The organism is Microcoleus pseudofavosus SVA1_A4 (assembly GCF_036700565.1).
GTDB lineage: Bacteria > Cyanobacteriota > Cyanobacteriia > Cyanobacteriales > Microcoleaceae > Microcoleus.
The window spans coordinates 1-112,135 of record NZ_JAUBPE010000012.1 but is presented as its reverse complement, the minus strand read 5'-3'; the positions used below and the strand labels follow the sequence as shown (position 1 = coordinate 112,135).

The 112,135-nt window shown below is 46.5% G+C and carries 104 protein-coding genes and 3 pseudogenes; 54 read left to right on the top strand and 53 right to left on the bottom strand.

The window, feature by feature from the left end; all coding sequences use genetic code 11:
- The first annotated feature begins 186 nt into the window (after positions 1-186).
- From QUA02_RS07915 to QUA02_RS07905, 3 genes are all read left to right on the top strand, one after another.
- Entirely contained in the window at positions 187-426 is a 240-nt protein-coding gene (locus QUA02_RS07915) for a hypothetical protein (protein ID WP_333026524.1), read from the top strand.
- Positions 427-875: 449 nt separating this feature from the next.
- Complete coding sequence (locus tag QUA02_RS07910) at positions 876-3,812, top strand: PAS domain-containing protein (RefSeq protein ID WP_333026523.1); 2,937 nt, start codon at positions 876-878, stop codon at positions 3,810-3,812.
- Positions 3,813-4,110: 298 nt separating this feature from the next.
- Positions 4,111-4,608 (top strand): hypothetical protein, encoded by a 498-nt coding sequence (locus QUA02_RS07905; RefSeq protein ID WP_333026522.1) that lies wholly within the window; start codon positions 4,111-4,113, stop codon positions 4,606-4,608.
- Between the two features lie 66 nt (positions 4,609-4,674).
- Here the strand turns inward: QUA02_RS07905 and QUA02_RS07900 are convergent, their stop codons facing one another.
- The 3 genes from QUA02_RS07900 to QUA02_RS07890 all read right to left on the bottom strand — a co-directional run bounded on the left by QUA02_RS07900 (position 4,675) and on the right by QUA02_RS07890 (position 9,328).
- Positions 4,675-5,040 (bottom strand): response regulator transcription factor, encoded by a 366-nt coding sequence (locus tag QUA02_RS07900; protein WP_039886668.1) that lies wholly within the window; start codon positions 5,038-5,040, stop codon positions 4,675-4,677.
- Positions 5,041-5,379: 339 nt separating this feature from the next.
- On the bottom strand, positions 5,380-7,710 hold the full coding sequence (locus QUA02_RS07895) for a GumC family protein (RefSeq protein WP_333026520.1): 2,331 nt from the start codon (positions 7,708-7,710) through the stop codon (positions 5,380-5,382).
- 136 nt (positions 7,711-7,846) lie between these two features.
- Complete coding sequence (locus tag QUA02_RS07890) at positions 7,847-9,328, bottom strand: polysaccharide biosynthesis/export family protein (RefSeq protein ID WP_333026518.1); 1,482 nt, start codon at positions 9,326-9,328, stop codon at positions 7,847-7,849.
- Between the two features lie 61 nt (positions 9,329-9,389).
- Between QUA02_RS07890 and QUA02_RS07885 the strand changes: the two genes are divergently transcribed.
- The 12 genes from QUA02_RS07885 to QUA02_RS07830 all read left to right on the top strand — a co-directional run bounded on the left by QUA02_RS07885 (position 9,390) and on the right by QUA02_RS07830 (position 22,844).
- Positions 9,390-9,617 carry a hypothetical protein gene (locus tag QUA02_RS07885; protein WP_333026517.1) on the top strand — a complete coding sequence of 76 codons (228 nt, stop codon included), beginning with the start codon at positions 9,390-9,392 and terminating at the stop codon, positions 9,615-9,617.
- Positions 9,618-9,644: 27 nt separating this feature from the next.
- Entirely contained in the window at positions 9,645-11,063 is a 1,419-nt protein-coding gene (locus QUA02_RS07880; protein ID WP_333026515.1) for an O-antigen ligase family protein, read from the top strand.
- A gap of 119 nt (positions 11,064-11,182) precedes the next feature.
- Positions 11,183-12,517, top strand: a complete 1,335-nt coding sequence (locus QUA02_RS07875) for a flippase (protein WP_333026514.1) — start codon at positions 11,183-11,185, stop codon at positions 12,515-12,517.
- Positions 12,514-13,737 (top strand): hypothetical protein, encoded by a 1,224-nt coding sequence (locus QUA02_RS07870; protein ID WP_333026512.1) that lies wholly within the window; start codon positions 12,514-12,516, stop codon positions 13,735-13,737. Before QUA02_RS07875 ends, QUA02_RS07870 begins: the two co-directional genes overlap by 4 nt.
- Before the next feature lie 57 nt (positions 13,738-13,794).
- Positions 13,795-14,856 (top strand): hypothetical protein, encoded by a 1,062-nt coding sequence (locus tag QUA02_RS07865; protein WP_333026511.1) that lies wholly within the window; start codon positions 13,795-13,797, stop codon positions 14,854-14,856.
- 18 nt (positions 14,857-14,874) lie between these two features.
- Positions 14,875-15,801: a glycosyltransferase family 2 protein gene (locus QUA02_RS07860; RefSeq protein WP_333026510.1), complete on the top strand. Its 927-nt coding sequence runs from the start codon at positions 14,875-14,877 to the stop codon at positions 15,799-15,801.
- Positions 15,802-15,826: 25 nt separating this feature from the next.
- Positions 15,827-17,077: a glycosyltransferase family 4 protein gene (locus QUA02_RS07855; RefSeq protein ID WP_333026509.1), complete on the top strand. Its 1,251-nt coding sequence runs from the start codon at positions 15,827-15,829 to the stop codon at positions 17,075-17,077.
- 198 nt (positions 17,078-17,275) lie between these two features.
- Entirely contained in the window at positions 17,276-18,274 is a 999-nt protein-coding gene (locus QUA02_RS07850; RefSeq protein ID WP_333026508.1) for a glycosyltransferase family 2 protein, read from the top strand.
- 1 nt (position 18,275) lies between these two features.
- Positions 18,276-19,442: a glycosyltransferase family 4 protein gene (locus QUA02_RS07845; protein ID WP_333026505.1), complete on the top strand. Its 1,167-nt coding sequence runs from the start codon at positions 18,276-18,278 to the stop codon at positions 19,440-19,442.
- Between the two features lie 113 nt (positions 19,443-19,555).
- Complete coding sequence (locus QUA02_RS07840) at positions 19,556-20,785, top strand: glycosyltransferase family 4 protein (RefSeq protein WP_333026503.1); 1,230 nt, start codon at positions 19,556-19,558, stop codon at positions 20,783-20,785.
- Between the two features lie 59 nt (positions 20,786-20,844).
- A complete protein-coding gene (locus QUA02_RS07835; RefSeq protein WP_333026502.1) occupies positions 20,845-21,927 on the top strand; it encodes an NAD-dependent epimerase/dehydratase family protein in 1,083 nt (360 codons plus the stop codon).
- 110 nt (positions 21,928-22,037) lie between these two features.
- Positions 22,038-22,844, top strand: a complete 807-nt coding sequence (locus QUA02_RS07830; RefSeq protein ID WP_333026500.1) for a WecB/TagA/CpsF family glycosyltransferase — start codon at positions 22,038-22,040, stop codon at positions 22,842-22,844.
- 397 nt (positions 22,845-23,241) lie between these two features.
- On the opposite strand, the gene QUA02_RS07825 is transcribed toward QUA02_RS07830, so the two are convergent.
- The gene (locus QUA02_RS07825; protein WP_333026498.1) at positions 23,242-24,180 is read right to left on the bottom strand and encodes a class I SAM-dependent methyltransferase; all 939 of its coding nucleotides are present in this window, start codon (positions 24,178-24,180) and stop codon (positions 23,242-23,244) included.
- Positions 24,181-24,288: 108 nt separating this feature from the next.
- Between QUA02_RS07825 and QUA02_RS07820 the strand changes: the two genes are divergently transcribed.
- Positions 24,289-24,492 (top strand): hypothetical protein, encoded by a 204-nt coding sequence (locus QUA02_RS07820; protein WP_333026496.1) that lies wholly within the window; start codon positions 24,289-24,291, stop codon positions 24,490-24,492.
- Between the two features lie 164 nt (positions 24,493-24,656).
- On the opposite strand, the gene QUA02_RS07815 is transcribed toward QUA02_RS07820, so the two are convergent.
- The 4 genes from QUA02_RS07815 to QUA02_RS07800 all read right to left on the bottom strand — a co-directional run bounded on the left by QUA02_RS07815 (position 24,657) and on the right by QUA02_RS07800 (position 27,878).
- Positions 24,657-24,785 carry a hypothetical protein gene (locus QUA02_RS07815; RefSeq protein ID WP_333026495.1) on the bottom strand — a complete coding sequence of 43 codons (129 nt, stop codon included), beginning with the start codon at positions 24,783-24,785 and terminating at the stop codon, positions 24,657-24,659.
- Positions 24,786-24,811: 26 nt separating this feature from the next.
- Positions 24,812-25,771: an Npun_F2552 family protein gene (locus QUA02_RS07810; protein ID WP_333026493.1), complete on the bottom strand. Its 960-nt coding sequence runs from the start codon at positions 25,769-25,771 to the stop codon at positions 24,812-24,814.
- A 182-nt stretch (positions 25,772-25,953) separates the two neighbouring features.
- Positions 25,954-26,280, bottom strand: a complete 327-nt coding sequence (locus QUA02_RS07805) for a hypothetical protein (protein WP_333026491.1) — start codon at positions 26,278-26,280, stop codon at positions 25,954-25,956.
- 173 nt (positions 26,281-26,453) lie between these two features.
- Complete coding sequence (locus QUA02_RS07800; protein ID WP_333026490.1) at positions 26,454-27,878, bottom strand: aspartate ammonia-lyase; 1,425 nt, start codon at positions 27,876-27,878, stop codon at positions 26,454-26,456.
- Positions 27,879-28,186: 308 nt separating this feature from the next.
- Between QUA02_RS07800 and QUA02_RS07795 the strand changes: the two genes are divergently transcribed.
- Together QUA02_RS07795 and QUA02_RS07790 are read left to right on the top strand one after the other, a co-directional pair.
- Positions 28,187-30,115 carry a hypothetical protein gene (locus tag QUA02_RS07795; protein ID WP_333026489.1) on the top strand — a complete coding sequence of 643 codons (1,929 nt, stop codon included), beginning with the start codon at positions 28,187-28,189 and terminating at the stop codon, positions 30,113-30,115.
- 337 nt (positions 30,116-30,452) lie between these two features.
- Positions 30,453-32,138, top strand: a complete 1,686-nt coding sequence (locus QUA02_RS07790) for a DNA repair helicase XPB (protein ID WP_333026488.1) — start codon at positions 30,453-30,455, stop codon at positions 32,136-32,138.
- On the opposite strand, the gene QUA02_RS07785 is transcribed toward QUA02_RS07790, so the two are convergent.
- From QUA02_RS07785 to QUA02_RS07775, 3 genes are all read right to left on the bottom strand, one after another.
- Positions 32,139-32,783, bottom strand: coding sequence for a peptidase M15 (locus QUA02_RS07785; protein WP_333026487.1), 645 nt, complete (start codon positions 32,781-32,783; stop codon positions 32,139-32,141). It abuts the gene before it with no gap.
- Positions 32,784-32,973: 190 nt separating this feature from the next.
- Positions 32,974-33,180, bottom strand: coding sequence for a hypothetical protein (locus QUA02_RS07780; RefSeq protein ID WP_333026486.1), 207 nt, complete (start codon positions 33,178-33,180; stop codon positions 32,974-32,976).
- 5 nt (positions 33,181-33,185) lie between these two features.
- A complete protein-coding gene (locus QUA02_RS07775; protein WP_333026485.1) occupies positions 33,186-33,605 on the bottom strand; it encodes a GIY-YIG nuclease family protein in 420 nt (139 codons plus the stop codon).
- Positions 33,606-33,838: 233 nt separating this feature from the next.
- Here QUA02_RS07775 and QUA02_RS07770 point away from each other — a divergent pair, with 233 nt between their 5' ends.
- The 5 genes from QUA02_RS07770 (at position 33,839) to QUA02_RS07750 (ending at position 36,366) form a co-directional block, all read left to right on the top strand.
- Positions 33,839-34,195, top strand: coding sequence for a WD40 repeat domain-containing protein (locus tag QUA02_RS07770; RefSeq protein ID WP_333026526.1), 357 nt, complete (start codon positions 33,839-33,841; stop codon positions 34,193-34,195).
- A 105-nt stretch (positions 34,196-34,300) separates the two neighbouring features.
- Positions 34,301-34,642 (top strand): DUF2281 domain-containing protein, encoded by a 342-nt coding sequence (locus QUA02_RS07765; RefSeq protein ID WP_333026484.1) that lies wholly within the window; start codon positions 34,301-34,303, stop codon positions 34,640-34,642.
- Positions 34,632-34,988, top strand: a complete 357-nt coding sequence (locus tag QUA02_RS07760) for a type II toxin-antitoxin system PemK/MazF family toxin (RefSeq protein ID WP_333026483.1) — start codon at positions 34,632-34,634, stop codon at positions 34,986-34,988. The genes QUA02_RS07765 and QUA02_RS07760 overlap by 11 nt, the downstream gene beginning before the upstream one ends.
- A gap of 442 nt (positions 34,989-35,430) precedes the next feature.
- The gene (locus QUA02_RS07755) at positions 35,431-35,862 is read left to right on the top strand and encodes a hypothetical protein (protein WP_333026482.1); all 432 of its coding nucleotides are present in this window, start codon (positions 35,431-35,433) and stop codon (positions 35,860-35,862) included.
- A 219-nt stretch (positions 35,863-36,081) separates the two neighbouring features.
- Entirely contained in the window at positions 36,082-36,366 is a 285-nt protein-coding gene (locus QUA02_RS07750; RefSeq protein WP_333026481.1) for a peptidase, read from the top strand.
- A 121-nt stretch (positions 36,367-36,487) separates the two neighbouring features.
- Here QUA02_RS07750 and QUA02_RS07745 read toward each other — a convergent pair whose 3' ends face one another.
- A complete protein-coding gene (locus QUA02_RS07745; RefSeq protein WP_333026480.1) occupies positions 36,488-37,579 on the bottom strand; it encodes a S1 RNA-binding domain-containing protein in 1,092 nt (363 codons plus the stop codon).
- A 299-nt stretch (positions 37,580-37,878) separates the two neighbouring features.
- On the opposite strand from QUA02_RS07745, the gene QUA02_RS07740 reads away from it, so the two are divergent.
- Entirely contained in the window at positions 37,879-39,024 is a 1,146-nt protein-coding gene (locus QUA02_RS07740) for an iron-containing alcohol dehydrogenase family protein (protein ID WP_333026479.1), read from the top strand.
- Between the two features lie 99 nt (positions 39,025-39,123).
- Positions 39,124-40,305: an aspartate aminotransferase gene (locus QUA02_RS07735; RefSeq protein WP_333026478.1), complete on the top strand. Its 1,182-nt coding sequence runs from the start codon at positions 39,124-39,126 to the stop codon at positions 40,303-40,305.
- A gap of 77 nt (positions 40,306-40,382) precedes the next feature.
- Here the strand turns inward: QUA02_RS07735 and QUA02_RS07730 are convergent, their stop codons facing one another.
- The 3 genes from QUA02_RS07730 to dapF all read right to left on the bottom strand — a co-directional run bounded on the left by QUA02_RS07730 (position 40,383) and on the right by dapF (position 43,414).
- Positions 40,383-40,766, bottom strand: coding sequence for an Imm10 family immunity protein (locus QUA02_RS07730; protein WP_333026476.1), 384 nt, complete (start codon positions 40,764-40,766; stop codon positions 40,383-40,385).
- Between the two features lie 366 nt (positions 40,767-41,132).
- Complete coding sequence (locus tag QUA02_RS07725; RefSeq protein ID WP_333026474.1) at positions 41,133-42,278, bottom strand: hypothetical protein; 1,146 nt, start codon at positions 42,276-42,278, stop codon at positions 41,133-41,135.
- Between the two features lie 293 nt (positions 42,279-42,571).
- On the bottom strand, positions 42,572-43,414 hold the full coding sequence (dapF, locus tag QUA02_RS07720) for a diaminopimelate epimerase (protein ID WP_333026473.1): 843 nt from the start codon (positions 43,412-43,414) through the stop codon (positions 42,572-42,574).
- Between the two features lie 175 nt (positions 43,415-43,589).
- On the opposite strand from dapF, the gene QUA02_RS07715 reads away from it, so the two are divergent.
- Complete coding sequence (locus tag QUA02_RS07715; RefSeq protein ID WP_333026471.1) at positions 43,590-43,802, top strand: Hfq-related RNA-binding protein; 213 nt, start codon at positions 43,590-43,592, stop codon at positions 43,800-43,802.
- A gap of 284 nt (positions 43,803-44,086) precedes the next feature.
- Here the strand turns inward: QUA02_RS07715 and QUA02_RS07710 are convergent, their stop codons facing one another.
- Positions 44,087-46,402: a cation:proton antiporter domain-containing protein gene (locus tag QUA02_RS07710; RefSeq protein WP_333026470.1), complete on the bottom strand. Its 2,316-nt coding sequence runs from the start codon at positions 46,400-46,402 to the stop codon at positions 44,087-44,089.
- A gap of 118 nt (positions 46,403-46,520) precedes the next feature.
- Here QUA02_RS07710 and QUA02_RS07705 point away from each other — a divergent pair, with 118 nt between their 5' ends.
- Positions 46,521-47,612 (top strand): acyltransferase family protein, encoded by a 1,092-nt coding sequence (locus tag QUA02_RS07705; protein WP_333026468.1) that lies wholly within the window; start codon positions 46,521-46,523, stop codon positions 47,610-47,612.
- A 288-nt stretch (positions 47,613-47,900) separates the two neighbouring features.
- Here QUA02_RS07705 and QUA02_RS07700 read toward each other — a convergent pair whose 3' ends face one another.
- On the bottom strand, positions 47,901-48,146 hold the full coding sequence (locus tag QUA02_RS07700; RefSeq protein WP_333026467.1) for a ribbon-helix-helix domain-containing protein: 246 nt from the start codon (positions 48,144-48,146) through the stop codon (positions 47,901-47,903).
- Between the two features lie 207 nt (positions 48,147-48,353).
- Entirely contained in the window at positions 48,354-49,466 is a 1,113-nt protein-coding gene (locus tag QUA02_RS07695; RefSeq protein WP_333026466.1) for a formylglycine-generating enzyme family protein, read from the bottom strand.
- Between the two features lie 406 nt (positions 49,467-49,872).
- Between QUA02_RS07695 and QUA02_RS07690 the strand changes: the two genes are divergently transcribed.
- Positions 49,873-50,805 (top strand): M23 family metallopeptidase, encoded by a 933-nt coding sequence (locus tag QUA02_RS07690; RefSeq protein ID WP_333026465.1) that lies wholly within the window; start codon positions 49,873-49,875, stop codon positions 50,803-50,805.
- Positions 50,806-51,010: 205 nt separating this feature from the next.
- On the top strand, positions 51,011-51,547 hold the full coding sequence (locus QUA02_RS07685) for a late competence development ComFB family protein (RefSeq protein WP_006631395.1): 537 nt from the start codon (positions 51,011-51,013) through the stop codon (positions 51,545-51,547).
- Positions 51,548-51,701: 154 nt separating this feature from the next.
- Here QUA02_RS07685 and QUA02_RS07680 read toward each other — a convergent pair whose 3' ends face one another.
- Together QUA02_RS07680 and psb29 are read right to left on the bottom strand one after the other, a co-directional pair.
- On the bottom strand, positions 51,702-51,839 hold the full coding sequence (locus QUA02_RS07680) for a hypothetical protein (RefSeq protein ID WP_333026464.1): 138 nt from the start codon (positions 51,837-51,839) through the stop codon (positions 51,702-51,704).
- Between the two features lie 4 nt (positions 51,840-51,843).
- Positions 51,844-52,557 (bottom strand): photosystem II biogenesis protein Psp29, encoded by a 714-nt coding sequence (gene psb29, locus QUA02_RS07675; RefSeq protein ID WP_333026463.1) that lies wholly within the window; start codon positions 52,555-52,557, stop codon positions 51,844-51,846.
- A gap of 341 nt (positions 52,558-52,898) precedes the next feature.
- Here psb29 and QUA02_RS07670 point away from each other — a divergent pair, with 341 nt between their 5' ends.
- Positions 52,899-53,519: a chromophore lyase CpcT/CpeT gene (locus QUA02_RS07670; RefSeq protein WP_333026462.1), complete on the top strand. Its 621-nt coding sequence runs from the start codon at positions 52,899-52,901 to the stop codon at positions 53,517-53,519.
- 260 nt (positions 53,520-53,779) lie between these two features.
- Here QUA02_RS07670 and QUA02_RS07665 read toward each other — a convergent pair whose 3' ends face one another.
- Entirely contained in the window at positions 53,780-54,142 is a 363-nt protein-coding gene (locus QUA02_RS07665; protein ID WP_006631392.1) for an STAS domain-containing protein, read from the bottom strand.
- Between the two features lie 60 nt (positions 54,143-54,202).
- Positions 54,203-55,246: an oxygen-dependent coproporphyrinogen oxidase gene (hemF, locus tag QUA02_RS07660; protein ID WP_333026461.1), complete on the bottom strand. Its 1,044-nt coding sequence runs from the start codon at positions 55,244-55,246 to the stop codon at positions 54,203-54,205.
- A 190-nt stretch (positions 55,247-55,436) separates the two neighbouring features.
- Here hemF and QUA02_RS07655 point away from each other — a divergent pair, with 190 nt between their 5' ends.
- The 3 genes from QUA02_RS07655 to QUA02_RS07645 all read left to right on the top strand — a co-directional run bounded on the left by QUA02_RS07655 (position 55,437) and on the right by QUA02_RS07645 (position 57,717).
- On the top strand, positions 55,437-56,507 hold the full coding sequence (locus tag QUA02_RS07655) for an Mrp/NBP35 family ATP-binding protein (protein ID WP_333026460.1): 1,071 nt from the start codon (positions 55,437-55,439) through the stop codon (positions 56,505-56,507).
- A 194-nt stretch (positions 56,508-56,701) separates the two neighbouring features.
- Positions 56,702-56,893 carry an NAD(P)H dehydrogenase subunit NdhS gene (locus QUA02_RS07650; protein WP_332977793.1) on the top strand — a complete coding sequence of 64 codons (192 nt, stop codon included), beginning with the start codon at positions 56,702-56,704 and terminating at the stop codon, positions 56,891-56,893.
- A 155-nt stretch (positions 56,894-57,048) separates the two neighbouring features.
- Positions 57,049-57,717 (top strand): HAS-barrel domain-containing protein, encoded by a 669-nt coding sequence (locus QUA02_RS07645; RefSeq protein WP_333026459.1) that lies wholly within the window; start codon positions 57,049-57,051, stop codon positions 57,715-57,717.
- A gap of 8 nt (positions 57,718-57,725) precedes the next feature.
- On the opposite strand, the gene QUA02_RS07640 is transcribed toward QUA02_RS07645, so the two are convergent.
- From QUA02_RS07640 to QUA02_RS07630, 3 genes are read right to left on the bottom strand one after another with little or no spacing between them, the layout of a single operon-like run.
- Positions 57,726-57,959 carry a DUF7336 domain-containing protein gene (locus QUA02_RS07640; RefSeq protein WP_333026458.1) on the bottom strand — a complete coding sequence of 78 codons (234 nt, stop codon included), beginning with the start codon at positions 57,957-57,959 and terminating at the stop codon, positions 57,726-57,728.
- Between the two features lie 48 nt (positions 57,960-58,007).
- Complete coding sequence (locus QUA02_RS07635; RefSeq protein WP_333026456.1) at positions 58,008-58,550, bottom strand: hypothetical protein; 543 nt, start codon at positions 58,548-58,550, stop codon at positions 58,008-58,010.
- Positions 58,547-59,050 carry a DUF4365 domain-containing protein gene (locus QUA02_RS07630; RefSeq protein WP_333026455.1) on the bottom strand — a complete coding sequence of 168 codons (504 nt, stop codon included), beginning with the start codon at positions 59,048-59,050 and terminating at the stop codon, positions 58,547-58,549. The genes QUA02_RS07635 and QUA02_RS07630 overlap by 4 nt, the downstream gene beginning before the upstream one ends.
- A gap of 129 nt (positions 59,051-59,179) precedes the next feature.
- Here QUA02_RS07630 and QUA02_RS07625 point away from each other — a divergent pair, with 129 nt between their 5' ends.
- On the top strand, positions 59,180-59,416 hold the full coding sequence (locus tag QUA02_RS07625; protein ID WP_332959785.1) for a helix-turn-helix domain-containing protein: 237 nt from the start codon (positions 59,180-59,182) through the stop codon (positions 59,414-59,416).
- A gap of 67 nt (positions 59,417-59,483) precedes the next feature.
- On the opposite strand, the gene QUA02_RS07620 is transcribed toward QUA02_RS07625, so the two are convergent.
- From QUA02_RS07620 to QUA02_RS07610, 3 genes are all read right to left on the bottom strand, one after another.
- Positions 59,484-59,726, bottom strand: a complete 243-nt coding sequence (locus QUA02_RS07620) for a helix-turn-helix domain-containing protein (protein ID WP_333026453.1) — start codon at positions 59,724-59,726, stop codon at positions 59,484-59,486.
- Positions 59,727-59,766: 40 nt separating this feature from the next.
- The gene (locus tag QUA02_RS07615) at positions 59,767-60,810 is read right to left on the bottom strand and encodes an RRXRR domain-containing protein (protein ID WP_333026452.1); all 1,044 of its coding nucleotides are present in this window, start codon (positions 60,808-60,810) and stop codon (positions 59,767-59,769) included.
- Between the two features lie 270 nt (positions 60,811-61,080).
- Positions 61,081-61,323, bottom strand: coding sequence for a helix-turn-helix domain-containing protein (locus tag QUA02_RS07610; protein WP_333026450.1), 243 nt, complete (start codon positions 61,321-61,323; stop codon positions 61,081-61,083).
- A 463-nt stretch (positions 61,324-61,786) separates the two neighbouring features.
- Here QUA02_RS07610 and QUA02_RS07605 point away from each other — a divergent pair, with 463 nt between their 5' ends.
- Positions 61,787-62,089, top strand: coding sequence for a Rieske (2Fe-2S) protein (locus QUA02_RS07605; RefSeq protein WP_333026449.1), 303 nt, complete (start codon positions 61,787-61,789; stop codon positions 62,087-62,089).
- A gap of 141 nt (positions 62,090-62,230) precedes the next feature.
- Here the strand turns inward: QUA02_RS07605 and QUA02_RS07600 are convergent, their stop codons facing one another.
- Positions 62,231-65,086 (bottom strand): TIGR02921 family PEP-CTERM protein, encoded by a 2,856-nt coding sequence (locus QUA02_RS07600; protein ID WP_333026447.1) that lies wholly within the window; start codon positions 65,084-65,086, stop codon positions 62,231-62,233.
- Positions 65,076-66,650 carry an exosortase O gene (gene xrtO, locus QUA02_RS07595; protein WP_333026446.1) on the bottom strand — a complete coding sequence of 525 codons (1,575 nt, stop codon included), beginning with the start codon at positions 66,648-66,650 and terminating at the stop codon, positions 65,076-65,078. Before xrtO ends, QUA02_RS07600 begins: the two co-directional genes overlap by 11 nt.
- A gap of 123 nt (positions 66,651-66,773) precedes the next feature.
- Between xrtO and smpB the strand changes: the two genes are divergently transcribed.
- The 3 genes from smpB to QUA02_RS07580 all read left to right on the top strand — a co-directional run bounded on the left by smpB (position 66,774) and on the right by QUA02_RS07580 (position 68,903).
- On the top strand, positions 66,774-67,241 hold the full coding sequence (gene smpB, locus QUA02_RS07590; RefSeq protein ID WP_006631384.1) for an SsrA-binding protein SmpB: 468 nt from the start codon (positions 66,774-66,776) through the stop codon (positions 67,239-67,241).
- A 712-nt stretch (positions 67,242-67,953) separates the two neighbouring features.
- Complete coding sequence (locus QUA02_RS07585) at positions 67,954-68,679, top strand: tetratricopeptide repeat protein (protein WP_333026445.1); 726 nt, start codon at positions 67,954-67,956, stop codon at positions 68,677-68,679.
- Complete coding sequence (locus tag QUA02_RS07580; protein WP_333026443.1) at positions 68,676-68,903, top strand: Osc7112_2153 family protein; 228 nt, start codon at positions 68,676-68,678, stop codon at positions 68,901-68,903. The genes QUA02_RS07585 and QUA02_RS07580 overlap by 4 nt, the downstream gene beginning before the upstream one ends.
- Positions 68,904-69,025: 122 nt before the next feature.
- Here QUA02_RS07580 and QUA02_RS07575 read toward each other — a convergent pair whose 3' ends face one another.
- Positions 69,026-69,157 carry a hypothetical protein gene (locus tag QUA02_RS07575; RefSeq protein ID WP_333026441.1) on the bottom strand — a complete coding sequence of 44 codons (132 nt, stop codon included), beginning with the start codon at positions 69,155-69,157 and terminating at the stop codon, positions 69,026-69,028.
- A 677-nt stretch (positions 69,158-69,834) separates the two neighbouring features.
- On the opposite strand from QUA02_RS07575, the gene QUA02_RS07570 reads away from it, so the two are divergent.
- Both QUA02_RS07570 and QUA02_RS07565 read left to right on the top strand, forming a co-directional pair.
- Positions 69,835-70,578, top strand: a complete 744-nt coding sequence (locus QUA02_RS07570; protein ID WP_333026440.1) for a hypothetical protein — start codon at positions 69,835-69,837, stop codon at positions 70,576-70,578.
- A 208-nt stretch (positions 70,579-70,786) separates the two neighbouring features.
- Positions 70,787-76,426: an ATP-binding sensor histidine kinase gene (locus QUA02_RS07565; RefSeq protein WP_333026439.1), complete on the top strand. Its 5,640-nt coding sequence runs from the start codon at positions 70,787-70,789 to the stop codon at positions 76,424-76,426.
- Between the two features lie 141 nt (positions 76,427-76,567).
- On the opposite strand, the gene QUA02_RS07560 is transcribed toward QUA02_RS07565, so the two are convergent.
- From QUA02_RS07560 to QUA02_RS07510, 11 genes are all read right to left on the bottom strand, one after another.
- The gene (locus QUA02_RS07560) at positions 76,568-77,143 is read right to left on the bottom strand and encodes a transposase (protein WP_333026438.1); all 576 of its coding nucleotides are present in this window, start codon (positions 77,141-77,143) and stop codon (positions 76,568-76,570) included.
- Positions 77,140-77,712 carry a transposase gene (locus tag QUA02_RS07555; RefSeq protein WP_333026437.1) on the bottom strand — a complete coding sequence of 191 codons (573 nt, stop codon included), beginning with the start codon at positions 77,710-77,712 and terminating at the stop codon, positions 77,140-77,142. Before QUA02_RS07555 ends, QUA02_RS07560 begins: the two co-directional genes overlap by 4 nt.
- A 541-nt stretch (positions 77,713-78,253) precedes the next feature.
- Positions 78,254-79,693 carry an IctB family putative bicarbonate transporter gene (locus QUA02_RS07550; RefSeq protein WP_333026525.1) on the bottom strand — a complete coding sequence of 480 codons (1,440 nt, stop codon included), beginning with the start codon at positions 79,691-79,693 and terminating at the stop codon, positions 78,254-78,256.
- A 284-nt stretch (positions 79,694-79,977) separates the two neighbouring features.
- Positions 79,978-80,871, bottom strand: coding sequence for a sensor histidine kinase (locus tag QUA02_RS07545; RefSeq protein WP_333026435.1), 894 nt, complete (start codon positions 80,869-80,871; stop codon positions 79,978-79,980).
- Positions 80,872-81,049: 178 nt separating this feature from the next.
- Complete coding sequence (locus QUA02_RS07540) at positions 81,050-82,492, bottom strand: 1-acyl-sn-glycerol-3-phosphate acyltransferase (protein WP_333026434.1); 1,443 nt, start codon at positions 82,490-82,492, stop codon at positions 81,050-81,052.
- Between the two features lie 396 nt (positions 82,493-82,888).
- On the bottom strand, positions 82,889-84,895 hold the full coding sequence (locus QUA02_RS07535) for a ribonuclease catalytic domain-containing protein (RefSeq protein ID WP_333026433.1): 2,007 nt from the start codon (positions 84,893-84,895) through the stop codon (positions 82,889-82,891).
- 312 nt (positions 84,896-85,207) lie between these two features.
- Entirely contained in the window at positions 85,208-85,423 is a 216-nt protein-coding gene (rpsR, locus tag QUA02_RS07530) for a 30S ribosomal protein S18 (protein ID WP_006631377.1), read from the bottom strand.
- A gap of 176 nt (positions 85,424-85,599) precedes the next feature.
- A complete protein-coding gene (rpmG, locus tag QUA02_RS07525; protein WP_190658616.1) occupies positions 85,600-85,788 on the bottom strand; it encodes a 50S ribosomal protein L33 in 189 nt (62 codons plus the stop codon).
- 38 nt (positions 85,789-85,826) lie between these two features.
- Complete coding sequence (locus QUA02_RS07520) at positions 85,827-86,360, bottom strand: RDD family protein (RefSeq protein WP_333026432.1); 534 nt, start codon at positions 86,358-86,360, stop codon at positions 85,827-85,829.
- Between the two features lie 105 nt (positions 86,361-86,465).
- Positions 86,466-86,708, bottom strand: coding sequence for a DUF7219 family protein (locus tag QUA02_RS07515; RefSeq protein WP_333026431.1), 243 nt, complete (start codon positions 86,706-86,708; stop codon positions 86,466-86,468).
- Positions 86,709-86,984: 276 nt separating this feature from the next.
- Positions 86,985-87,173: a hypothetical protein gene (locus QUA02_RS07510; RefSeq protein WP_333026429.1), complete on the bottom strand. Its 189-nt coding sequence runs from the start codon at positions 87,171-87,173 to the stop codon at positions 86,985-86,987.
- Between the two features lie 19 nt (positions 87,174-87,192).
- Here QUA02_RS07510 and QUA02_RS07505 point away from each other — a divergent pair, with 19 nt between their 5' ends.
- The 4 genes from QUA02_RS07505 to QUA02_RS07490 all read left to right on the top strand — a co-directional run bounded on the left by QUA02_RS07505 (position 87,193) and on the right by QUA02_RS07490 (position 89,994).
- Positions 87,193-87,336, top strand: a complete 144-nt coding sequence (locus tag QUA02_RS07505) for a hypothetical protein (protein ID WP_333026428.1) — start codon at positions 87,193-87,195, stop codon at positions 87,334-87,336.
- Positions 87,337-87,656: 320 nt separating this feature from the next.
- Entirely contained in the window at positions 87,657-88,160 is a 504-nt protein-coding gene (locus tag QUA02_RS07500) for an anthrone oxygenase family protein (protein ID WP_333026427.1), read from the top strand.
- A gap of 112 nt (positions 88,161-88,272) precedes the next feature.
- Entirely contained in the window at positions 88,273-88,917 is a 645-nt protein-coding gene (locus tag QUA02_RS07495; RefSeq protein WP_333026425.1) for a hypothetical protein, read from the top strand.
- A 222-nt stretch (positions 88,918-89,139) separates the two neighbouring features.
- Complete coding sequence (locus QUA02_RS07490) at positions 89,140-89,994, top strand: SGNH/GDSL hydrolase family protein (RefSeq protein WP_333026424.1); 855 nt, start codon at positions 89,140-89,142, stop codon at positions 89,992-89,994.
- Positions 89,995-90,110: 116 nt separating this feature from the next.
- Here the strand turns inward: QUA02_RS07490 and QUA02_RS07485 are convergent, their stop codons facing one another.
- From QUA02_RS07485 to QUA02_RS07475, 3 genes are all read right to left on the bottom strand, one after another.
- Positions 90,111-91,010, bottom strand: a complete 900-nt coding sequence (locus QUA02_RS07485; RefSeq protein WP_333026423.1) for a DUF8686 domain-containing protein — start codon at positions 91,008-91,010, stop codon at positions 90,111-90,113.
- A gap of 418 nt (positions 91,011-91,428) precedes the next feature.
- Positions 91,429-92,916 (bottom strand): carotenoid oxygenase family protein, encoded by a 1,488-nt coding sequence (locus QUA02_RS07480; RefSeq protein ID WP_333026421.1) that lies wholly within the window; start codon positions 92,914-92,916, stop codon positions 91,429-91,431.
- A gap of 129 nt (positions 92,917-93,045) precedes the next feature.
- A complete protein-coding gene (locus tag QUA02_RS07475) occupies positions 93,046-94,500 on the bottom strand; it encodes a folate/biopterin family MFS transporter (RefSeq protein ID WP_333026420.1) in 1,455 nt (484 codons plus the stop codon).
- Positions 94,501-94,648: 148 nt separating this feature from the next.
- Between QUA02_RS07475 and QUA02_RS07470 the strand changes: the two genes are divergently transcribed.
- From QUA02_RS07470 to QUA02_RS07450, 5 genes are all read left to right on the top strand, one after another.
- The gene (locus QUA02_RS07470; protein WP_333026418.1) at positions 94,649-95,128 is read left to right on the top strand and encodes a hypothetical protein; all 480 of its coding nucleotides are present in this window, start codon (positions 94,649-94,651) and stop codon (positions 95,126-95,128) included.
- Between the two features lie 44 nt (positions 95,129-95,172).
- The gene (locus QUA02_RS07465; protein WP_333026417.1) at positions 95,173-95,661 is read left to right on the top strand and encodes a hypothetical protein; all 489 of its coding nucleotides are present in this window, start codon (positions 95,173-95,175) and stop codon (positions 95,659-95,661) included.
- Between the two features lie 2 nt (positions 95,662-95,663).
- A complete protein-coding gene (locus QUA02_RS07460; RefSeq protein WP_333026415.1) occupies positions 95,664-96,041 on the top strand; it encodes a HEPN domain-containing protein in 378 nt (125 codons plus the stop codon).
- Positions 96,042-96,193: 152 nt separating this feature from the next.
- Entirely contained in the window at positions 96,194-96,655 is a 462-nt protein-coding gene (locus QUA02_RS07455; RefSeq protein WP_333026413.1) for a cupin domain-containing protein, read from the top strand.
- A 6-nt stretch (positions 96,656-96,661) separates the two neighbouring features.
- Positions 96,662-97,297, top strand: a complete 636-nt coding sequence (locus QUA02_RS07450; RefSeq protein ID WP_333026412.1) for a class I SAM-dependent methyltransferase — start codon at positions 96,662-96,664, stop codon at positions 97,295-97,297.
- Positions 97,298-97,395: 98 nt separating this feature from the next.
- On the opposite strand, the gene QUA02_RS07445 is transcribed toward QUA02_RS07450, so the two are convergent.
- The 7 genes from QUA02_RS07445 to QUA02_RS07415 all read right to left on the bottom strand — a co-directional run bounded on the left by QUA02_RS07445 (position 97,396) and on the right by QUA02_RS07415 (position 105,742).
- Positions 97,396-98,679 (bottom strand): cation:proton antiporter, encoded by a 1,284-nt coding sequence (locus QUA02_RS07445; RefSeq protein WP_333026410.1) that lies wholly within the window; start codon positions 98,677-98,679, stop codon positions 97,396-97,398.
- Between the two features lie 145 nt (positions 98,680-98,824).
- Positions 98,825-99,967: a sensor histidine kinase KdpD gene (locus tag QUA02_RS07440; protein ID WP_333026409.1), complete on the bottom strand. Its 1,143-nt coding sequence runs from the start codon at positions 99,965-99,967 to the stop codon at positions 98,825-98,827.
- Positions 99,968-100,103: 136 nt separating this feature from the next.
- A complete protein-coding gene (gene kdpC / locus QUA02_RS07435) occupies positions 100,104-100,733 on the bottom strand; it encodes a K(+)-transporting ATPase subunit C (RefSeq protein WP_333026407.1) in 630 nt (209 codons plus the stop codon).
- 178 nt (positions 100,734-100,911) lie between these two features.
- Entirely contained in the window at positions 100,912-101,184 is a 273-nt protein-coding gene (gene kdpF, locus QUA02_RS07430; protein ID WP_333026406.1) for a K(+)-transporting ATPase subunit F, read from the bottom strand.
- Positions 101,185-101,376: 192 nt separating this feature from the next.
- The gene (gene kdpB / locus QUA02_RS07425) at positions 101,377-103,470 is read right to left on the bottom strand and encodes a potassium-transporting ATPase subunit KdpB (protein ID WP_333026405.1); all 2,094 of its coding nucleotides are present in this window, start codon (positions 103,468-103,470) and stop codon (positions 101,377-101,379) included.
- A 101-nt stretch (positions 103,471-103,571) separates the two neighbouring features.
- Positions 103,572-105,422, bottom strand: coding sequence for a potassium-transporting ATPase subunit KdpA (kdpA, locus tag QUA02_RS07420; protein ID WP_333026403.1), 1,851 nt, complete (start codon positions 105,420-105,422; stop codon positions 103,572-103,574).
- A complete protein-coding gene (locus tag QUA02_RS07415; RefSeq protein ID WP_333026402.1) occupies positions 105,407-105,742 on the bottom strand; it encodes a potassium transporter TrkA in 336 nt (111 codons plus the stop codon). Before QUA02_RS07415 ends, kdpA begins: the two co-directional genes overlap by 16 nt.
- A gap of 299 nt (positions 105,743-106,041) precedes the next feature.
- Between QUA02_RS07415 and QUA02_RS07410 the strand changes: the two genes are divergently transcribed.
- From QUA02_RS07410 to QUA02_RS33840, 4 genes and pseudogenes are all read left to right on the top strand, one after another.
- On the top strand, positions 106,042-107,142 hold the full coding sequence (locus QUA02_RS07410; RefSeq protein WP_333026400.1) for a sensor histidine kinase: 1,101 nt from the start codon (positions 106,042-106,044) through the stop codon (positions 107,140-107,142).
- A complete protein-coding gene (locus QUA02_RS07405; RefSeq protein ID WP_333026398.1) occupies positions 107,139-107,831 on the top strand; it encodes a response regulator transcription factor in 693 nt (230 codons plus the stop codon). The genes QUA02_RS07410 and QUA02_RS07405 overlap by 4 nt, the downstream gene beginning before the upstream one ends.
- Positions 107,832-108,032: 201 nt before the next feature.
- Positions 108,033-110,138: pseudogene (locus QUA02_RS33610) on the top strand (cadherin-like domain-containing protein); the annotation flags it as partial.
- A gap of 76 nt (positions 110,139-110,214) precedes the next feature.
- A pseudogene (locus QUA02_RS33840) lies at positions 110,215-110,433 on the top strand (pentapeptide repeat-containing protein); the annotation flags it as partial.
- Here QUA02_RS33840 and QUA02_RS33835 read toward each other — a convergent pair.
- Positions 110,344-110,532 (bottom strand): annotated as a pseudogene (locus tag QUA02_RS33835) (pentapeptide repeat-containing protein); the annotation flags it as partial. The pseudogenes QUA02_RS33840 and QUA02_RS33835 overlap by 90 nt on opposite strands.
- A gap of 287 nt (positions 110,533-110,819) precedes the next feature.
- On the opposite strand from QUA02_RS33835, the gene QUA02_RS33590 reads away from it, so the two are divergent.
- The gene (locus QUA02_RS33590) at positions 110,820-111,911 is read left to right on the top strand and encodes a calcium-binding protein (protein ID WP_445305152.1); all 1,092 of its coding nucleotides are present in this window, start codon (positions 110,820-110,822) and stop codon (positions 111,909-111,911) included.
- The last annotated feature ends 224 nt before the right edge of the window (positions 111,912-112,135 follow it).

Here is a 112,135-nt window from a genome sequence, read left to right as displayed (position 1 = left end):
TTATTGATAAGTTAGATTTAGACCCGGATTTGATTTTAAATCACCCTAACCTTCCTTCAGTCTTGTCTTATGGTACTCTGGCTGCTTAAAAACTGTCCGAACTATTGATTATTAAGCTAATTTTTTCTTTTATTTTACCTAGAACGATCGCACTTTCGCAAGAGGTCTATTACCTAAAATTTCAGGATGTTCCCGTTCCGGGAGTATTCATACCTTGATTCAGCAACGCCGATTTTTGGATTGTTCGATCGCCTGCACGGTCAAGAAGTGTATCCAGGGACGGGCATTGGGCTGGCGCTCGCCAAGGAGTCGATCGGATGGCGGCGCGATCGGGCTGGAATCGACTCTGGGAACCGGTACCCGATTCTGGGTAAAATTACGCAGTTGCGAGTCTTGAAGAGGGAAGTTCGGCAACCGATTGCGTAGCGTATTTAACGGATTTAACGGAAGTCCGGCAACGGGCAATGTACGGGATTTAACGGATTGAACGGATGAGTTTCCAGGGAAGAGGTTCGAGGATTTATAACAGTAATACTGCGATCTAGCTTAAAGTATCGATCGACTCGCTTCCTCACAGTAGAAATGAGAACAAAGAAGTAGTATAGTGAAGTTTAACTCAGATATTGCACGGTTCTCACCAGAGCAGGTTTTATAACCTGTTATACAACAACTTAATTAATTTGCTTGGGGGCCGGCCCCTAAAAGGCTTGTTGAGGAGACTGGAAGCTGCGAGATATAATCACGTATAAGCAAATACAATCAACATATATGCAAGTCTAATTAACCAGCCCACTAAATATTGAAATTATTGGATTGCTCAATAACATATTCTTTGATTTAAGAATGTTTTCGCCCATACAAAAAGTAAAAACCCCATGCTGTCAATTCTATTAATCGACGACAACCCGAACGATCGCCTGACGATCGATCGAGAATTGAGGAAAACTTTTCCCGATGTAGAAATCAAGTCGGCTATTGATGCCCAAACTCTCGAACAAATCCTGGCAGCCGGGGGTTTTGACCTGGTAATTACCGACTGCCAAGTGCGCTGGAGCGACGGATTAACTATTCTCAAACAAATTCAAAGCCGCTACCCGAATTGTCCGGTAATTATGTGTACTGACAGCGGCAGCGAACAAGTCGCAGTCGAAGCGATGAAAGCGGGTTTGAGCGATTGCGTATTCAAAGGGCGGCACTTCAAGCGACTGGCTCTGGCCGTGGGCGAAAGCTGGAAAAAACAGCAGTTGCGCGAGAACTATGCGAAAACATCGGCGCAGTTGGCAATTTCGGAGGAAAGACTGAGGGGGGCGCTCGAAGCCTCGAAAATGGGAATTTGGGATTGGAATCTATTAACTGGCGAGGTGGTTTGGTCGGAGGGACACGAACTGTTATTCGGGTTGGCAAAAGGCAGTTTTGCGGGAACTTACGCGGCGTTTTGTGCCTGCGTTCACCCGGATGACTTGGACTCGATCGCCCGGGCTGTTGCCTTTGCTTTAGAAAACAAAATAGAATACCACCACGAATTTAGAGTTATTTGGCCCGACGGCAGCCTGCACTGGATCGCGGGTAGGGGCCAGTTTTTTTATGATGATACGGGTAAATCGGTGCGGTCGATCGGCGTGGTTTGGGATATTACCGATCGCAAATTATCGGAAGCGAGGGTGCAAGAAAGCGAGGAAAACTTGCGCTTTGCCTTAGAAGCAGCTAACACGGTGGCTTTTACCTGGGAGCTGGCATCCGGGGAAGTCCGCCGCTCGTCCAATGCCGAAACACACATTGGTTTTGGTCCAGACAGCACCGTCGGTACTTTTGAGCAAAAAAAGAATGCGGTGCATCCAGACGATCGCGAAAGCTTTTTGGCAGATGTGGAGGCAGCACTCAGCGGCGCGGGAGTTTACGACTCGGAACACCGCCACGTGCGCCCCGACGGTTCGGTGATTTGGCTTCACGACAAAGGACGGGTGGTTTTTGACGCATCCGGCAAACCTGTTCGGCTGTTCGGCGTGGCGATCGACATTACGGCTCGCAAACAGTTAGAATACGACCGCTCGCGCGCCGTGGCGCGCGAGCGGTCGTATTTGCGCAGCCTGCAACAGTTAACCTCCGCGTCAGTTGCAATCAACTCCACGCTGTCGGTGGCAGAAATACTTCAGTTAGCGGCAGATAGCGCCCGCCAAATTCTAGAAGTCCACCAGGTAGCCGTCAACCTCAGCCCTGCCGCCAACTGGGATGCGGGAATTAGCAAGTTTTCCCTGTCAGAAAAATACGCCCAGTGGCAAGATTACTGCCAAGAGCCAGACGGTACGGGCATTTACCGGGAAGTTTACCAGCAGCAACGGGCGATGCGGATGACTCAAAGCGAGTTAGAGGCTCACCCGGGCTGGCTGGGGTTCGGCAAGGCTGCGGGCAAGCACCCGCCGATGCGGGGCTGGTTGGCGGTACCGCTGACGGCTCCCGACGGCAGAAATCTGGGATTGATTCAGTTGTCGGACAAGTACGAGGGAGAGTTCGCCGAAGATGACCAAAGTATTTTAATGCAGTGGGCTCAGGCGGTGTCGGCGGCGATCGAAAATGCCCGGCTTTACGAGGAATCTCAGCAGGCAAATCGGATGAAAGATGAGTTTTTGGCAACTCTTTCTCACGAGCTGCGATCGCCTTTAAACGCGATTTTAGGCTGGGCGCAATTGCTGCGGCAACGCAGTTTCAGTCCGGCTGTTACTGGGCGGGCTTTGGAAACCATCGAGCGCAATGCTAAATTGCAAACTCAATTGATTGAGGATTTGCTAGATATTTCGAGAATTATTCGCGGCAAGTTGACTTTGAATCCTTGTCCGGTAAATTTGATTTCGATGGTGGAAGGAGCGGTGAATACGGTGGGGTTGGCGGCCGATGCTAAGTCGATCGATTTGCGGTTGGCAATTGTCGATTTGGGCTTGGAGACTGCTGAATTTTGGCAGCCCGGGGAAGTTTCAGGCGCTCGTGAATCTCAGTTAAATCCGAGATTTTTGGTGTCGGGAGACCCCGGCCGCTTGCAGCAGGTGATTTGGAATTTGCTCGCGAATGCGATTAAGTTTACGCCGCGCGGGGGGCGAGTGGAAATCCGCTTGCAGCGACTTGATGCGGAGGTTGAGCTGGCTGTTACCGACACGGGAATTGGGATTGCTGCGAATTTTTTGCCTTACGTGTTTGAGTCTTTCCGGCAAGCGGATGCTACGATTACTCGCAATCATAGCGGTTTGGGGCTGGGGCTGGCGATCGTCCGGCAGTTGGTGGAACTCCACGGCGGCGCGGTTTGGGCGAGCAGTCCGGGATTGGATATGGGATCGACTTTTACTTTCCGTCTCCCTTCGATGCAGATAAATTCGAGATCCTCTGAGGAAGCGCAGAACTTAGCTGGCGGTGGTAATTTACTGGGCGTTAAAATTTTGGTGGTTGATGACGAGGTTGATTCGCGGGAGTTTATGATGTTTGTCTTGGCAGATTCCGGGGCCGCTGTCAAGGCTGCATCGTGTGCTGCTGAGGCGTTTGAGGCGGTTTCGGAGTTTGTGCCGGATGTTTTGGTCAGCGATATCGGAATGCCGGAGGAAGACGGCTATTCGCTGCTGAGAAGGCTGCGCTCTTTGAACGCCCAAAGGGGAAAGAAATTTTGGGCGATCGCCCTGACGGCTTATGCTAGGGATGAAGACCGCGATCGGGTTTTTGCTGCGGGTTTCGATCGGCATCTGGCTAAACCTGTGCTGCCCGATGTCTTGGTGGAGACTATAGTCAGTTTGAGCCGTGCCGGCGCTAACAATTTAAACAACTCAATATAAAACCGAGGACTTTAGTCCTCATAAAACCAAAATAAAATTGGTTTGTAGTGAGGACTAAAGTCCGCATAAAACCGAGGACTTTAGTCCTCACTACAAACCTATAATGCTGATTAACCGGCACTTGATATCTATAGGAATCGCTCTACTCAAAAATATAAAAATTTGTATTGTTAAAACAATTGAATATTTTCTGCTGGGGCGTTGCTCCGACAGCGCCCCAAATCGGCAATTTCAATGCCGATTACCTGATTGGTTTATGCTAATATGCTAAAATATCCCAAAACCACGCGGTAATTAAGTGGACAAACTTGAGACAGACATAGAGGCAATTTGCTCTGAGATTGAGGCCTTGCGCCGGGAACGCCAGCAGCTTAGCATTGGTGCTGCTGCCCCCGTCAGCGATTCGCCCCAAGCGATCGCGGATGCTTACCGCCGTCACGCGAGGGAAACAGCACAAGTGTCGGCAGAAGTTAAGGGGATAGATGATGCGATCGCGGCTCTGTCTGCTCAACTGAATCAAAAACAGCAGCAGTCGGTAAACTTGCAAAGAAGCAGTCCGATGGAGGAGCAAGTTGAAGAAGGAAGAGTTCTCGCTCGCGGACACGCGGAACGGATTAACGAACTGGCTGGGGAATTGGCGGCCGAAGTGAAGGAACTTAAAGCCATTGCCGACCAAATTAGCCCCAGCTACTGGCAGGTTTATTACAAGCCTTTTATTACTGGTTTTAAGAGTATTTCTGTTCCCTACGTGCGATCGGACGGGGATGTTTGGACTATTGTCAATCGAGTAGTTTAGAGAGGCTGCGGGAGCAGAAATAAGAAGCACTCAAGACAATTTTTTTCCTGTCCCTATTCCTCGACCTCAACCGCGCAGCAGTTGCTTGATAGTGCCGACCAATTCTTGAGGGTGAAATGGCTTAGCGATGTAAGCGTCGGCTCCTTGTTTCATTCCCCAGTAGCGATCGAACTCTTCGCTTTTGCTCGAACACATTACCACCGGCAAATTCTGAGTTTTGGGGTCGCTTTTGAGCCTGCGACAGACTTCGTAGCCGTTCATCCGGGGCATCACGATATCCAGAACGACTAAATCCGGGCGGTTGGCCTTGATTTGCTCTAGAGCTTCTACGCCATCACTAGCTACCGTGACGTTGAGTCCCCTACCTTTGAGCAGGTCGGCGATCATCTCCCGCAGAGTGACGCTATCATCAACAACCATAACTGTACTCATAGAATAATCCCTACCAAGTTTCTGGGTTGAAACGTTCACATTAACGTTTACATTGTTCACCTTCAAAGGTGTCTTTTCCTGATTGAGATTGCGCTCTGCTATATGTAGTTTACCCACTTTTGCTGATTTCCCAATCATTTTCTGAAGAATTACCGCGAAATAAATAAAGATCCGCGTAATTTCGGTTGACTATTGAGCCTCTGTCCGTTAGTCTATCATTTTCTTTCTCAAATGGTACTTTTGTCAAAAAATGAGAGTGCAGCTTGCGTTGTGCGTTTCCAGTCGAGGGCGGCAGCGCGCCGCTCGCTGCCTGCATCAAAATTTGTCTAATTATGATGTCTAATTAGGATTTTTCGTACCTAAAGCAGATATTTTTTGGTCGTAGAGCGTCTCTAAACCTACCGGGCGCTGCCGGTAGCTGCGATCGGAGTTGTTGCAGCCGTTAGCAACGATTCCCAAGACGGAAGCTCCAGAAATTTTTAATTCTTCTAAAACTCTGCGAACTTGCGCTCGGTCTGTTTTGGCAATTTGCACGACCATAATCGTAGCGTCTGTGTGAGCTGCGATCAAGTGGGCGTCTGCCAAGCCTGCTAGCGGCGGGGTGTCATAAATCACTAAGTCAAAAAATGCTTGAAATTGCTCCATCAGATACTGCATTTTTTTGGAAGAAAGAAGCTTGATCGGATCGGGGGGAATTTGGCCGGCGGTGAGTACGAACAAATTGTCTTGGTTCGGTGCTCGCTGAATCGCGTCGTTGAGGCTGAGGTCTGTGGAGATGGCATCACCCAGGCCGCGGACGTTTGGCAGTCCTAACTTAGCGTGCAGTTGCGGGCAGCGCAAATCTGCATCTACTAACAATACTCGCTGTCCGACTGCTGCTGCTGTGGCGGCCAGGTGCAAAGCTACTGTTGATTTGCCGTCTCCGGCTACTGCCGAGCCGACTAAAAGCGATCGAATCGCCGTACCTGCGCTGAGCAAGTGAATGTTCGTGTAGAGCGATCGAAATGCTTCTAAAAATTGATAGTCCAAGTCGCTAAAAATACTTTTCCCCAGCATTGGAGCAGTACGTTGAGCTTCGCCCGGTTCGAGAACTTCCACTTTGGACGATCGAGCCGATGTTAGTTTCCTGGGTCTGGCTGGCGGTCGGCGCTTGACTTTTTTGCTAAACGGAATCACCCCGATCACCGGCAATCTTGTGGCTATTCTCACTGCTTCTGGAGTGTGGAAAACAGTGTTTAGCACCTCTACAAGCAAGCCGATTGCTATGCCCAGCAGACCGCTTAAAATTACTGCCAGCGCTAACTGTTTTTTGGTTTGTTTGACGGTAGCTGTTATGTACTTGCCGAATTTATCTAGCGGAATTTCTGGAGGATTGATCAGCACCCAGGGTATTTGCTGCTGAGCCGCATCTATCCGCAAGGCTTCTCGTTTTGCCAAGAAGTCCGACAAGCTCTTAGTAACTACTTGCTGTTCCCTCACTAAATTGTCGTATTGTCGCGTGGTCACTGAAAAATTTCTAATTTTTTGGTTGAGTTCCTTTTGCAATGCAGTCATTTCGCGATCGCGCGACTCAACTTCTTGGATTTGGCTATTTAAATTTGCCATCACCACTTCTTTTGCTTGTTGACTGGCTGTTAAAATCAGTTCTTCCCGACTTTTTCGCAGTGCTACAACGGGCAAACTGTCATCTCTGTACTGAGCTAATTTTAGGGATAGGTCTGAGTCTATTTTCTGGATTTGACCTAAGAGTCCGGCGTAAGCTTGTCCTTGAGTCATCAACACGCCAACGGGGTTATTTTCATTGACTAATTTTTCATAGCTTTGGTAGAGAGTACGCATCCCCCTTAACTGTACTTGGAGTGATACTTGCTGTCCCCGAATGCTTTGAACCTGTTCTGACAGAGATTTTCCCTCTAGCTGGGGGTCAAACAAATTGCTTTGCTGCCGCAGTCTTTGGACTTGTAGTTGCAGGACTTCGACTCTTTCTCGGAGCTTGGGCATCTCCATGTCTATAAATTTAATGCCTTGATTAATGCCCGTCAGCCGTTGTTGCAGGCTGTACTCTAGATAAGTTTTAGAAACTTTATCCAAGACGCCGTAAATTTTATTGGGGTCTGAATCTTTGTAGCGAACTTCTAAAATTTTGGTGCCTTGCTGTTTGCCATCTTTTCCGTAGCTGATGCGGCTGATCGACAGTTTTGACATCAGTTCGGTGTAGGTCATTGTGGGATTCCAAGATCGCAAGTCCTTAAGCACTGGCTGCATCATTTTGGGACTGCGCAAAATCCTAATTTGGGTTTCGTAGTCTACTAAGCTAATTCCTTCTATATTAATTTTTGCTAAGTCGGCAGCGACGGTATTGTCTAATTGTTTGGATAGCAAACCTTCAGCGGTGGCTGGTTCAACTAACAGGGAAAAGGAGCCTTCATACTCGACCGTTATCTTTTTAGAATTAACGACGATCGCTGTTCCCGCGAGGGCGCTCAAAGCAATGGTGGCTGCTGCCATGACCAGGATGCGGCGGCGCAGGACCCCGAACAGCCAGGACAAGTCTAGCTTTTCTTCTTCTGTTTCCTCGACGAACTTATCTCTGTAGTTCTGAGCCGAGAAGTCCGGCAGTTTGCCATTAGATTTGGGTGTGAAGGGTTGGTAATCTTGTCTGCTATCCATATTCAGCCTGGGTATTTTTGATGTTGATATTTTTGATGTTGATATTTTTGAAGCTGCCGCGCCGCCACGCTCGAAATTCTATTGTTTAGTTTATTCTAGCCTTTGCCACGAATTATCCACATCACCAGCAGCGTTCTTACCTGAATAAACCTCGGAGAACGTTTATAAAATTTAACACTCCGGTAGCTGGCCCGACAGGTCCGACTACAGCGTTCATTCGGTCTATGAAGTTGACGAGACCGCTGCGGGATACGATAATCATGTCGTTGTTGCGAAGTTGAGGATTGACTTCTTCGTTAATGCCTTGAGTTATATCGACTTCGATCGTCCGTTTAGTAGCTGTACCGTCGTTATTGAGGCGGACTAGCTCAATTTTATTCCTTCTAGCTCTCGTATTCTCGTAGCCAAAAAATCCTCTGGAAATTAAAGCCTGATTCAGTGTGGCATTAGCTGGGAGCCTCAGTGGATCGAGGGATGTTCTGACTTCTCCTACTACAAAAACGTTAATGCCGGCGGGAGCAAAGTTAGTGTTAGCCAGCACGCCAGCTTCTGCGGGGTTGACGATCGCGGCTTTGGGAACGACGATCGTGTCTCCCTCCTGGAGGATGGTATCTTGGGCGCCATCGCCGGACTCCAGGAACCGCCACAGGTTGACTGGGATAATTTGTTCGCCTCTTCTGGTGACGCGGCGCACTTGGATTTGCCGGATGTCGGCATCCGAGGTGATGCCCCCGGCTAGCTGAATGGCCCGGATGACTGTGGGAAAGCCTTCTCGACTGAGGTCGCTTGTGGTGTTGCCGCCGATGACCACGTAAGGCCCCGGGCGGGTGACTTGACCGACGATGGAGATCGATCGAGGTTTTTCTGGCGGCGGCGAAAAGTTGGCGATCGCAAATTGACGGGCTTCTGCTTGGTTGAAGTTGGTGACGGTGGGGATCACAATTGTGTCTCTGTCTTGCAAAATGATATCTTGAGAGATGTCTCCTTCTTGCAAGAATCTCCACAGGTTGACGGTGAGCACTTGGTCGGGGCCGTCGGGTTGGGGACGGCGGACGCGGATGTTGCGGATGTCGGCGACACCAGTAACGCCTTCGGCGAGTCTGATCGCTTGGGTGACGGTGGGGTACTGCACGCTGGGCGCGACGCCAGGGCCGGGAGTCAGGGTGATGATGAAGTTTCCGGGTTTGGTGACTTCTCCGATGACGCCGACGTTGAGGGGGCGGGCGGCGACGAGGCTGACTGTGACTACGGGGTCTTTGAGGACGCGGCGGTAGGCGTTGCGGATGATATTGGTTGCTTCTACTAAGGTGCGGCCGCGGATAGAGACCAGGCCGATCAGGGGGAGGTTGACAGAACCGTCGGAGAGGACTTCGTAGCCGCGGGTGAGTTCGGGTACTTCGAGTATTTCTACTTGGATACGATCGCCACCGCCGAGTTTGTAGCTTTCGGGCGATCGTCCAACGCCCCCAGATGGTGCTGTAACTGCGCCCGGCAGCAATCGCACTTGCGCCGTTGCAGAAAGCGGGAACCCGAGGGAAATACTCGCGCACGCGATCGTCCACAAGGTCACACTCAAGACGGGCGCGGTTATTCGTTTGGGAAAATCAGCGTTAACCACAGGCTACCTATTTTATTGGTTTGGATCATTCACCAGTTTAATCGCTTACCATTGAAATGCCATGTCGATCGCAGATACAGGGAAAAAAAATCATCAAATTTTCTTCCCCTCCCATGCAGGCACTTATGTATTCGCCAGAATTAAAGAAACCCTCGGTATTCCCGAACCCCTCTCCTCCTACCCAACCAACAGACAATTTAGATATGCAGCAGCTTACATAGAAGGCTCACGAGCGACAACTGCCTCGGTTTATTGTTATTTTGGTGGAATTAGCCCGCTGCTAAATTGATATTTTTCTCATAGAGGCTATATATTTATGGCGAAACTCATTAAAGAACTAATTCTCAGCACTAATTTGTTGCTAATTATATTGGGTTTTAGCGGATTGATTCTCACTCTGTTCATATTTCAAATTGCTAGTAAAAAAAAATTAGGTGTAACTTTTGAAAAATGGTTTGCTGTTTTGTACATCTTCATATCTCCTCACGTTAATATACCTCCTTTTAATTACCTGCATTTTATCAATCTTACTGCCACTGATGGCAGTAGTGTAAGTCAGCTTCCTTTCGTCTTTTATCCCTGGATAATGTTTGTTTTGTGCGGAAGAGTTATTAGTTTTTTCAAAAATGATTTGGTAGAAAGATTGTCATTTTTATTACTGAGAAATCCTTGTTTTTCGCTCTATTGTTGGCTACCAATAACATCGACACTGTGGTCGCTAGTTCCTGATATTACGCTGAAAGCAGGGATAGCATTTACAGGTTTTACTGTTATTTGTTTTTATGTAGGTGCGCGATATGAGTGGAACGAACTATCAGGCTTGGTGCGATGGGGCTATACCTCGATCGGTATAGTTAGTTTCTTGCGGCATCCGAATGTGGGACGGGAATTTGCAGGAATTACCAGTCATAAAAATTCTCTGGGCAGCATCATGGTTGTGAGTACAGCACTTTGGTATCTGCACTATTCCCAAGGTGCTAAAACTCAGAAAGAACGCTGGATAGCTCTACTATTCCTGTTCTTTTCATTTTATTTGGTGAGGGCTACTAGCTCTGGGGGTTCTCTAGTTAATAGTTTGATGCTCATAGTTGTAGTATCATCTTTGAGTTTCCTGAGCAAGTTAAAATTTCAATGGGCTTTTACTTCTATTGTCGGTTTTACGGTCTTGGGGATCATTAGCAGTGTTTATATAATAGACAACTTAGAATCTATTGTAGTCGGGGGTTTGGGAAAGGATTTGACCTTGACGGGGCGCACGGAATTCTGGCCGCAATTAATCGCGGCGGCAAATCAGCGTCCTTGGTTTGGCTATGGATTTGATGGTTTTTTTCAACAAGATTTAATTGGCGCGCAAACCCCAGCTTATTTTGTATATACTCCGAATGGATTTCAACCAAAAACTGCTCATAATGGCGCTATAGCAGTATTGCTCTATTTCGGTTATCCGGGACTGATACTAATCTTAGTTTCTCTGTTGACTAATCTAATTTTGGCCGTCCGGCAACTGAGCCGCAGCCCGCTATCAGAATCGGGAATACCGATTATTTTCTTAGTGTTTATTATTTTGAATAACCTTACTGAAGGTTCTCTAAGTGATATTGGGGATGTTTGGCTTGCCTACGCGTTAATAACAGTTAGACTCAGTATCGATAGTAGCAAATCTCCATCCAGCAACCGCCGCAGTTACGGACGGGATTTGCCTCCGCGATCTGCATCCAGATTAAATCCAGATTAAGTTGAGAAAGTTACCAATGAATAGAAGTATGATATATGATATTATTTAGCCTAGCTTGAGGTTAATTTCCCTGTCCTAAGCAAATATACTGATTCTCGATAAGGACTCAAAACTTTCTGATGTTAGATAAGCTAAATGCGGTCAGTCAAAAGCTCGGTCCCGGCCTCCGCCAGGTACTCGGCAATCTGGCTTGGCTGTTGACAGACCAAATTTTGCAGATGGCTCTGGGTCTGTTTGTGGGAGTGTGGGTAGCTCGATATCTGGGCCCGGCACAATTTGGCTTGCTCAATTACGCGATCGCCTTTGTTTCCCTGTTTGCCTCGGTGGCAACGATGGGATTGGGTACTCTGGTAGTGCGCGATGTTGCTCGCAATCCTGACTGCAAAGAAGAGACTCTGGGGACTGCTTTTGCTATACAATTAGCAGGCGGAATCATCACTTTACTGCTAACGGTGACAGTGATTTCGATACAAAATCCCAATGACAGTTTAACTCGTTGGCTGGTGGGGATCATCGCCGCCGGAACTATTTTTCAGTCCTTTGAAACAGTAAATTTTTGGTTTCAGTCGCAAATTCAATCTAAGTATACGGTTGTTGCTAAGAATTGCGTATCATTACTGATTGCAGGACTCAGAATCGGATTGATTCAAATCAAAGCACCGCTGATTGCTTTTGCTTGGCTGAGGTTGGGAGAGGTTGCATTGGGGGCAGTGGCGATCGCCATTGTCTATCAAAGCAAGGGAAATGATTTCAAGCTGTGGCGAGTCAGTTGGCAGCGAGGCAAACAATTGCTTCAGGAAAGTTGGCCGCTGGTGATGTCGAGCTTGGCAGTTTTTATTTATTCCAAAATCGATCAGATTATGCTCGGTTCTATAGATAAAACTGAGTTGGGATATTATGCAGTTGCAGTCAAACTATCGGAAATATGTGATTTCTTGCCGGTGATTATCGCTTCTTCTATTTTTCCTAAACTCGCACAGTTAAGAGAAAAAAATTATGCCGAATACCTAAACAAGTTTCAGATTTACTCGGATGCTATGTTATTGTTGTGGCTGGGGGTAGCCGTGCCAATCTCTCTGCTTGCTCCTTTCATAGTCCAGACTCTTTACGGCGAGCAATATGCAGCTTCAGCCAGGGTGCTGTCCATCTACGTCTGGGCTCAATTTGGCAGTAACTTCGGTATAGCTAGAAATACCTATTTTGCGTTAGAAGGTCAACTGCGATACGGTCTTTACTTGACAGTTATTGGCTCAATCTTTAATATAGTGTTGAACTCTCTACTGATTCCTAAATATGGAGCTTTTGGAGCAACAACGGCTACTTTGATCACTTATGTATATGTAATTATTTTAGTCAATTTTTTGATTAAAGAACTGAGACCTTTTGGTAATTTAATCCTAAATTCGCTAAATTTATACAAGGCGGCTTCCAGGCTGATAGGATTGATCAAATGATTGAAATTAAACCCAAGCTCCAACATCGATCTAATTGTCCCTATTCTGGCAAAATACTCAAACCTGTCAAAGTATTGTGGCAAGGTGCCCGCGTCTGTGTTGTGTCTGAGTCTCCCGCAGGCGGCGAAATCATTGACGAGTTGAGAATTGGCCACGCTGCTAAAACTGCTTACAGCATTGACTTAGCTCAAGGAAAAACTTTTGGTGATGACAAATATGCCGAAGAATTTTTAGCAAAACCTTTGCTCAACTCTCTGCAAAATCCTCAAGCCGAACAGCTAGAAATTTCTCAAGAAATTTTCAAATCTTACGATCGGGTAATCGTATTAAACTGCATTGATTATCTTTACGGACACAGCCTTTTAAAGTTGCTGAACGCACAGAGGCATTTAGAATCTCACCCAGATTTGGGTTTGATTGTCATAGTCCAAAAATTTATGAGGTGGATGGTTCCCGAAGGAGTTGCCGAAGTCTGGACAGTCCCTATATCACTGAAAAATGGTCAGTGTTACTATCCAAGTTTTGACGAGTTTGTCAGCAAACAGTTAGAACGTTTTGATGAAGTTTATGTAAGTGAAGCCTATTCTCACCCCAGTCGATTTGATATTAGTAAATTTACGGGAGTTGCCAAACATGACTTTAACAAATCAGAATATAAAATTACTTTTGTTTGGCGGGAAGATCGTCTGTGGTGCAATAAATTGCTGTTTCAAGTTTGCAGAAAGCTCAAGCTGCTGCAAATTCCTTTAACTGTTCAAAATTGGAACGTGCGGAGGTTTTTTGCAAAGATGAAAAAATTGCTTCCTTCAGCTAAATTTGCAGTGGCAGGTTTAGGGAGAAGCACTAATTTTCCTGAGTGGATTGAAGATTTTAGGGTGGATAAGTTTGATGAAACAACTGAGCGAGAAATGTGTCAGGTTTACTCAGAAAGTCGGTTGGCAATTGGCATTCACGGTTCCAATATGCTATTACCGTCGGGTCACGCTGGTATGACGATCGATATGATCGAGGAAAGGTGGGGAAACTTTGCTCAAGATATTTTATATCAAGAATCCGACCCCAGACTGTCTTCGTTTCGCTATCGATATCTGCCACTTCAAACTAGCTTGAGTAACTTAGCACATATTTCTTCAGAAATGATTCTCAAGCGATTGGATTTCTATTTTCACATGATGGGCGATTCCCTACCCTATCCTTTGGGAACCCCTGCGGGAAGATAGCTTCGCTTCACGGCTTTAATTAACCTCAAACTTTAAAAACAACAGGAGATATACGCCATGAACAACAGCGGTTCTGTTTACATAGTTACTGGAATGTGCTGTGATGAAGAAGGCCAGGAAAGTAAATATCCCCAGGGATCTGATGCTAAATCCTCATCGGAAAAATTTCAATCAGTTTACTGGCGATGTGCGGTGGTATATTTTGCTTCTAGCGTTAAAAATAACCCGGAAGCTGAGCATATCTTATTTACGAATGCCGATCGCATTCCAAATATTGAAAGCTTTAACACCGTTGAGTTTTTCGACAAAATCGGAGTTAAAGTTGTCCAGATTCCATTTACCTATCAGCCACCAATGGAATACTACCCCGCCTTCAGAAGTACGTTTTTTAAGTTTGACATTATTCAATATTTGAAAAATCATTCAGAGTTAAACGATCGCTGTATCGCTTTAGACTCTGACTGCGTGTGGGTAAACTCCGCCGATCGCATAATTGCCGATATTGAAAAACAAGGTTTGGCAACCTACGATTTGTACGAGCCTGAAGATAAAAAAATTAGCGGTTTAAGCAGGCGAGAAATGCAGAAAATTTATGAGGAATTAGGCTATAAAGTAGATGAGCCTCCCAAGTATTTTGGTGCAGAATTTATCGTAGGAAGTGGCAAGCACATTAAAATATTGTCCGACGAAGTAGACTCAATCTGGCAGACTTGCTTGCAAAGATTTGCCGAAGGTAAGACAAAATTTAATACAGAAGAGCAGATGCTCACCTACATTTACAATAAGCTGGGATATGCTCGCAGCAGCGGCAATGCTTACTTTAATCGAGTGTGGACATCGCCGATAATTTATACGGCAACTGAGGCTGATTTAAAAATGGATGTGTGGCATTTACCAGCCGAAAAAGGATACGGGATTAAGCGACTTTTTGCACAAGTTGCTAATCCCCAATCTGATTTTTGGAACTTGCCTGTAGGAGAGCAGTTTACTAAATATGCTGCGGGTTATGTAGGAATACCAAAACGCAATATTTCTAAGACTGTTTTGGATATGTTTGACAATAGGATTTCTGGTCTGAAAAGGAGATTGTCGAAAGTCACAAGTGTTGTCAGCAATTAGCATACTGGAGTTGTGTAAATGTTCGATCGACAATTAAAAACCCCCGTCGCGTTTATTATTTTCAAACGTCCTGAAGAAACTCAGAGAGTATTCGCAGAAATCCGCAAAGTCAAGCCGTATAAATTGTTAGTAGTTGCTGACGGGCCGCGGCCGGACAGACCGGGAGAAGACCGGCAATGCGCTGCTGCTCGCGCTATTATTGAGCAGGTGGATTGGGAATGCGAAGTTTTGCAGAATTATGCCGAGACTAATTTGGGCTGTCGCCAGCGAGTTTCTAGCGGCCTAGATTGGGTGTTTGATACGGTGGAAGAGGCGATTATTATTGAGGATGATTGTTTGCCAGACAGTACATTTTTCTACTTTGCAGAAGAGTTGCTCGAACGCTACCGATACGACGAACGAATTATGTCAATATCTGGACAAAATGTTCAATTTGGAAAGCAGCGAACTGATTATAGCTACTACTTTTCTCGCTACACTCACTGCTGGAGTTGGGCGAGTTGGAGGCGAGCTTGGCAGCATTATGATTTAGATATGAAGTTGTGGCCCGAAGTTCGGGATGGCAATTTTTTGATGGATGTATTGGGAGATGCTCATGCTGCAAAAATCTGGACGAAAACTTGTCAGTTGTGTTACGAAAAAGCTATTGATACTTGGGATTTTCAGTGGACGTTTGCTAGTTTTATTCAAAATGGTTTGAATATTTTGTCTAATGTCAATTTAGCTGCAAATATCGGACACGGAACGGGGGGAACTCATACGGACGACCTCAGCAGTCCTTATAATAATATGCCTGTTGAACCGATCGCCTTTCCTCTGAAACATCCTCCGTTTGTGATTCGGGACGCGCAAGCCGATAACTTCACTCAGGATAGTTTATATGATTACGATCCGAAATTTGTCAAGAAAGTACAGCGAAAAATTCAACAATTTTTGAAAAAGTAAGTAAGCATGAGTTAAGGATGTTTTGATGAAAGTTTTGCTGGTAAGTAATTACGATGTTAAAGGCGGTGCTGCGAGGGCGACTTATCGCCTGCACAAGGGTTTGCAAAGTATCGCGGTAAATTCCCAGATTTTGGCTGGTTATAAGTCTAGTAATGATGAAACTGTGCGGTTGATGCCGACAAAATTCGGAGAAAAGTTTAAGAGTCTCAGACCTAAATTAAATAGATTGCCGTTAAAACTTTATCCAAAACTAGGTCAGGTAATTTTTTCGCCGCAATGGGTTCCTGATTCCTTGGCATCGGAAGTTGCCAAAATTAACCCAGATGTGATTAATTTGCACTGGGTTTGTGAAGGTTATATGCAGATAGAAACCCTCGCCAAGTTTAATAAACCTGTGGTTTGGACGCTGCACGATATGTGGGCGTTTACGGGTGGATGTCACTACAGTGAAAATTGCGATCGCTACATGAATTCTTGCGGTGCTTGTCCGCAACTTCACAGCACTAAAGATACTGATATTTCTCGTTGGATTTGGCAGCGAAAAGCTCAATTTTGGCAAAATTTGGATCTGACTTTGGTGACTCCGAGTCATTGGTTGGCTGAATGTGCGAAATCTAGTTCTTTGTTTGAAAAATATCCAGTTAAAGTAATTGCTAATGGCCTTGATGCTGAAGTCTACAAACCGCTAAACCGCCCGCAGGTGAGAGATAGTTTGAATTTGCCTCAAAATAAACAGTTGGTGTTGTTTGGGGCGATGCAGGGAACGGGCGATCGCTGGAAGGGTTTTCCGTTGCTAGTTCCGGCTTTGCAAAGCCTCAGTAAGTCGGGATGGCAAGATAAAATTGAACTTTTGGTTTTTGGTTCTTCTGAGCCTGAAAGTCCGATCGATGTTGGTTTTAAAATTCATTATTTAGGCAGGTTGGAAGATGAAAATTTAGCAAAAGTTTATGCAGCGGCTGATGTGATGGTTGTACCGTCGCGGTACGAAGCTTTTGGTCAGACGGCATCGGAAGCGCTCGCTTGCGGTACGCCTGTGGTGGCTTTTGATGTGACGGGATTAAAAGATATTGTCGATCGCCAGCAAAATGGCTATTTAGCTCAACCTTATGATAGTGAGGATTTAGCGCGAGGGATTGCTTGGGTGCTAGAAGATTCAGAGCGACACCAAAAGCTTTGTCGCAACGCTCGCTTGAAAGTTGAAGCAAAGTTTACATTAGAAGTGCAAGCTCGCGAGTACAAAAAACTTTATGAAGAAGTTAGGCAAGCTGCTAAGTAGCTCAAACTAACTAAACGTATAACTTGTAAGGTATAAATAATGCCGATTTTTGGGTATTTATTGGTATATTTTCGGAGAGTGCGACGTGTTGATTGCTACAATAACTTCTTAAGAAATTAGAATCGGGGCAAAGCTGGAAAATCAAAAAATAAATGATTGAGTCAATATATTGATAGTTGGGACAAATTGAGTTAATAATTGGATAGGACTCGAAGTCGATCGGCATTGTCGATCGCCAGAGGACAATTTTATACCAATTTTTCACGGACAGCCAAATATTTGATACAGATGGAGCAGATAAGTATAGCAGTCCTGATGACTTGCCATAACCGCAAGTTAAAGACTTTGGCCACTCTAGAGTCGCTGTTTAAGCAAATATTAACAAGGGAAATTGCACTCCATGCTTATCTGGTAGATGACGGCAGCACCGATGGCACAGCCGAAGCAGTACAGCAAACATATCCTCAAGTCAAGATTTTTGCGGGAGATGGTAACTTATTTTGGAATGGAGGAATGCGTGTTGCTTTCAGCGAAGCCATGAAAGACGATCCAGACTACTATCTCTGGCTCAACGACGACACCGTGCTCGATCCAGAAGCTTTAAACATCCTGCTGATAACCAGTAGTGAGCTAATTAAAAAAGGAGAAAAAAAGGCGATCGTCGCCGGCTCTACTCGCGATCCTGAAACCAGTGATTTTACTTACGGCGGCATAGTCAAAATTACACCATTACTTCCCTTTAAATTTCGCTTCCTCGAACCTACAAAAGCAGCTCAGCCTTGTGACAGCATGAATGGTAACTGCGTGTTAATTCCCCGCAGCGTCGTAGAACTTGTTGGTAATCTCGATCCAGCCTTTATTCATTATTTATCAGATTGGGAATACGGGCTGCGGGCCCGACAAAAAGGCTGTACAGTTTGGATAGCTCCGGGCTATCAAGGAACCTGTTCGCCCAATCCGCAGTCAACAAAAATAGCGGCTGCCAATATGAGTGAAGGGTTGCAAAAAATGAACCAACCCAAGGGTTTAGCTTTTAAAGATGCTACCCTTCAACCCTGGGAAGAGTGGAAAGTATTTGCTCAGCGTCACGGTGGTTTATTCTGGCCAATGTATTGGTTGCTACCTTATAGAAGGTTAGTTTGGCTTTCTGTTTTGAGCAAGCTGGGATTAACTAAAAACAAAACCGAAGGTGAATAGGATGGTAGATCGAGGTGATTTGCGCGTCGCTTGGCTGGTTCCAGAAGTAGAATTGGGTGCATATTGGCAGCCAGTATTGAGAGAATTTACAAAAGTATTTAAGAATACTGTGTTTTATACTGGTCGCGTTTGGTCAGGGTTCGATCCGACGCTACCGGGAGCATCAGCAATTCAGTTGGTAGGGGAGACTAAATTTGTCGAGACGGAAAAAATAGAAACAGGGTACGATCGCGGTTTCATCGCAGTGTCGCCTAGTATAATCGGTCACTTGCTTAAATTTAGACCTCAAGTAGTTTTTCCTCAAGCTTTTTCTTTGTGGACTGTCTTGGTTATCCTGCTCAAACCGCTTTGTCAATGGCGAGTCGCGATTATTTATGATGGCAGTTCCCCGAACACAGATTTTCGAGATTCGAGTTTTCGGACATACGCAAGACGCATTCTAGCTAAGTTTGCCGATGCTTTTGTTTCTAACAGCCAAGCAGGGAAAAGATATTTGGTGGAAGTTCTCAATGCACCGGAAGATAAAGTTTTTACTAGAACTTATTTAGTTCCAGATGCCGAAACGCTGCTGAAACCTTTGGCAACAACAAAGCCGCTAAATTTAGATATCAAACGGCCAATTTTTTTATATGTGGGAAGGATCACAGCTAGAAAAGGAATTAAGACACTGTTAGAAGCTTGTGCCATGCTCAAAAAGCAGGGATATTCTGATTATACTTTATTAATTGTTGGCAAGGGCGACCAGCGAGATGAGTTGGAAGCTTTTATTAAAGAGCAAGATTTCCCCGAGCAAGTAAACTGGGTGGGATGGGTTGATTACGGAAGTTTGGGAGGTTATTTTCAGCAAGCTGATATTTTTGTATTTCCTACTTTTGAGGATGTTTGGGGAATGGTTGTACCGGAAGCGATGGTGTTTGGGAAACCGGTATTGTGTTCTAACGGTGCAGCTTCCTGCGAGTTAATCGCGGAAGGGGAAAACGGTTATATTTTCGATCCTACCAATGCTAAGGAGTTGTCAGAAAAAATGCGGATTTTTATAGATAGTCCTGATTTGATAGAATCGATGGGAAAGAGTTCGCGACAGCTAATTTCTCAAAAAAGTCCTGAAACAGCAGCCAAAGCTTATATCGAAGTTACATCTTTTTTGATGAAGTCAGTTGACAGTTGACGGTTGACAGTTGTTATTAGTTACTGGTTATTCGTTATTTTTTACCAATAATTTTCCATATTTTACCTCCAAAGCCCGATGCCCGATGCCCGATTACCAATTACCAATTAACAATGAAAGTTTTATTATCTGCCTTTGCTTGCGAACCAAATCTCGGCTCTGAAGAGGGAGTAGGATGGAATACTGTTATCCAATCTGCTAAACATCACGAAAGTTGGGTGTTTACTCGCACGTTTTGTCGATCGTACATTGAAGCAGAACTAGAACGCAATCCGATGCCCAATCTGCACTTTGTTTATTTCGATCCGTTTGGGTGGAGCGAAGATTGGAAGGGAAAACAGGGATTGCTGCAACTTCACTACTATTTGTGGCAAATCTGGGCTTATTTTATCGCTCGAAAGCTCGATCGTGAAATCGGTTTTGACATAGTACACCACGTAACTTATGTCAAACATTGGTCTCCAAGTTTCCTGGCGCTGTTGCCGCATCCTTTTATTTGGGGGCCTGTGGGGGGTGCAGAAGCAGCACCAAAGCCTTTTTGGCAAGATTTTAGCCGCCGGGGCAAAATTTACGAAACGCTGCGAGCATTGGCTCAAAGCGTAGGAGAACGCGATCCGTTTGTAGGGCTGACGGCGCGCCGGAGTGTCGTGGCGCTGGCAACTACGGAAGAAACCGCAGCCAGACTGCGATTTCTCAAAGCAAAAAATGTGAAAATTTTCTCGCAAGTCGGTTTGTCGCAGCAGGAAATTCAGGAACTAGAGAAATTTCCAACTCCGCCGGAGCAACCAGTTAGATTCATCAGCGTCGGTCGTCTCTTACACTGGAAAGGGGTGCACTTGGGACTCCGTGCATTTGCGGAGGCGAAGGTAGAACAATCGGAATACTGGATTGTGGGAGATGGCCCGGAACGGCAGCGTTTAGAAGCTTTGGTGACAGAATTGGGACTGGTAAATCAAGTATATTTTTGGGGGGCTTTACCCCGGGATCAAACTCTCTCTAAAATGGCCGAATCTCACGTTCTCCTCCATCCCAGTTTGCACGATTCTGGTGGGTTTGTCTGCACGGAAATGATGGGGGTTGGCCGTCCGACGATTTGTTTGGATTTGGGTGGGCCGGCTACTCAAGTGACTGCTGAAACCGGTATTAAAGTGACCGCTACTGACCCCGATCGCGCAGTGCAAGGTCTAGCAGAAGCTATAGTGTGTTTAGCGAACGATCGTGAATTGCGATCGCGCTTGGGTCGAGCGGGTCAAAAGCGCGTCAGGGAAATCTATGATTGGAATATAAAAGGTAAATTCTTTGCCGAATTGTGCCAAGATGTATTCGAGGGGAAATCAGGATAACTTCTGATTTATTCGATCTCGCAAAACAAAGAAAACTCTATTTTTTCAGGCGGTGAAACGTGAGCGTTGCAATCATTACTGGATCGGCGGGTTTAATTGGCTCGGAGGCGTGTAAATTCTTTGCTAACCAGGGATTTGACGTGGTAGGAATTGACAATGATATGCGCCGCGTTTTTTTCGGCGACGAAGCATCTACCACTTGGAATAGGCAGCGGCTCGAACATTCCTTAAAAGACAAATATCACCATGTAGAAGTAGATATCCGGGATTGTGAAGCAATTGCCAAGGTTTTTAAGCAGTATGGTTCCGATATTAAGTTAGTAATTCATACCGCAGCTCAGCCCTCTCACGATTGGGCAGCGCGGGAGCCTATCACAGATTTTACTGTTAATGCCAACGGGACTCTCAATCTTTTAGAATCTACCAGGCAATATGCAATAGAAGCTCCGTTTATTTTTACTTCAACTAACAAAGTTTACGGCGATACCCCTAACCGTTTGCCCCTGGTAGAATTGGAACATCGCTGGGAAATTGATCCTAACCATACCTACGCAGGGGGTATCCGAGAGGATATGTCAATTGATCAGACGCTACACAGTTTATTTGGTGCTTCTAAAGTAGCGGCAGACGTTTTAGTGCAGGAATATGGGCGCTATTTTAATATGAAGACTGCCTGTTTTCGTGGCGGATGTCTCACGGGACCCAATCACTCTGGTACTCAATTGCATGGGTTTTTAGCTTATTTAATGAAGTGTGCCGCAATGGGGAATGCTTACACCGTGTTTGGCTACAAAGGAAAGCAAGTCCGCGATAACATTCACAGTGCTGATTTAATTGCGGCATTTTATGAATTTTATAAAGCTCCCAGAAGCGGCGAAGTTTATAATACAGGAGGAGGCAGATACAGCAACTGTTCGATGGTAGAAGCCATTCAGATGTCGGAGGAAATTGCCGAACGCAAATTCAATTGGACTTATGCTGAAGGGAATCGCATGGGCGATCACATTTGGTGGATTAGCGACAATTCAAAATTCGCCAGTCACTATCCAGAATGGAAAATGAAATATAACGTTAAACAAATCCTACAGGAAATTTATGAATGTAACCGCGAGCGTTGGCTGAAAGAGCAGTCGAATGATTGAGCGAAAAAGAATGTGCTGGCAATTTTGGTAAATGATTGAATACAACGTTAAACAAATCCTACAGGAGATTTATGAGTGTAACGGCGAGCGTTGGCGTAAAGAGGTGTTCCATGATTGATAAAGGGAAAAAGAATGTACTCGGCATATTAGTAAATGCCGTTAATTATGAAGCGGCTGTCAGCAAAATTATTGCCGCAGCCAGCGCCGGAAGACCAATTTCAGTTTCGGCTCTAGCGGTTCACGGGGTAATGACTGGGGTTCTTGACAGCACTCACCGCTATCGGCTCAATCACATTGACTTAGTATTGCCAGACGGACAGCCGGTCAGGTGGGCGTTAAATTTGCTCTACAATACGGAATTGCCCGATCGAGTTTGCGGACCGAATGCGATGTTGCAAATCTGCGAACGCGCGGCAGAAGAAGGATTATCTATCTATTTGTACGGCTCTAAAGCTTCTGTACTGGAGGCTTTATCTCGCAATCTCTGCCAGCGTTTTCCCAAGTTAATTATTGCGGGAACTCAGCCTTCTAAATTTAGGCAGGTTTCGCCAGCAGAGAAACAAGAAATTGCGCAGCAAATTCGCGATAGCGGTGCAGCAATTACTTTTGTCGGTTTGGGCTGTCCGCGACAAGAAGTCTGGGCTTACGAATACCGGGACGACTTATCAATGCCGCTGATTGCTGTAGGTGCTGCTTACGATTTTCATGCGGGTAATTTGGCTAAATCTCCTGAGTTTTTATCTAAGATAGGTTTGGAATGGCTGTTTCGGTTGATTAAAGAACCAAGGCGGCTCTGGCAGCGGTATGTTTTGTTGAATCCGCTTTATATCTGGCTGTTTTTGCTGCAAGCTTTGAAAATCAAAGAGTTCGACCCCAAAGACGCGACGCCACCTGTGGAAGAAGTATTGTATGGTTGAAATTTCCTTTCTCTGTTGTTAATTGTCACTTCTCACAAATAAAAAGCTAAAAGCCAAAAGTAGAAATAATAATTAATTATTTTAACTTGAGACTTTAAGCTTATGACGATCTAAATCAAGAATTAATGGGTTGTTTTCTGTAATTTCTGTTTTGCTTGTTTTGTAACTTACTGTCTAGGTAACTGAGGAACTGGCAGCCGTCCTTGTTGTATCATTTGGAGGACTTTGGTTCGACAGCCGGCGCAGTCGCAGCCTAAAGTTATGGAATGATAGCAGTGCGAGCGTCTCCCAGAGCGATCTGTAGCCGTTCGCTATGGACGACGCGAGCGCGCTCATAATTCCGATGCTACCGGACTTGATATAAAACCAAAAGTTTATTGCCCTTACCTCGCTCTTGCTATGGCTTTTGTGCCACAATCCGGATCGAATCGTACTTGTTTTCATCAGCCGCAAAAATTGTTTTCAGCAGTAAGTTCCAAGCTTGAGCTTTACTGTTTTCTTTGGGCTTTACCATCTGATGAGATTCCATTGAATCGAACACACTAAAAATTTTTATTTCATCATCGATCCAACTGTTGGCGAATTGGCGATAGTAGCCATTAAATTCGGTAGAAATTATCTCAAATCCCACTTTTTCACAGATAGCGCGGAAGCTCTGCGGTGTGAAGAAATACAAATGCCTTGGTACATCTAGATGCATCCATGCAATCCCTGATGACTTCAGCCCAATACAAGAGTTATTTGGTACTTCCATCACCAATTTGCCGCCATCCACGAGCAACTGCATGGCATTGCGGAGTGCCAGTAAAGGATCTCTGGTATGTTCGAGTACGTGGTTCATCACAATCATGTCGTACTGTCTGGACATGACTTCGGGGGGCAAAGATTCAGCAGTACCATAAAATACATCAAGACCTCGCTGCTCGGCCAAAACCAAAGCTTGTCGATCGGGTTCTACGCCCCAGACTTTGTGACCATCTGCTTGGAGTTCTTCCAGCAGGTGGCCGTTGGCGCAACCGATTTCTAATATCGAGTAGGAAGAAGTCCCGAAGTGTTGTTTCCACCATTGAGTTGTGACATCTACTCCGCGATCGAAACGCCAAGCTAGATGCGTGCGCAATTTATCGAAGAAGGAAATAGAAGAGGAAGAGTCGGAACCTGTAGAGTCTGCATGATGAGTATAATAATCGTCGATATCGTAGAAGCTGGCGATTTTGTTGAGTTCGGGTAAAGGATGAAGGCATCCAAGTTGTGACTTTTCGCACCAGTACAATTGAAATGATTCTTGGTGTGTAGGTCTGCGCCAATCACCGGGTATGAATAGCCACGGTTTCATACTCTGGCCCGATATAGGACAGACGGCGGTAGCACTTAAGCAATTTTGACTTTGCATTGGAGTTTTCATTATTTAGGTACTTGACGTACTAATAACCACTCGTGTTGGATGTCAAATCCAGAAATAAATTATGTGCCATTAACAATTGCGGAATCCGAAATACAGCAGATGACTGCCAAAAAAATATTAGGTTTCGGAAACACGATTGCTGCGGCGTGGTTTTCAGCCTACATCGAATTTAAGCTAACGCATTTAACTTGCTTTGTCACCTTTGATAAAAAACTTCACATTCCGCGATCGGGCTGTGAGTAAGTTTTCATATATTTACGAATTCAGCAATAATTCAAGTATAAATTAAGTTATAAAACTGGGTAGCGATGTAGGCTGCGATCGAGACCAATAGAAACTTTCTTGCATTTGTACCTAAATAATATTGCTGAAATCTTTGGCGAAAGCGAAGTATAAAATTTGCGATTTCATATATCGGTGGAGGCAAATGTTGCGCCCGCTACTGTTCCTGCATCTAAAAATTTAGCTTCCAGTTGAGTTGGGAAGCCAAACTTTTCTTTAATCTTCAGCACAAGAGGTGATTGACAAGCGCGCATTTTTATGAAGTTGTCGCGAATGCCTCCTATCGATCGGCGTAAGCCCCCATCCGTTCTTTGATAAACCGGATATAAAAATGCCTGAAAGTAGACTTAATCACCCGAGGCATACCAAAGTCGATCGGCATCATACTTTCCGGTAACTTCCAATCCAAAACCTTGAGAGTTTCCGGCTGCAAAAGCGGAAAATCAATCGCCTCTAAATTCGAGCAAAGTCCCAATCTCATCGCCGCAGCTACAGTCGGAACCGCCACCGGATCGACATTAATAATTTCAACTAAAGTTCTGTCCAAAGCAAAGACATCATCAGACGCGCCCAAAATTCCCAAAAACTTAGGTTCGCCGCCGCTTGGCCCGTTACCTTCGTGACCGATAATTCCATCCAAAATCGTCAAATTTGGGTTAATTGCACGGGCAGTTTCTACTAGCATTTCACCGAATCTGGCGCTATCTTTCCCGGCTTCCATGTGCCACCAAGCCTTCATTTTTCCGGGTACGCAGCCGAACAAATTTTTCACGCCCATTGTCACCGTTAATTGAACGTGAGATTTGAGTTTTGGCAAATTAATCACTACATCCGCTTCCATTGCTTCTTTGCAAATTCGGAGATGATTGAAATCTTCGCTGACAGTTTCGTAGCGTTTTCCTTGAAACTCCACTACTGGCAAATTCAGTTCTTCCAACAGCGGCAAATAACCGTTGGCTTTGGCTACACCCATCGCGCTGCCAAAAGCTGGACTATCGCCTAAAAATGGTTTCCCTCCCGCTTCAATGACCATTTTAGCCACGCAGTAAACCAATTCCGGGCGGGTGACGCATTCTTTTGTAGGGCGAGAACCTGTGAGGAGATTGGGTTTGAGTAAAACCCGATCGCCCGATTTCACAAAAGCCGAGATTCCGCCCCAGGGTGCGAGCAAACTTTCTAAAGATGCTTGCAAAATTTGGCGATCGTATGAATTAGCACGAATTAAACTAACAGCAGACATAATTTTTAATTATTTTCTAATGGGAATATGGCATTAGGAATAGGGAATTAGGAATAGGGGATTTTTCCCGGAACTTACGTACAACTTCTATATGTAGGGTGCGCACTGCGCACCTTACCGCTTGTCAACTATTACTAATCACCGATTACCAATTACCGATTACCGCTAACTAGCAACTCGGTTTAACTATCCATCGGCAATCTACCAGCAGCAGCCCGCTGCATGGTACTAACTCGCAGCGAGTTAGAAAATACTCCTTGACCTTGCAGTTCAGGGATAGCAGGTTTAACTTCAACTTTCACCAACCGGGCAGTGCAGATAAAAACCGTTTGATCGACTAAATGAAAAGTCAACCAAGGTTGATTTAACAAATGCAGCACTTCCTCTTGAAATTCTTGTGCAGGCATCGGGATAGTAAAGGTTTCCGTGTGACCTTCCACATAATGAAATGTCACTTGAGTTGTGTTCTCTTTATCTTGAGTTAATTTGCCAAAAGAACCGGCGCGCATAAATCTTGCTCCAAAATTTTAGACGATAAAACCATTCAGAATTAAAGGTAAAAAAATTGAATTCTGAATTCTTTAACTTTAACCTGTGACAGCGAGAAGGCAGAACTCAGAAGGCAGAAGGCAGAATTAGATCGAGTTCAGCCTTCTACTTTCTACTTGATACCTGCGAGATCCTAAACGTTAGCAGAAGATGCCGGCATCGCACTCATTTTCTCTAAATCTAGAACTTTTGCCAAGTCTTCTGCACTCATTAAACCCCTTTCTAACACAATTTGCCGCAAAGATTTGCCCGTTTCTAGAGATTCTTTAGCGACAGCGGCGGCGTTGAGATAGCCGATGTGAGTGTTGAGGGCGGTAACAAGGGCGAGACTGCCTTCTGCGTAAGCGAGACACCGATCGCCCTTAGCTTCTATTTTTTCGAGGCATTTGGTGCTCAGGGCGCTGATGGTATTGCCTAAAATTTCGATGCTGTGAATGAGATTGTAGGCGATTAGGGGCATCATCACGTTCAATTCTAATTGTCCTGCTTGGGCTGCAAGGGCGATCGCGCTATCGTAACCCATAACTTGAAAACAAACCATCGATGTCATTTCTGCCATCACAGGATTGTATTTTCCCGGCATAATTGACGAACCCGGTTGCACAGGAGGCAGTTGAATTTCTTTCAAACCCGTTTTCGGCCCGGAGTCCATCAAACGCAAGTCGTGGGACATTTTAACGCAATCTTGAGCCAGATTTCGCAGTGAACCAGACACATTTACAAACGGTGCCATACTCTGCATAGCAGCCATTAAATTTGGTGCTGGCTTCAGAGGTTTTTCGATCAATTTCGAGAGAATTTGAGCAACTTTTTCACAGTATTCAGGATGAGTATTTAAGCCAGTTCCCACCGCACTACCGCCCAATCCCAAGGATGTCAAATCCCCCGATGCAGTTTCAATGCGGATGCGATGTTCTCTGAGAATTTGCGCCCAAGCGCGGAAGGTTTCGCCGAGTCGAACCGGCACGGCATCTTGCATATGAGTGCGACCGGATTTAACAATATCTTGGAATTCTTCGGCTTTGTTGTCAAGGGCTGCGATCGCCTGCGACAAAGCCGGCAACAGCGTTTTTTCTAATGCCAAAAGTCCGCCGATCCGAATCGCAGTCGGAATCACATCATTTGTCGATTGCCCGTAGTTTACATGATCGTTAGGACTGACGCGCTTGTAGTTGCCTTTTTCATCGCCCATAATTTCCAAAGCGCGATTGGAAAGAACTTCATTAACGTTCATGTGGTGAGAAGTTCCGGCGCCGGCTTGGTAGACATCAACTACAAATTGATCGCGCAATTTGCCAGCTAGGATTTCATCGGCTGCTTGGACAATTGCTTGACTGATGTCTTGGGGAATGCAGCCGAGTTCGCCGTTGGCGATCGCGGTGGCTTTCTTAATTAAAACACAAGCATCGACGTAAGTTGATAAAGGCTTAATGCCGCTAATCGGGAAATTTTCAACTGCGCGCAGGGTTTGGATGCCATAATAGACATTAGATGGAATTTGTTTGTCTCCCATCGAATCGCTTTCGATGCGGTAGGTAATTGTTGGTTGTTCGCTCATCTTGCCTGGTTGGTGATGGTTGGTAATTCGCAATTTTTTTAACACTATTGATTGCTATTGCTGTACCGACCTTGCGGGAACAGTAAAGCACGAGTCACAATTGTAAATAATTATCTCACACTCCGAGTTAAATCTCAAAGCTGAAATCTTAAATTAAGATTATTTCCCTAAAATTGTGCAAAAATAGTTTTGTAATTCCGAGTTTTTCAGATCGCCTACTTATGTACTTTATTAGATAAAATTTGCGTGTTTAACAATAAATATTAAACCAGACTTCGGAATTTTGTTACAAAAATTCAAGTTATAAATTGCGGAAAGTTGTTATATTTGGTAGCACAAACAATTTAGCAGCAGGCGAATTGCCAAAAATTATGCCGCGTTACCAAACCCTAGATGATCTTACTACCCTCGAACAGGCACTCGAAGGAATAATTGTTGAAGATTTAAAAAAGCTGAATGCACTGCTGTCGGGCGATCGTAAATTAACCCGCAAAGCTGACCTGGTTGCTGGGATTAAAGAGCAAATGCAGGGACAAAAACTCAAGCAAGTTTGGGCGCAATTAGACGACCTGCAAAAAGCGGCCGTAGCAGAAGTCATACATGGGTCAGGTGGTGGCTATGATGCCGATGTATTTATGGCGAAGTACGGACAACAACCAAACTGGGGAATGAGCGATCGCTATGGATACAACCGAGAACCATCCATACTATGCTTGTTCTTCTACGGCACTGCGATACCCTACGATCTTGAAGAAAAATTGCTGAAGTTTGTGCCAAAACCTCAAGCAACTTCCTTAAATCTGGTTGGCGATGTACTGCCAGATAATTTTATAATTCGTGTAGAAAAACATAACTTTCGTACATCTCAAAGAGAGATATCCGAGTACGAACTTCCTTTGACAATTTGTGAAATGGAACGGGCAGCCCCAAAGGATTTGGAAGCAGTTTTGCGTCTGATTCAGTCGGGCAAAGTTGCCGTTAGCGAGAAAACCGCATTACCTGGTGCCGCAACTCTGAAAGCGATCGCCGCCGTATTGCAAGGGGGTGATTTTTATAACGACGAACAGCGCCAAGCTACCTTGGAAAAGGGCGATATATTCTACGAGGTTGGTAACATCAAATCCTTTGCTTGGGCCGCGATCGCCCAAGCGAGCAAATTCGCCGAACAATCGGGCAAAAAGCTAGTTTTGACCAAAGCGGGACAGAAAGCTTTGCAAGAATCACCTGCCAAAGGATTACAGACAGCATGGAAGCGCTGGTTAAAAACAAACACTTTTGATGAATTTCGCCGCATTGATGCCATTAAAGGACAAACAGGCAAGGGCGCGCGCGGCATGACAGCGGTGGCCGGGCGGAGAGAGGCGATCGCCTCAAGGCTAGCAGAATGTCCTGTCGGTAAATGGATTCTGTTTAGCGAATTTAGCAAGTATATGTTGGCAACGGGCAATCGGTTTGAAGTAACGCGCGATCCCGACAATCTCTATATTTCTGAATTTGGGTATGGTAACTTAGGATATTCCGGCAGTCACGATTGGCATATTCTGCAAGAAAGATATATGCGCTGCCTGTTGTTTGAGTATGTTGCTACCCTGGGAATAATTGATGTTGCCTATGCCGATCCGTCCCTCGTACCCAGCGATTTTGACGATCTTTGGGGAACGGACGATTTGAGATTTCTCAGCCGCTACGACGGTTTAATTTCTTTTCGCCTGACAGCTTTGGGGGCTTACTGTTTGGGATTGACTGACAATTACACCCCGCCAGCAATTGAGTTCCGTCAAACACTCCGCGTACTGCCCAATTTAGATATTGTTGTAGCAGGAGAAGGCTTCGCGATATCAGATGCGATCGTCCTCGATCTCTATGCTAAAAAAGTTTCAGATGTCGTCTGGCAACTCGATCGACAAAAGCTATTTACCGCCATTGAAGCCGGATACCCGCTAGCAGAATTTAAAGAAGTTTTAGAGACAAGAAGTATCGAACCGCTACCCGAAACCGTACAGCAATTTCTGACGGATATTACAGAACGAGCGAATAGTTTGCAAGATGCAGGAACTGTCAAGTTAATCGAATGTAAAAACGCCCATTTAGCATTGTTGATTGCCAATGATTCCCGTACCAAAAAATTCTGTCAGCTAGCGGGCGATCGCACTTTGGCAGTTCCATTATCCCAGGAAACTAAGTTTCGCAACGCCCTGCGGCAGATCGGCTACGTCTTACCCCAGCGGGATAAATAATACACCTGATACTATTAGTGTCAAAAATCACCCGAAAACCTTTTTATCTTTCGTTTATAGCTGAGTCCAGATCCCCCTAAATCCCCCTTAAAAAGGGGGACTTTGAGTATTTGTAGGGTGCGTCGCTGGCGATAAATCCTAAAAAAAGATCGACAATCTCAATCGCGACGCACCTTATAACATGGACTGGAGCAAATCAACCAAACTTTTCTGTTCTAACAAACTTATTCCGTCTTCCTTCTTCCTTCTTCCCTCTTCCGTCTTCCTTTTTCCCTCTTCCGTCTTCCGTCTTCCTTCTTCCTTCTTCCTTCTTCCTTCTTCCTTCTTCCTTCTTACTATGAATTATGTTCCCGAAAATGCTTTGATCGTGCAAAGCGATCGATCGATCTTACTAGAAGTTCACGCCCCCACAGCACAACAGGCGCGAGAAGCGATCGCCCCCTTTGCCGAATTAATCAAAAGTCCCGAACACATCCACACCTATCGCATCACGCCCCTCAGCGTGTGGAATGCACGGGCGGCGGGAATGCCAGTTGAAGACGCGATCGCAGCTTTGCGAAAGTATGCCAAATATGACATTCCTGAATCGGTAGCGCAGGAAATCGAACTGCTTGGTACGCGCTACGGATTGACGGTAATTGAAAGGATTGATGCGGAAAATCCCGATTTACAACTGCGGATTGCCGATCGCCCGCTGACGGAGTTGCTAGTGCGGGACGATCGCGTAAAACCGCTGTTAGGTAAGCGGATTTCGGATCTTTGCTTTCAAGTCGATGCCGGGAATCGCGGCGTACTCAAGCAAGCTTTACTAGCGGTGGGCTATCCGGCAGAAGATTTGGCTGGATATGTCGAAGGTGCCGAGTTAGCAATTGCGTTGCGCGATCGTACTTTAGCGGACTTGCCCTTTAAGTTGCGTGCTTATCAACTAGAAGCAGCAGAGGCATTCTATCAGGACGGGGAGGTAAAAGGTGGAAGTGGCACGATCGTCCTACCGTGCGGGGCTGGTAAAACCATAGTCGGGATGTTAGCGATGAGTTTGGTAAAGCAAAAGACACTCATCCTCACCAGCAGTTTGACTTCGGTGCACCAGTGGCGCAGGGAAATATTAGACAAGACGAGTTTAACTGAAGATGCGATCGCTGAGTACAGCAGTGTCACCAAACAGACGGCTGCTGTCACCCTATCGACTTACCAAATGCTAAGTTATCGATCGAATAAAGATGATGAATTCCCGCATTTCGAGTTGTTTAATGCGGAATCGTGGGGACTGATTATTTATGATGAAGTCCATCTATTACCTGCACCGATATTTCGGATCACCGCTGAATTACAAGCACGACGCAGGTTAGGTTTAACTGCGACATTGATTCGCGAAGACGGGAAAGAAGGCGATGTATTCACGTTGATTGGGCCCAAACGCTATGACGTACCTTGGCGCGAATTGGAAGGACAGGGATTTATTGCCACTGCGAATTGTACGGAAATCCGCGTCGCCCAAAATGAGGCGGAAAAAATGGAATATGCCCTAGCGCCCCGCCGCAGCCAGTTTCGCATTGCTGCTGAAAATCCGGGTAAGTTGGATGTGGTGCAAAGTTTGTTGCAAAAGGAAGCGGGACATCGTATTTTAATTATTGGTGAGTATCTCGAACAGTTGGATGCGATCGCCAAAATTACCGAATTGCCTCTGATTACGGGGAAGACAAAACAGGCAGATCGCGATCGGCTGTACGAAGCATTCCGTCACAAAGAGATTCCCGGATTAATTCTATCTCGCGTGGGCAACTTTGCCGTCGATTTACCCGATGCCGATGTGTTGATTCAGGTATCAGGAAAGTATGGTTCTCGCCAAGAAGAAGCGCAGCGCCTCGGACGAATTCTCCGCCCCAAACCAGACGGACACAATGCCAGCTTTTATACATTAGTCTCGCTACAAACTTGCGAGGAAGATTTTGCCCGACACCGCCAACTATTCCTCACCGAACAGGGCTACAACTATCGCATAGAAGTTCAAAAAGATGTTTAGTCAGCGATCGATAAATTCTTGGTAAAACTGCTCGTGCAAACCTAAGAAATTATCCATCCCCTCCTTTGTCAGATACCCGCTCTTCTTACCAGTGTGCGGGTTTTCTACATAGCTATAAATTACTTTTGAAACATTAGGATTCTCGCGCCAACTAATGTTGAACGCTGCATACTTTGGGAAAAAGGTCATTTCTGCATAAGCATCTATGTGGTCATGTATCCACCATGCCAATGCTGTCCAATCTTGAGTGCGTTCGTAGTAAGGGATGAATGATGTAACAATAATACATACTGTTGCTCCCATATACCCCTCTGAATCTTTTACGTCCCAGATATGTTCTGCATAGTTGGCCTCATTACTGGCACAGTTGTACTGATTTTTATTCTCTGCTCCTTTGGCGTTCACCGCACAAGAACGATAGGCTGAACGGATACTAATCCGACCAAGGGCATCTTGAATTGGTTCAAGCACCCTCTCACACAAATTCTTTCCTGCTGCGATCGCCAAGTCAGGATCGCTAGGAATGTTAGGGATACCTTCAATTTGAGAGATTTCTGAATAAAGAAACTCACGCATGAAAAAACTCTTAGAGAGTTGAACCCGTCCTAGGTCTTCCAAAGCTTTAACAGTTTGTGGCTTTCTCATAGAATGAACTAAAGCAATTAGAGGTGAATAGCTTAATATTAAACACTGGCAGATAATTTAGAAGCATTGTTGCAGCCAAAAGCAACGTTCCGGTTGAGTGGCTACAAATAACTTTTGCATCACCACCAATATCTTTCGGTAGTCCGCTCCAACCGGGTTGTTAGAGCGCGGCGATCGCCACTTGACGCTGTTATTGTCCGCGTCCCGGTTTGCAATCTGCAAAACCTAATGCCTCTGTGTCAAGGAAACTAGCGATCGCCATCTCAATGACTGCTTCGATTGGATATTCCATTTCAGCAGCACGAGCAATTAGGGCAGCACGAATTCGTTCAGGAAAACGTCCTAAAATAACTTCGGCATCAGCGAGGGAAAGTTGCTCTTGAAGTTTGGCTTGCATGGCATTTACATCTCAGTTGGAATTTGGACGTTGTAAGGGGGTTCAGCAGCTCTTAGAATGATGGCTTCTAGCTCCAATAGTAACGCAGGGTTCTGCCAGTGAGAAATTGTCTGTACTGCAATCCGTATGTCTTGATCGCTATATTTATCGAGCCATGCCCACAAAAAAGCTTTGTGCCCACCACTGAAGCGACCTCGTAAGCTCTTGGTTTTACCGATGTAGAGCAATCCATCAGTTCTGTGCCCGATCACATAAATGCCAGGACGCGCAGGAATGCTCTCAAACCCACGGGTCAAGGGTTGACATTGCTCAAAAGGAATGAAAGCAATCGCGTCTAGAATTCTTCGTGCTTGGATTTGTAGGTCAGAATCATTCGTTGGCATGAAGGCAAGAAGGCTAATTGCACAGAAATCATAATCCCACAAATTCTGTTACAACCATCATCAACTAGGGATGGTTTCCTGCGCGATCGCACAGAGAAGGCGATCGATCCCGAGCTGATTTGAGCCTGGGCCGTGCTTGTATTTTTCTAGGATATGGGAAAGAGGCGATCGAGCGAATTTTACCTGCCGGTAAAAAATGTAACGTTATTTTCGTAAAAAACCCGGTTTCTGCGTCCAGGAGTATCAATGATGAAATTAAATCTAAAAAGCAACAAGTGCAGAATATCTGGCAACCATCCGAATTATACCTCCTAACATCCTGCTACACTATTAATAGTGGTAGTGCAGACAACATTATCAAGCTTTGGAATCTGAAAACCGGACAGGTAATTCGCACTCTTACAGGGCATTCAGACTATGTTAAGTCTGTCGCCATCAGCCCGGATGGACAAATTCTTGCTAGTGGTAGTGGAGACAACACTATCAAACTGTGGAATCTAAAAAATGGACACACACTTTTCACTCTCACAGGGCATTCAGCCATTAATTCGGTCTGTTTTAGCCCAGATGGAAACACTCTGGTTAGTGGCAGTAATGATGGCAGTATCAAGATTTGGCGGTGTGATGGGTGAAGTAACAGGGAAAAATGAAAATTATGGCGCGATTTGCAAACATGGAACTACAAAACTTGACTGCGCGAGAAATAAACCGACAAACACTTAAGGAAAGTAATTGAAATGTCAGAAACAATTAATTTTGAGCAAGCAGTGTTAGAGAATCTGCGACAGTTGCCAAGGGAAAAACAACAAGAAGTGCTCGATTTTGCACAATTCCTCGTGCAAAAAGCGGAACAGAAAAAGCAGTTACCCAGCGAAATTTCTGAGTCTAACAGTTCGTCAACAACCGCACCTACTCTCAAGCTATCACTTAGAGAAATTGCTAGCCTGCCAATAGCAGAACGTCATAAAATACTAGCACCATTTATACCTGCTACAGCCGAAGATTTTTTGACATATCCTGAATTAACCGAGTTTTCGGTACTCGATGGCGAAGACTGGGAGACTGAGTATGACTGCTAACCCAAAACGAGGAGAGGTTTGGCTGGTACAACTCGATCCAACCCGAGGACAAGAAATTCAGAAAACACGTCCTGCGGTTGTGATTAGTTCGGAAATGTTTAGTTCTATGCCCATGCGGATTATAATTCCTGTGGCTACATGGCAACCTAAATTTCAAAATCGCCCTTTCATGATTCTGATTCAGCGAACTGAAGAAAACTGTTTAGACGCAGACTCAGCAGGCAATGTTTTGCAAGTTCGGAGTGTAACTACTGAGCGATTTGTCAGATGTATCGGAAAAGTTTCTGAAACGGTTGTGCAAGAATTAGTAATAGGTTTAATTCTCTGTGTTGATTATCGTCCATAAAATCACGAAGGTCGATCGCCAGAACTAGCTTTCTGAACATACAGCATATTCCAGGTTCATGAAGTACACTATAAAGCTATATTGTGTGGTACGTGTTATGTAGGGTGCGTCGCTGTTCTATGCTTCAATGCAACTTGCAGATTGACGGGTGGCGACTCACCTTACTTACTACAAAATTGTGTGTGCCGCATATACATGGAATATGCTGTAAAACACACAAGAGGGTAGTCAATAGGTTGGGTTGCACTGGATTCAGGTCAACAGTGGCAAACCATCATCTAGTGGCGTTTCCTCCCTCAACCCAAACCTAACAAACTTACCCAACTATCAGCCCGCTTCCAGCTTCAAAATTTACTATCCCGCAGGATGTTGATTTATTCCCACGGATCTGATTTCTTTGTGACACAATAGATTTTAGTATCAATCTATGTGAGGATTTTTCATGGCTCGTTTTAATCAAATCCTTGTCCTTAGCGCCATCAGCCTTATAGCTTTGGCTGGTTGCGACAGCGCTAAGGAAGCTTCCACTCCGCCAACTTCACCCGCCCCGGTTCCTGCTGCTACTGCTGTAAAAACTGAGCAAGCAGCATCGCAAGGAAACTATGCAGAATTGAGTGGTGTGGTTTCCAGTACCAAAGCAGCAGTTCAGGCTGGAAACTTTGCCAAAGCCAAAACCGAATTTGACAAATTTGAGAATGCCTGGAAGAAAGTAGAAGACGGTATCAAAGCTAAAGCTCCTAAAAGCTACGATGCAGTTGAGGATACCACAGAAAAAGTGATGACTGAACTCAAAAAGTCTCCGCCCAGTAAAGACCAAGTGCTGGCTCAATTGCAGTCGCTGGAAAAGACTATCAGTAGCATTCCTAAGTCCTAAATTTCAGTGGTGAGTGCTTGATTCTACAGTCTGAGACGCAGAAACCGAGTTTTTTAACTCCGGTAATTGGTTCAAACCTTGAATAAAAGTTAAAATATCCGGTTTCTGTGCGTCGGAGTGCGTAAGTCCTGTGAGAGTTATGCGATCGCAATTACTCAGAAACAAGCACTCAACGCTCGCTCCTTATATAACCTCAGTATTCCCAAACTTTCAACCACTATGAAGAGAGCATTTCGCAAGTACCACCGCATTCTAGGCCTGATTGTTGCTTTGCCGATCGCGCTGACTGTCTTGACTGGAATGGTGATAACAATTGTCCGAGAGTGGCCGCTCGGTATAGAAATTTCATCGAGATTCTTGTTGAAAATTCATACAGGTGAAATCTTTCACCTGCAAGCAATTTACCCAATTTTAAACGGCTTGGGAATGATTGGCTTGCTAGTGACCGGTTTAAGTATGTCGGGTGTGTTTGGCCGGAAAAAGCAGCCGAGTTCCAATGATTAAAATCAAATAGGTGAGGAACTTTGTACAATGTGTTGATTATCGTCCATAAAATTAGGAATGTCGATCGCCCCAACTAGCTTTCTGAGCATATTAGCATATTTTTAACGAATTAACTGGCTTTTTATGGTTGTTTTTCAGTCGCTGTCTCGTAGACTTTCCAGGGTTGCTTTAACATATCACCTGGTTCAACCTCTAATTCGCTGGTTGAAAGTGAAACTCGACCTCTTTCAATGTCCATCGATACAATCATAGCCCTAACCCAATCGCCATGCTTAAAGACTAAATCTAGTTGCTCAACGGGCATTTGAGAAATTGCAAAAGTACGTAGTAGGGCATTAACTCCTCCAATATCCACGATCAGACCGTAAGGTTTAATTCTTTTTACAGTCCCATCAACAATTTGCCCAACTCTCAGCATTTTGAGCCTAGTCGTTGTGAGAATGTGGCGACATTCTTTTTCTTGTTGGCTAAACGATCGCATTTTGTCTAATTCATACTCTCTATTTAACGCAACCCTACGTCCTTCATACCAATCTGAGTCTATCTCACCCAACGCAATATCTACAGGCAGAGTTCGGTATAGGCTTAGCAGTGCTATTATGCTAGGCGTTCGATTGTTAACAGGAATAACTGCAATTAGTACATCTCGTAAGACAATTAACCATTGCTGTTCGGGTGTTAGTTGCTTCCACGATGCTCGCTCCTCTGGGTCTTCACTCTGCTCTATTTTTCCGTCGTATGCTCTCAACTTACTCATTAATAAACGTTTCTGCCAATTCTGACCGGGAATAGTTGGCGACTTGAGTAAAGCGCCCCAATTGATGTTGCTTAAATTATCAATGAATGACCAGTCTGATGGACGATACTCATGCTTCACAAATTCAGTAATTCCGTCATGGAAAGCTTTGAGTAATTCATCAAGTTTAGTTGCAGTAGTGATATGTATTGTTTCATATTCATACTTTTGCTGGTCTATCGTAAACCATAGGATGTCATTGCTTGCTCTCTCGACGATTAATTCTATAAAGTAGCCACCCTCGTAAAATTTCGTTGATGCTGGCAATTGGGAGTCCCGAATTTGACCCAACCAAATGTAGAGTGTTTCGTAAAAATCGAATAGAACAGATGTATGAATTATGATACAAAGATCGCTCAACTCAAGCTGTATCAAAATTGTCGATCGGTCAATTGGTTGTGTCAGACTAATTTTCATTGAACTAGAACAAGATTTTGCGATAGGTTACGAACAGAAGTAAAGCTAATGAGTGTACATTTTCCCGATCGTGTCGTAAAGTGGGATTCTGCCTACTCAATGCTTTGCAATAAATTTATTATACCGATCGCCCTCAACTCCCCAACTCCCCTCAACTCCCCCCTCCCGTCCCCCAACCCCCCAACAATACTTAATAAAAACTTTATAAAACTTACCATGTTCGCATAGATTAGAGTTATCCTAGAAAATCCAGCAATCCTGCAAAGCGTCAACCTTCTCGTCACTTATCCAGTGGTTCGATGACTCAAACCCAAAGCACTAAAACCCCCACCCCAACTGCAATTTATTCCTTGACAATTGCTCCCGCCTGTGTATTGCGGGGTCGATCGGCGATCGCACAAGCCGGAGATGCGATCGCCCGTTTCGGAAAGCGGCCGCTAATCGTCGGCGGCAGCAACTCCCTCGCCGCCGCCCAACCCTACCTGCAACCAATCCTCGAACAGCAGCAGTTAAAATCCGCCGAAACAGCCTACGGCAAGGATTGCAGCGAAACCAGCCTCGAAACCCTCCGCGCAGCAGCCCAAACCCATCAAGCGGACTTCATCATCGGAGTCGGTGGCGGCAAAGCCTTAGACGCAGCCAAACTCGTCGCCCATCAGTGCAAAATCCCGATCGTCACCATACCCACATCAGCAGCCACCTGTGCCGCTTGGACAGCCCTTTCTAACATTTATTCAGAACAAGGTGCATTCCAATACGATGTCACATTAGCCAGATGTCCCGACTTATTAATACTCGACTACGGCTTAATTCAAACCGCACCGCAGCGGACATTAGTAGCAGGAATTGGAGATGCGATCGCCAAATGGTACGAAGCATCAGTCAGCAGCGGACACTCCGAACAAACTCTGATAATTTCGGCCGTTCAACAAGCTAGAATACTGCGCGATATATTATTCCAAAAATCAGCCGCCGCCCTCAAAGAACCCGGTAGCGAAACCTGGCAAGAAGTCACAGATGCAGCCGTATTGCTAGCAGGAGTAATCGGCGGAATTGGCGGTGCCCAATGCCGCACCGTCGCCGCCCACGCCGTCCACAACGGCCTAACTCATCTATTAGCAAGTCACGGCACATTGCACGGCGAAAAAGTCGCCTACGGCATTTTAGTACAACTGCGACTAGAAGAAATGCTGCAAAACAATCAACTCGCCGCTAGCGCCAGACAGCAACTCCTAAAATTCTACGCCGAGATTGGATTGCCCCAAACTTTAGACAACCTAGGACTCGGAGACATTACCATCACAGAATTGCAGCGCGCCGCCGACATAGCCTGCAATCCCAATTCCGACATCCACCGACTGCCTTTTAAAGTTGTTCCCCAACAATTAATGGCAGCGATGGTTTCTACCACCGCACCTGTGGGAGAATTAAAGATTAAGAATTAAAACAGTTTGTAGTAAGGACTAAAGTCCTGAAAAGGCTGTGCTAGCAAGGACGAAAGTCCTTACTACAAACCAGGAAAACTGACAACTGACAAAAAATAAATGACCTTGGATTGGATTACCCCTGCTGACAGGTTGCAAAAACTACCGCCCTACGTATTTGCCCGTCTCGACGAACTCAAAGCCCGCGCCCGCGAACAAGGACTCGATTTAATAGACTTAGGAATGGGAAACCCCGACGGTGCCACTCCTCAACCAGTAGTAGAAGCCGCCGTCGCAGCCATCCAAAATCCTGCAAATCACGGCTATCCACCCTTTGAAGGAACTGCCAGTTTCCGCCGTACTATTACTAAATGGTACAGCCGCCGCTACAACGTTGAACTCGATCCAGAAAGCGAAGCATTGCCTTTGTTGGGTTCAAAAGAAGGTTTAGCACATTTTGCGATCGCCTATATCAATCCAGGGGACGTAATATTAGTACCGAGTCCCGCTTATCCCGTATTATTTCGCGGCCCAATAATCGCCGGTGCAAAAGTTCACAACATCATCCTCAAACCAGAAAACGACTGGGTAATTGACTTAGCCGACATTCCCGACAGCGTAGCCGAACAAGCCAAAATACTCTATTTCAATTATCCCAGCAATCCGACTGGAGCGACTGCACCCCGCGAATTTTACAAAGATATTGTTGCTTTCGCACACAAGCATCAAATCTTGCTGGTTCACGACTTGTGTTATGCGGAATTAGCCTTTGACGGCTATCAACCGACAAGTTTATTAGAAATTCCCGGCGGTAAAGAAATCGGTGTTGAATTTCACACGATGTCCAAAACCTACAATATGGCCGGCTGGCGCGTCGGTTTTGTAGTAGGAAACAGCAAAATTATCCAAGGTTTGCGGACATTAAAAACTAACCTAGATTACGGTATATTTTCCGCATTGCAAACAGCAGCAGAAACAGCACTGCAATTGCCCGACAGTTACTTGCACGAAGTGCAGAATCGTTACAGGACTCGCCGGGATTTCATGGTGGAAGGATTGGCAGAGTTAGGGTGGAATATTCCTAAACCTCTGGCTGCAATGTATCTTTGGGTTCCCTGCACTCCGGGCATGAGTTCGACTGATTTTGCTTTGAATGTTTTGCAGCAAACTGGTGTTGTTGTGACTCCTGGCAATGCTTTCGGCCCTGGTGGCGAAGGATATGTGAGGATTAGTTTAATTGCAGATTGCGATCGACTGGGAGAAGCATTGCGGCGTTTGAAACAAGCTAATATTCGATATTAGTTATTGGGAATGGGGAATTGGGCATGGGGCATGGGGTATGGGGCATTTAATTTCAAGTACAATCTTGACGCAATTGACTAATTAATTAAATTCAACCTATCCTCATAACCCAGCATTATCTTCTGCAAGGTGTTCTGCAACTTCTGAAATTCTGAATCATTTACAGAAAAAGCAATTTTTGCCTCATCAGAATCTGTATGAGCGTTGGGTCTTGAAGGATCGAAACGAACAATTAATTGAGCGCGCTTTAAAGTAACTTCTTTAATTCCTCCATATTCTCCCCAACCCTCATCGTCTATCTCCCAGTAAACACTCCCTACGTTGGGAAGAGCATCTTCTTTATGAAATTCATGTCTTTGCATAACAAAATAATGTTCGTTATCCTCCCCGGACGAAAAACCAATATAAAATAACTCTTCTTCAATTCCCACAAGTTTTGCACAAAGTTCAAACACCATCATAAACTTACTCTACTTGTTTTGGTGAGCTATTTTAACCGGAACTTCCCCTTCTACGCTCTTAACTTTTCTCTGAAACCATTTATAGCGGTTCTCAAGAAAGTGAAGTAAGTAGGCTGCGTCCCATGCCCTATTGGTATCAACTTAACATCAAACCGATAGTCCGGCAGGGGTTTAAACCCCTGCCTCAAAGCTAAAGTCCTCTCAAAGAGGACTGAAGAACTCATTAGTCCTCTTTGAGAGGACTTTAGCTATTAGACAGGGAATTCATTCCCTGGCGGACTGACGGGTGGGCGGGAGGACTGGTGGACCAAAAGCTTAAGTTGACACGAATGCCCATGCCCCATGCCCTATCCCAATTCCCAATAACTACGCTTTTTTTATTTCATTAGTAATCCAATCAAAAGTTTCCATAACTTGCTTCAGTGCAGATTCATCTTGCAAAGTAAACAAAGCCAGACTCGGCGACCTTCTCTCGCCCGGTTCTATAGGCAGCGACAGACCGATCGAACTCAGCTTGCTTCTCAATTCCAGCCAATTTTGTTCCGCATTAAACGGCGGCCCGGAACCGTAATTGTTAGCAGAAATCTCCATTCTGCCAGCAATATCTACAGTGAATAACTGATAGGGTTTTCTTCCCTTTTGAGGCAATTGGGCGGCGAAACCGCCGTAGGCATCCCCCGTTCCCCAGTGGATTTGAACTTCGGGTTCTTGACTTTTTGCCCAAAGGTAAATTGCTCTTGCCATTTGCGCCTCGTCCGCGCCCCGTCTAGCTTTGATTTCCGCAAAAAATGAAGATTCATCCCAGCGCCTTCTTTCGCGCGTTGCGCTGGATTTTTTCTGCTGTGCTTCGGCTGTCTGACCGATCACTCTGGGAACCAGCGTTTTCAAACCGTCTTCACTTACATACTGCTTAATTTCCAAGGCCAAAACTTCAACCGGGTCCATTTGTTCGTTGAGAAATTCCACAACTCGGCGCATTTCAGCGGAAATCTCGTCAGCTACAAACACTAAGCGAACTTTACCCGCTTGCAAATTAGTTTTAACCTTCAGCCAAAATCGGTCTTCATTAGCATCCGCACCGAGAAACTCTTCAAAAATCTGTTCGGGATCGCGACCCCGATCGCGACAATTAGCTTCAAACAGAGCAATAATCGAATCTATCGGCCAGTAAAACAACGCATTAGCAGCATAGTCGATCGACTGACCCACAACTTTTTGTCGGAGCTCGGCATTAGGAGTTCGCCGGACATCCACCAAAGTAGGAACTGCATTTTGGTCGAGAAACAAATGATCCAGCGACCACTGCACCGCTGTTTCCTCATCGCTGGCCACTGCTGCTTCCCGCGAAATTAACAGCCACCTGCGCGCCGTCGCCCGATCGATTTGGTCTCCCGCGATCAAATTCGGATAAGTTACTAGCAAGTCTTGTAACTGGTCTTCCGAGTCGTAGGGCTGTTCCATCATTTCTACCAGCCTGTCGTCGTCCTGAATCAGATAAATACCTCCAGCCATGCAAGCCCACCTACTTAATTTTAGATTTTAGATTTTAGTCATTAGTCATTAGTCATTAGTCATCAGTCATGAGATTTTAGTCAGTAGTCAGTAATCAGTAGTCATTAGTCCGCAGCCAATTAGTTCTCAACGGGGAAGACCTTAGTCAGAATTCAAGAAAAATTTTGAATTATCCAATTTCAATTTTTTGTCAATTATACAAAAAACTGCCTTAAACCACCCATAGATGACTGATGACCAATGACCAATGACTGATGACCAATGACTAATGACTAATAACTAATGACTAATCACTAATCACTAATACAACCAGTAAATACTCGCTGTGCCGGCCCGGTCATGTAAATCCGTCCAGAAACTTCTGCCCATTCGATTTCCAAAACGCCGCCGGGGAGTTCAACCGCAGTTGCCCGATCGCACTTCCCTACCAACACCCCAGCTACCACAGCAGCACAAGCACCAGTCCCACAAGCTAGAGTAACACCTGCGCCTCTTTCCCACACCCGCATTTTTACATAGTCCGAACGTACCACTTGAATAAATTCGGTATTGGTACGCTGCGGGAAGGCTTGGTTGTGTTCGAATTGAGGCCCGACAGTTTCTAAAGCAACAGCCGAAACATCCTCTACAAAAGTAATGCAGTGAGGATTGCCCATGCTGACGCAGGTAACAGACCAAGATTTACCCGCTACCTCGATCGGCACATCAATAACTTTGGCATCCGGTGCGGCCAAAGTTGTCGGAATTTCCGCAGCCAGCAGCCGGGGAACTCCCATATCCACCTTAACCTGACCGTCCGATCGCAATTCCGGGCTAATGACACCCGCCAGAGTGTGGATGCGGTACTGAGTTTTCGCCTCTGACGCTTCCAAATCGGCGATAAACTTAGCCAAACAGCGAATCCCGTTGCCGCACATTTCCGGTTCCGAACCGTCGGAGTTAAAAATCCGCATCGTATAGTCAGTGCCGTTTTGCCCTGGAAGAGCAAAAATCACGCCGTCTGCGCCAATGCCAAAATGTCGATCGCACAACTCCACAGCTTGTTCTGGTGTAATCGCCGGTTCTGACGAGTGGCGGTTGTCAATCAGAATAAAATCATTTCCCAGTCCGTGATACTTCGCAAACTCGATCGGCATAAAAACAAACCCCTTTTGGTAAAAACTGATTAGTTGATAGACTTCTAATGTCCTTTGTCATTTCTCCTGTGCGATTTGTCATTTGCGTCCCTCCGCATCTCCTGAGTCCTCAGTCTGCGACTATGACTAATGACTAATGACTAATGACTAACGATCAAATTACCCATTTCCCAGTATGTCTGAATTTGAGACCGGATTGCCCAGCGTTCGCCTAATACAAAGCTACATCAAAGACAAACAACAGATAGAACTAAAACTCGTTACAGGCGATTTGCTAGTTGGCAGAATTTTTTGGCAGGATCATAGCTGCATTTGCCTCCTCGATGCCTCAGAAAAACAAATTCTGGTTTCGCGACAAGCAATTGCTTACATCAAAATCAACGGGTGAGGAGAGTGGGCATGGGGCATGAGGCATGGGGCATGGGGCATGGGGCATGGGGCATGGGGCATGGGGCATGGGGCATTGTTAGCTGTTGACTGTTAACTAATGACTAATATCAAATCCGTTAGCATCGGAATGATATAAACGGAGGACACGGCACTGCCGTGTCCCTACAATCGATCGCGGTAGGGAAACGGCACTGCCGTGTCCTCTATATCATTCCGGCGCAGCCGGAATTGAGATAATGCCCAATGCCAACTGCCAACTGCCAACTGCCAACTGCCAACTGACTAATCGCTAAACAGCTTTTCGCTGACTTGGGCGGTGACAAAAGGCAGCTTTAAAGCAGATTGCGGCACCGGCGGCGAGGCCGTCCGCTGCATCAAGCCGAGCTCGTAGAAGCCGCCGCACAGCAGCAAACGATCGCCCTCTTGCAAATTGGTAGTTCCGTCCGGCCAGCGAGTAAATTTCCCTTCCCGGCGGATCGCCCGCACCTGCACCCCGTACTGACTCAGCACATCTACCTCTGACAGTTTTTTGCCCGCCCAAGGGCTGTTTGCTGGCAGCCTCAGCCACTGGCAAGAACTGTCGCCCTGCGGCACTGCAACTTCCCCCTTCGCCAGCAACTCAAAACTGATGAGTTCTTCCGGTTCTCCCACTACAAAAAGTCGATCGCCCGACTGCAAAGCAGTCTTGCCGTTGGGATAATCAATTTCCTCCCCATTCTTGCGGACGATCGCCATCACGCTGACCCCTGTCAACTGTCGCAAGTTAGTTTCTTCCAGAGTCATTCCGGCGATGGGAGAACCCAACGGCAAACTGTACCACTCGCTGTTCATATCTCGAACCGCCACTTTCAAATCCCGCGAAACCGCCAAAGGTTCGCGCGGCGGCCGCAATTCCAGATAGCGGCTGCTGCGAATTTGCTGCACTTCCCGCCCGATCGCCATTGCCGAGATCCCCATGCCAGCCAGCAAGTGGGCAGACAGTTCTAAACTGGCTTCAAACTCCGGCTGCACGACTTCCCAGGCCCCCAGTTGATAAAGCAGTTCGATGTCTTTATCTTGATTGGCCCGCACCACAATATCCAAATCCGGGACTAATTCTAAAGCCCGCTTCAGACACAAGCGAGTGCTCATGGGATCGGGAAGGGCGATCGCCATTGCTTTTGCCCGTTCCACCCGGGCGGCTTCCAATACGTGCAAGCTGGCAGCATTCCCGTAAATGTAAGGAATTCCTTGCATTCTGCACTCTTGAATTCTACTTTCTGACTCGTCGATCACCACAACTGAACAGTTGCGGCTTTGCAGCATTTTGACTAAAATTCTGCCGACTCGCCCGTAGCCGCAAACCACAACATAATTTTGTTCCGGTAAAGTTTCAGCTATTGCCACAGGTTGAGATGTTTCGTCAAAATAGCGCTGCAAAGGCCCGAAAGTTTCCGCCCATTTCAATAACTGCGGCACGCTTCTCAATACAAACGGAGTCAGCACGAGGGTGACGGCTGTCGTTCCTAAAATTAACAGGTAAACGTTCCGCGAAACCAGCCCCATAGCTTGGCCGGAACTAGCGAGTACAAAGGAGAATTCTCCTATTTGAGCTAAGCCCAAACCTGCGATCAATGCTGTTTTTAGCGGATAGCCAAATAATCGGACGATCGGCGTTATAATCAAGAATTTGCCGACAAATACTATAAATACCAGTCCCAGAATTACTTCTAGATGGTTCCAGAGAAACACTGGGTCGATTAACATTCCGATGGTGACAAAAAATAAGGATGCAAAAATATCTCGCAAAGGCTCGACATAAGTTAGAGTTTGGTCGGCATATTCCACCTCCGAAATCATTAAACCCGCCACAAATGCGCCCATCTCGATCGAAAAACCCAAATATTCTGTCAGCAGTGCAATTCCTAAAGCCAAAACCACAACTCCCAGCAAAAACAGTTCCCGACTTTCTGTTTTTGCGAGGTAGCGCAGCAACTGCGGTACCATCCAAATGCCCGCGACTACAGCACCGGCAGCAAATAACCCGATCCGCAGCAGGGCCCACGCTACCGTCATGCCGATCGCTTCTGCTGGCTGGTTGAGGGCCGGCAAAACTGCTAGCATTAGCCCCAAGGCCAAATCTTGAACTACTAATATTCCCAGCATGACTTGACCGTGGGAAGTACCGCCTTCATTGCGTTCCATCAAGCACTTCAGTACAACTGCTGTCGAGGAAAGCGACAGAATTGCTCCTAAAAACACGCCTTGGGCGGGCGATTCTACCCAGCCTACAGCCAAGGAAATTGCAGTAGTAATCGCGATCGTCAGCACAATTTGCAAGCCCCCCCCGCCCAAACTAATGGCTTTAACTTTCTGAAGTTCGGCGAAAGAAAATTCTACTCCCAAGGCAAATAACAGAAAGGCAACCCCGAATTCAGCCAGGGTGTCTACCTGAATTAATTCTTTAATCAACCCCAAACCAGCCGGCCCAACTACGATCCCTCCGAGGAGATATCCGAGAATTACTGGCTGTCGCAACAGCGATGCAAAGAGTCCTCCTGCTGCGGCAGCAGCGAGAACTAGAACTAAGTCAACGATCAGTCGGAAGTCTTCTTGCACAACTTTATGAAAAAAGTATAAAGTTATATTATAGTCTCTAATGTGTTGACTATGTTTGGCGCGTTGACTATAGTTGAGGAACAAGCGCAAGTGCCACTCTTGAACAAGGTATATTCTCATGACAAAGAGTTCAACTCCTCACAAAAAGCTTAACCTCTTGCAAGTTTATCGAGGGATTGGGGCTGTATTGGTGGTAATGTTTCACCTCAACCAGATGAGCGCGGAAAGATTAAATCAAGTTACTTTTTTTAATCTATTTCAGGCTGGGTGGAGCGGTGTTGATTACTTTTTTGTATTGAGCGGTTTTATCATGGTGTACGTTCACCGATCGGCGATCGGTAAAAAAGACCAGTTAAAATCATTTTTAGTCAAGCGCACCGTCAGAATTTACCCCATTTATTGGATAATTACTCTCACAGTTTTAGCCTTCTTTCTAGTAGTCCCCGGTTTTGCCAATAATAAAGATTTAAGTATTCAGCACATATTTTTATCTCTGCTTCTGCTACCTCAGAATGATAAACCAATCTTAGATGTCGGCTGGACTTTGATTTACGAACTGTTTTTTTATCTGCTGTTCAGTATAGCTATCTGGTTCAAACCAAAGTATTCTGTGCCCATACTTTCGACTTGGCTATTTCTGACGGTGCTCCATTATTTAAAAATAGTAGATTTTGGTCGCGACGGTTTTTTGCTAAATATAGTATTTGGCAACATGAATCTAGAATTTGTCTTAGGCTGCTTGGCTGGCTATACAGTGATTAAATTTGGCAGTAAAATTAGCAAAAATCGCTGGATTTTGTTTGGGGTAGCAAATTTAGGATATCTAGCTTTATTAATATTTGCGGCGGCGAACAACATAGAAATAGAGAGAATCAGCACTTTTGGAGTCCTGGCGGCTTTGTTAATCGTAGGTTCGGCATCGATCGACCTTAACGATTCTCCAAAAGTTCCTAAATTTTTGACGTACTTGGGAGATGCCTCTTACTCAATATTTTTAATCCACAGCCCGATCGTATCAGCAATTACCAAAGTGCTGCAAAAGGCAAATTTAGGAAAATATTATGATGGATTTTTTGCCCCCGCGTTGGTAGCACTGATAACTGTAATTGCTGGCTGCATCTTTTACTCTTTAATCGAAAAACCACTGACTGTTTATCTGCGGAAAAATGTAGTTGAAAAAATGAGCCTTCCCAAGACACAAGCAGGCTAATTGTAGGGTGCGCCGATGCCAGATGTTCGTCGAATTTGCAGCTTGTAGATGCGACGCACCCTACTACTCTCTTTGCCGTCGGTTCAGGAAATTAAGGCGATTCCCTACTGGATCGCTAAGCTTTACGGAGTTTTTGAAATATTATAATTTAAGGGCGATCGCCCTTGATTTTTCTGTCCCCTTGACATACTATACTATCATGGGAATCTGTGCGGTCATATAATATCATGTCCGCTCAATCGCTGATAATATAAGTAGGTTGGGTTGAAGAATGAAACCCAACCATGTTTAATGTTTGTCGTCAAGTTGAGACACCAAGTGAGTACGTTTTTGCTCCCACCAATCATCGGTAATCTCTACAGAATTGCCACTATCCAAACCTGCCAACAATAATGACTCAACCCCTGCGGTTCTTGCTTGTTCTTGGCGAATTAGGTGCAAGATATATTCCGCTGCATTGCTGTAGCCTCCAATTGCGACTTGTTCGTTAATAAATTTTTGAATTGAATCGGGAAGAGGAAGATTGAGGGTCATATTTTTTATTCTTCCTAATGTGCGATCGACTTTAGCATATCTTAAATATTATAAATCAGATTTCATTTATTTCCGTTTGTGTAGGGTGCGGATGTGTGAGATTTTCGCTCGCATTTGCAGATTGTAGAAGGCGACGCATCCTGCAAAGAATCGAGAGAGAAAAGAGCAGAAGGGCTAGAGAAAAGAGAAGAGCCCTCGCCGAGAAAACTAGGACGGGGAAGAAACCGACGCTACCGCTACGCGAAAACCGAACCCCCAGTCGTCGCCACCCGCCGCACCCCAGATACGCTTGGCACTGCGGCAATAGTCCGCATCGTTGTACCAGGCACCACCACGCAGCACTCGGAAATCATTTGTGTCAATTTCCCAGGAACTTCCGTCAGTTGGTGCACCGTTATAGCTATCGTGCCAGTTATCGCTGCACCACTCCCAAACATTGCCGTGCATATCGTACAGTCCAAAGGCATTGGGGGGAAAACTCCCGGCATCTATGGTTTGTTCGCGGTAAATTCCTCTGGGGGCTTTTGCGTAGGACTTGTTTCCTTTATGGTTAACTAAATCGGTGGTGATGGTTTCCCCCAAATGAAATGGGCTTGTTGTACCCGCACGACAGGCGTATTCCCATTCTGCTTCACTCAGGAGGCGATATTTTTTCCCGGTTTTTTGTGAGAGTTTGCCACAGAATTCGACGGCCATATTCCACGAGACATTTTCTACAGGACGTTTTTCACCTTTGAAATAGGATGGGTTGTTTCCCATCACTGCTTCCCACTGTGCTTGGATAATGGGGTATTTGCCTGCAAAAAAAGCTGGTAGCGTGAGTCGATGCCGTGGACTTTGCTGATAATTTACTCCTGCTTCGCTGTTGGAGGAACCCATCATAAATGTGCCACCGTAAATATAAACCATTTCCAGCACAATTGAGTTACCTAAGTCTTCAGGGTAGAAGTGAGCAAAGGAATGACTGTGGCTGTTTTCTTTTCCTGTAGCATTTACTGTGATGACATGAAATTCAAATGTAGGAAGAAAGTCTTGCAACTGTAGTTTTATCTTTAAATCATCCCTATCTTTCAGCAGTGAATAGGCAGCAGATTGTACTGACATTGACTCATCCCGCAATGCTCCAATTATCAAATCTAAGCCTGCATCTCCATATTTCAGCGCATCGGAGAGTGCGGCGATTCTCACTTCGACAGAGGGCAAGGCCAATCGGCTTTTAACGCCGGCAATTCCTCCCAGTACCGCCGCACCGACAGGAATTGAATTTTGCCCCCCTTTGACGGCATCATATTCTCTGGGTTGATTTTGCTCATTTGGCATGGCATTTTGACCTTTCTATGATTAACCACTGTGGCATTTACTTAATAAATAGGTCAACTACTCAAAACTTACCCAGTTACGCTACAAAGTCGGCAAATCGTGCGTTGGGTTTTGCGCTTTTACAGGCTACATTTACATACTTGGCGTAAGTCCTAATACCAATTCTCGCCTCGTCTTGCTTGCAACAATGATGAGTGTGGGTTTGTTTACGCTCACTATTCTGCATCGGTGCGTCGCTCAAAGATTGTGGATATTATTTAAGATTTTTGATAGCGACGCACCCTACAGATACTGTTGTATGACTTTTGAGAATTAGTATAACATTGCGTTATCCTTTGCAGTGAAAGCGTGCTAGAGTTAGCTACTTTGTGTAACATTAGCTAGATAAGAATTTAGGATATCGGTGATGACGAATGTAAATCAAGGCAACTGCCGACAAAGTGCAAAAATAATTGTGAATCCTATTTTCCGGTGGGGAGGGTTGAAGGCAAAGCAGCTAACGGTGAGTTTGAGTGGGGGAATTGTTGCGGGCCTTCTGAGTGTGGTATCTGCCGCGCAAGCTTTGCAGGTGCAGGTGACACCCGCAAATCCCGAACTCGGAGATACGCTGTCAGTAGTCATTCAGGTAAACAGCAGCGCCACTCCCACGGTTTCTGTACAGCAAAAAAATTACCCGGCTTTTCCAATGGGCAACAATCGCTTTCGCGCTTTGCTGCCGACAACTCCGGTAGAGAATGCCGGTACCCGCCAAATCCAAGTCGCCGGTGACGGACAAGTGCAGAAGTTGAGCGTGCAAGTTCGATCGCGCAATTTTCCCACTCAATCTATCACGCTGCCTCCGGGTAAAGACCAAGAAGGTACTGACGCGGAATTCGATCGCGTAGACGCATTTAAAGCACTGGTGACACCCCAAAAGTTCTGGGACGGCAAATTGTTGCGCCCCAACTACGGCGAAATTACCACTACTTACGGCGTGCGCCGGTACTATAATGGAGTATTTGCTAAAGACTACTACCATCGCGGGGTGGATTACGCCGGCGATTACGGTTCCCCTGTCATCGCACCGGCCGCCGGTCGGGTGTCTCTCGTGGGACGCGAATCCCAAGGGTTCAAAATCCACGGGAATGTCGTTGGTATCGACCACGGTCAAGGGGTAGCAAGTATTTTGATGCACCTCAGCCGGATTGATGTCAAGGAAGGGGATTTCGTGAAAGCCGGTCAAGTAATTGGTGCTCTGGGGTCAACGGGAGCTGCGACAGGCCCTCACCTGCACTGGGGACTTTACGTAAACGGGCAGTCCGTCGATCCCGTACCTTGGCGGCTTCAGGGAGTCGAGTAGGAATTTTTACGGGTTTTGACGAATAAAGCCGTCAATTATGGGGTAAGTTTGTGGCTAGGGTGTGTAGATTACTGTTATGGGTTATCAGTATTGAGTTAGGATTTGTATAAAAATTCTCAACTCAATCCTCAAAACTCGAATCTCAAGACGCAAGCAATCGCGTCTTCACAAAAGTTTATTGATGATGCCGTTGAGTGGGAAGCATATGAGTATTGAAAAAATTGTTGAACAGGCTTTGCAAGACGGCTATTTAACCCCGTCTATGGAAGCTGAGGTGGGACGGATATGCAATACGGCTTCGGAATTGTCGATCGAAGAGTACATGGCTCTCGATCGTCTGATGGGATCTTTGTTGACCGGGGAAGTTGTTGTTCTGCCGCGCAAACAGTTCATCAACGTGATGGAAGAGTTGGTGCTGAGCGATGCGATCGCTCGGGTGGCCGAAATTGAGGCGACGAGCGACCTGAGTCTGGATGTGGGAGATATTGCAGCTTATGCTTTAAATCGGCTGCCACCTCTTTACGCTACGACGGAAGAGGGAGCTCACTTTCAACGGGCTAGGGCTAAAGAGCAACTTCACGATTTGATTTCCAAAGAAGTCAACGCAGCGATCGCCCGCAACTTGGACAGGCCCGACACCCCAAACCCCACAGCTTTGGGCAAGTCTTCGGGAAACGAAGTTCTTTCACAGCTAAGCACTTGGCTGCAAGCTAACGCCACTAATTTTGAGCCGCAGCCGTAGTACCGCGCCCAACAGCTCTATCTTGGTTAGGTCGATCCCGCTCAATTCATAAAGCGGGATTTCTAGTTTTTGAGCAACCAACATTCATCTCAAGGCACAAGGCCGAAGCCAGAATTCAAGAAAAAACATTAAAATTTAAGAGTTTTTTTATTTGTTACCTAAAATAAAAAAATCCCTCTTCCTTCTTCCTGACATCCGTTACATCCGTTACATCCGTTGCCGAACTTCCTTCTTCTTGACATCCGTTACATCCGTTGAGCGAATCCGTTGCCGAACTTCCTTGTTTCTTCAAACGATTAATTTTTGCTGTCAGAAGAGTCTGCCGAGGGGGCGACGGTAACTTTTGTCTCTCGTTTTTCGCGTTTTTTCCGTTCCGCTTGGATGACATCTTGAAGCACTATTCGCGCTTGGGCCATTTTTTCCAAATTGCTGCGGTACAAATCTAAATCTTTGCTAACTTTGTCTTCTGGGAGGTGCAATGCCGCACAGACTTTGGCGATCGCGTCGTTTCGCGTTTCTTGGTCTTTTACCATATCGGGGTCAGCTTTTTCTAACAGCGAGAACAAACCGATCGCGAACAAGCGGCTGTACTTAAATTGAGGGTTGCTGGCGATCGCCCCTAAAGACGCTTGCAAATCTGCTGTATCTTCAAAGCTAGTCGAGCGATCGAGCCACGAGAGCAACTGGGCCCCGGAAAGTCGCCCCGCCAAGCTTTCCAATCGGTAAGCGTCTTGCTTGTAGCGTTCGGGATCGTTTTCTAGGGACTTGCACAAACCGTTAAAAATCGAAAGTCTGTCTGCTTCTGGGGCGTACCCGAGCATGAATCGATCGAAAGCTGTCACCACACCCAAAGCATAAATCGGGTCGTATTGAAAATCGGCATTCGCCGAAAGCAAGTGCATTTCTACCATCAACTCTTCCACCACTCGACGGTAAATTGAGTTGATCGGTCGAGTGTGAATCGTATAGAAACTTCGCTTAGTATCTGAAACAGTACGGTTATTGTTCACCTGAGTTTTATAGATAAATAATTTTGCCGCAGCGGGGGTGCCAGCGCGGCGTGAGTAAAGTCGGGGGAGTCGATGTGCGCTCGGGCTGACAAAAATTGCCAGTTTTGTTAAGCCGTGGCGGCTCAAAAGCGAGGCAAAATTTTACCAAGAAGATTTTACTCGCGATCGGCAGCAACAATTAATATGTCGCACAACGAGGGTAAAACCCCAGTATCTTTACAATCATAGCTCTTCTGGGCAAGTCAGAAATCTAATCTTCTGACTTGCCCAGAAGAGCTCTCGCAAGGGATAGCACAATAACTTTTTACTGTCAAGTCCAAATCCTCAAAAATCCAACGAACATGACAATTTCTCCTGAATTAAGAGCGTTAGCCAAGTACATGGCGGGCGAATTTGACAACCGGGAACAAGCGCTAGCAGACCCGGCTTGGTACGTCCACCTTCGTTTGTGGCAAAGACCGCTGCCCGTTCCTCTCTTGGACGAGCCCAGCATTGCCCTGTTTGCCGAACAAGCCAACATTCTGGAATTAGATAAGCCATACCGCCCCCGCATCGTGCAACTGAGGCACGTCAAGAGGGCGCCGGGACTTATAGAAGCTCAGTATTATATGTTCAAGGATATCGCAGCCGTCAAAGGAGGCGGTCGCAACCCCGACTTGCTTGGAAAGCTAACGAAGGAGCAAATCCAACTCCTCCCCGGCTGCACCCTCTCGGTTGCGGTGCAAAATTTAGGCTCAAACGGCTATCGCTTTCGGGCATCTTTGCCGGAGGGCACTCGCTGCGGCTTTGCCTACGGGGGGCAAAATTACCAAGTAGACTTGGGATTTGAAGCCGCAGGCGAGGAATTTCTCAGCTACGACAAAGGAATAAGCCCCACGACTGGCAAAGCTATCTGGGGAGCTTTAATGGGCCCTTTTAGATTTGTCAAGCGTCAGGATTTTGCTTCTGAGATAGTGGGGTGAAGCAAGAAGCAACAAGAAAGAAGGAAGAAGGAAGAAGGAAGAAAGATTTAGTTATCGTCGCGAGAGAAGGCAAGACTTTACCTTGACGTATTCTTCTACTTCAGTGTTTTGGTGAACGTCTCAACCTTTCAAGAAAGGAAGAAGGCAGAAGGAAGCAGGTCAAAATTTACCTGCTTCCTGTTCTTCTGCTGGGTTCCGGCGCGCTTGTGAGTCTCAATCTGAAGTTGCGCGCGACACCGCAACAGACACAAAGCAGGTACTCAACTTGCGCGCGGCACCCCCTCTAGAGCTTCTTCTTCCGTTTCAAATATTTCAAACACAGAATCCATCATGGTGACTTCAAACACCAGTTTGGCTTCTGGATGAACATTGCAAATGCGGAAACTTCCCTTAACTTTATCCGCATCCCGCATACCTGCTACAAGTGAGGTCAGGCCAGAACTATCGATAAAGTTAACCTGACCAAGATTCACTACGACATGGCGGCTGAGTTTGGAAATACACTCTTGCAACTTGAGGCGGAATTGCCAAGCTGTCGTGATGTCCAACCGTCCTGTCGGTGCTAAGACGATAACTGTTGTACCGTCTTGAAGCGTGTGGGTTTTTTGATCAATATGAATCACTGACCCTTCCCTCAAATTTATTACTATTTATCGCGGTGGTTACTTTCTGAGTAGTTTAACTCAGGTCGGTGACTGCTGAGGCATCCAATTCGCCCAATCTTGCGGTTTTAAGAACTTTGAGTAGAGTTCAGCTTCTGGAGAGTTGGGTTCTGGCTCGAAGCAATATTCCCAGCGTACCAGAGGTGGCAGGGACATCAGAATCGATTCGGTGCGTCCGTTGGTCTGCAAGCCAAAGGTCGTGCCCCGATCGTACACTAAGTTAAATTCAACGTAACGGCCGCGGCGGTAAAGTTGGAAATTACGCTCGCGATCTCCGTATTCTTTCGATCGGTGCTTTTCAATAATTGGGGTGTAAGCCGGCAAAAATGCGCGGCCGCAGTCCTGTACGAAGGCGAACAGCGACTCCCAACTCCTAGGTTCCGGCACCCCGATGCTGTTGCTGCACTCAGCGGCCTTGCCTTTGACATTGTGGTCGCGGTAAAGCGGGGCTTGAGCGCTTTGGTAGTCAAAAAACAGGCCGCCCACGCCGCGAGTTTCTTGGCGGTGGGGGAGGTAGAAATATTCGTCGCACCAGAGTTTAAATGTCGGATAATATCCGGGATGGTGGCGATCGCAAGCTGCTTTCAGAGTTTTGTGAAAATGAGCTGCATCCTCAGCCAACGGATAATAAGGAGTCAAATCGACACCGCCCCCAAACCACCAAATCGGCCCTGCCTCAAAATAGCGGTAATTCAGGTGAACGGTAGGCAAGTAGGGATTGCGGGGGTGCAGCACCATAGAAGTGCCAGTGGCATAGAAATCGTGACCTGCAGCTTCTGGGTGCTTGGCCAGAATCAAAGCAGGCAAACTTTCGCCCCACACCTGGGAAAAATTGACTCCCCCTTGTTCAAACACATTGCCTTCGCGCATGACGCGAGAACGTCCGCCGCCGCCTTCGGAGCGTTCCCAAGAGTCCTCCTTAAATTTGCCGCCACCATCGAGCTGTTCGAGGGATTGACAAATTTCGTCTTGTAGGCTTTTCATAAATTGGCTGACTCTAGCTCTAGAGTCAGCCGGCGGCAAAAACGGGGAAGTGGCTGTTTTAAGAGTTGTAGAAACTGTCATAAGAATTTCTGTTGTCAGATTTGAGTCTTAGATGGGTGATGATTCCCAAATCCAGTCGTCATGTAATTATGCCACCGCAGGTCTACAAATGATCGCAATGAAGATACATTAAAAAATAGCAATAAAAATATACTTAAACCTGCGATCGAAAATTCGCTAACCCAATTGCAGAGCTATGGTGGAGAACACAATGCCCAAGACACTCGATGTTAGTTCAGTTTTAGAAATCCTGCGACCCGTGCAAGACCCCGAACTGCAAAAAAGTTTGGTGGAATTGAACATGATTCGTAACATCAAAATTGACGGCGGTGTCGTCAGTTTTACTTTAGTGCTGACAACGCCTGCTTGCCCGCTGCGAGAATTTATTGTCGAAGATTGCCAAAAAGCGGTCAAACAGTTGCCAGGAGTCGAAAAAGTGGCGGTGGAGGTTACAGCCGAGACCCCGCAGCAGAAGGGAGTGGTCGATCGACAAGGCATAGAAGGCGTTAAAAATATCATCGCAATTTCCAGCGGCAAAGGCGGCGTCGGCAAAAGTACGGTGGCGGTAAATGTGGCAGTAGCGCTGGCGCAAACCGGCGCGAAGGTGGGTTTGCTGGATGCGGATATATATGGGCCAAACGACCCGACGATGTTGGGTTTGGGGGATGCGAAAGTGATGGTTAGGGACGGAAAAAGCGGTGAAAGCCTCGAACCCGCGTTTAATTACGGCGTCAAATTGGTGTCGATGGCGTTTTTAATTGACAAAGACCAACCCGTGATTTGGCGCGGCCCGATGTTGAACGGGATCATCCGGCAGTTTCTCTACCAGGTGAATTGGGGCGATTTAGATTATCTGATTGTGGATATGCCTCCGGGTACTGGAGACGCGCAGTTGACAATGGCGCAAGCGGTGCCGATGGCTGGTGTTGTGATCGTGACTACGCCGCAGACTGTGGCTTTGTTGGACTCCCGCAAGGGGTTGAAGATGTTCCAGCAGTTGGGAGTGTCGGTATTGGGAATTGTGGAAAACATGAGCTATTTTGTGCCGCCGGATATGCCCGACAAGCAATATGATATTTTCGGTTCCGGCGGCGGGGAAAAGACGGCTGCTGAGTTGGGAGTGCCGCTGTTAGGCCGCATTCCGCTGGAAATTCCGTTGCGGGAAGGTGGCGATTCCGGTGTGCCGATCGTGGTGGGGCAACCGGGTTCTGCTTCGGCGAGGGAGTTGCGGGCGATCGCGGGTCGCATTGCTGGTAAAGTTTCCGTAGCAGCCTTAGCCTAAGTCACATCTTGCATTGTTAATCAGCTTTTGATGGGCGGGCGGGACGCCCACCCCACAAGAAACCTGTTTAGTTTGTAGAACAGGCATCTTGCCTGTTTAGTTTGTGGAACAGGCCGGAGTGCCTGTTTTAGCATCAAGTCTGGATCGCCAAGAAACGGTAAACTATAAACAGCAAACATAACATTCAAAAAATTATGATTTTTCCTGGTTCGGCAGTTCGAGTTAAAGATAAGGGCGAAATTTACTACGCTTTTCAAGGACAAGTCCAGCGAGTTACCGACGGGAAAGTCGCGGTATTGTTTGAAGGCGGCAATTGGGACAAGCTGATCACGTTCCGGCTATCGCAGTTGGAACTTGTGGATGCTACGGCTGGCCGCGTGAAATAGTCAGTTGGTTGTTGACAGTTGTCAGTTGACAGTTGTCAGTTGTAAGTAGTTATTGTTTATTAGTAACCACTTACAAATAATAATAAATAACAACCAACTGCCAACAACCAACTGCCAACAACCAACTGCCAACAACCAACTGCCAACTGACTAATATGCGTTTACCTTTACCCCAATTTGCTACAAAAGAGCGCCATCCCGATCGCATTGCTGAAGTCATCGAGACGGCAACTTCGGAGTTTCTGGCTCAATGTTTGGAACCGGAAGACTTGAGTTTTCCGGCGATGCCGCCTTTTGGGAGTTGGGTGAAGGCCCAGGATGAAGAGTCGAAAAATCAAATCTACGGTGTGGTTTACTACGCGACGACTAGCCCGATCGACTCGGTACACAGAGCTCGCGCTTTGGGTTTGTCGCTGGAAGAGTTGCGGGAAGAACAACCGCAGATTTTTGCGATGCTAAAAACCGAGTTTCGAGTGGCGATTGTCGGGTTTGAGGCTGCGCCCGAAAGGTTGAACGGTCACGGCCCATCGAGGGGTAAAATTTATCAGTATTTGCCGCCGCGCCCGCCGCAAATTCACCAGGCGGTTTATCGCTGCGAACCGGATGAAGTTATTGATTTTACGGTGCAGTTGGATTTTTTGAGGACGCTGCTGGGAGTGACTAATGCGCCGGTGGATGCGCTGACGGCGGCGGCGATTCGGGAGATTTATCAGTTGCGGATGCGCGATCGATCTTGGTTGGTGGAAGCGGGGAGGAGTTTGAGTGTTTTGTTGAAGGATGATTACGATCGGTTGCGGGTGATTTTGAGCCAGATTCATCCGTAGGGTAAAGGTTAAGAATCAGAATAATAAACAGTGACATAGCCGTCGATCCAGTGGTCTTGATCCAAGGGATAACAGCTTATATGAAAGCCTTCTGGGGCATCTATAAAACCGGGTTGGGAGAGCATTCTTGCCTTAGCAGCTTCGGCTAATGTTTTAGTGGAATAAATACCGATAATTTTTACGTCTTCGCGGTCGTCTCCGAATTCATGGACGTGCTGAAGAATAAAGACATTAACCATCATGAAAATCCTTTCATAATCGCTTTGTAGGTTGATTATAATACATAGGATTCACTCCAACCAGGCATCTAAATCTAATGTAAAATGATGCGTATTTTGCAGCAAAAAAGAGCGACCTTGTTTAACTAAATTGCCTTGACAAATAACCGGAATTCTGGCTTGATAAGCTTTGACTGCCAGTTCGTAGACTGGTTCTGCTAGTTCTAACTGAATGCGCCGCAGCTTGCCAACAATAACGCCCGTCAAAGTTAATTTTCCTGCTGATAATCCTTCTTGCAAGTTGGTAACTATGCCTTGAATGGTAATGTTAGGAGCTGATGTCAAGAGGTTGCTGAGAATTTCGAGCTGGGAACGATTTTCAGCAATTTCTAGGGTTTGTAAAACTTCAGCCATCCGGCGGGGAAAGTCTAAAAATTCTGGTTTTAATGGTAGCAGAATCTCAAAATCTTCTCCGGTTTCGCTATGGCGATTCCAGATAGAAGCTTTACCGTCAATTTGCCGCACTTCTTGCCAGGAATGGGTTTCGAGGTAAGTACGCACAATTTCTGGCTGTAGATTTTTGAGAATTTCGGGATCTCGAACGGTGACTATCATAGAGTTTCGCCTGCTTCTATTAGCTGCATGAGGGTGGTAAGAGCTTTTACATTAAAGATATTCTGTCTGGGTATGGAAATTGTAACAGTGGTTTGATTCTGGGTTGGGGGTTGACCTCGCAGAGAAACCCAATAACCGCAATATTTCAGGCAAAGTTCCTGTTGAGATTGGATTAGCCAATTGTCTAGATTGTCGGGTACGACTACAACGACTAACAGTCGAGGAGTCAGAATATTTTCTACTTTTAAGTCATTGTAGTTTTTGACTTCGAGCGGATATCTAATTGCCTCGTCTCCAACCACATCCCTAGATGTGCATTTTACCTGGAGTTCAAGTCGGGGATATCGAACAATTCCACTTCCCAAACCGCCAGCAAGAATGATATCGATGCCGTCAAAATCTAATGGTCTAGCTGCTATCTGGAAAGAGTAGCCTGCTGTGGAAGCAACTGCATAAATATACGCATAGCTGAACTGTTCTTTTTGCTGGTTGATGTCCACGATCGCTATTTGTTGAGTCTATCTCAAGCATAACTGGCACGCGAGGCGATCGCCCCTACGTTAGTGTAGCGCATTAGATGACTATCAGCAACGTTTACAGTAGCATTACTCTCTGACACAATCGGGAGCATGGGAAGAGCAGGTAAAGCCCTCAAAAAAATATTAGAGGCATACGATATCAGTCAATATCAATTGGCGGCAAAGATGGAAATCGATCGCTCAAACGTTAGCCGTTGGGTGAGCGAAGAACGAGATCCGTCTGCCGAGGCGGTATTTGCGATTAAGCAAGCGTTGCAGACATTCAATCGGCAGGCGGCTGATGAATTCGTCAGGTTGTACCTGGGAAATGGCGAGGAAAACGGTTAACTTCTGAGGTGTGGAGATTGTCGCACTCGATCGCCCTTGCTGCATTCAAGGGCGATCGCCCATAGGATTACTCTTCGGGTTTTTTCTCCAAATCATCTAAATACAAACGAATAAAATCCCCTGCTGCATCGGGATTAATCTGCTGTAACCCCTTGCGAATCTCTAGAACCGCTTCAGATGCCGGATCTCTATTCTCGTTAACCCAACGGTTAATGCTCGATCGCCCAATGCCCATAATCGCTGCCAATTGATTTTGACTGATGCCATAGGTTTCTAAAACCTGCTTCAGCGCCTTTCGGGCCTTACTCATCAGAAAAATGGGTTGGAAACCCCGTCCTTCTAGGACGGCTTTACAATTGAATTTGCACGGAGCGCCACGAGTTGTAAGACAAAAACTTGCAATCTATCGGCACTGCGTTTTGACACAACCGCTTACCAGTATTCAAACTATGCAAGCTAATTGTTTTCCGGTACGGGTCTTTCTTTGTTGGAGATTCTTGCCATCCGCCAACGTAACAGAATCCGTATTTAGGGTGTTTAACGATTGAACCGCGCTTAAACCCGGCACTAATTGTGCCACCATATCGAGAGCGGATATGCCCGTTCGCGTGTTGCAATCGGTGTAATTGGCGACGATGAAACTCAAGGGGGACAACCTCGATTAGTCCAGTGTTTTCGGGCTGAATGTGCCCTCCCGTGTACCAATTAGCTAATACCCAAGAATCAACACAATGTGCTTCAAACTTGTTTGATAGCTTTTGCTTAGATTTCTTAAGTCCTAGGCTTTGACGCAATTCGTAAGTGTCATTTCCAGATTTAGTTTCAATGTGGGCGATCTTTCTGAGTTCAGAGTAGAACCAGTGTTTGCCTACTTCCAGAGGACTAAACGATACATTCCACTTGCGTCCGTTTTTCCCGGTTCGCGCTTTGATGTCCTCCACAACAAAAGCTGATACGGGCAACAGGTCGGTTAGCCAGTTAACTATCCTTAACTTCCACTGCCATCTCGCTTTAGTTGATGGGGGGATGCGATTTTTGTTAACCAGGCGATTACCTCGGTTTTGACGGCATGGAGTATTCCGAAATCGCCTAGCACGTCGCATATTTCGCCTTACTTCAACATGGTCTTTTACCCAATCGATTGCATGAGTTTGGATGTTTAAGTAAGTATGCGATTTGGATTTAACGGTAAATCCTTCGCGCTTGCTACCCGGATCGATTCCAACCGCTATGGGCTGTCGGTCAGTATTAGAAGGCTCTATGTTGAGTCGAACACAAAATACCCCTTTTTTAAAAAACGGCGTAGCCTTACCTGACTTAATCCAGCGCTTTGCGCGACTTGGGGTAGTCGGCATTAACGGTCTATTTTCACTGTCTACAACGGGTACAAACATTTACGGTAAGTCCTATTTCTAGGTGTATATTTCCCTTCGCCACTGGCACATCCGAGCGGTTAAAAACTAGGGAGGCATTCTTAACGTCCGGTGGGATACCACTCCCAGATGGCTCAGTCTGTCTCAAAGACGCAGGCTAGACACTGTTTTAGTCTTGAATTAAGAAGGCGGTGAATCTTCCTCTTTCAAGCCCCATCCCTTGTTTGGTGGGGTTAGTGACGGCTTCTATGTTCTCAGAAGCTCGCAGCTAAGTAAAGATTGTGGACATTATTACTCTTCGAGTTTTTCCTCCAAATCATCTAAATACAAACGAATGAAATCCCCTGCTGCATCGGGATCAATTTGCCATAGTGCTTTCCGAATGTCCAACACTGCTTCTGCTACGGGATCTCTACTTTCATTCACCCATCGGTGAATGTTGGAACGTGCTACGCCCATTGTCACAGCCAAGCGATTTTGACTGATGCCGTAAGTTTCCAGCACCTGCTTGAGTGCTTTGCCTGCTTTTCCCATGCCTCAGATTGTCTCAGAGGCCGATCGTTTCGTAAATGTTGCCTATAGGTAACATTCAGGATAGAATGATTTTGTTGCCTATAGGTAACATAAACCGCAAAAACACAAAACGCTGATACTGTTTGGGTTTTGCCTCTGTCAGCGAATGGAGCCCGCTGCAACGAGCCCAAAAGCCGGGTGAAGTTATGAGCATTCTCATGCGTTACCTGCGACTGTAGGGGTGATATAACATTCTTGGCAGGCGTGAATTACCGCCAACAGTTTGTACAGTCCATTCAGACTTTAAGAGGTGTTGGCGTTAGAACTAGAGCGCGATCGCTCGTTGTTCAATAGACATCTCCTATAATTATTGTGGAACAGGCATCTTGCCTGTTCAAAGCTTGCAATTCTGGCGATGTTTAATATGCGTTTCGGGCGATAGCGCATTAGTTTACAATAATTTACTTAAAGCGAGAGAAATCATATGTGGGTAGAGATAACAGGGCTGAATCAAGTTCCCGAATCGGATATTTTGAAGGTAAAAGTTGAGGGGACTTCGCTGATTTTCAACCGTCAAGGCATGAATGTCACTTGTTACCGCAATGCTTGCAGTCATTTGGAATATCCGATCGACATGGGTAAGGTAAACAGCGGTATCATTACCTGTCCGTTTCACAAGTATCAGTTCCAATTAGATAGCGGTAAATGTTTGAATGCACTAGCCGATTCGCTGGAATCTTATCCGGTGAAGATTGAGGGCGATCGGGTTTTTGTAGAGATAGATTAATTATTCGTTATTCCTTATGCTGTTCGATCCCCGACTTCTTGAAGAAGTTGGGGATCTGCGTATTCTGTCTCTTAGTCTGCGGAAGCAGACTTCGTTTGTGTAGTGGCGGTTTTAACCGCCGAACCATCAAGGGAGTAGCTTTCAACCTACCACTTTCGCGCGCCGCTGGCGGAGGAAAATCGCCAAAAGCCCGATCGCACCAACCCCCAAAAGCAGCCATTCTTCCGGTTCGGGAACCCCTGAAACATTGAGAGGATTGTTCGGTTTAGTTAACTCCTCCTTACCGGATTCTACCTCGCGTTCAAATCGATCGTTTTTAGCTTCCGCTGCTTTTAGCTGTTCCCTTTGCGCGTCATTAACCAACACAATCATCGAAGAATACGGCGTTACCACCTTAAAGGTTTTAGCCAGCGAGTGCATAGCATCCAATTGAATCAATTGATTGGAAGTTTTCTGCTTGCTAAGTGCGGTTATCAACTGCCGCGCAGCTATAGGTTTAAAACCTTCATTTTGATCGTTTGTTATTCTCGGAACCGCTGCCGCCTTCGGAGTTTTGGCATAACTCCAAACATAGCCATCAACAACGTTAACTACAGATTTCCCCGATGCTGCTGTCGTCGCCACTCGCTGCATCGCCTCTTTCATATCAGTAGCAACTCCGCCGCCGCTATCTTGAATCACCTTTAAAGTTGCGTCGTCGTAGCCCGGGGGCAAACCTCCCAAATGCACTATCCACAGCGGTGAGGACATGGAAATTGCGTTTTTGCGATCGTCTGATAATTCGTAACTGTGGCGATCGCTCACCAAAAATACAGTATCGTAAGTCTTATCACCGCGCAACTGTGCAAACTGTTGCAGTATATCCTTAAGTTGGATAGTACCATAAAACGTTAACTTTGCAGCATCAAAACTGCGTAAATCTTCCACCAACTTAGGCGGCATTCCCGCAGCACTAGCCACATAAAAATCAACCGCATTTGCTGCTAAAGTATTGGCCTTCAACCATTCAAAAGTTTCCTTTACCGCCTTAGTTTCCGCCGCCATACTGCGGGAAGTATCGAGAACCAATGCAAAGTTTTTTCCCTGCGGCAGCGAATAATTTGCATCAACCAGCGGCTTAGCTGAAATCGTATTTCCTCCCGGTAAATTCGCGATCCGGGGTATTGGTTGCTGCTGCGAAACGGCTGGCACAAATGCCGGCAGCCAAGTATCTTTGGCCTCTTTACCGCTGTATTTTACCTCTTTTCCGGCGATCGTGCGGCGAGTATCACCGTTCCAAAAAATGTTGCGTTTTTCGGCCAAAACAGGCATCGCCCAACCCTGCGGCTGGCGCATGACTTTATAAGTAAGCCACAGGTGCATTTCTTTGGGCCCGTCAGTTTGTGTGAATTCTCGTTTAACCGGAATTGGAAAAGCCCGCAAGCGGTATTGTTTCGGGCCAATTTGTTCTAGCAAAGCCGGATCGACCCTTTCTACAACCTGCTGGTTGTAAACTTGCTGCGCGGCACCGCGAGGCGATACAGTAAATGCAAAACGCTTTTTCAAATCCCCAGTATCTCCCAGCCAAATTCCTGTAACTGCCGCGCTTTCCGGCAGGGAAAAGTAGTAAAATACTTCTTGCAAATTCGGCGTTTGATTTTTGTAAACTTCGTAGAGTTGAACGTCAGCCCAGTCGCCGTTTTCTGTGACTGTAACTTCTTGCGATTCCAGCCATACTTTTTCCTGATTGACATTTAGCAAACCAGCTTTAGCTTCTTCCCGGTTAGATGTTGACTGCACCGCGTGCTTTACTGCTGCTGCGTCACCTTTTTGAATTTCGGTATCGAAGAATTCGCCGTAGAGTTTTTCGGCTTTTTTAACATCGGAACTAGAACCTTGATACAAAAACGGCGACATTAAATAATTGTAGCTATTTTGTAAGCTCCGAGCCGCTGAATCGGGCAAATCAAAACTTTTGTACATCTCATAAATGTGGTTGTTTTCTCCCACAGTGCTCAGGTAGCGGTAAGGAGACAAATAAGCGTTAACTAAGCCCGATCGCAGAATATCAGATTTGGCTAACAAAGTTTGGCGAACAGTGTCATTTGCTGCGGGAGTCGCCAGCATTTTCAGTGCTTGAACTTGCGGCTGCTGCTGCAAAGCCGCGAAAATAGCCAGCCAAGCTGCTATCACTCCCAAGCTTCCCACAATCGCCTGATTTTTCCCGTATTGGGAACTGAAACTGTGCCATATTTTGCGTCCTGATTGGATGTAGAGAAAGCCGTAAAGCGAAGGCATTGCCACAAATAGACTACAGCTTGCACCAAACAGAACTAAGGACAAGACTAGCCACATAGTTCCAGTAAAAAAACCGTATTTTAACATATCTAAAATTGGTGCAACCCATGTAAAACCAAAAAATACAGTAACTGTAATAATTGCCACGGGTAGAGCATAAAACATCAGCATTGTTGCCGCCCAAACTCCAACCAGCAACATTAAACTGTGGCATCCTAACTGCAACCACGCTTTCGGTTTTTCTCCTATTAATTGCGTCCAACGAGGCTTTGTATTGTTGGCAGCTTGAGAGTCTAAAATATTTCGAGCATTTTCTCTTTTTCCTAGATATCCGTACAGTATTTCTACTAAAAATGCTGCCATGCACAAGACTACTGTACCGATAATTAGGGAGCTAGCTGGAGTCAGTTCTCGCAGCACGAACAGCCGGAGCAAGCACAGCAAAAACAGCGGCGCTTCTACGCCGTAAAATAGGCGCATTAGCTGTAGGGGTTGCTTTCTAAAATACCTTGCTCCTATTAGCGTACAAGCTGTTGGAACTGCGATTAAAGCTGTTAATGTTAACGAAAACTCAAGCGGAATAAGACCGTCAATTGTTGCCATAATTAATGGCCCTGCTAAGAACGGCAAAATCCCTAAATAAACAATCGATAAAAACGTCAAGTTCCACAGCCAAAAAATGGCGTGAAAAATCGCATTAAACACCTGCTTAATTTTCATATTTTGCTCCTTTTAAGCTTTGTTGGACGGCATGGTGTACATGAGAAACAAAGTCTTGCACCTCATGAGTTTCAGGATTTACGGAACTGTCAAAGAGAATCGAAACTAGCACCCAAGTATGATTTTTGTGGGTGATATCGCTGCGGATGCGCGATAAAAAGTTATCGGTAGTTTGCTGCGGAGATTGCAGCCAGTATGCAGCGGATAGTTGATTGTCTTTGAGAGACAGCCAGCGCGCCGTTACAGCAGGAGTTAGCTGTTTTCTTTCTATGCGATTGACGGGAATGCCGCTGGCTACAAAACACAACTCCGGTGCGTGATAAGTCTGCCAAGATGTGCTGGCCACTGCGAGCATGGAACCGCGCAAGTTTCCTGAAACAAATCTCTTTTTTTCTGTTTTCGTGGCTGGGTAATTGCCAAAGAATCTTTGTTCGCTGGCATTTAGGGGAATTGATTCGGATAGGATTTGTTCGGGAAATTTCAGCGGTGCGAGGGCCATTTTTTCCATTTCTACATGAGACAGTTGAGAAATTACTGCCAAAATTGTTACTGCTGCAATTAGTCCGGGTTTTGACAGAGGCTGATTTTTGATAATTTCTGAGCTGGGTTTTGCGGAAATATCGCTGGCTTTTTCTGACTTAAATTTCGGTACTCGTTGCAACATCAACCACGCCGCAAAACAAGCACTGACTAAACCCACAATCCCCAGGGGAACGTGCATAATTTGTGCGATTGTTGGCTGTTTAAAAACTTCTGAAATCACGATTAACGCTGCAACCCGCGCAGTATTAGCAGACACCAACATTAAGAAATTAGCAGCGCATACTGCTAGCCATCTTAAACCTAATTGACGCCCTTCCAGCCAGGTAGCAGCTAGCAAAAAGAGCGTTCCCACTAAGAGAGTTTTAATGCCGCTGCAAGGCACGTCAACGTGAGCGATGCCGTTTTCCAAAACGATGATATCGTAAGAAGAAATAGCCCCGATTTGGAAAGCACAGAGCAATTGTTCTACTACCTGAGCAGTCAGCACTCGCGCCGGCAAACCCAATCCGGTATTAAGCTGACTGTTGAAGGGTAGAATACAAGCCAGCAAGCCAGCAACTGGGAAGTTTTTTTGCCAAAAATTCGGATTCGCAAACAAGCCCCACAGCCCGTAAGTTCCGAGGATAAATAGCAGTACGGTAACTTGTTTGATATCAATTATCCACTGAACGGCGATCGAGCAAATACCCGCGCCCAACATCAACAGCAGCGGAGATCGCCTCAAAACGAAATTTGGCGAAAATGCGGGCGGGCGATCCTCTTCGAGGGCTGCGCTAACGGAGTTAAGAGTCGATCGCACTACTAATGCTACAATTAGAAAACCAATTACTATCTTGTACAGTGTCGGTATCTCAACAAACGAGGATAACAGCCACTTAACTGCCGAGATATTGGCCCAAAACCAAGCAAGCGTCAGAAAAAAAGGAGCCAGCCAAACCAAATTTACCGCAGGATGGGGAGTAACAGAATCAGTAATTCCAGAATCAGGAATATTGGTGCGCTGCATGATACCGCTTGACATTCACGTTGGTGACATCTTAGCTCAGCAAAATTGGTAATGCCTAGACCTGTAATTTAAGTTTTGTCAAGCTTCTATTTTCTTTACAGAGAAGCTAGCCTTATAATGATTTTAGCGGAGGTAAAAATGAGCGAAAAAAGCCCAGGATACAAAATTGTTAGCGATAACCGACAAGCGCGCCATCTCTATGAAATTATAGAGACATACCAAGTGGGAATCGAGTTGAAGGGAACTGAAGTCAAATCAATTCGGGAAGGAAAAGCCAATTTGCGGGACGGATATGGCTTAGTTCGGAACGGCGAACTTTGGCTGATCAACGTTCATATTTCGCCCTGGAGAAGTGCTAGTAACTATTTTAATCACGAGCCCCGCCGCACCCGTAAATTGCTGATGCACAAGCAGGAAATTCGCAAATTAATCGGCAAAGTTGAAGAAAAAGGTTTGACTTTAGTGCCATTAAAAATGTATCTGAAAGGCGGCTGGGTTAAACTTGATATCGGTTTGGGGAAAGGCAAAAAACTGTATGACAAGCGCGAAGATTTGAAGAAACGCGAAGACAAGCGGGATATGGAAAGAGCGATGAAGCAATTTTAGTCATCAGTCCTCAGTCATCCGTCATTAGTCCTCTAGCCATCTCTGAAAAATAAAGTTAAACCCTTGCTACTCCAAGGTTTAGATTGAATTTATGGAGATGTCTATTAGTCATTAGTCATTGATTATTTTAGATCGATTCCGGTTAATTACTCATCATAAAATTGTTCGATATCCCCCGTTTAGGATTTTGAGGACATCCGTCGTCACTAAAAACTTAATTAGAGTTATTTCACCGAACTCGATTTTATGTCCTAAGTGAGTGGGTAAAAATAAACATAACGTGGGGAAGGCGGGTGAGTGCAACGCTCAACTTGCTCAAGCGTATAGATCCTAGGCGCTTAAGAACCCCTACAATTTCCAGCAAAATATTATTGTTTTTTTGCGCTTATATACTTAATACAGTCATATACTGTCGATCGACCGCCCCAGGCTAAGTATTATTACTTATTAGATCGGGAGCAGTCCTGCCTTCTTCCCCCTTCCCGCTTCCTTCTTCCTAAAAATATCCGGATCGCTTGTGGAGTCTCATGAAGAATCAACCTATGCTCGAATACATCTAGGTAGTAGCAGCATTACGCAAGCATTCGGCTGTGGAGTTGCAAACTCTTATGAGAAATGGGCTCAAGCCTGAGTCATTTCGTAAGATGATGATGCCATTAGGGTGGCAATTAAATCTGGCAAACAAAATATCACTTAACTCTCAAGTTAAAATATGCCAAAAACGACACCATTAGCTAACATTTTTAATGTCATGAAAGAGCCAGGAAAAAAGTATCACCAGTCGAAGCTGGCGGCCTTCCTACTGATGCTAACCGTAGGCTTTGCCGGCTGGCAATTTGGGTTGCCGGAACTCGCATCACTTTTTAACAATAGAGGTCTTGAAAACTACAAAGCCAATCGATTGGCTGATACTCAACAAGCATATGAGTTAGCGCTCTCCGTAGATCCCAACAGCCGACCAGCTCTTTATAATTTGGGATGGCTTTGCGAAGAGGTGCAAGATTTAGAATGCGCCCGAGGAAAATATCTGCAAGCTGCCAAACTCGGTATGCCTGCTGCTTACAGCAATCTGGCTCGATTATATATAGTTGACAAGAAAAACTATGCTGCTGCCGTTCACCTGCTGTGGCAAGGTTGGAAATTAGCTGAGGACGATCAAGTCAAATATTCTATACTCAAAAATTTGGGATGGGCTCGGCTGAAACAGGAGCGATATTCAGAGGCATTGCAACATCTGGATGCAGCGATTAAGCTTGATAGCGAAAGACCAGGAACCTACTGCTTAAAAGCGCAAGTGCTCGAAGGGCTCAAAAAGACTAAGGAAGCGCTACCGCAGTGGAAAATTTGTCTAAAGTATGCGGATTCCCAAGAATTCGATGAGGATATATGGATAGGAATGGCACGTCAACGATTAAAAGAGGAAAAAACACATAAATGAAACGCACAGTTTTGCTTTCATCAACCATACTGGCAATTATAACGGTAATGGAGCTAAGTCAAGCCTCAAAAGCACTGCCAACTCCTGCGACTGTTAAACCTACAGTTAATGAATCAGTCGAAACGCCGTTCAACTCGAATCAATCGACGTGGCGGCGGTGCAGAGATAGTGGTGGAAATTATCCGTGTCCGAGGTTCGTCATGCCTGCGGAGAGCGAAGAATAAGAGTTATTTTCAATGAATTTTGTAGAGTGCGTCATCAGCACTTTACACCCACAGGTATGTAGTATGTAGTAGTATTATGTAGGTGCGCAGTGCGCACCTTACTATCGATCGTTGCTGTGTCCTTACAGCCACCATGTACCGATCGCTTCGAGATCCGCTAAAGCCTGACTTGTCCAATTTACTCGTCCCACCTTTTGAGCCACTTTTTTCGCTGCTGAGCCGGAAATAATATCACCGGCTTCAACTTGTTCCAAACCTCGGTCAACTTTGTAAAGGAACTAAACCCTCTCCATAACTTCCTCAAAAGTAACCTCTGGTGGCATTTCCTTTACGGCCTTTAAGACTCTATATTTTACCGTAATATCTGACCTGACCCAGACTTTTTTTGTTGAGTCTGCTCTAGGATAACAGTCTCTGTCCTCATATCAGAGTAGTCCGTGCCAGTATATCGACAGAATCGTAGATTTACTGAGTTAGGCTAACAAATTCAGGCAGGACGAAACATAGACTGAAACTGGATTATATAAATTAGAGATTCAAATTTTACGGAGAAACTCTAATTTTCCAAGTGCTTCAGATAGATTAAAAGCAATCAGTAGTCTCACTCTAATTACTGAATAATGAGAAATACTGAGTATTGAATGAGCAGTTTTGACCGTTGGCTAAACAGTAGTTTTGCCGATTGCCATAACAAAAATTTTAAATTACAATTTGATTCAGGTTATGAAAGTGCCTTCACTCTTTCGTAAAAACTCCAAGTTTTGACCGCATCAGTCTGATTTCAATTGACTGATTGCCATCAATGTGAGGCGATTTTAAGGAATTCCATGTTAGGGATAAGCCCCTAATTCAAATTCCTTTGAAGAGGTGGACTTCGGCTACAGCTAAATTCAACTACTAACTTGTTGTCCATTACTTGAGAAAAATTGAGATGAAAACCCTTCTAGATATAATAGAGAAAAAAAATCAGGAGTTTGCTCAGTTGCCGTTTTTCGAGTATATGAAAGATGAAAGTGTTGATCCCCGCCAAAAACTGGCATTTGCGCCAGTGATCACCCCACTGGCGCTGGAGTTCAGCGAGTTGTGCAAGCGGGTTTTGCGAGAGGAACCCACGACAAACAAGATTCAAGAAATGGTGAATCGGCACACTCATGAAGAACATTTTCACTGGCAATGGCTGCTGGAAGACATGGAGAAGATGGGGATGAATTATTCCATGCCGTTCAGCGATGTTGTACGATTCATTTGGAGCGATCGCACCAAGGTATCTCGCTCCATGCTTCCTCTGTTTGAACGCTACACCTACCAAGCCGATCCGATCGTGAAACTGGTGGCGATCGAGGTTTCTGAAGTCACAGCCAATGTTTTTTTCCGGGCAACCAATCCGGTGGCAATGCAACTGCAAGCCATGACTGGGCATGAATTCCGCTATTTTGGTATGTGTCACAATCACATTGAAAATACCCACACGCTCCATACTCCAGCCTCTTTGCAAGCCATCAGAGAAATTGAAGTGCCAGAGGAGATTCGCCAACAAGCGATGGAGTTGATTGATGTCGCCTTTGACTATTTTGCAGAACTAATCAATGAATTTTTGGTTTACATCAAGACTCATTCCTACGAAAATCCGTTTGGCAAGGCGGCTCCTTCAGAGCGATCGTTGAGCGCAGTTTAATTTATTGCAATTGGTCAGTTGTTGCAGCGAGCGATGGTAGAGGGAATAACGCTTCTTTTCTACCATCGTTTTTCAGTAGTATTACGTTTCTAGTTACAAAGGGCTTGTGCCGTATTTATTAGATCGGTTTTTGCTGAAAAAATATGAGTGTAGTGTGAAAGTAACCTTGATTGTGGCTAGACTGAATCCATTGTCTTGAACAGGGTTTATGCTAAAAAGCTCGATCGGCATTCCAGGCTATCAAATTCGTGAAACGATCTACACCAGTTCCAGAACGCTGGTTTACCGGGGCTGGCGAGAGTGCGATCGCACCCCCGTTGCGATCGAAATTCTGAAAACGCCTTATCCGAGCCTGGTTGAATTAGCGCAGTTCAAGAACCAATATGCGATCGTCCAAACTCTGAACCTGCCTGATGTTGTCCGTTCCTATAGTCTGGAGAGCTACCAAAATCAGCTTGCTCTGATTATGGAGGACTTCGGAGGCATTTCGCTCGAAGAGTATGCAGCGCTTTGGGGTCAGCAGTCTGAAGTGAGTACCTTACTTCCTAACGATCCTCGCTGCCAGCCACAGTTTCTCACCGAATTTTTGCAGATTGCGATCGCCCTTGCCCAATCGCTCAACAATCTCTACCGTCATCGCATTATTCATAAAGATATCAAGCCTGCCAATATTCTGATTCATCCCACCACCAAGCAGATTAAGCTGATTGACTTTAGCATCGCTTCCCTGCTGCCGAGAGAAACGCAATTCTTGACCAGTCCTTCAGTGCTTGAAGGCACGCTGGCGTATTTATCCCCAGAAGAAACCGGGCGGATGAACCGGGGCATTGACTACCGCACCGATTTCTATTCACTCGGCATCACCTTCTACGAATTGCTGACTGGGCAGTTGCCGTTTCAATCAAACGATCCGATCGAACTGGTACATTGCCACATCGCCAAACAACCCCCCGCCGTCCACAACCTGAATCCTGCCGTGCCACCGATCCTGTCGGAGGTGGTGAGCAAACTGATGGCGAAGAATGCCGAAGACCGCTATCAGAGCGCCTGGGGACTGAAGTACGACCTGGAAACCTGTTTGCATCAATGGAAAGCAACGGGCACAATAGTGCCGTTTAAGCTGGGACACCGGGATATTTGCGATCGCTTCGTGATTCCTGAAAAACTGTACGGTAGGGAGGCGGAAGTGACCATGCTGCTGGCAGCCTTTGAGCGGGTGCAGCAGGGAGCCACCGAACTGATGCTGGTGGCGGGCTGTTCCGGCGTGGGCAAAACGGCCGTCGTCAACGAAGTGCACAAGCCGATCGTGCGCCAACGCGGGTACTTCATCAAAGGCAAGTTCGATCAATTCCAACGCAATATCCCCTTCTCGGCGTTGGTGCAGGCGTTCCGCGACTTGATGGGACAACTGCTGACCGAGATCGATGCCCAGATCGATCTCTGGAAGAGCAAGATTCTGGCTGCACTGGGCGAGAATAGCCAGGCGATCGTGGAGGTAATTCCAGAACTCGAACGAATCATCGGTCAACAGCCTCCTGCGCCGCAACTATCCGCCAGTGCAGCCCAAAATCGCTTTAATTGGTTGTTCCAAAAGTTCATCCAGGTTTTCACAACGCAAAAGCATCCTCTGGTGATTTTTCTGGATGACCTGCAATGGGCAGACTCCGCCTCGCTGAAGCTGATGCAACTGCTGATGAGCGAACCAAAAACCCACTATTTGCTGGTGGTGGGTGCGTATCGGGATAACGAAGTAACGCTGGTGCATCCGCTAATGCAGGCGATCGAAGAACTGCGGCAGGCATGGGTCACGGTCAATAAAATTGCTCTGGCTCCCTTGACACCCACCCACCTGAATTACTTGATTGCCGATACTCTAAATACCTCACCAGAGCAAGCAATTTCCCTGACAAGGTTAGTGCATCAAAAGACCCAGGGGAATCCTTTCTTCAGCAATCAATTTCTCAAATCGCTTCATGCCGATGGACTGATTGTATTTGACGCCTCGATGGGCGGTTGGCACTATGACATCGCCCCAATCCGCGCTCTGAGCCTGATTGAGGATGTGGTGGAATTTGTGGCCCGGCAATTGCACAAGTTGTCGCTGGAAACCCAAAATGTCCTGAAACTGGCGGCTTGTATTGGCAACCAGTTTGACCTGGAAACGCTGGCGATCGTGTATGAGCAATCTCCCACAAAGACGGTGGCTGCTTTGTGGCAAGCCCTCAAAGCAGGACTGATTTTGCCTTTGGGCGGCGAGGGGTACAAATTATTCCAGGCAGATCGTTCGACATTTGTGGCAGAAAATGCACCCATCCCTAGCCACCAGGAAAAACCGATCGTCTCCTACAAGTTTCTTCACGATCGCGTCCAACAAGCCGCCTACTCCTTGATTCCAGACGATGACAAACAGGCGACTCATCTCAAAATCGGGCAACGGCTGTTGAACAATGCGCCAGAAGCCGAGCGAGAAGCCAACGTTTTTGAGATTGTCAATCACCTGAATATCGGTATCGAGTTGATGCGTTCGCATGATGAGCGGGAGCAACTCGCTCAACTCAACCTGATCGCAGGACGAAAAGCCCTCGCTGGCACCGCACACAAAGCTGCTATTGAGTATTTGACCGGGGGAATCCGCTTGCTGCGATCGGACTGCTGGCACCGTCAGTATGCGTTAACCCTGTCCCTGCACGAGTCAGCGACTGAAGCGACGCACCTCTGCGGAGCCTACGAGCAGATGGAGCAACTGGCCCAAGCCGTGATGCGGCAAGCCAAGACTTTGCTCGATCGGGTCGGCATTTACGACATCAAAATTCAGGCCTATACAGCCCAAAATAATGTGCTGGCAGCGATCGCTCGGGAAGCGATGGCACAGTTCGGTCTCGTGTTTCCAGAGGAGCCAACCCCGGCTGATATTCAGGCGGCTCTGCAAGAAACGGCTGTTCTGCTGGACGGGCGCCATCCAGAAGAACTAATCGATTTGCCAATTATGACGGCCGCAGACAAACTGGCAGTTGTTCAAATTGTGGCCAGTGTGGCTCCCGCTGTTTACATTGCTGCCCCGAATCTGTTTCCGCTGCTCATTTTGTCGCAGGTGAAAGCCTCGATTCAGTATGGCAATGCGCCATTTTCTGCGTTCTGCTATGCCTGCTACGGAATTCTTCTAAACGGGATTTTGCAAGACGTTGAAGCGGCCGATCGGGTGGGCAAATTGGCGTTAGGGTTGAATGCCAAGTTGAATATCAACGCCATCAAGCCCACGGTTTTGTATGTTGTGGGTGCCTTCATCATCTATCTGAAATCTCATCTCCAGAATGCTGTGCAGTTGATGTTGGAAGGCTATCAAATTGCGCTCGACACGGGAAATATCTACTACGTCGGCTTCAATGCGAAAGATATTTGTCAGTATTCCTATTTCCTGGGGCGGGAACTGCCTCGGCTAGAAGAAGATATGCAGGCTTACAGTCTTGTCCTGGAGAATTTCCAACAAACTACCACCCTTAACTACTGCCGGATTTATCATCAAGCGGTTCTTAACTTACTGGGCAAGGCCCAGAATGCTTGTGTTATGACTGGTCAAGCATTCAACGAGGAAGAATTATTGCCTCAGCTAATTGCTGCAAATGAATTTACAGGACTTCACTATTTCTACGTTCATAAACTAATTCTCTGCTACCTGTTTGGGGATCTGTCTTTGGCGATCGCAACTGCCACTCAAGCCAGACAGTATCTAGCCGCAGGCACCGGATACGCCACGATTCCGGTCTTTGAGTTTTATGATTCGCTCGCGGCGCTGGCTGCCTATCCTACTGCTACACCGTTTGAACAGGCCCAATTGCTGCAACGAGTGACTGAGAACCAGCAAAAAATGCAAACCAGGGCAAATCATGCGCCCATGAATTATCTGCATAAATTTGAGTTGGTGGCAGCGGAACGGTGTCGGGTGTTGGGTCAAACGGCGGTCGCGCTCGATCGCTACGATCGCGCGATCGCGGCCGCCAAAGCCAACGAATACACGCAAGAAGAAGCCCTCGCCAACGAACTTGCGGCTCGATTCTATCTGGACTGGGGCAAAGAAGCGATCGCTCAGGTTTACCTGACGAATGCCTATTATGCCTACGAACGCTGGGGCGCGAAGGCAAAGCTAGATGACCTGGAACAGCGCTATCCGCAACTTTTGGCTCCGATCGTGCAGGGCTCGGACGCAAGCTCTCCCATCCGGGGCGTCCGCTCCACCACCGCCGGGGCGGGACGCAGCGGTTCCACCATTTCCGAAACTCTAGATTTAGCAACGGCGATCAAAGCATCTCATGCGCTGGCCGGAGAAATTGAGTTGGAGAAGTTGCTGGCAACGTTGATGCAGGTAGTGATTGAAAATGCCGGAGCCGAAAAATGTGTACTGCTGCTGCGAAATGAGAAAAATTGGGTGATTGCGGCCCAAACCTCGACCAATGCCGAGATCGAAACTCCGTTAGAAGTGGCGACCCAACGCCCCGAACTCGGTGAAAATTCGGCGTTTGGGTTGCGCTCGCGACCCCTGCGATCGAGTCGCGACATTCCCCACTCCGTTGTCAACTATGTCTCCCGCACTGCCGAGCCTCTACTGCTGGATGATGCCCGACTGGAAACGACCTTTGCCACCGATCCCTACATGATTCAACAACAGCCCAAAAGCGTGCTGTGTATGCCAATCTGCAATCGTGGCAAGCTGATTGGCATGGTGTATCTAGAAAATAATTTGACGACCGCCGCTTTCACCCGCAGCCGTCTAGAAGTTCTGCGGTTGCTCACGGCGCAGGCAGCGATCTCGCTGCAAAATGCAATGCTATACAACAAGCTTGCCGTGGCAAAAGCGCAACTGGAGAAAGCAAACCACACGCTGGAACAGCGAGTGGATCGGCGAACTCAGGAATTGCACGAGAAAAATCAACATCTCTCTGCCACCCTACAGCAACTGCAACGCACGCAAACCCAATTAATTCAAACTGAGAAAATGTCAGGGTTGGGGCAACTGGTGGCTGGAGTTGCCCATGAAATCAACAATCCAGTGAACTTCATCTACGGCAATCTGATCCACACTGCTGAGTATACGCGGCATTTAGTGGAGTTAGTGGAGCTTTATCAACAGACCTATCCAGCGACCAACCGCCAAATTGAGGAGAAGATTACAGAAATCGACTTGGACTTCACGATCGAAGATTTGCCCAAGATACTGAGTTCAATGAAAGTAGGAGCCGATCGCATTCGTCAAATTGTCCTATCGCTGCGAAACTTCTCGCGACTGGATGAAGCAGAAATGAAGCCTGTGGACATCCATGAGGGAATTGACAGCACACTCATGATTTTGCAAAATCGGCTAAAAGCAAAACCCGATCTTCCTGCCATTGAAGTTATCAAAGAATACGGCGATTTACCAACGGTAGAGTGCTATGCAGGCCAGTTGAACCAGGTATTTATGAATATTCTGGCAAACGCGCTTGATGCTTTAGATAACTACAACGCTCAGCGTTCTGCGAAAGACGCACTCAATAATCCCAGTTGCATTACAATTCGGACTAGGTTATTGACTGACGATACTCAGTCTAGTCATTCTAAAAGAGTGGTGATTCAAATTCAAGACAACGGTTCTGGGATGACGCAACAGGTTAGACAACAGTTGTTTGACCCCTTCTTCACCACAAAACCTATTGGTCAAGGAACTGGATTAGGACTGTCAATTAGCTATCAAATTGTAGTTGCTAAACATGGTGGCTCCCTCCAATGCTTTTCTGAACCCGGTCAAGGGGCTGAATTCAGGATTGAAATTCCAGTTGCCCAAAGCAGTAGTGACTCTAATGCCCTGGCTAACTGAGTATTCGTAGGGCTCGGAGGAACGGTATTTGGAAAATAATGGCTGGAATCCTTGCTTGATAAGGGTTTAAAGTGCTGCGAAAGCGGATGGTTTCAGCGGGGCTATTTCTGGTAGGACTTATATCAATACTCCGGACAGTTTTTAAGCAGCTAAAGTACCATAAGACAAGACTGAAGGAAGGTTAGGGTGATTTAAAATCAAATCCGGGTCTAAATCTAACTTATCAATAAAGGTAGAAAGTAGATGCTTATTGAATTCCAGACGTTTATAAGAGGCCATAGAAAACACAAACGACTTGGCAGATGAATGACAACTAGAGAGTTCATGTTTAGCTAAGTTTAAGGCAATAAGACTGGCATTAAAATGAAAATCAAGCCGTGGTAAATGACGAGCTTGACAATCAGACAATCCCGTAAATTGCTTAGCATCACGAAAAATAAATTCAATCTGGAAACGAGCCTGATAATATTCAAGAATTTGCTCAGGTGGTAGGTGAATATCAGTGCTAAACAATAAAGCATTTTTGATTTTGCCGTTGGCTTGAACCTCAGAGATACAAACCAAACAAATTGGGCAATTTAAACAACAACTCCACACAATCAATGTATATAATGAAACTCCGGGTTTTAGGTCTTTAACAAAATTAAGACGACTCAAATCATGGCAGTCAACCTGTGCGATCATATTTACGTGGAGCTCCCAGCTTCTTTTGTTCACCTGTATAGAGATAGCGTAGGGACGGCATCACTTCTTAACTTGCCAATAAAGTCTAAATTTAAGTCCCGCACAGCATCCCAGAATTTAGAGCGATAGTAATAGCCATCAGCCACCAAATAACGTACAGAAGTGGGGAAAAAATAACGAGTATTCTTCAAATGTTGTGCATAGTCATCAACTCTTGTGATGTCAGGCTTTGAGCTTTGAGAGTCCGGGTTTTTTCGAGATTTTTTTGAGCGGTTATTCTTCGGGTTTTTGGGCATTTTTTTCACGGGCTTTATTTGAGGGCGTGACGGAGTTTGTTGTACGCTTAAGCTATAAGATAAACGAGTCTCAATTTCGACAATAGAAATTACAGAAATTTCCAACCCCTGTGACGATTTACCAGCTACACCATTATAAAAATAAGCCTTGCCATCAGTTTGTTTGCCGCTTTTGCTTAAAAAAGAACAATCAATAACAGCAATAATTGTGTGGTCAGGGTTTAAAGCTTCTTTGAGAAAATATTGATTAAATTGTGGAAAGTTAAAGTTTTTGAGAAAGTGACGACGGTAGGTTTTTTCACTCAAACAGCTATAACGACTGAGATTCGTGAAGTTGACCTTGCCTTCTTGCCAGCAAAATAGTTGAAAATAAAGTGATTAAAAACTTCTTTTGGGGTTGACTAATCCCCGGCATTTGTTGTAAGATGGATTCAATAATCTTCATGTATGCAATCTGTTGAGCTTGTGTGTTTTTATAGCTTAACCGAAAAGAGTGCCTTTTTTTCTGTTTATTTTTGGTTCAGATTGCACTCACTTTTTTCACTTCTCTGCTGTATTGCGATCGCCTCCCTCTTTAAAAACTGTCCGGAGTATTGTTATATCACTTCCGGTTGCACGAGCGACATGATTGTTGATTGTTGACTGTTAACTGTCAGTCGAAAAACTGAATGAGAGTTGAGTGTTGACTGTTGACTCGATTTTACGCCCGACGATGAAGCGCGGATTTGATATTACTCCTAAAGGAGTCGTTTTTTCTTGGCAGGAATTAGTCTCGCTTCGCCATTGACAGCATCCCTCTTGCTCGCATCCGCACCGGGCGGGGAGAAAACCCCGCCAGCAGTTCTCTCTACTCGCCCTCCGTCAAAGCTGAATCTTGCTGGTGCTGCGAGTTTCTATAAAAACTAGCAATAATCGCCACCATCAACCACCAAAGCATATTAACTTCCGGCCGGTACCAAACGGTATCGAAAAAACCGTGGGCCATCATGCCGGCTAAAGTTGCGATCGCCCCAATCAACCAAAACGCCTGATTCGATTTAAGATTTGGGGATTCTTCCTGCGAGTTAGAGCTGTTAAATTGCGCGTCGCGCAATCTTTTTATCTGCAACAAACCTTGATTGACGGTAACAGTCATCAGCCACAAAAAACACATTAAACCGATAAAACCGGTTTCAACAGCAATTTCCAGCAGCACGGAATAAGCGCTCAAAGCAGTGAATTTCGGCTTCATATAAAGCGGATAAACTTTATTAAACGCAGTGTTTCCGGGCCCAATTCCGAGAATAGGCCGATCGCGAATCATGTCAATCACCGCCGTCCAAACATTAATCCGAAAATTGTTGCTGCTGTCGCCGCGGCCGATAAACATACTCGAAACTCGTTCGCGCAAAGGCTCCACCAAAGCCACTCCCAAAATTAACGCCCCAGCCAAACTTCCCAACCCTAACGGCAGCGCCCAAGTCCGCCAGAACCGAGGCATCAAAGGGCTGTACCAGTACCAAAGCAGCACTAAAAACACCACAAGCAGAGCCACAAAACCGATCCAAGCACCCCGGCTGTCGGTGTAGCGCAAACACGCTAAATTTACCACCAGCATCGTCAGCGCTAAAAGTTTTGTTCCCAATCCTTTCCACACAAAAAGTGCGGCGGCGCTCAATGCAATTGCCGGCAGCAAATAGGAACCCAGCAAGTTTGGATTGCCCAAAAAGCTGTAAACTCGCGTGACATCGGCTTGAGTAGAAGTCGGATCGTTCCAAGTAGCTAATGGCGGCACTTTATCAATCCACTGCCGCACGCCGTAGAAACTGACAACTAGAGCGACGTTCAAATATACGGCAATTAACCCGGAGCGCAAACGGGAATCTCGCAATATCCGCGCCATCAGCGCAAAAAACAGCAAATACAGCGTTAGCTTGCTCCAACCTGTAAAAGCGGCGGCTTTCACAGGCGACATTGCGGTGGCGACGGTGGCGATCCCCCAGTAGAGCAGTACCAGCAAGTGAATCGGTGTTAGGGCGATCGCGCGATCGTCCGAAACAGTCAGCAGCACCCAAAATGCAGCGCCAGCCGCCATCAACACCCCCACCAAGGCATTGTTCACAAACGGCCCCAAACCGAACGTCAAGGCCAGCAAAACAAAACCCAAGGGTTCTGCCCACTGCATCAGCCAGCTACTCTGCCGCCAACTGCGCGCATTGCCGATCGCCAAATTTAATAAATAACTGCCACTTTGCCACTGAGAGAGCGGCAAATTTGCCAGAGTTAACTGTTGCCAAACTGAATTCATTTCAATTTTAGATTTGTACTTAGTAATCGGGCATTGGGCATCGGGCATTGGGCATTGGTTATTGGTTATTGGGAATTGGTTATTAGTTATTATTGGTTATTGGGAATTGGTTATTATTGGTTATTGGGAATTGGTTATTAGTTATTTTATTATAAAACAACTAACAACTAACAACAGTCAACTAACTTCATCCCTTAACAACCAACTACCAACAATTAACAACTGTCAACTGTCAACTGTCAACTGTCAACTGTCAACTGTCAACTGTCAACTGTCAACAGACTTCATCCTTCCAACAACTCCGTAGCATTGGTACAAGGAAGCCAGAGCACGTAGCGATATCCAGATTCCGGGGTGCCTTGAATCGAGAGTTGGCCGCCTTGAATTTCCACCAATTGGCAGCAAAGCAGCAGCCCCAAGCGTTCCCTGGCCCCGTAACCAGCTAACACCGGTGCGGTATCTGCGGCATTCTCGGCTACCAAAGACGCCAATTCAGAAAACGCCAGCGTTAATCGCTGGGAACCCTGTGTCTGTGTCGGGAGTTGCGGTTCTAGTCCGAGGGAGCAGGTTTCGGAGTTCGATCGCGAATCGCTACCCGCTCCGACCTTCAACAAGTAGTCGGAGTAGAGTTTAGCATGGGGCAAACTTTCTCCCAACCAAGGATGAAAAACCCAAACTCCGATGTTGATACCGTCTTCTTTGCGAGAAACGTGGACTCTAATCACACTGCCTGCCCCAGCAGATTGAATAATGCTAAAAATTAAGTGGTGGAGCATTTGCTGAACTTTATCCTTATCGGCCAACCAGATGCGCGGCCCGGGCCCCATCGACAAGTTAATTTCTTGCTCTTGTCTGCTTGCCGCCGGCGACAGGATTGTCACAACCTGCTGGCACAAAGTTTCTATATCGACTGCGGTTCGCTTCAAGGTGAAAGCGGAATCATCTAGTTCTGCCAGTTCCAAAATTTCTTCAACTAGCGCTCGCAAAGACCGGCTGCTGTCTTGGATTACGTCGATATATTCTTTTTGCTTGCTCGTTAAGGGGCCGTAAATTTCTTGGCTCAACACGCTTGCCATGCCGATGACAGAAGTGAGCGGGGTGAGTAATTCCTGCGCTAAATGATTGAGCAGTTTTACCTTAATTGAGTGAGTAGACAAATCGATAGGTTTGTTAGTCATCGGTAATTTTTATTGGTTCATTGTCGAGCTAGCCTTGGCGGTTCATTAGACCTATTCCAAAAGTCTATAACAATCAGTTTACAATTCACCACAGAAAAACGTAGGGAAGAAAAATATATATTCTTTCTTCCCTCGAACCTCTTCCTTCTTCCCCTGAACCTCTTGCTTATCTGACTAATTAAGATTTAATCATTGCTTCTAAAGCTGATTGCAAGTCTTGAGTGAGTTCGGCAACTGCTAACCTGCGGCCCTTTTGATATCCCTCCCAGCGATCGCCCACTGATATCGGTTCGCCCACGGTCATTTGTACTTGCTGTTTGCCCAACTTGGGGCGGCCGAAAGGATTTCCCCCTTTGATGCGAGCCAGTACGTCCCACAGCAGTAAAGTTGTTTCTGCCAAACGTTCTGCTGTCAGCTTTTCTTCGACGTACCTGCCCGTGACGGACACGAAACTTTCTACAAGTCTCATGTGCCACATCCGAAGACTTGCTTCTTCAGCGAGGCGATCGGCTAATCCTCTTTCTAAGGGACAAAGTGCTGCAATATCTTTGATATCTTCTCGATAAATATAGTCCCAGCCTGCTTGTTCCAGACGGCGGCAGCGGTCTATTAAACTGCCTTTGGGCTTTAAGTTGAAATACTCTTCTGCTACTTGCAAAGCCACGTCTAACAGTGCTTTCAGTCGAGCGATCATTACTTCATTGCCCGAATCGTTTGCAGTTTTTTCTGGGAGCGAGAACGATGTTAAAATAGATGTTTGTGGCTGTAATGTTTTATGATAAAAACGGCTGTAAAACTCTTCCATCACTGCTAGCAAATGACCGCCCAGTCGGATAAGGCGCAGATATTGGAATTTGTGATTAGGGTTTTCGGAATCGGGATTGGCGGTCTCTAAGTTGGCGCTCTCGGTGCGATCTAAGGGTGGCAGTCCGCAATCAATTTCTAATTGAGTTAAAAGTTTTTCTAGGGGTTGCCAAGGTGGGTTGACATAGCGGTATTGAATGCCGATCGGCACAATTAAAACTTTTTCAGTGCGTCCGGCTTTTAGCAAATCTTCAACGCACCAGAAGCTCATTTGAGCAATTCCCGGTTCGAGGGGGCTAACTATTTCATTGTGACCGTTGGTAGCGCCTTCTGGGGCGGCGGCGATCGGGAATTGGCTGTTGGCAAATAAATTGCGGGCCGATCGCAATCCGGCGCGATCGATTTTACCGCGAACAATCGGAGTGCCGCCGAGGTGGGAATACAACCAGCCGACGCCGGCACCAGCCCAGAGGGGAATGCCGCGATCGTAGATAAAGTGCGAATGTACGGGGAATTGTAGGGGAATGCCTTTTGCCCGCGCAGCTTGCGGAACGAGTTTCCAAACCAATTGTCCCAAACAGTAGGGATCGTCTGAGTTGGGGTGGCGGAAGGCCAGCAAGAAGCGAACTTTCTGATTTTGAAATTGGTGGAATAGTTCGGCGAGGGTTTCGACGTTTTCGGCTTGAATGTGGCTGATATTCGTCCGAAATCGCAGCCAGCAGGGGAGTATTTGTTGGCAGCCCTGCACGACTAGGGGGTTATAGGCTGGGGGTATGAATTCCAGCGGCGGCTGAACTTGGTTAATTGAATTGGGCATTTTGCGATTTTAAATTTGAGATTTGAGATTTGAAATTACTAGGCTGGGGTAAAAGTTGGAAATTTTTAGTGATTTCCTACTGTATCAGGACTTAGGTAAAAGGACAGCGGTAAGGTGCGCATTGCAAACCTGCAATATAGAGGTTCTACGTAAGTCCTGAAGGACTAAATAAACCAAGTTTCTAGTCGCAGGCGCGTCATATCAATTCCGGTTGCACGAGCAACATGACAGGTCGGACACGGCAGTGCCGTTTCCCTACCCCGATTAATTGTAGGGACTTAGGCACTCGCGGTGTCCTGACTGTGGGTAACATTAATTCCGATGCTACCGGATTTGATATCAGTTCTGTCACTAAAATGTTCGCAATCTCAAATCTCAAATCTCAAATCTCAAATCCTATTGTGCCACTTCAAAAATCATTTCTTGGAAGTTGATGACATCCGATCGCGGATCGCAGTGGGTGACTTTGACTTCTAGCCGATCGCCTATTTCGACCGATCGACCAAATCGCATTGCCAATTCTAAACCCAAATCTTCCAATAAAATCAATCCGAGATTGCTGTCTTCCCTCAGCCAGCGCAGCATTAAAGCTTCCCAAACTTCATCGGGGTTGCGCCGCAAATATTCCAATCCCCAATAACGGTTAGTTTGGCGTTCGACGGTGGATGCTTCTTTAACTGCGGTGCCCAGACACATCACAATGTCCTGTATTTCTTGGGCCGTAAAAGGTAGGGGTTCGCCCCGCAGGTGGGCTTTGATTTGGAAGTGAGTCAGCAAGTCGGTATAGCGGCGGATCGGGGAAGTAACTTGAGTGTATGATTCCAAACCCAAGCCGGCGTGGCGTCCGGGGGTCAGCCCCATTTCGCTGCGGGGCATACAGCGGCGCACGGCGCAAGCGCGGGCTGGGCCTGCGGGCACGGCCAGCAGTTCTTCATCGGGAGGGAGTTCGGGCTGTGGCTGATAGCGGTAGGGTATGGGCAGGCTGTGAGCTTGACCGTAGCGGGCGGCTAGTTCGCCGGCTAAAATCATCATTTCGGCTACTAGCAGTCGCGCTGTGGAGTCGTCGATGACGTGAATTTTGATGTCGTCGCCGTTGACTTTGATGACGGATTCGGGCATGAAAATGCTGATTGCGCCTTGGGCTTCCCGCCATTTTTGCCGCAGTTTTGCCGCAGAGGCGATCGCGCCTATTTCCGGTTCTGCTTCGATTCCCAACTCCAGCATTTCGTCTACGTCATCGTAAGTTAAGCGGTAAGTGGGTTTTATGGTGCTGATGTGGATGCTGTAATCTTGAGCCGCGCCGATTTCGTCTAAGGTGACGCTGAAGCTGAGCGCGCTGCACTCTTTGCCTTGAATTAAACTCATCGGCCCGGTTGCCAAAGCTGGGGGAAACATGGGGATCATTCCCGTGGGCAGATAAACCGTAGTGGTGCGCTTTCTGGCTTCGAGGTCGAGTTCGTCTCCGGGGGATAGCAAGCGGGTGGGATCGGCGATGTGTATCCAGAGTCGCTGCTGGCCGTTTTCGAGGAATTCTAAGCTGAGGCCGTCGTCGATTTCGGTGGTGCTTTCGTCGTCGATCGTGTAAACCTTGAGGTGAGTTAAATCGAGACGATTTGTGTCCGAGTCGGTTGGGGGATTTTCTAGGCAGCGTTGGGCCACTTCTAATACCTTTGCGGAGAATTGTAGGGGAATTTGGCTGCGCCGCAAAAACAGGTTTTCGTGGCTACTCCACAGGCCGAGATCGACTAGGAGCCCAAATGCTGCTTCGGGGTTTTCGGACCGTTGTAAGCTGGCTAAAGTTTCTAAGGCCGGGGTGCGGTGCGTTGCTTCTTCTCCGAGAAGGGCAAAGCGTTCTAGGGCGTCGAGGCGAGTTCTGTCGCTATTTTCCCAATCTACATTTTCCCCTGCCAGCCGCTGTTTGACTCGCTCCCAAAATCCTTGGGATTCTTGGTGTCGCTGCTGTTCTACTTCTTGCTGGTGTTTGATTTCGGCTACTTGGGTCGCCGATCGCGGTTCGTAGCGATCGCCCTTTTGTTTGAAATACAATTTATCTGTTGATAGCAAACAGTAAGCCGCGTAACACTGGGCCGCACTACTCTCGGAAAATAACAGCATTGCCAGGGATTCGGGATCTGTCGTTTCTCCGTCGCCGACTAGGAGTTCCCAAGCTACTTCCAAACTCGACGGATCTGAGTAGGCTTCTACTTCTTTGAGAAATTTGGGAATGTCGGAGGGTTTGTAAGTTTCTCCGACTGCTTCGTAGCTGATTTGTTTGGGCGGTATGCTGTGCGGTTGACCGTTTTCGTCTACCACGATCCAGTTTTTCTTGCCATCGGGGCGATCGGCCACGGCCAGACGGCGGTCGCCGTGCACTCTAAATTCTATTAACGTTCCCTTCTCCACTTGCCCGCTTTATATTTGAGATTTTGGATTTTTACAGTTGCTACTTATCGAGTTTCGAGCTTGCGATTTTAGATTTTGGATGTTGGCAATTTTTCGGGTCAATTGTGAAAGTTAAAATCTAAAAAATTGTTTTTTTTATTCCTTATTTTTAACTTTTGACTTTTGATTAAGACTTGCGCCGCAGCGACTCTCCACCCTAGTTCGCGATTATTTCGCTGCCTTTTTGCTGCCTTCTTAATGACAGAAATACGTTGTTTTCGCGCAAGTCTTAATTCCCAGTCCAAAATCTAAAATCCAAAATCCAAAATCCTGTTAACCTTCTTGGTTTACGAAGGGCATCAAAGCTACAATTCTTGCTCTTTTGATGCTTCTGGTCAGGTCTCGCTGCTGTTTTGCCGTCAAACCGGTAATCCGGCGGGGCAAAATTTTACCGCGTTCTGTGACGTATTTTTTGAGCAAATCGACATCTTTGTAGTCGATCGGGTCTCCTGGTTTGATGGGCGAAACGCGCCGGCGGAAGTAAGTCATGGTTTGTTGTTTGTTGACTGTTGACTGTTGACTGTTGACTGTTAGTTTTGAGTTTTTAGTTATTAGCCGTTAGTTGCTAGCCGTCAGGAAAGCATTGGTTAGTTATCTGCTTTTTGTGGGTCAATATTCTGTTGCCAACAACTGATGACTGATGACTAAGGACTAATGACTAATCACTACTTGATCTCTTTGTGGGCAGTGTGCTGGTTGCAGTGGGGGCAGAACTTTTTGAGTTCCAGCCGCGCCGTCGTGTTGCGACGGTTCTTGGTGGTGGTGTACCGAGACACGCCTTTTGAGCGTTTGCTTACGTTTGTACGGCACTCAGTACACTCTAGAGTAATTATGATGCGGACGCCTTTAGCCATAATTCTAAATAAATTTCGACTAATTTAAACACAATTTATTATCTTCTCACATTGCTCTGCACTTGGTCAAGCAATCTTCTAACTTTGATGTCGAGGGAGTAGCCGCGGCGGGTTCCGACGACGATCGTCCCGCCGAGTCGATCGTGGAAAGCTTGAGGGAACCTTTCTGCGGAGGTGAGGGCAACGCTACAGTCGATCGCCAGGGGCAGTATCAGCAGCAAGACGGCGGCGTTGGTAGATGTGATCCCAGCTATACCTGCGAAGGCTAAGGCGGCGCAAATGCCCAGCAATGCCTCGCGCTTGCACAGTTCTTGCACTCCGGGAGTCCGTTGGAATCGGGTATCGGCAATTTTCATGTCCAAAGCCCAGCGCCCGAGACTTTGACCTTTATTTTTCCTGACGATGGCTACGCGCATTATCAGCCACAGCAGGACAAAAAATATGGTTTGGACGATCGCATTAGTGCCCAGAAGCAAACTGGGCAGCCAAACTGCGATTCCGTCGATGCAGAGGGCTGCGGCGCGGCGGCCGACGGATACTTTGGGAAGGAGAGGAACTAGGTCGGAACTCATAGGCAAAAAGGTCGATCGCCACTAGCAACTTTTTCATCTTAAGCTGTGGATTTATCGATCGGCATCAATCACCGTAAATCAACGTCAAAGCCAACCGCTAATTATTCAAGCTGAAAATGGATTTTCGCCGATTCCCAACTGCGTTTTCGACTTTTCCACCTGTTCCCAAAGTGTTTGGATCTGACTAAAAGCCTGTTCCACAGTGATTTTACCGTTAGATGTCAAGGAACTGATGTAACCCACCCGCTGAGAAAACTCTTGTAAATTCGCATTAAATACCAAATTCTCTGGCTTGACTTCACCGTAATAGCGATTTTGAGGATATAAAAAATTTGAATTTGCTACCATTGATTTAACCTCGGCTGAAAAATTGTTTTCTGAACTTATCCAGATCATTGTAAACCGCGCTTTCCTCCTAAAGTTGTGCTGTAAGTAGCAAAAAGTATGTGATATTTTGCGAGCTTTTTTGTGATTGGAATTACACGTAGAGATGATGGCGATAAAAACATAAGTAATTTCACGTGTAGAACTTACGCAGGCGGGGTCAACAGCCAGGTTTCTGCGTTAACGCTCATCACCTCTGATTTTGCGTAAAAACCTACTTTTTGTTTGTCCAGGACAGACTTATTCAAATAAGTGACAAAAACCCCAAAAATGGATATGATTATTGCCGAAATAAATAGTTAGACTTTTAGTAAAAAAGTGCATAATATCTGCAAATGCGCGATCGCCCCGTCCCAAACCCCGGCTGAGGCAAGTTTTAATCAAACTTGCCTTAGCCGTAATTGCTGCTGCTGTTATCGCCTTCAACATTCCTCACTCCTTAATTCCCGTGTTTAAAGAATCCGCATCCCAAGCAACGCCGCCACCAGAAATCCAGAAGGTGCTCGCCGGCCGGCGCAAAATTGTGATACTGGGCGACAGCATCACCGAACCCGGGAAATACCCCGGAGGTTACGTTGTCTGTGAGTGCTAAGTTTGAATAGTAACACTTGCTTTTGGTCAAGCAGGAAGTGTTGGAATCCCTAAGCTTTTAGCTACTGCGAAGTAGTATAGCATTGACAATCAAAATCAGCCACATTTTTTATTTTGTAAGTGATTTAGTCCTTAAGTCTCTGCTAGATTGTCTTTAGCTCTTAATAAGAGCATGATAGTGGTTGAGAACTTAACTTTTATTTGCGGTTTGCTTTCCACCCAGTCCACTTTACGTCAAGTTTCTCGGCTCAATATCAAGGTTAAAAATGCAATGACACAATGCACTAACAAGGCATTGGACAGTAATTCGCAGGAGGTTTTATGGCAATGGTTGACTACTCGCTTTTCACATTGAAGCTTTTCTCGGCACTAGGCTGCGGGCTGATGGCTGGAGTCTTCTTCGCCTTCTCGACGTTTGTGATGAAAGCCCTTGCCAGACTCCAACCAGCACAGGGTATTGCCGCCATGCAAGCCATCAATATAACGGCGATTAATCCGTTATTTATGACGGCGCTATTCGCAACGGCTGCTGCTTGCATCTTTCTGGCTATCTCCTCGCTGTTAAAGTGGCACCAACCCGGTGCCGCCTATTTGCTCGTTGGCAGCCTGCTCTATCTTGTGGGTACTGTAGGAGTGACGATCGCGTTCAATGTGCCGCTAAATGATGCGCTGGCGACTGTCGAGCCAAGCAGCACTGACGGTGCGGGCCTATGGGTTCGATACCTTACCGAATGGACGTTCTGGAATCATGTTCGGACGGCTGCGGCGCTGGCGGCATCGGCTTCGCTGACCATTGCGCTCAGTTATCGAGCGGTACAATTTTAATTTTACATTTTTAATTTTGAGCGATCGCGCGATAACTGAGCGCAAAAACGAAATTTATTGAGGAGGGTAATTATAATATGGTTGTGCTGCTGGAGGGTCATCTTATCGCACTGTGCTAAGAAAAACATACGCGATCGCCAAAAAAGCAGAGCGCCACAATTTGGCAAAACTAATAGCCTGTGCGGTTATATTACTGCCTGCAAACCTCGCTTTTTCTGCTCCTACTTATTTGGGTAGCGAAACAATTGCTGAGGCTGACAGCGCTAAATTTACTCAAAAGGTTAACATCATCCTGGCTCAAAATAGCACCCAGGTGCCGCTGAGCATTCGGTATGGTGGGACAGAAGCTAGGGGAGGCTTTGTCCTCATGCAACTTACTGCACCCAATCGAGATACAACTCAACCGGCTTACGGTGGCAAGCTTCGTTTCTACGATGTTCATCTTGCCAAAATGTTTGAAACTTCCCATTTTTTGTGCCAGCAGTTTAGAGGCGTTTCCGGTTATGAATGGGTTTATTCAGCAGGTAATGGAAGTATTCGCATGGGAAACTTTAGAATTCCCTGTAGTTTAGCTAGCGAAATGGCTTCAACCTACGGCTTAGGTAAGCCAGAACGCACAAGCATTGCCAAAGATACCGAGGGCGGCCCTCCTGAATCAAATGTCTATTCTATTCCGATTTTAGACATCACCGGTTCTAAGGTTCAGCAGTGGATGAATTTTGTGCAAAAGTTTAAACCAACTAGCAGGGATATGTAGCGACCTGCAATACTAAACGCTCAAACCTGTAATAAGCGTCATTTCTCAGCATTCGACCGATCGCAAATCGACCGATCTGGCCGAACGTCTCACGCCGAAGTCCAGGATTGTTTGCAACTAGAGCGAAATTGATGGCTCACTCTCAGAAGACTCAGGCTAAAATCTAGGATTAAAGTGAGGACACGCATCAAATAGGCTCTTTTTTATTCTTCCTTCTTCCTTATGTCTCCAAATGCGCGATCGCCCCGTCCCAAGTCCCGGCTGAGGCAAGTTTTAATCAGACTTGCCTTAGCCGTAATTGCTGCTATTATTGCTTTCAACATTCCTAACTCTTTAATTCCAGTGTTTAAAGAATCCGTATCCGAAGCAACGCCGCCGCCAGAAATCCAAAACGTGCTCGCCGGCCGGCGCAAAATTGTGACAGTGGGCGACAGCATCACCGAGGCAGGAAAATACCCCGGAGGTTACGTTTGGCTGCTGCAACGCTATCTGAATGCCCTTTATCCCGATCGGAAAATCGAAATCGTTAACGCCGGGATCTCCGGTAACAAGGCGACTGATATGCAAGCGCGCTTCCAGAAAGATGCGATCGACCAAAAGCCAGATTTAGTGATGATTAATGTCGGAGTAAACGACGTTTGGCACGCTTTCTTCGACTTCCAAAACCTGCGGTTTTATCCGCAAGGCCAGTTGCCCACCGGAGTACCACTGGCACAATATCGAGAGAAAATAACTCAAATGGTTCTGGCGGCAAAAGCCGCAGGAATTCGAGTTGTACTGCTTTCTCCTACTCCGATCGGCGAAATTCTCGACTGCCCAGAAAATCGCCGGTTGCAAGACTATATTGCCGCGATGCGAGAAATTGCGTTGCAGAATCAGTGCTTATTTATCGATTTAAATGCACCTTTTCGGGAAGTTATCGGCACGTATCAAAAGCACGCGGGTAAAACTTTGAATTTGTTAGCGGCAGATGGAGTTCATCCCAATCCGTCGGGATATCGAATTATTGCTTTTACTATCTTGCGCGGTTTGGGCGTACCCGCAAAGGATATTGAGAATTTGGAAGTCAAAACTTAAATCTTTGAATTTAGTTAAGTGTTGACTATTGGCTGTTGGCTGTTGACGGTTAATTGAAAGTATCCAGGGTACAAGCCCCCTGATTTATCTCTGGGGTAAATTCTTCAAATCTCAAATCATTCACTTGGGGGATGATACCGCTTCAACCAACAGCTACCGATAATCACCAACGCCACCACAACTATAATTTCCGTCCAAAAAAACGAAAGGAAATCGCTGGCAGTGCCCACCGGCGGCACCCCCGGTTGAGCATTGCGAATAGCGGGAAAAGCAAACAGCATCACAGCAGTCCAACTCAGCATTCCCACTTCCGGCAACTTCCCAGATTGCATCACTTTTAATGCTAGCAAAAGTGCCATAGTTGACAGTACCCACATGATCACAATAATCACTAAGGCAAAGAATTTCACCGGGATTGAGCGAGTTGCAGAAACATCAATATAAATAAAGATAGAGGAATTCTCTTCCATAGGTTTATAACTGATGTCGAAACCGGGAACATCGGCATTAAACTTAAATTCCAGCGGTACGGGATTCAGTTCAAAGGGAGCAAACTTTTTACCAATCGAAGGCAGCGGGTCGATGGAAATAGCTACTTTAGCAATGTGCCTGTCAAACGGGTAATTGTTAATTTTTCCTTTGACTAAGTTAAATTTTAATGCAGGGACAATCATCGGTTTGCCTTCTTTAAAGGTAATCTCCGAATCCTGTACATTTGCGCCGTTAACTGTCATTAACAAGTCTTGAGCTGGGTAAGTTGGCCCTTTTTTATAGATACCTTTGAGTTCAAACTGCAAGCGGGATTCTAATTCATTTTTAATGGGATCGACTCCAATTACCGCCATTTTGACCTCAACCAAGCCTTTGGGGGCTACAGCCGTATCGGGAGACGGTCTGTAAGGCTCTTGGGCATTAGCATTGTGAGAGTAAATAGATAAGATAATTGCAAAAATTACGGCGAGGCTGCAAATTAAAATAAGTATTTTTTTGAGATTAAATTTGTTGACAGTTTGCATTTATTATGACTATTAGATAGAGAAGAATTCAGGAGTCAGATCGAATCCGGTAGCATCGGAATTAATGTTACCCACAGTCAGGACACGGCAGTGCCGTTTCCCTACAATTAATCGGGGTAGGGACACGGCAGTGCCGTTTCCTCCATCTCATGTCATTTCCGGTTGCATCGGAATTATATATTTGGATGGTCAGTACGAGCGTCCATAGCGAACGAAATGGATCGCGAGCGAGACGCTCGCACTACTGTATGATTCCGATTTAACCGGAGTTGATATCATGTCTGAGTGCAACCGGAATTGATATCAGGAGTTAGTTTCACCTTATATTTTGCACTTTTTTGATGAACAGGCTTTCCGGCCTGTTCCCCAATAAGCATTATGTTGTGTGGGGTGGACATTCTGCCCGCCCCTTAAGAGATTAAGGAAGCAGTACATTTGGTGTAAAGCTGCCGTGCAAACCGTAGGGAATGTGCTGTTTTAAATGCAAGCGCGCTAGGGGCCCTTTGGTGATGTCGCGAGCATCTAAAATCACTAAGGTCGATCGATGATTAGCTGCATCATACATTAAAACCAGCAGCCAGCCGTCATCCTCCGCAACAGCATCGGGACGGAGAACAAACACCGGTTCCCCCGCAAAACCGCGCGGTGCCGCACTCCAAATTTGCCTTTCACCAGTCACGAAGTCAATTTTGAGGATAGCTTGCAAAGGAGCATTTCCCGTGGGAGAATCCGCAGCACCGATATAAAGATATCGGTAAGGTTGTCCGACATTATTAGGATGCAAAGTTGGAAACTCGCAGCACCGAGTTTCAACAACTTGATGCTGCACGGTTTTGTCTTGCAAATTTAACTTAAAGCGCCACAATTCGCCCGCTGGAACGCTGTTAAAATCAATCTCCAGAAAATCGCCGTCATGCTCTACATTTGGAAATGATTCGTAACAAACTGAGTCAACAAAAACTTCGCCTGCTTCTTCCCATGCGTTGCAGTGGTGGAAGACAAAACAAGGTTCGGTTTCTAATATCTTCACCTCGTCAGTGCCGTTGCGGGGAATTAAAATTGCTTGCGTCGGGCGGTTTGGCGAAAATTGAATGCACTGGGCTGCACTCCGAAATCCTAACAAGAAAAGCAGGGGATTGAAGGAGACGGGATTTTGGAAAAATATGCAGTAATTCGGGGTAATTACCATATCGTGCAAGAAGGCAAAACCCGGTATTGCATGGGCGTGACGCTGCAAAAGTTTGCCGCTTTCGTCGAATTCGTAAATGGTAATTGTACTCGACAAACCGGGCTTGACGGAAAAGTTGACTAATCTGTCTCCTTTACCGTTTTTCCCTTTTTCAATTCTGGGGTGGGCGGCGAAGGCTTCACCGGGTTCCAAGATGCCGTCTAGGGTATCTAAGCCGAGTGTTTCTAGGGTTAGTGGGTCGAGTCTGTAGGGCTGTGCTGCTTCCCAAAGTGCTAGCAGTTTGTCGCCCCAATAAATGATGTTGGTGTTGGCAATGTTTTTGATTTTGACATCAAAGATGTTGGCTAGCCAGCCCCCCGGTTTCTGTGTGCCGAAAACGCCTCGGTGGAGAATTTTTCCGGCTTTTTGTTCGGCGAGATAGCCTTCTGTGTGTATGAATCGGTTGCGGAAATGGGCGCGACCTTCGGAAATTGCGATCGCACAAACCATCCCGTCACCGTCAAACGGGTGGTGGATGCGCTGGCCGTTGACATCCAATAATCCGGGCCCGTTGCGAAAGAATGTGCCTTGCAAGCCGGGGGGGATTTCGCCTTCTATGTCGTCAATCCAGTAATCGGATTCGTTGGGTTGGGATTCGTAGCCGCGCTGCCAGTCTGTGCGATCGTATGATGGGTTTGGGGCGGCTGTTTGAGGTGCGGAAAGTTGTAAGTTTGGCATTGGTGTTACGGGAGCGAATTTTTTAACCGCAGAGAACGCAGAGGGCGCAGAGAGGGTGAAAGTCGAAGAATTGGGAAACACAGTTAAATTCAGCCGTGTATCAGTGTCAAAATCCGTGTATGCCTGCCTTTATTTGCTATCTGCGGTGCGGTTTTGTGACCTTACTGTCGGTACTAAGTCGGGAAAGTATTCGGGCATGAAATGCTGTCCGCCTGGTTTGGAACTGCCCAGTTCGGGTTCTAATACGGGAAGAGACTTTTGAGAGTTTGGATCGCCGCTTTCTGTACTCTCGGCGGGCAGCCAATGTAAGAACGGTAGGGGCAGAAGTGTGGAGAGGTTTGTGATGACAACTAGCAGCCAGAGGTTATCGAAATTGCGATCGGTAATTCCTAGCAAGTGGGTCAAAAGTGCACCGCCTTCGTGGGACAAAAGTCCTGCTAAATTTATGATTGACATCAGCAGCGCAAATAAAGTTGCTTCGACGCCTGGGGGACACAAGCGGGCGGAGAGTATCAGCACCGGCATATAAGCAATTTGTCCGATTACTGTCAGGATCAGGCTGTCTCCGATGCTGAACCATCGATCGTCAATTCCTAAAGCTCGGTTCGCATGAGTTACTAATAATAAAGTAGTCATGCCCAAAACAGTCGCCATGACCGTTGACCAGCCAAAAATTACTCGAAATGGAACTGTTTTGAGGAAGCGCTGAAACAGCCAGACGCCCAGGAGGGCGGCAATGCTGGTAACGAGACGCACTCGGCCGAGAAATTCTGGTTGAAAGCCTAATTCGTTGGTGGTGAAAAAGAAGAAGGCCGAGTCTGAACTTGGGGTCGCTTGTAACAGGAATAGAAAGGCGGTGGGCAGCCAAATTGATTTTTGGGTAACAGCTTGCCGCAGTTTTTTTAATTGGTCTTTGACACTTTCAAAGTCGGTTATTTTGTTGGTTTTTTCTTCGGTAATCAACCAAGCTGTTGCTGATACAATTAGCGGGAAAGATGCGGTGATTAAAAATATGGTGTGGGTGCTGAAGTGTTGCAGCAGGAAACCGCTGAGGTAGGCGGTAATTAGTCCGCCGAGGGCTGAAGCGCCCCAAGACAAGGATTGCAGGGAACCGGCGTCGGTAACGGATTCTTTTCTGGCCCTTTCGACTACCAGGGAGTCGGCGATTACGTCGCTGACGGCGAGGGAGAGGGAACTCAGGGCGATCGCCCCTGTAGCGGCTAGGGGCGTGTGTACAATTGTTGCGAGCCCCACCCATGCTGACGTTCCCAGCAGCCCGGAGAGCACGATGTAAGGGCGTCTGCGGTAGCCGAATATTGGCAACCCGTCGGACATGAAGCCGAATAAAGGCTTGATAATCCAAGGCAGGGCGACGACTCCCAGCATTGCCGAGACTTCTGCCGGACTCATGCCCAGTTCGTCTTTGAGAAAGAAGCTGACGGCTAAGCGAGCTAGTCCGAGAATGCCTTGGACGAAGTAAATCAGTAAGATGGCTATGAGCTCGGGGGTTGGCTCATTCCCGAAGAATACTTTTTCTTTTAAAGATTCTTTGAGTTTGCTGGTGCCAGAGGGGGAAAGGAGCATTTGAGCAATATTTCTTAATGAATCTCAATATTTATAACACATTCTTTAGTGGATGGGGGAACTGTCGGAGGTGGGATGCCAGAGTGACGGGGAGGTGGCAGCCGCTATAAAATTGTAATGAGCTCGAATTCAAGGATTTTTTGTAGCAATGAAAGCAGAAATTAAAATTGTCTCTCTGGCAGTTGCTGGGATTTTAGGAATGGGGACTAATTTAGCCTTAGCTGTACCTGTTGCTGACAGGCAAGGAGATTATACTGAGCTGCTGGCGAGGCGGCGGGGGAACTTGCAGGCAAATTGGGTGGTTGTTGACTCAGATTCTCAAGGGTTGAATTGCCGGATGGCTCAGAGATTTCGCTCAGTTTCTGTAGACAGTTTGAATGCGCCCGATGAGTTATTTGTAAGAAACAAACACAATGTTTCGCAGTGGCCAATCTTAACTACTTTTCAGCGAGGAGAACGTTTGCGAGCTGTGAGCGGAAATTTGAATAATCAAATGATTATCGCCGATATTCAAGGCAAACCCTGGCTACCTATTGTTGCGAAGCATGGACATTGTTTTGTGCGGGCGAACAGCCGTTTCATTAAACCGATTCTGGAAGATCCCAGGACTTACAAACCGTTAGAATAAGATAGAAAGGAAATAGGAAAAAATCGTTAGGTCATACAATTTATATGAAAACTGCAACCAATTCTCAAACCCTGACCATCCAACTGTCTCCTGAAGACGGCGAAAAGCTTTTGGCAGAAGCGAAACGCCGTGGAGTTGATGCTGACAGCCTAGCCCTAATGCTGCTGCACGACAGCTTAACCGGGCGGCATCCTGTTTCTTTTGCCGATATTGAATCCCTGGAAAAATTGTACAGCTTCCGGGGAAAAACAGAAATATTGGAGTTTCTGGAAAAAAATCACTTTTTGATTCCCATATTGTTGGAAGCACCAGACAAAATTAGCAATTACTTCCCCGGTAAAAAGTTGTGCCTTGAAGTTGAGGCAGACTCGGAATTTATTGACTCCGCGCAGCTATTTCTGGATATTATTATTGATGGTGACGCCGATGAAATCATAGACGAGGCACTTGACAAAGAAGAAAAATTGTCTGAGGATTGGTATTTACCTCTGCCGTATGAGGTGCGGAAAGTTTTTAGTTGTGGCGTGCGCTAATAATGACTTTTGACTGGTCGCAGTACCTGAATCTAGCAAAAGAATTTCTCGGTCAACCGACTCCTCCTGCAAATCAAGAAGCCAAAATGCGATCGGCTATCAGTCGGGCATATTATGCAGCTTTGATCAGTGCTAGAAATTACTTGCAGGAAACAGAAGGGCTTTCTATTCCGAAAACTGCAGATGCTCACAAGTATGTTGTGCAGCAGTTCAAACAGAGTTCGGACACCGATAGTCAAAATATAGGGAGGAACTTGGAAAAGTTGAGGAGGGATCGAAACCAAGCAGACTATAACAATAGTGTACCCGAACTGTTCAAGATTAGCAAAATAGCTGTCAAGCGATCGCAGCGGGTAATCTCTCAGTTAAGCAACTTATAAACTGTCAAGTTTTAAGCCCTAGCGAGTCACTGTTTCGACAATTATTTTCTTAATTTAAGCGGGTGTCAAATTTGGATTTGCCTACTTGGTCTACAATTTAAAGTTGATAGGTAATGTGGGCAAGATGTCCCTATTCTATTTAGGACTGTTATATGATTATCGATCCTAAAAATGTGCCTGAGAGTACGGGTTCCAATTATCCCCAGCAATTCAAAGCTGCTGTGGCTGGGAGAGTTAAAAAACGCTTGGGGAATGCTGCCGGATTGAAGAATTTTGGGGTAAATTTGGTGAGGCTTGCACCGGGAAGTTGTTCTGCTCTCCGACACTGGCACACTCGTCAAGATGAGTTAATCTATGTTCTGGAAGGGGAAGTTACTTTGATTGCTAATTCGGGAGAGCAAGTGCTGAAACCGGGTATGGTGGCGGGTTTTCCGGCGGGTGATGTTGACGGGCATCATTTAGTCAACCGCACTCCTGGAGATGTTGTTTATCTGGAAATTGGCGATCGCACTCCGGGAGATAGTGCCCAATATCCCGATGATGATTTAATTGCCAAAGCTAGCGATAATGGTTGGATTTTTACGCACAAAAACGGCGAAATTTATGAGGATTAAAAAAATATGAGTCAAGTCAATCTTTGGACTTCAGCCGAACACGCTTTGTGGTATCTTGCTAAAGCTGATGGCATTCCTCACCGCACTGAAGGTGAAGCGGTTTTGTTGGAGGAAGTGCCGAAAACTGTTAAGCGAATTCTGGATGTGGGTACGGGAGACGGGCGGTTGCTGGGTCTGCTTAAGTGCTATCGACCAAATGTTGAATGTGTGGCGATCGACTTTTCGCCGACAATGCTGGAAAAAGCCCGAATTCGCTTTGCTGATGACCAGAATGTCACGGTAATCGAGCACAATTTTGACGAATCGCTACCGGATTTGGGCAAGTTTGATGCAGTTGTTTCTAGTTTTGCGATTCATCACGTAATAGACGATCGCAAACGTTCGCTTTACGCTGAGATTTTCGAGCTTTTGGAACCGGGAGGCATTTTTTGCAATTTGGAACACGTAGCGTCTGCAACTCCGGCTTTGCACGAGAAATTTCGAGAGGCGCTGGGTATTAGCGATTCGCCCGACGATCCTTCTAATAAATTGCTGGATGTGGAAACGCAATTGCGCTGGTTTAGAGAAATTGGTTTTGACGATGCAGACTGTTATTGGAAGTGGCGGGAACTCGCTTTATTAGTTGGGGTGAAACCTGTTTAGAGAATTTCGTGTACTTCGCAGATCCAGGTAAGGACACGGCAGTGCCGTGTCCCTACAAATAAGGACACGGCAGTGCCGTGTCCCTACAAATATCTGAATTAAATTAAATCTGGTACATCAGGTTTTACTCGGCGCTCGTACCAGTTCATTAACGGGGTTGAAGTAATGCCGTGCAAAATCACAGAAATTACGATCGTTGTAAAGGTAATCCAGGCAATTTTCTCGGCGGTTTCGCCTTTCAAACCTTTACCAAAAGCATAGGTAAGATAATAGATAGAACCGACGCCACGAATGCCGAACCAACCGCACAGCCAGCGGCTGACGGGATGTAAAGGACTGCCTATCGTACTGATCCAAGCTCCCACAGGCCGGATAAAAAAGATTAACAATCCAGCTACTAAGAGGGAGTAGCCTCCATAAGCGAGCATAGGTTCTAGGCGCAGGAGCGAACCTAATAGTAAAATAGTTCCTACTTCCATTAACTTTTCAATGCGCTCGGTAAAGTGCATTTGAGAAAGCGGTTTTTCTGGGTTTCGGTAACTCCGCTGCACGACAATTCCTGCTACAAAAACTGCGAGAAATCCGTAGCCGTTGACTACTTCGGTGAGGGAATATGTGAGCAGAATTGTGCTCAGAGCAATGAAATCTTCCATTAATTGATCGGCGGGTCGATAGCGTTGGAGTTGGCGATCGATCCAGGTGACGGCTTTAGCTACTAAAATGCCCATAACGATACCTGCGGCGATCGCCCAAATCAAGTCAACTGCTACCCACTGCGAAAACCAGTTCGACCAGTTGTTATCTTTTAGCGCATAAATGCCGAAATAAACGAAGGGAAAAGCTAAAGCATCGTTCAAACCGCCTTCGGATGTTAAACCAAAGCGCAATTCATCGCGATCGTCTATATTTGCTAACTGAACTTCTGAGGCTAAAACTGGATCGGTGGGAGCGAGAATTGCTCCCAGTAAAATCGCAGCCCCCCAATCTAATTTCACAAACCAATGACCGATCGCAGCCACAGCAAAAATCGAAATTGGCATTAAAAAACCGATCAGCCGCGCTGTGGAATTCCAGGCCCAAATTTGCAGCGGGCGATTCATTTTTAACCCGCAACTAAACAGAGAAACAATAACTACAAATTCTGTAAGTCTTTCTAAAAATTGAGCTTCGGGACGCAAGTCAATCAGCTTGACGCCGTAGGGCCCCAATCCGATACCGACAATTAGATAAATTAAGGCATAAGATACAGGCAATCGCGAAATCCATCCCGAACCCAAGGTAACGGTCAGCAGGAGGATGCCAATAACTAGCAAGTTGAGAATGTAATCATCCACCATAGCGATCGCACTTTTAACCGGGTTTAACAAGTGCGATCTTGACATATAAAAGCTTCGGGCGCATCCACCGCCCGCTAGATTCAGCTATCCTCCAAAAGTTGCAGTTTTTATGCTAAATGACTAACAACTCACAACTTACAACTTACAACTAATAACTCACAACTGCTGACTGCTGACTGCTGACTGCTGACTACTGACTTTTTTCAGTAGCGATGATGTGCAAATCTACGTGTTTGAGCGCTCGCACTAACTGTTGAGTCAAAGAACCCCGCAGTAGCAATCTCCAGCGGGATTGCTGGCTTTCGCCAATCACAATTTGAGTAATGCGATACTGTTTCGCTACGTCGGAAATTGCTTTTGCTATATTCGGACTCTGCACCCGCAGAAATTGCCCGTTAAATTCTTGGCAAAGCTTCTCACAAGTTTCAACGTGCAAGCTTTCGGATTTTGTTAAAAATCGATCGGGATTATCGACAAACAGAGCATAAAACGGAGCATTCATGTAGTTAGAAATCCTCCCGCCCCGCCGCAGCAATTGCAAAGAATTGGGATAAGTTGAGACGCATACTAAAACTCGTTCGTGAATGTTGCAAGATTGACCTTTTAAACTTGCTGCGTCGTCTTCAACACTATCTGCTACCTCCCGCAGCGCTAGTTCTCGCAAAGCAATTAAATGACGCCGCTGAAAAAAGTTTTCTAATGATTGTTCGATTTTTTCAGGAGCGTAGATTTTGCCTTCTAGCAACCGTTCTTCTAAGGTTTCCGGTGTGACATCAACAACGATTACTTCGTCAGCTTCTTCGAGGACGCGATCGGGCACTCGCTCTCGCACGACAACTCCGGTAATTCTGGCTACTAAATCGTTGAGACTTTCTATGTGCTGAATGTTGAGGGTGGAGAAAACATCAATCCCAGCATTGAGAATTTCTTCGACATCTTGATATCGCTTTTCTCGCTGAGAACCGGGAACGTTTGTATGGGCAAGTTCGTCTATTAATGCTAGTTGGGGGCGGCGTGCTATAACCGCATCAGTATCCATTTCTGTGAGCGTTTTTTCGCCCCGCAGCATTTGTTTGCGCGGTACTATTTCCAGTCCTTGGGCTTTAGCTGCTGTCTCTTTCCGCCCGTGAGTTTCTAACAGTCCGACTGCGACATCAATGCCTTCAGATTTGAGCCTGTGCCCTTCTTCCAGCATTCGGAAAGTTTTGCCGACACCCGGGGCCATCCCGATAAAGATTTTGTGCTTTCCCCGGCGGCGCGTGCGATCGTAAGTGCGATTGGGTTGAACGTAAACCGCGTCTGGATGATTTGGGAGTTCGCTAGAGTGAATCATACCTGAGTAGTGAGTTGTCAGTTGTCAGTTATCAGTTGTCAGTTGTCAGTTGACAGTTTTCAGTTAAGAGGAAAACAGTTGCTACCAATAACAACTGACTGCTGACTGCTAACCGATGACTGCCGACTGTTGTCAACTATTGTAAACCGTCGAGAGCCAAATTCAGTTTGAGGACGTTAACTCCCGGTTCGCCGAAAAGGCCGATAAATCTGCCATCTGTATTTTTGGCTACCAACATTTCTACTTGATTGGCATTGAGCGATCGCACTGTTGCTATCCGCTGAATTTGCGATCGAGCCGCCTCTTCGCTAATGTGCGGATCGAGGCTAGAACCAGAAGTATAGACTAAATCCGCAGTCGGTTTGATGCCAGCTTTGTTGAGGCGGTCTAATTCAACTTGCACCCCCTGAAAACCATCTTTCTCATTACCTCGCTTCAGCAGATCCGAGTTGCTGGGAGCCAGGTTGCTAGCACCAGAAACGCCCGTTCTCTGACTTAAGTTATCTGCCTTTGTCGGGTCGTAATCTGCGGTCGCAAAGCTGCTGTAATTTGTGGTGCTGGGGCGGCTCCAAAAATATTTATCCGAGCTGAAGGGTTGACCGATTAACGAGGAACCGACTACAACTCCCTGCTTAGTAATTAAGCTGCCGTTTGCCTGCGAATTGAAAGCAACTTGACCGATTACTAGCATTACCAACGGGTAAATAATGGCTGTAATGCCCCACAAAACTAGCGTAACGCGAATTGCTCTGATTATTTCTCTCATAAATGACCTCAATTAATGAAGGAAGAAGGAAGTTCGGCAACGGATTCCGTAACGGATGTAACGGATGGATGGAAGTTCGGCAACTGATTCTGTAATGGATGGAAGAGGGCAGAAAGAGCTTTTTCTGTATTCGTTTGGGAGTGCGAAGCAGGTTAAATTGTTGTTTGTCAATATTTGACTAAAATCTTTCCGGCTGAAAAATTACGACGAACAGATAAACAGCCAGCCCGATAATCACCAAACCCAGTAGACTTAAACCCCAGGCAGCTTTCTTTGTCAAACCTTCATCCGCAGCCGCGTAAACAGCCGGGGCAATTATCAAATTGAAACACATTACCAGAAATAGCTGCACTGGTACGGGGTGGCGGCGCCAAAGCATTTGTGCTAACTCAATTGTTTCTTGGAAATCTCTTGGCAAAACATCATTCAGCAAATCATTCCGTTTCATCATAAATTCTCCTTTTTTGGCAACTAAATATCTGTCAAATAAACTCACCGCTAAACTTGTGAGAAAAGTTGGGCATTGCTGATAATTGAGGCGAGGCAGAGCCTCTAGATTTGCGTTTCCAGGCAGAGCCTGGGAACGAGCCTAATGACTAATGACTGCTGACTGCTGACTAATGACTAATGACTAATGACTTCTTTATGCTAACCCAACGGCGGTAATGAAAACATCAATTATTTTGATGGCAATAAACGGCGCAACTGCTCCGCCCAATCCGTAGATTAAAATGTTACGCTGCAACAGTTGATTTGCGCTCAACGGTCGAAATTTTACCCCGGTTAATGCTAGGGGAATCAAAGCGGGAATAATCAAAGCATTGTAAACTAATGCCGACAAAACCGCCGATTGACCGCTGGCCAAACCCATGATGTTTAAAGCGCCAACCGGGGCAAACATTGCCGGAATAATTGCAAAATATTTGGCAATGTCGTTGGCTAGCGAAAAGGTGGTCAGCGCGCCGCGAGTAATCAGCAATTGTTTGCCGATAGTCACTAAATCAATTAACTTTGTAGGGTCAGAATCCAAGTCCACCATGTTCGCAGCTTCCTTGGCCGCTTGCGTTCCCGAATTCATTGCCAAGCCTACATTTGCCTGGGCTAGTGCGGGCGCGTCGTTGGTTCCGTCCCCCGTCATTGCTACTAATTTGCCCTCTGCTTGTTGCTTGCGAATTACTTCAATTTTGTCCTCTGGAGTTGCTTCGGCAATGAAGTCGTCAACGCCTGCTTCGTCGGCAATTACTGATGCGGTAATCCGGTTATCTCCGGTGAGCATAATTGTGCGGATGCCCATTTTTCGCAGTTGGTCAAACCGATCGCGAATTCCCGGTTTAATAATATCTTTCAAATAGATAATGCCGTAGGTGTCGTTGCCTTGACAAACTCCCAACGGTGTCCCTCCCAGCCGGGAAACTCGCTCGTAAGCTTCATCGAGATCGGGGCCGAAATTGCCGCCGCGCGATCGCACAAAACCCTTCACCGCATCCACCGCACCCTTGCGAACCTCCGTCCCGTCGGGCAAATCAGTGCCAGACATCCGGGTTTTGGCGGAAAAATCCAGCCCGGTTGCGTTAGCGCGATCGAATTTTGCTGTAGCGCCCAATTTTTCGGCCAAACGGACGATCGACTTTCCCTCTGGAGTCTCGTCAAACACGCTAGCAGCCAGCGCCACACTCGCAACCTCATCCAACGAATGACCGTTCACCGGGATAAACTCCTCGGCTAAACGGTTGCCCAGCGTGATCGTCCCCGTTTTGTCCAAAATCAGCGTATTCACGTCGCCGCAAGCCTCCACGGCGCGCCCAGAGGTCGCTATGACGTTAAATTGAGCCACGCGATCCATCCCCGCAATCCCGATCGCGCTCAGCAAACCGCCGATCGTCGTCGGAATCAGCGCCACCAGCAGCGAAATCAGCGTCACCACGCCCACAGGAGTTTTCACGTAAGTTCCCACGGGCGGAATCGTGGACACCACAATCAAAAACACCAGAGTCAGCACGGCTAGCAGCACCGTCAGCGCGATCTCGTTCGGTGTTTTCGACCTTTCTGCGCCCTCCACCAGCGCGATCATCCTGTCCAAAAACCCCTTCCCTGGGTCGGCCATCACCCGCAGCGTCAGTTCGTCAGAAAGGATGCGCGTACCGCCGGTAACGGAACTGGCGATATCCGAACCCGGTTCCTTGAGTACGGGCGCCGATTCGCCGGTGATCGCAGATTCGTCCACCGACGCGACGCCTGCGATCACTTCGCCGTCAGCGGGAATGATATCGCCTGCGATCACTTTAATTTGGTCGCCGCGTCTCAAGTCTGTGGAACTTACTTCTTGAATTGAACCGTCTGGTAGGAGTTTGCGGGCTGTTGTGTCGGCTTTGGTCGATCGCAGGGCATCTGCTTGTGCTTTGCCCCGCCCTTCTGCCACAGCTTCGGCAAAATTAGCAAACACCAAAGTGAAGAACAAAATGAACGTGACTAAACCGTTGAAAACTACCTGATTATTGCCTGGAACCGGGCCGAACAGCGTCGGATCGATCGTCAACAGTGCAGTAACAATCGTGCCTACCCACACCACAAACATCACCGGATTTTTCAGCATCACCCGAGGATCTAGTTTGACAAAAGCTTGTTTGAAAGCTCTTTGGTAAAGACCTTTTGTATTTGCTTTTGGCGTGTGTCGGCGGGACTCGCGAGAGCCCCCACGGCGTTTTTTTGGGGAATCGGGGGTATTGGAAGAAGCCATGTCGATTTTAGATTTTAGATTTTAGATTTTAGATTTGGGATTTGGGATTGTTGCCAGCAACAGCAGTTTATTGTCGCTGCATTACTTAATGCAATCTACATCTACTGTCCGCTGTTTGGTGTCGGCGTTGTCGCTTCAGGCGAAGGCGTTGCTAAAGGCGTTGGTGTTGCTAAAGGAGTTGGTGTTGCTAAAGGAGTTGGTGTTGCTAAAGGCGAAGGTGTTGCTAAAGGCGGCGCAGTTATCGGTGCCGGTTCCAACTTAGCGCTGCTAATTTCAAATCCTTCTGCAATTGGCCCTAAAGCTAGAACTGGGAAAAATGTCAGCGCGCCCAGAATTATAATTACTCCTGCTGTGACGCTGGTGAACAAAACTGAATCTGTTCTGAGAGTGCCTGTTGTTTCTGGTACCGGTTGTTTGTTAGTCATGCTGTCAGCTAAAAGCAGCAGGGCAACAATCGGAACGTAGCGTCCCAACAGCAGGCTAAAACAGGCGCTTAAATTCCACCAAAGTCCAGTAGATGCCGGTTGAGAATCTGCCAATCCTTCAAAACCTGAGCCGTTGTTAGCAGCGGCCGAAGCGTATTCGTAAATCACCTGTGAAATGCCGTGAAATCCGGGATTGCTAATGCCGCTCAAAGCATCAGGAAATGCCAGAGTAATGGCACCGGGGATTAAAACTGCGATCGGGTGAATTAACAGGACAACGCTAGCTAAAACAATTTCCCGCTTCTCAATTTTTCGTCCTAAAAATTCCGGCGTTCTCCCCACCATCAATCCCGTGAGAAATACGCTCAAAATGGAGTAGATAAATAAGTAAGCCGTTCCCGTTCCCTGTCCGCCCCAAACAATTTGCAGAAACAAATTAAACAAAGTAGTAAAACCACCGGGAGGCATTAAAGAATCGTGCATTCCGTTGACAGCCCCGCACATAGTGCCAGTCGTAGTCACGGCCCAGAGTACAGTCTGTGCCCAGCCGAATCGAACTTCTTTTCCTTCTAAATTTGGCTGCATAGAACCCAGCCAATTATTAATTTGAGGATTGCCTTGGAACTCGCCAACTGCTGCAATGCCAATCAAGATAAAATAGATGCCAAAAACCATCCAAAAAATTAGCCAACCTTGTTTTTTGTTGTTGGCAAATCGGCCGTAGGTGTGAATCAGAGCTGCCGGAATTGAAACCATTGCTATTGTTTCCAGCAGGTTAGTAAAAGGGTTGGGATTTTCAAAGGGGTGAGCCGAGTTAATGGCAAAAAATCCGCCGCCGTTTTCTCCGAGTTGTTTGATGCTTTCAAAGTGAGCGACTGGGCCGCGAGCTATTACTTGGGTACTGCCTTCTAAGGTGGTGGCAACTGCCGGGCCTGATAGGGTTTCCGGTACGCCACCAATTAGTAGAAGCAAGCCAATTATTAAAGAAAGGGGCAGCAGGATGCGGGTAATTGATTGAATTAAATCAATGTAAAAATTGCCCAGCGGGCGACCTGTTAATCCCCGGATAAAGGCAATGCCCACTGCTAAACCCGTGGCGGCCGAGGTAAACATTAAAAAACCCAGAGTTAACTGGGATAGATAAGTAAATGTTGTCTCGCCGGAGTAATGTTGTTGGTCGGTATTTGTGAGGAATGAAATAGTTGTGTGCAGCGCAGTATCCCAGGTGGGTACGCTTAAGCTAGTGGGATTTAAAGGCAGTAATCCCTGAAGCATGAGAATCAAAAAAACAAATATGCCCATTGCTACATTGCTGTACAATAGCGATCGCGCATACTGCCAACCTGTCATGGAATCTACAGACCGGATATTGCTGGCTTTATAGATGAGTTGTTCTACAGGTTTAATAGCGGGATCGAGAATGGTTCGTTCTCCCATGTAGACCCGCGCCATGTAATTACCAAAGGAAGGTGATATCGCTACTATAATGATTAGCGTTAATGCGATTTGAATTAATCCTTGCAGCATAACTTAACCAAAAAGTCCTCGTTGGATAAATACGTTTCATTACTTGGGAAAGGGCTTCTAAAAGAAGTCCACAAAACCGGGTGATTTTTCTTCAAGATAACATATAGTTCGGGGGCGATCGCCGAATTCAATGCTACTGCTAAGATGCAATCTCCCCAGGATATCGCCGGGTTTTCGCTGGCTAGAATTACTCTTCCTTCTCTTGCTAACCCCAAGCACTGACAGTTACTGGGCAATTGTATAGCATTTAGTGCCATGCCGCAATAACTGCTGTTGAATTGGATGGTAACTTGAATAAGTTTTGGTTCTGCAAAGCTCATATATGACTTCTACCAGCCACCAAGTGCGGTTTACTCTTACTAATTACTATACTCAAGGCTATTATTTTTGATAATTAGCCTAGAGGTATAAGTTGGTGTTTACAAGTTATGTTGGGCTGTCCTATATTTTTACTAATAGACAAATGTTTAGATATTGTTTAGAATCTATATTTGCAGATATAGATGTTATCTAAATGCTATTTTTTTTCGCCACAGCCACAAGAGACGAGATATTTTGAAGAAAGGTAGAATGCAGAGACTTGAGTGTAAATAGAAAATTTAAAATGGATTAATTGAGGATGTTGAAAAGCTTATTGAAAATCACAAAAAATCTGGTAATTCAAGAGAAGTATTGGCGAGGGCGGTGGTCGATCGCACTTTTATTTGCGATCGTCGCAGCACTAGAATTTACCACGCCGTCTGAATATCTCTTTGGATACTTGTACACGGGGCCGATTTTACTGGCAAATTCGCGCCTGAGTCGGTTGGGTAAGTTGCAAATTACGCTGGTAGCGGCAGCTTTGACGCTGTTAAATTTGTTTGTTCCTCCCGGAGAAGCGATCGCCCTAGCAACTGTAGCAAATAGATCGATCGCAGTCATGGCTTTAGGGGTGACGGGATATTTGAGCGATCGCAACCAGCAGTACCAAGAGGCGATCGCCCAAACCAAAGCTCAATTGCAGTCGCAGCAGCAGTTAGCTAGCATCCGAGAAGATTTTGTCTCTACTTTGAGTCACGACTTGAAAACGCCAATGCTGGGGGCGATCGAAACTATTAAAGCTTTCCAGCAGGCAAAATTTGGGAATGTCACCGCCAGCCAGCAAAAAGTTCTGGAAACAATGGCGCGATCGCACAAAATGTCACTACAATTAGTAGAAACGCTGCTGGATGTTTACCGCAACGATGCCGAAGGTTTAAAACTGCAACTTGCTCCCGTAAATTTAGTAGCTTTGGCAGAAGAAGTAATTGCAACACTCATCCATTTATCGGCGGCGCGCCGAGTTTACATTAGTATGAGTTACGGAGAGTCAGATTTCCGCCGCTCTTTGTGGGTAAACGGCGATGCGGTGCAACTCCAGCGCGTTTTTGTTAATTTGCTAACAAACGGTATCAACCATTCTCCTAGGGGCGGTAAAGTAGAAATTGTTATGGAATCTTATTCGAGTTATCAAGCTGTGAAAGTGCTAGATAGTGGCTTGGGAATTACAGCAGACGAACTGCCCTGCTTGTTTGAACGTTTTTATCAAGGAAATGGCGATCGGCAAGCCAAAGGATCGGGATTGGGGTTATACTTATCTCGCCAAATTATTGACGCCCACGGCGGTATAATTTGGGCTGAAAACAAATTGCCGCACGGCGCTTTGTTTGGATTCCGACTCCCTGCTATCCCAGAGAAATGAAACCAGCATATCCATTGCGAATTCTCCTAGTTGAAGACGACGAATTGTTTCGGTTGGGGCTGCAAACGCGGTTGCAGCAAGAAAGTTGCTTGCAAATAATTGCCGAAGCGGAAGATGGCGAAACAGCAGTAGAATTGACTCAGCAACACTTACCCGATGTGGTGGTTCTCGATGTCGGTTTGCCGGGAATTGGTGGCATTGAAGCGTGCCGCCAAATTAAAGAGCGACATCCCACAATTCCGGTTTTAATTTTAACATCTCACGCCCAAAAATCGTTAATTGAAAGATTGATTGCGGCGGGTGCTCAGGGATATTGTCTCAAGGGAATTGCGGCAGAAACTTTGGTGTTGGCAATTCGATCGGTAGCGGCGGGCGCTTCGTGGTGGGACAAGGCGGCGACTGCGGAAATTCGGGAGGTTTTTGCTAATCCTGAACCTGTTAAAGTTGGATCGAAATCCGAAAGTTTAGACAATCCGCTGACGAAGCGAGAACAGGAAATATTAGCTTTAGTTGCGGGGGGAAAAAGCAATCAGGAAATTGCTCAAATATTGTACATTGCTCCTGGTACGGTGCGGGTTCACGTTCACGCGATTTTGCAAAAGTTAGAAGTGCGCGATCGCACTCAAGCTGCTGTACTGGCAATTCAGAAAGGATTAGTCGCTGAAGAACTATTGGCGCTCGAACCTTAAAAAAGCGAATTTTGTAGGGAAATTGTCGGTTTTTGAAATTAATTATTTGCTAAACGCGCCTCTACAAGATGAATCTGTAGCAGCTTCACGGAAAGTTAATATCAGTCTTGATTGTTAATTTTATTCATGACATTTAATGTGTGAATTTGCTAAGCTCGACACATCTTAATTTTCCTACGGTCATCTAACCAGAGGTGTATTGTGCAAAATTTTATTAATTCAGTTGTAAGTTCGATCGCCTTTCTCGACTCTGCCCTTCCCGACAGCCAAACTCTCCACAACGGTATCGAACCGGGGACAGAAGTAATTATCCTCGATGCGGCGCGGGATGGAGTAGCACAAATCACGGCAGCGCTAGCGAGTCGCAGCAATATCCAAAGCATTCATATTATCTCCCACGGTCGCCCCGCGAGTTTGCAGCTAGGGGCGATCGATCTAAACTTGACAAATTTAAAAACTTATGCTAAGCAATTGCAGCGTTGGTCGCGATCGCTGGCAGAGAGTGCAGAGATTTTGCTGTACGGGTGCGATGTAGCGGCGGGGGATAAGGGCGCTAACTTCGTGCAGCAAATCAGTCAGCTAACGCAGGCAAAAATTGCTGCGTCGAGATCGCCTGTAGGAAGTGCAGCTAAGGGCGGAGACTGGGAACTAGATTATACAACGGGAGCGGTGTCATCTGGGCTGGCGATCGATCCCGCCACAAGAGCCACCTATCAATTTGCGTTCGGTCGTACCCTCTACGACGGCACAAACTATTCACCACTACCACCAACATCAGCACCCATACCAGGCATCGGGACAGCAGCCGGTACTCAATTAGCTTACGGACAAGTACCTCTTCCTGCCCCAGCCGGTTCAGGTCTTCTACCTGCTGGTGCGTACTCGCCCAACACCGGCATTGATACTGCTAGCGTTACCGCCGCGAATAACACGACAGGCTATGCAGGCTACACCAACTACCTGTACACCCCACCTTCAACATTTGCTCAACTCAATGCAAGTTTCCCCGCACTCAACCGCACGAACGGTTACAGCGTCTCTTTTAACGTTGCAGTTACGGCTGAAACCAGCAATAGTGACGATCGGGCCGGTTTCAGCATCATCGCCATTAGCAGCGACGGTCAAAACGGTATTGAACTAGGTTTCACCAACCGCAACCTCGGCCTCAACGGAGGTATTTTTGCTCAGCAAGATACTTCCCTGTTTACTCGCGGGGTAAATGCGAATGTTAACATCAGCACTGCTACCGACTACAAACTGGTAGTTCAAGGCAACACTTACACCCTCTTTGCCGGCCCAACAGCAATACCAAACCTGACAAATCAGCCACTGCGCAACTACACGGCATTTAATCCAGCAACCAGTCAGCCGGCTTTACCCTACAATCCCTACAGCCAGCCAAACTTTTTATTTTTTGGCGACGCTACAGACCAAGCAAGTGCCACTTTTACTCTCGGCCCGATATCTGTCAATAACTTCCCCGTTGCCAATCCCGACACCTACAGCGTGCTGCACGATAAATTTCTGGGCGTAGCACCCCCGTTGGGAGTCTTAAGCAACGACACCGACGCCGACTTGGACTCGTTGGTTGCCGCTTTAGTCACAAATCCGACCAAAGGTACAGTCACATTCGATGCCTTTGGCAACTTCAGTTATATTCCTAGCCCAGGTTTTTTCGGCACTGATACCTTCACCTACAGCGTTAGCGACGGGGCTGCGACTATCCCCGCGACGGTGAATATCAACGTTACTAACAGTGTGCCGATCGCCAATCCCGACACCTACAGCCTCAGTGCGGGAACAGTCCTCAGCGTAACAGCGCCGGGAGTTTTAGCCAACGACTCCGACGCAGATTTAGACACGCTGACTGCTGCGGTGGCCGCCAACCCCACTAAAGGGTCGATCGCCCTCAACCAAGACGGTTCTTTCACTTATACTCCTAACGCTGGCTTTTCTGGAACAGACACCTTTACCTACACAGTCAGCGACGGGATAGTTAACTCTGCACCCGCTACCGTAACTGTAAGCGTCAACAATAACCCGCCTGTGGCGATTGCTGACAGCTATACTACTGCTTTTAATACCAGTTTCAACGTGACGGGGTTGGGAGTCTTAATCAACGATACAGACCCGGAAAACGACCCGCTGACGGCGATTTTGGTAGCTGGGCCGACGAAAGGTGCGATCGGCCTTAACGCTAACGGTTCCTTCGATTACACTCCGAATACTGGTTTTGCAGGGACAGACTCTTTTACCTACAAAGCTAATGACGGGAAAGCTGATTCTGGCACTGTTACGGCGACCATTATTGTAAACAACCCAACAAGTCCAACTCCGACAAGTCCAACTCCAACAAGTCCAACTCCAACAAGTCCAACTCCGACAAGTCCAACTCCGACAAGTCCAACTCCAACAAGTCCAACTCCGACAAGTCCAACTCCGACAAGTCCAACTCCGACAAGTCCAACTCCGACAAGTCCAACTCCAACAAGTCCAACTCCGACAAGTCCAACTCCGACAAGTCCAACTCCGACAAGTCCAACTCCGACAAGTCCAACTCCGACAAGTCCGACTCCGACAAGTCCGACTCCGACAAGTCCGACTCCAACAAGTCCGACTCCAACAAGTCCGACTCCGACAAGTCCGACTCCGACAAGTCCGACTCCGACAAGTCCGACTCCAACAAGTCCGACTCCGACAAGTCCGACTCCGACAAGTCCGACTCCGACAAGTCCGACTCCGACAAGTCCGACTCCGACAGAAACTCCAACAAGTCCTACTCCGACAGAAACTCCAACAAGTCCTACTCCAACAGAAACTCCAACAAGTCCTACTCCGACAACTCCGACTCCAACAAGTCCTACTCCGACAACTCCTACTCCGACAACTCCAACTCCGACTGGAACTCCAACTCCGACTGGAACTCCAACTCCGACTGGAACTCCAACTCCCACGACAACTCCGACTCCCACGACAACTCCGACTCCAATTGCAACTCCAGTCGATCGCGATTTCATTGGCGACGAGATTACACTGCCCAGTATCAGTTCGATTCCCGGCCCGAATTCAGTCGATCGCACTTTTAACGGCACTGACAACGACGACTTCCTCACCGGTAGCAATCTCAACGACGTTATCAGCGGTTTCAACGGCAACGACATTCTCATCGGTGAAAGGGGCAACGATAATATTTACGGCGGATTGCCCAGCAATGCCCCCATTGGCCCGGATACAGACAATGACGTACTGCTTGGCGGCAGTGGCAATGATTACCTCAACGGCGACGCCGGCGACGATCTCATTTTTGCGGGTAAGGGCGATGATGTGGCGATCGGCGGCAAAGACGATGACTCGATTTGGGGCGACAAAGGCAATGAGACTCTGGTTGGGGCTGAGGGTAACGACTGCTTGTTTGGAGGCAGTTTTGACCCGTCTAGCCCTGACTCTACGGGACGCGATTTGCTGTTTGGCGGTGCGGGCAACGACTTCTTGAACGGGGGAGATGCTGCTGATACTTTAAGCGGCGGAGAGGGCAACGATACGGTTTACGGTGGCAAGGGCAACGACGTTGTGGTGGGGGGTACTGGCAACGATCTGTTGGTGGGCGATCGCGGCAGCGATCGCATTTGCGGCGGCGAGGGAGACGATACTATTTTAGGAGACGGGGCGATCGACTTTAACGGCGAGCCAGATTCCCTGTGCGGCGGGGAAGGTAACGATTTGATGTTTGGCAACGGCGGTAGTGACAAGCTATGCGGCGATGAGGGCAACGATATTCTCTACGGCGGTAAAGGCGACGATTGTCTGATTGGGGGTTTGGGCAATGATGTTCTCAGCGGCGGAATTGGGCGCGATCGCTTTGTTTTAACAGCAGGTGAAAACAGCGATGAAATTACTGATTTCACCAAAGGTGAAGATTTGCTGGTGTTAGCGGGCGGTCTAACTTTTTCTCAACTTAGTATTACCCAAAACGCTAATGCAGCTTTCATCAGGATTGGTGAGAACGGTCAACTGTTGGCTGCTTTGAATGGAGTGCAAGCTAGTGCGATCGATCTGAACGATTTTACCATCTTAGGGTAAGCACAACTTAATTAACTAAGGTGCTCGCTCCGCACCTTAGTTAATTAAGTTGAGTGCGCAGCGCGCAGCTTACCGCTATGAGTAGTGTGTCAAATCAATTCCGTTAGCACCGGAATGATATAAACGGAGGACACCGCGAGTGCCTAAGTCCCTACCACGATCAATTGTAGGGACTTAGGCACTCGCGGTGTCCTCTATATCATTCCGGTGCAGCCGGAATTGAT

Excerpts from the sequence above, each read along its gene's own strand:
- smpB (WP_006631384.1), top strand. The coding sequence starts at position 66,774 with ATGAGCGAAAAAAGCCCAGGATACAAAATTGTTAGCGATAACCGACAA.
- QUA02_RS07755 (WP_333026482.1), top strand. The coding sequence starts at position 35,431 with ATGGCTCGTTTTAATCAAATCCTTGTCCTTAGCGCCATCAGCCTTATA.
- QUA02_RS07915 (WP_333026524.1), top strand. The coding sequence starts at position 187 with ATGTTCCCGTTCCGGGAGTATTCATACCTTGATTCAGCAACGCCGATT.
- QUA02_RS07450 (WP_333026412.1), top strand. The coding sequence starts at position 96,662 with ATGAGTCAAGTCAATCTTTGGACTTCAGCCGAACACGCTTTGTGGTAT.
- QUA02_RS07565 (WP_333026439.1), top strand. The coding sequence starts at position 70,787 with ATGCTAAAAAGCTCGATCGGCATTCCAGGCTATCAAATTCGTGAAACG.
- QUA02_RS07700 (WP_333026467.1), bottom strand. The coding sequence starts at position 48,146 with ATGACCCTCAATCTTCCTCTTCCCGATTCAATTCAAAAATTTATTAAC.
- QUA02_RS07820 (WP_333026496.1), top strand. The coding sequence starts at position 24,289 with ATGTCAAATCCAGAAATAAATTATGTGCCATTAACAATTGCGGAATCC.
- QUA02_RS07545 (WP_333026435.1), bottom strand. The coding sequence starts at position 80,871 with ATGACTAACAAACCTATCGATTTGTCTACTCACTCAATTAAGGTAAAA.
- hemF (WP_333026461.1), bottom strand. The coding sequence starts at position 55,246 with ATGACAGTTTCTACAACTCTTAAAACAGCCACTTCCCCGTTTTTGCCG.
- QUA02_RS07870 (WP_333026512.1), top strand. The coding sequence starts at position 12,514 with ATGATTGAAATTAAACCCAAGCTCCAACATCGATCTAATTGTCCCTAT.
- QUA02_RS07455 (WP_333026413.1), top strand. The coding sequence starts at position 96,194 with ATGATTATCGATCCTAAAAATGTGCCTGAGAGTACGGGTTCCAATTAT.
- QUA02_RS07500 (WP_333026427.1), top strand. The coding sequence starts at position 87,657 with ATGGCAATGGTTGACTACTCGCTTTTCACATTGAAGCTTTTCTCGGCA.
- QUA02_RS07610 (WP_333026450.1), bottom strand. The coding sequence starts at position 61,323 with ATGGGAAAAGCAGGCAAAGCACTCAAGCAGGTGCTGGAAACTTACGGC.
- QUA02_RS07445 (WP_333026410.1), bottom strand. The coding sequence starts at position 98,679 with ATGTCAAGATCGCACTTGTTAAACCCGGTTAAAAGTGCGATCGCTATG.
- QUA02_RS07800 (WP_333026490.1), bottom strand. The coding sequence starts at position 27,878 with ATGAGCGAACAACCAACAATTACCTACCGCATCGAAAGCGATTCGATG.
- QUA02_RS07605 (WP_333026449.1), top strand. The coding sequence starts at position 61,787 with ATGTGGGTAGAGATAACAGGGCTGAATCAAGTTCCCGAATCGGATATT.
- QUA02_RS07550 (WP_333026525.1), bottom strand. The coding sequence starts at position 79,693 with ATGAATTCAGTTTGGCAACAGTTAACTCTGGCAAATTTGCCGCTCTCT.
- QUA02_RS07645 (WP_333026459.1), top strand. The coding sequence starts at position 57,049 with ATGCGTTTACCTTTACCCCAATTTGCTACAAAAGAGCGCCATCCCGAT.
- QUA02_RS07760 (WP_333026483.1), top strand. The coding sequence starts at position 34,632 with ATGACTGCTAACCCAAAACGAGGAGAGGTTTGGCTGGTACAACTCGAT.
- QUA02_RS07650 (WP_332977793.1), top strand. The coding sequence starts at position 56,702 with ATGATTTTTCCTGGTTCGGCAGTTCGAGTTAAAGATAAGGGCGAAATT.
- QUA02_RS07910 (WP_333026523.1), top strand. The coding sequence starts at position 876 with ATGCTGTCAATTCTATTAATCGACGACAACCCGAACGATCGCCTGACG.
- QUA02_RS07640 (WP_333026458.1), bottom strand. The coding sequence starts at position 57,959 with ATGATGGTTAATGTCTTTATTCTTCAGCACGTCCATGAATTCGGAGAC.
- QUA02_RS07855 (WP_333026509.1), top strand. The coding sequence starts at position 15,827 with ATGAAAGTTTTGCTGGTAAGTAATTACGATGTTAAAGGCGGTGCTGCG.
- QUA02_RS07840 (WP_333026503.1), top strand. The coding sequence starts at position 19,556 with ATGAAAGTTTTATTATCTGCCTTTGCTTGCGAACCAAATCTCGGCTCT.
- QUA02_RS07740 (WP_333026479.1), top strand. The coding sequence starts at position 37,879 with ATGACTCAAACCCAAAGCACTAAAACCCCCACCCCAACTGCAATTTAT.
- QUA02_RS07880 (WP_333026515.1), top strand. The coding sequence starts at position 9,645 with ATGGCGAAACTCATTAAAGAACTAATTCTCAGCACTAATTTGTTGCTA.
- rpsR (WP_006631377.1), bottom strand. The coding sequence starts at position 85,423 with ATGACTTACTTCCGCCGGCGCGTTTCGCCCATCAAACCAGGAGACCCG.
- QUA02_RS07570 (WP_333026440.1), top strand. The coding sequence starts at position 69,835 with ATGAAAACCCTTCTAGATATAATAGAGAAAAAAAATCAGGAGTTTGCT.
- QUA02_RS07485 (WP_333026423.1), bottom strand. The coding sequence starts at position 91,010 with ATGCAAACTGTCAACAAATTTAATCTCAAAAAAATACTTATTTTAATT.
- QUA02_RS07780 (WP_333026486.1), bottom strand. The coding sequence starts at position 33,180 with ATGCAAGCCAAACTTCAAGAGCAACTTTCCCTCGCTGATGCCGAAGTT.
- QUA02_RS07615 (WP_333026452.1), bottom strand. The coding sequence starts at position 60,810 with ATGTTTGTACCCGTTGTAGACAGTGAAAATAGACCGTTAATGCCGACT.
- QUA02_RS07460 (WP_333026415.1), top strand. The coding sequence starts at position 95,664 with ATGACTTTTGACTGGTCGCAGTACCTGAATCTAGCAAAAGAATTTCTC.
- QUA02_RS07620 (WP_333026453.1), bottom strand. The coding sequence starts at position 59,726 with ATGAGTAAGGCCCGAAAGGCGCTGAAGCAGGTTTTAGAAACCTATGGC.
- dapF (WP_333026473.1), bottom strand. The coding sequence starts at position 43,414 with ATGCCGATCGAGTTTGCGAAGTATCACGGACTGGGAAATGATTTTATT.
- QUA02_RS07515 (WP_333026431.1), bottom strand. The coding sequence starts at position 86,708 with ATGGTAGCAAATTCAAATTTTTTATATCCTCAAAATCGCTATTACGGT.
- kdpF (WP_333026406.1), bottom strand. The coding sequence starts at position 101,184 with ATGATGAAACGGAATGATTTGCTGAATGATGTTTTGCCAAGAGATTTC.
- QUA02_RS07465 (WP_333026417.1), top strand. The coding sequence starts at position 95,173 with ATGAAAACTGCAACCAATTCTCAAACCCTGACCATCCAACTGTCTCCT.
- QUA02_RS07600 (WP_333026447.1), bottom strand. The coding sequence starts at position 65,086 with ATGAAAATTAAGCAGGTGTTTAATGCGATTTTTCACGCCATTTTTTGG.
- QUA02_RS07725 (WP_333026474.1), bottom strand. The coding sequence starts at position 42,278 with ATGGCTGGAGGTATTTATCTGATTCAGGACGACGACAGGCTGGTAGAA.
- QUA02_RS07730 (WP_333026476.1), bottom strand. The coding sequence starts at position 40,766 with ATGATGGTGTTTGAACTTTGTGCAAAACTTGTGGGAATTGAAGAAGAG.
- QUA02_RS07825 (WP_333026498.1), bottom strand. The coding sequence starts at position 24,180 with ATGAAACCGTGGCTATTCATACCCGGTGATTGGCGCAGACCTACACAC.
- kdpC (WP_333026407.1), bottom strand. The coding sequence starts at position 100,733 with ATGAGAGAAATAATCAGAGCAATTCGCGTTACGCTAGTTTTGTGGGGC.
- QUA02_RS07470 (WP_333026418.1), top strand. The coding sequence starts at position 94,649 with ATGAAAGCAGAAATTAAAATTGTCTCTCTGGCAGTTGCTGGGATTTTA.
- QUA02_RS07625 (WP_332959785.1), top strand. The coding sequence starts at position 59,180 with ATGGGAAGAGCAGGTAAAGCCCTCAAAAAAATATTAGAGGCATACGAT.
- QUA02_RS07415 (WP_333026402.1), bottom strand. The coding sequence starts at position 105,742 with ATGAGCTTTGCAGAACCAAAACTTATTCAAGTTACCATCCAATTCAAC.
- rpmG (WP_190658616.1), bottom strand. The coding sequence starts at position 85,788 with ATGGCTAAAGGCGTCCGCATCATAATTACTCTAGAGTGTACTGAGTGC.
- QUA02_RS07480 (WP_333026421.1), bottom strand. The coding sequence starts at position 92,916 with ATGCCAAACTTACAACTTTCCGCACCTCAAACAGCCGCCCCAAACCCA.
- QUA02_RS07860 (WP_333026510.1), top strand. The coding sequence starts at position 14,875 with ATGTTCGATCGACAATTAAAAACCCCCGTCGCGTTTATTATTTTCAAA.
- QUA02_RS07490 (WP_333026424.1), top strand. The coding sequence starts at position 89,140 with ATGTCTCCAAATGCGCGATCGCCCCGTCCCAAGTCCCGGCTGAGGCAA.
- QUA02_RS07785 (WP_333026487.1), bottom strand. The coding sequence starts at position 32,783 with ATGAGAAAGCCACAAACTGTTAAAGCTTTGGAAGACCTAGGACGGGTT.
- QUA02_RS07845 (WP_333026505.1), top strand. The coding sequence starts at position 18,276 with ATGGTAGATCGAGGTGATTTGCGCGTCGCTTGGCTGGTTCCAGAAGTA.
- QUA02_RS07705 (WP_333026468.1), top strand. The coding sequence starts at position 46,521 with ATGACAAAGAGTTCAACTCCTCACAAAAAGCTTAACCTCTTGCAAGTT.
- QUA02_RS07900 (WP_039886668.1), bottom strand. The coding sequence starts at position 5,040 with ATGAGTACAGTTATGGTTGTTGATGATAGCGTCACTCTGCGGGAGATG.
- QUA02_RS07885 (WP_333026517.1), top strand. The coding sequence starts at position 9,390 with ATGTCGATCGCAGATACAGGGAAAAAAAATCATCAAATTTTCTTCCCC.
- QUA02_RS07690 (WP_333026465.1), top strand. The coding sequence starts at position 49,873 with ATGACGAATGTAAATCAAGGCAACTGCCGACAAAGTGCAAAAATAATT.
- kdpA (WP_333026403.1), bottom strand. The coding sequence starts at position 105,422 with ATGCTGCAAGGATTAATTCAAATCGCATTAACGCTAATCATTATAGTA.
- QUA02_RS07685 (WP_006631395.1), top strand. The coding sequence starts at position 51,011 with ATGAGTATTGAAAAAATTGTTGAACAGGCTTTGCAAGACGGCTATTTA.
- QUA02_RS07865 (WP_333026511.1), top strand. The coding sequence starts at position 13,795 with ATGAACAACAGCGGTTCTGTTTACATAGTTACTGGAATGTGCTGTGAT.
- QUA02_RS07895 (WP_333026520.1), bottom strand. The coding sequence starts at position 7,710 with ATGGATAGCAGACAAGATTACCAACCCTTCACACCCAAATCTAATGGC.
- QUA02_RS07655 (WP_333026460.1), top strand. The coding sequence starts at position 55,437 with ATGCCCAAGACACTCGATGTTAGTTCAGTTTTAGAAATCCTGCGACCC.
- QUA02_RS07510 (WP_333026429.1), bottom strand. The coding sequence starts at position 87,173 with ATGTTGAAGGCGATAACAGCAGCAGCAATTACGGCTAAGGCAAGTTTG.
- QUA02_RS07635 (WP_333026456.1), bottom strand. The coding sequence starts at position 58,550 with ATGATAGTCACCGTTCGAGATCCCGAAATTCTCAAAAATCTACAGCCA.
- QUA02_RS07830 (WP_333026500.1), top strand. The coding sequence starts at position 22,038 with ATGATTGATAAAGGGAAAAAGAATGTACTCGGCATATTAGTAAATGCC.
- QUA02_RS07440 (WP_333026409.1), bottom strand. The coding sequence starts at position 99,967 with ATGATTCACTCTAGCGAACTCCCAAATCATCCAGACGCGGTTTACGTT.
- QUA02_RS07585 (WP_333026445.1), top strand. The coding sequence starts at position 67,954 with ATGCCAAAAACGACACCATTAGCTAACATTTTTAATGTCATGAAAGAG.
- QUA02_RS07715 (WP_333026471.1), top strand. The coding sequence starts at position 43,590 with ATGTCTGAATTTGAGACCGGATTGCCCAGCGTTCGCCTAATACAAAGC.
- QUA02_RS07810 (WP_333026493.1), bottom strand. The coding sequence starts at position 25,771 with ATGTCTGCTGTTAGTTTAATTCGTGCTAATTCATACGATCGCCAAATT.
- QUA02_RS07875 (WP_333026514.1), top strand. The coding sequence starts at position 11,183 with ATGTTAGATAAGCTAAATGCGGTCAGTCAAAAGCTCGGTCCCGGCCTC.
- QUA02_RS07520 (WP_333026432.1), bottom strand. The coding sequence starts at position 86,360 with ATGAGTTCCGACCTAGTTCCTCTCCTTCCCAAAGTATCCGTCGGCCGC.
- kdpB (WP_333026405.1), bottom strand. The coding sequence starts at position 103,470 with ATGGCTTCTTCCAATACCCCCGATTCCCCAAAAAAACGCCGTGGGGGC.
- QUA02_RS07765 (WP_333026484.1), top strand. The coding sequence starts at position 34,301 with ATGTCAGAAACAATTAATTTTGAGCAAGCAGTGTTAGAGAATCTGCGA.
- QUA02_RS07815 (WP_333026495.1), bottom strand. The coding sequence starts at position 24,785 with ATGCGCGCTTGTCAATCACCTCTTGTGCTGAAGATTAAAGAAAAGTTT.
- QUA02_RS07410 (WP_333026400.1), top strand. The coding sequence starts at position 106,042 with ATGTTGAAAAGCTTATTGAAAATCACAAAAAATCTGGTAATTCAAGAG.
- QUA02_RS07670 (WP_333026462.1), top strand. The coding sequence starts at position 52,899 with ATGACAATTTCTCCTGAATTAAGAGCGTTAGCCAAGTACATGGCGGGC.
- QUA02_RS07805 (WP_333026491.1), bottom strand. The coding sequence starts at position 26,280 with ATGCGCGCCGGTTCTTTTGGCAAATTAACTCAAGATAAAGAGAACACA.
- QUA02_RS07475 (WP_333026420.1), bottom strand. The coding sequence starts at position 94,500 with ATGCTCCTTTCCCCCTCTGGCACCAGCAAACTCAAAGAATCTTTAAAA.
- QUA02_RS07735 (WP_333026478.1), top strand. The coding sequence starts at position 39,124 with ATGACCTTGGATTGGATTACCCCTGCTGACAGGTTGCAAAAACTACCG.
- QUA02_RS07540 (WP_333026434.1), bottom strand. The coding sequence starts at position 82,492 with ATGCCCAATTCAATTAACCAAGTTCAGCCGCCGCTGGAATTCATACCC.
- xrtO (WP_333026446.1), bottom strand. The coding sequence starts at position 66,650 with ATGTCAAGCGGTATCATGCAGCGCACCAATATTCCTGATTCTGGAATT.
- QUA02_RS07750 (WP_333026481.1), top strand. The coding sequence starts at position 36,082 with ATGAAGAGAGCATTTCGCAAGTACCACCGCATTCTAGGCCTGATTGTT.
- QUA02_RS07695 (WP_333026466.1), bottom strand. The coding sequence starts at position 49,466 with ATGCCAAATGAGCAAAATCAACCCAGAGAATATGATGCCGTCAAAGGG.
- QUA02_RS07405 (WP_333026398.1), top strand. The coding sequence starts at position 107,139 with ATGAAACCAGCATATCCATTGCGAATTCTCCTAGTTGAAGACGACGAA.
- QUA02_RS07745 (WP_333026480.1), bottom strand. The coding sequence starts at position 37,579 with ATGAAAATTAGTCTGACACAACCAATTGACCGATCGACAATTTTGATA.
- QUA02_RS07580 (WP_333026443.1), top strand. The coding sequence starts at position 68,676 with ATGAAACGCACAGTTTTGCTTTCATCAACCATACTGGCAATTATAACG.
- QUA02_RS07790 (WP_333026488.1), top strand. The coding sequence starts at position 30,453 with ATGAATTATGTTCCCGAAAATGCTTTGATCGTGCAAAGCGATCGATCG.